Raw genomic sequence first — 115,343 nt, 5'->3', positions numbered from 1 at the left:
AGTCCCAGGTTCAAACCGATTGAAATATTTCGCGGGCGGGGATAAGCGCCGCCATTGATTCCCATTTCACCAAGTTCCGGATCGTAGCCGGGATTGAACTTTGTGAACGTGTACAGGTTATTTCCCGATAAGTAAAGTCGAAGGCTCTTCACTCCCTTAATAATCCCGGTTTTGAAATTGTAGCCAAGCGTTACATTCTGGATTCTTAAAAACGATCCGTCGGTGATAAAGAAATCTGATGCGCGGTAACCGCGTGAACCGTTCGCGCGAGGAATCTCCTGGCTTGGATTATCCGGCGTCCATCTCAGCAGCTGGCGACTTGGCGTCATTTTCTGAAAATCCCACACATCGTTACCTTCAACGCCATACAGCTGTGCCGACAGGTCGAATCCTTTAAATTTGAGGTTAGTATTAAAGCTGTAAATAAAATCCGGGTTAGGATTACCAATGATCGTTCTGTCATATGAATCGATCACACCGTCGGGTTTACCGTCAGGTCCGGAAATGTCCATGTATTTTATTTCCCCGGGTTGTGCATCTGCCCCGGTAAGGCCGGCGGCTACGCCTTCTTCCAGGGTTTGGATAATTCCGGCTGATTTATATCCATAAAACGCAAACATCGGCTGGCCAACTGTATAAGTTGATATTTGCTGGCGAACTGACTCGTAGATCGTACCGATCAGAACCTGGTTACTCTCACCCATCGAAACCACTTTATTGCGGTTCATCGTAAATATTCCGCCAACGTTCCAGCTTAACTTTGCGTTGCTGATGATATTCGCATTCAGGCCTAATTCAAATCCTTTATTATTGATCTCGCCGTCGTTAATCCACTGGCGATCATAGCCTGCCGAAGGAGATATCGTTTTCAGGCGAAGCAGGTCGGATGTATTTTTATTGTAGTAATCAGCTGTAAGCGTAAACCGCTGATCGATCAGACCCAAATCTAACCCAACACCAAACTGCTCGGTCGTTTCCCATTGCAGGCTGTTGTTTCCTAAACCTTCCACAATTGTGCGGCCCTGTTCATCATTCGCACCCGCCAGTCCAGGACCGAAACCAGTCTGAAAACCTGCGCCGGTAAAGTATTTATTAGAACCGAAGCGATCCAGGGTTTGGTACGGACTGATACCCTGGTTTCCGGAAATACCGTAATTGGCACGTACTTTTAACTCGGAAATGAAGCTTACATTCTTCATAAATTCTTCTTCATTCACTTTCCAGGCAATGGCGCCGGAAGGGAAATAGGCCCATTTGTTATTCGCACCAAACTTGGTCGAGCCATCGGCACGGCCGGTTAAGGTCAACAGGTAGCGGTTTTTGTATGCGTAGTTCACGCGTCCGTAATAAGACATCAGGTCGAAACGCTGCAGGCTGTTGCCGATCAGCATCGTACCAGCTGTCGCCAGGTTTTCATTCGTCAGTACATCGTTCACGAAGTTTTGCCCGGTTAATGAGCTGAAACGATTGTTCGTCGCCTGGTAGGAAAACCCGGCTACGGCATTCAGCGAATGGTTTTTACCGAAGTTTTTGTTTGCAGTCAGATATGTTTCACTCAACAGGTCGTTATAATTCCCGTTATTGATCGAGCCATAACTTCCTTTGTTATCCATCGCCCGCTGTGTACTGGCAATCGGGTCGTACTGATCCTGCACTGAATTACCAAACTTATAATTCAGGTTTGAACGGAATGAAAGCCAGCTGGTAAACTTCGCGCCGATATAAATGTTGCCCAGCATGTCCAGCGTTTTCGTTGTGTTAAGTAACTGATTTGACAGGGCGATCGGGTTACCATAATCGGTACTGGATGTACGGAAATAATTTCCGTTTTCATCGTAAACCGGGAATATCACCGAGCGGCCCACACCCAGTCCGCTTCCGTTATTTTTAGTTACCGCCAGGATCGCGTTCGTTCCGACAGTTACCGATTCTGACAGTTTCTGATCGAGGTTTAAACGGCTCGTGTACTTGTCGTAATAGTTCTTGATCACCATACCCTGTTCATTATAGTAATTCCCGGAGATGGCGTATTTGGTTTTATCGTTACCGCCATCTGCAGTAACGGTATAGCTTTGGGTTAAGGGATTGCGGTAAACCAGGTCGACCCAGTTTGTATTGGTGGGCCATTGCGGTTTGTTTGGATCGAGTCCGCGCAATTCGGCAATCGAAGGATAATAAACGTATCCTGTTCCAACCGGGCGTGAGATTCCGATATAAGGAATGTCTGTAGGAATTGCTCCGCCTGTTTTTGCAGCTTCATTGGCATAGGTCGCTTCTTCAACCGGGTCGCGCCAAACATCAGGTTTTACTGATTGATAGGAAACGCCATCCAGCGTGCTTACAGAAATCCGGTTTTGCCCGACGCGACCTTTTCTCGTAGTTATAACAATCACGCCATTGGCGCCACGTGAACCATAGATAGCCGCAGAAGAAGCATCTTTCAGCACTTCTACAGATTCGATATCTTCGGGATTGATTTGCTTTAGATTTCCGGCGTCACCCCATGGATAGCCATCAACAACTACCAAAGGATCTTTCGATCCGTTTAAAGAACTCGCACCACGGATACGAATGGTAGCTCCCGAACCGGGTTGACCGCCTGAAGTTGTCACCTGCACACCGGCGATCTTGCCCTGTAAAAGTTGATCGACAGATGCAGCCGGCGTACGATTCAGTTCGCTTCCCTTAATAGAAGCGACAGAACCCGTAAGATCGCCCTTTTTAACTGTTCCGTAACCTACAACAACAACCTCATTAAGGTCCTTTGAAGTAGTTTGCATGGATACCTGGATGGAGGGTTTTGAGCCTACTTCAAGCTCGCGGGTTTGCATGCCGACGTAAGAAAATACCAGCGTCGGTTTTTCTCCGGAAACACTGATATTAAAAACACCTTTTCCATCTGTTGATGTCTTGGTTTGTGTTCCTTTCACTGTTACCGATACACCCGGCAAGGTCACACCCTGCTGATCGGTAACTACCCCGGTGATTCGCCGGTCCTGCGCCTGCAAGCTTAAATAGCTGCAGCAAACCAGCGAAATACACATTGCTAACGTGTAAATAATTCTGCCCATAAAAGATAGTTTGGTTATTAAATTCTATAATTGATTTAACCAAAGATACCCCGGCTATGAGCCCCGATATTAATAGTATTTTAACCGTTTAGTATGTTAAAAACGGGAAGTAAAACCGCGTTTAAAAGCAGGTATGGCACTTTTTTATCCAACCCTGATGTTTTCCCGGTTTCAAAATTTAAAGAAGTTTTAATCTGCAACAATTATGATTTCAGCGTTCTGACCAATCGCTTTCAAAGCGATGTTTTTATCAGTTGACTGAACAGTTTGATAAGTGCCTTTTTCACAATCAAAAACTTTGGGAGACGTCGTTGGCCGCGGAATGAAAATGATTACATCCTGTTTTTCTGATGAATTGTTTAATACGTAAATAAAAATTTTCTTACCACATTCTACTGCCATTACGCGTACACCTGGATTAGAGGTTTGTACTTTTACAGTTTTGAAATTTCCTTCACCTGCGCTGATCATCTGGTCATAAATAGTCCTGACTTTTTTAATGTAAACATCTGTTTTACGGTTGTCAAAATATTCCCACCACCATGTCATCGGGAGAACCGGCGTCGGAGAAAACAGACCGTACCATAATCCCTTTTTGAAGTCACGGTCCATGTCGCTGGCAAAATCATCGAAATTCTTCGACCAGTCCCATTCAAATCCGTACTCGCCGATTACGTACGGCTTTTTAAATTCCGTTTCGTATTTAACTATCGTTTCCGGGATGATATCAGTGTTTTTGTAAATATGTTTCTGATTGATGTCGATATTTGAAAGTGAATTCAGACCGGCTAAATCGCGATGTGAAATACTGGTTGTAACAGGATGTTTGTATGGATCGATCGACTTTATATAAGTGCTCATTTCATCATGCCATTTTACAATCACCGAAGCGTCGATCGGATTATCCTTATCACCAAACTGAACGTTATCGATTTCGTTAAAAAGCTCCCAGTTAGCGATGCAGGTATTATAACCCCAGCGTGCAATGATATAGCGAAGCCGGTTTTTATAACGGGCTTTTGCCTCTGGCTTTACAAAAAAATCAGCCGCAGATTTTACATTTCCGCCGTCCTTTTCGAGATAAGCGCCTGGACCTAACGTGAGCATGGTGTACACACCCAGCGAATCCGAAAGTTTCATGACACGCTCCAGCCGTTGTATGGCGCTTGGATTGAAATATTCGTCTGAGTTTGTATAGCGATTATTGTTGATCCCACTTTTCCAATCCAGCGGCAGGTTCCATGAACAGATCCATGTGCGGTAAAAATTGCCGCCATGATCTGCCAGCGAGCGAAGCATGTATTCATAATTGTATTTGGGATTTTCGTGCAGCTCCTTGTAAAACCTTGAGTCATCATTCGCCCGTGATTCCCAGCAAATATTTTCACCGATCCCCCTGAACGGTGCTCCGTTATCAAACTGCATGATCCAGTTGTTCTTTACATGCAGAAATCCTTTTCCATTATTTTGGAATGCTGTGAACGCAGCCGGCTTAGTAGTAGAAACATTCTTTCCCGACTTGAAAAGCTTAATGGTGTATCGATATGTGCCTGATTCCTGCGGCGCAAAACGTGCCTTCCACAATGACATCTTACCGCTCTTCCCGTTCTCATAATAGCAGGGCAGCAAGAGTTTTTTGCCGGATGGAGAAGTTATAAGCATATCGAGTGATACATCTTCCTGCAGGTATGGATTAACCCATTCGGCGATTAATTTAATATCAAACTCAGCCTTTTTAAATGTAGAAGGTTTGAGATTGAGTAAGGTTACTTTTTGGATTTGCGCGAAAAGATTTACCTGTAAACAAAGCAATAACGAAGTGATAATGATGCTTTTTTTCATCTAGTAGCTATTAAAGTTCTAAGTGTGTGGATCAAATGTCTTTGTTGTAGAAAACGCGTTGAAGAATTAATCGCGCTTCGTGATCAGGATCGATCGACACCTTGCATTGGTCATCGAAGACCATCATCGCTCCTTTCTGATCTTTAAAGTCTGGCCAATCAGGTAAGCCTGTATGATTCGGATCTCCGGAACGGGCAAAATTGATCCATGCCTGCGAAACTTTTGCTGCCAATTTCTGAGCGTCGTCGCTGTTCCCGGTATAGTTTTCGGCCTTGCTGGTGTTTGCAAAGGCAAATGGAATTTCACTACAATGGAATGACCTCGGGCGGCCGTCTAAGACCGGTGTCTTCCAATCGAAACGATATAAATAAACCGGCGCTTGTTGCGCGGATTTGCGTTCTGCCTGCAAATAAGCCATTGAATTCTGAGCGCTAATGAATGATAGAATTTCAACCGGCTTTGCCTGCCGATGAACCTTTCGCAAAACCTTATAAATCTCGTCGCCCGATTTGCCAAACCGGTCGTTGACCTGTTTTTTCAATCCACCTTCATCCAGGTTTTCTGCAGCAGGATTATTAATACTTGCGGAAGCTTCATTTCGAGTTGTTCCTACCATAAATGGCATATCCGACGACAATGGCGGCGCGACCGGATCAAAGGGATGGGCGGGCAAAACTTCACCATCAACAACTGGCTGCAAACCCGCCCGGCCAACCCCTTTCGGAACTTTGCTTCCCAATTTTTTGTCAGCGGCTGCGATAGCTGAAAGTAAACGTGAAGTTTCAAGGTCGTGAAGAGCAGCAATATTATTCTCGTTCAGTCCCAGCTCCAGCAAAACCTGTTTAGTTATCCTTTGCGAATATTCGGGAACCGAAACCTGCACGATGGAATTGCTTTGCGAGATCGCTTTATGAAACAGGCCTTTTGCGGAGGGCATCGCCATCAGTGTAATAACTTTTGCGCCGCCGCCGGACTGCCCGAAAATGGTGACGTTGTTTTTATCTCCGCCAAAGCGACCAATGTTGTCTCGCACCCATTCTAACGCGGCAACGAGGTCGAGCATACCAACATTACCTGAATATTTATATTGAGAACCGTATTGCGACAAATCAAAGAATCCAAAAATATTAAGCCTGTGATTCACCGAAACAACGACGACATCGCCTTTCCGGCTCAAATTTTCACCTTCGTACGATGGATGTTCCTGGCTTGATCCGGCGAAAAATCCACCGCCATGTATCCAGAACATGACAGGCCTTTTCTTACCATCATTAATTTTTGGCGACCAGACATTTAACCGAAGGCAATCTTCGTTTTGATACCCGTCGATCCATTGATAAAGAAATCCGTATTCCTGTGCTAACCAGCCATCATTTGCTTTTTGCGGGCAGATAGGGCCGTACACCAGCGCATCTTTTACGCCATCCCAGCTTTGCTTTTTCACCGGCGGCATGAACCTGTTTTTGCCAGCCGTCGATTCTCCGTATGGAATTCCTTTAAAAGTAAATACACCATTTTTTGAATAGCCGCGAATTTTGCCGTCAGTGGTTTCAACAACAGCATAATCTGATGACGCTTTTACTTCCGGCTCTCCGGCAGTTTTCGCTTCGGCTGCCAGCGTGTTAAAAGGCAACGCTTGCTGTAATCCGGAAACGGCGGCAACAAAGCCAGCCTTCTTTAGAAAATCTCTTCGGTTACTCATAATTAGTATTGGTTGGGATGCCTGTAATCGCCCGATGGCTGTTTGATGGTTCGTTTGAGCGGAATCTGCATTCCTTTAGTTTTCTCCAGCCAATCAAAAAGATCGCCTGTTAACTGTTTTTCCAATTCGGCATATTTTGGGTCTGCGATCAGGTTATGCATTTCTTCGGGATCCTTTTCCAGGTCGTACAGTTCATGCGTATCCCAGGTTCCCCAGCTGCGGATGTATTTGTACTTATCCGTCCGCACGCCGTAAATCGTTGGTGTCATCGGGAAATCGTATTCCCAGTAATATTCGTAGAAAATTTTATCGCGCCATTTAACTTCCTTATTCTGCAACAACGGAATAAACGACTGGCCAGGCATGTAACCAGGTTTTTGAAGGCCCGCGCATTCCAGAATTGTTGGGGCAACGTCGACGTTCTGAATCATTTTAGTGACCGTTTCTCCACCCTTAAACAAGGCCGGACAATACACCAGGAAAGGGACCTTTACTGATTCTTCGTAGAAATGACGTTTATCAATTAATCCATGTTCGCCCCAGCTGAAACCGTTATCCCCCATGTAAATAACCATGGTGTTTTGATCAAGATTATTCTGTTTCAGGTAATCCAAAACCCTTCCAACACTCTCGTCGACGGCCATCAGCGTTTCGCAGTAATTTTGAACGTATTGCTCGATCGGCTTATGGGAATGATAGGCATAATCAACGCCATGCCAGCTATAACGTTGCTGTTTCACCCATTCAGGCCATCCGAGTGATTTATATTCGTCGGTAAGCGTTTGATAATAAGTAGACGGTAATAGATACGGCTTGTTCTTGTACATCCCTGCAAATCGTTTTGCAGGTTCTACAGGCGCATGAACGGCTTTATGCGACAGGTATAAAAAGAAAGGTTTCTTCTTGTCCCTTTTTTCCAGCCAGCTTACAGCATGATCGGTTAACAAATCCGTGATATACGTTGAATCCTTGTATTGAATGCGTTTGCCGTCGATATTCAATTGCGGATTCCAGTAAACTCCCTGCCCCAGGAAACTTTCCCAATGGTCGAATCCCTTTCTCGGGCGGTCATCGTCTTCACCCATATGCCATTTTCCGAAGAAACTGGTTTGATAACCGGCTTTCTGAAGATATTGGGGAAAGAACACCAGGTTGGCCGGTTCGGGTGAAATATTATCAACGATCGTATGAACGTGGGAATACTCGCCCGTTAAAATCGAAGCGCGGCTTGGAGAACAAAGTGAAGTTGTAACAAATGCGTTTTTTATATAAGCACCTTCTTTGGCCATGCGATCCAGGTTGGGTGTTTTTAACCAGGAAATTTTATTGGTAAAACCAATGAAATCATAACGGTGATCGTCCGTAAGGATGAAAATTACATTCAGTTTTTTTGCTTCGGCAAGCTTTTTAAGTGATGCGATCTGAGTTTGTGCACAAACAAATTGAATCGGGCCAAGCAATAAAAACAGGTAAAGAAGTTTTAATTTTCTCATAGCAATGTTAATCAGGCAACAGCAGAGGACTATATCAACTAAAATCTGTCCCGTTTTTCAACGGAATTATTTCCGACAATAATATCAGCCAGTTTACTCGAAAACGTATACTATCTTAACCATTCACTATGCTAAAGTCAAAGTGCGACTTTAATTGAGAGCCGGCAAACGGTGCGCCGCCCGGTATGCATTCGGTGAACAGTTGTAAACCTTTTTGAATTCCCGGAAAAAGTATGTTTTGTTATTAAATCCTGTGCGATAGAATATTTCAGAAACGGTGAGATCGGAAGTTTTGAGTAACATAGCACTCTTTTGCAACCTTACATGCCGGATCAGCTCGGTCGGAGTCATATTAGATAAGGTTTTTATCTTCCTGTAAAGCTGCATTCTGCTTAGGTTCATTGCATTTTCAAGAAACGCGCCATCAAGTTCTTCGTTGATATTCTCTTCGATAAGCGCTACTACTTTATCGATGAAATGTTTATCGCTTTCATTAATATCTTCTTCGGCAAGCTGGTGCGAAGAAATACTATTTTCGGCGAATACAGCATGAAGTTTTTCGCGATACTCCAATAATTTTTGAACGCGTACCAGCAGGTGTTCTGTTTGAAACGGTTTTGGAATATAAGCGTCAGCGCCGCTTTCGTAACCTTCCGTTTTCTGTTCAATGGTTCCGCGCGCAGACAAGATCACAAAAGGGATGTAGCAGGTAGCTGGAGTTGATTTTACAATATCGCATAGCTGAAGGCCATCAAGATCGGGCATCATTACATCGCTGATTATCATATCAGGCACAATCCTGTGGATGATTTCAAGCGCTTCCTTCCCTGTAGAAGCTTCATAAACGATATATTGTTCACTCAGGATATCTTTCAACAGGTAACGGATTTTTTCCTCATCTTCAACCACCAGTATCATCTTTCTGTCTTCCAGTTCGAAGCTTTTAACTAGGGCCCGTTTATTATTCTCAGCTATTGGAACTGAATTATTTGCTGCTTCCTCATTGGTTATCGACTGAAGAAGGAAAGATGGTTTTTCAGTTTTATCGCCGATATCAGTAACGAGCTGGTGGTTTGCCGGAAATACAGTAAGCGGCAGCAATACCCTGAACGAAATCCAATTATTTTCACAGCTTACTGATATGATTCCATCCATCAACTGCACCAGTTGCCGGGTAAACGCCAACCCGATCCCAGAACTCGCTTTGTTAGTATCAGGAGTGGTTTCAACCACATAAAAACGGTCGAAGAGCCTTCGCAAGTCAGATTCATCTAGCTGAATTCCTGAATTTGCAACGATTATTTCAATCCGGTCTTCAACCAACAATTGTTTCACCGAGACAACTACAGATTCGCCGGCCGGAGAATGCTTAAAAGCGTTTGAAAGCAGGTTGTAAAGTACTTTTTCAATTTTGTCTTTATCAATCCACAAATTGATACTCAAATCGATTTGTGTAGAAAAATTTAATTGTTTCGGTTGTGCCAGCGGTTTGAAAAGGCCTGATATATTGGCAGTAAGCGCGGAAATATCCAGGTGTGAATAATGATTTTTCAGAAAACCTGATTCTGCTTTTCGAAATTCGAGAAGCTGCAAAACAAGGTAATGTAATCGCGAAGCTTCCTGTTTAACGGTAGTCAAAAAGTAATCGGTTTTAGCCTGAACGGAAGTCTTGTTCTTGTATAAATATCGTTCCAATGAACCCAAAATAAGCGTTAACGGGGTTTGAAGTTCGTGCGCGATATTAGTAAAAAAATTAAGCTGCTCCTGGTGGAGATTTTCTTCCTTTTCACGGAGCAGGTGTTCCATTTTCAGTTCGTGCGTGATAAGGAATTTATTCCGGCGGTAACGGTAATATAAATAACCTGCGGCTCCTAAAAACAGTATGTAAATCGCGAATGCAAAGGGCGTAAGCCAGAAAAATTGCTTTACAGTAATAGTGAATATCTGAACATCTTTCGTCCAGGCTCCTTCGCCATTCGACCATTTTATTCTAAGAGTATAATTTCCGGGCGAAAGATTGTTATAGATGATCTTTTCATCATTGCCGATAAAGTGCCAATCCTTATCATTTCCTTCGAGGTAATAAGCGTACTGGCATTTCTGTGAGTGAATGTAAGTTATCGGCCTTATATTTAACTCGAAGTAATTGTTCTGTGGATTAAGGTCGTAGTGCTGGCTGATAACCGGCCCGTTTTCCGATAAGACCTGGAGGCCTTTTTCGCTGGCAGATTTCCCTGCAAACTGAAGATCAGTGATCAGGAGCCTTGGTTTTTCCGTACTGATATGAACATCCTGGGGCAGAAAATAATTAAAGCCATAAATTCCTCCGAAAAAGATCCTGCCGGAAATATCGACCCAGGAAGCATTATCGCTGAATTCGTCGCTTTGCAAACCATCAGATAATTTGAATTGAACGATCTTACGGTTTGAAGGATTTACGCGTGCCAGCCCTTTATTGGTACTGATCCAGATATTTTTAGCCCGGTCTTCTTCGATCGCATGTATGGTGTTATTTGGAAGTCCGTTATACGTATTAAGTTGCTTGAAAACAGGTCTTGCCAATTTGGACGCGTCAGCCTCATTAACCCAGTTCAAGCCGAAACTTGTGCCAACCCAAAGCCTGTTGCTTTGATCAAGATATAAAGATAATACGTCGTTGTTTGAAAGGCTTTGATCATACGAAAAAGCCTTGATGGTTGTAAACCTTTTACTGCTTTTATCAAAGCGACTCAATCCGCCGTAGCGGCAGCCTACCCAAATAATACCGTCGCTTCCAGCCGCCAGGCTGTAAATAACATTGCTCCCCGGTCCCCTGCTATCGCCGGTGTATTTAAACTGCTCGAGACTTTTAATATGAACCTTCCGATTTCCATCAATTTTAAGAGCCAGATGAACAAGGCCGCCGTCGTTTAGCCCCATCCACACTGATCCATCGGCGTCTGTTAAAACACAGTGCACGGACCCAAACGCATCGTAATTTTTACTTTCAGGAATGTCCTGCCATTTAATGAAACGATTTTTGATCGTATCGTAAAGTGTTACTCCAGGTGCATCGGATCCGATGTAAACCAGGCCATCATTTCCTTTTTTTATCGAGTAAACGCAGTTATCAAGCAGGTCGACATCCGTTTTAAAGGATTTAATCGTTGAAAATGTTGCGTGCTGTGTGCCGAGATTCTTGATCGTAACAATTCCATTTCCCTTTGTTCCAACCCACAAATCGTTGTTTACATTGCAAAATGCCCGAACCGGAACATGAAACGACTGCCCGTTCGATTGCTTATTCATCAGACCGAAATAATTTTCCCGCCTGGCTACTTTCATTGCGCCATTGCCATCGCTGCCCAACCAAAGCATAGCATCATCATTCATCAGCGATGCAATACGAACGTTCTGCAGAACCGAATACTCTTTTGGAAGAAAACTGCTTTTTTTGAAATCGCTGCTATACTCTCCGATCCCTTTTGAGGCCCAGGCTAAAATATAATTGTTTTGGTAGTAAGCCATCGCACGAACTTCATGCGGTAATTTCAAAACGCTTTTGGTGCTATGATTTTCATCAACCTGGAATAACTCAGATTTTGTTGCATAAAAAATCCTGCGGTTACAAATTATCAGGTTATCGATACCAGTCACTTCACCGAAAGCCATGTTCCTTTTAAAACCGGTTGAAATCCGGTTGTAGCATTCCAGTAAGCCGTTATCCTTCAGAACCCAAAAATTACCGCGATCATCAAAAACCATTTTGTAAATAAGGGATCTTTCCAGGCCTTTAATACTAAACTTTTCAAAGCGGTTGTTTTGCCGGTTCAATAATAATAACTGGTTACTGTTCCGGCGAACCGCAAAAACTTCGCCCTGAAGGTTGATGGCGATCGTATAACCATTTGATATAGCGGCCTTTGGATTGTAAAAATAATTACTGAACTCGCCGGTATTTTTATTGAAACGGGAAACGCCTTCAACCGTAGCTATCCAGATATTACGCTGCCGGTCTTCTTTTATTTCGTAAATGACATTGCTGGCAATTGAATTTTTCCCGGCATCTGTCTTAGCATAATTAAATACATGAACATTGGAACCATCGTAATAATTGAGGCCATCCCAGGTACCGAACCATATCAGGTTATCTGAATCTTTCCAGATACTATTTACGCAGCTGTTAGATAAGCCGCCGCTGTTATCGATCTGCTGAAACGAATATTGTGCAGTTGCCCGGTTTTTTGAGAACAGAATAAATAAAACAAGACAGGAAAGCCAGATTCGCATAATTGACCCTTAAGTTATACAGGCTGATAATTGGTTGTCAGAGATTATAAAGATAACAGAATGACGTTAAAATCAGAAAAGAACCCGATTACCGTTATGGCGCTGTCGAAACTCCCCGGGCGTGCAGTTTTTTTTAACTCGAAAAATTTTGTTAAAGTTGGCCAGGTTATTAAATCCACAGGCATACGCAATTTCAGCTATTGAATGAGTGGTTTCGATGAGCATGTGACTAACGTGTCCGATCCGCACTTCATTGAGGTTATCCGGAAAAGTAAAACCGGTGCTCATTTTCAGAAACCTGCTCAGGTAGTCGGGTGTAACATTAACTGCAGCTGCTACATCATTTACAGTGATCTTTTTCCTAAAATGATTGTGCATAAAATCAAATATCTGCTCGATCAGTTCACTGTTTGTATTTCGTTTCGCTGCCTCAGTTTTCACCGACAGTTTTTTATAATGGCCAACTGCCAAATCGTGCAGTATCGAGATCAGTTCGATAATGGAATCGAAATTATCTTTCTCTTTCAGCGAGATAATTCGGGAAGCCAGTCGGCTAATCGTTTGTTCTGGAAAGGCAATCCCGCCCTGTGAATCTTCCAGCATTTGTTTAATAGCCCTCATTTGATTTTTTCTTAGGAAACTATCTCCAAGCAGGTCTGGATGAAACTGAATAGTTGTTTCACTTATATTCATAAAACCCGGCTGGCAATTCATCCATCCATGAATAACATTAGGTCCAACCAGTACCAGTTCATTGTCGGTAATCACCTGCTCATGTTCTCCTACTACCCTTTTGGAACCGCCGGCATTTAAAATCAGGTTTAGCTCCAATGCATCGTGATAGTGTATGGGAAAGTTAAAGCTTTCCTTGCTTCGCGAAAAAACCGTAAAACAATCGTGCTTAGTAAGGGGTGTTACCTCTCTGAAAATAGCCTGAATCATTGAACTACAAAACTTTTAAATGCCAGAATCAAGAAAGAAATTCATAGCCTGGTTTTATTACAATGGTAAATTTTCAATCTGTCATTCGATTCCACTATCGTTTCAATGTGGTGCACAATGCTTGCAACGTTTCGTTCTTTGTGCTTAAATAATCTAAAACTCAGGGCCGTTTTATTAGGTTTGCAGTATTGCTGCATGACTGGAACTAGCTCAAAAAATTATCACCATTTTGCTTTTAAAGGATTCCTGCCCGGAGAAATTACTGATAGTCATATCACTTCTAATACGGCGAAAGCAACATTATTGAATCTTGACGCCATTGCGCTTATACAACCACAGCATCTTGACATTAATAGTGGTGTTTTTGAAAGTAGTATAAACGCGGCTGACCCGGTAACAGTAACGGTACAAATACACGCCCAGCAGCTTTCTCTTTCCTGCAATTGCGGCGGGTCTTCTGATGAGCGAAAGCTTTGCGCGAACATGGCTATAGTTACCAATGCCATTCTGAAACGTACTGAACTGCGGATATTTTTCGATCACCAGTTGCGCAGGCAAACACTGGCCAAATTTGCGGCGGATTACGGAATGGAAAATGAAACAGATTTGGAAAGCTATTTCAGCATTTCATTGAAAGATGGTTTGTTAAACATCCAGCCTTCCAGTCCGCACCTTATCCGCGTCACCAATGATTCGTTACAACAACTAAAAAAACAGGTAATTTTTGAGGAGTTTCCGATATCCAACCGCGATATTGAAACTGCGCAACAGACCATCGTCGTACTTCGTCAGCATAAATTCTACCGGCATTTGATTATAGAACTTTATAGCGGGCCTTTGTCAAAGGACGGAATCATCAAAAACCCGTTAACGAAAGTTGATCCATTAGAGCAGGCCTTTGCTGCAACAAATCCCGGCATGCTGACTTTTCTGGCTGCCATAGCCCGGTTTCAGTCAGCTGTCGACAGGAAAAAGTCGCAACAGGACATCGCCTCGTTGAAAGCAATTGTTAAAAATCCATATGGATATGGCTTTTATTTACATCAACCCAATATTTCTGAAAACGTAACAACTGGTGCCTTACAGAAAATTCGCCTGCATTCATTTTCTGATAGTTTAAAAATAGCTGTAGATACAAAAGACTCTTTTTATGAAATTAAAGCGATAGCAGAAATAGGCGACGAGCATCTTCCTCTTTCCAATGCAAGCTTCCAACTTGGTTTCTTTGTTAGGTATGACGACGATCTTTATTTGCCCGACAGCCTGCAAACATGCCGTGTTATCGAGCTGTTCGCATCGAAACAGGGAACTTTGCTTATACACCAATCGAAATACAAAAATTTCAAAGCGCAGCTGCTAAATAAAATTGAAGAAACTACTTCAATAACTTATCGCTTCATACCAAAAAGCTCATCGGCGAAATTGAAAGAACAAGGGCTTTGGGAGGAACCTCAAAAAATTATTTATTTATCAGATTCCGCCGAATTTGTGCAAATACTGCCTGTTATGCGGTACGGAGAAATGGAAGTTTCTGTCCGTTCGCATAAGCAGATTTATATTACTGATCCGTTTGGGAAAGAGACGCTTGTTGAACGGGATAAAGAAGCCGAAACAGCCTTCATCACGCTCATTCTAAAACAACATGAGTTCTTTCGTGAGCAACTTGAGGACAGCTTTCAGCATTTTTACCTGCATAAAAAGAGATTTCTTGAGGAAGAATGGTTCCTGCAGGCTTTTGAAAAATGGAGCGAACATGACATTACGGTTTACGGATTCAACGAGCTGGAAGGAAACAAGCTCAACGCAAACAGGGCGAAAATATCCGTTAAAGTTCTAAGCGGCGAGAATTGGTTTAATGCGTTAATCGATGTGAGTTACGGAAAGCGTAAGGCGTCACTGAAAAATATTAAGCGGGCTGTAAAAAACCGGAGTCGTTACGTCCAGCTTGACGATGGTACGCTTGGCATTCTTCCCACCGAATGGATGGAAAAGTTTGAATCCTATTTTACTCTGGCTGAAGTCGCGGACGACGATAACCTGCAAATTCCTAAAACAAATTTCATGCTGATCGAGGAAATTTTCGACAGGGAAATGCTCGATGAGCCGTTACGCGCTGAACTAGCATTATTCAGAAATAAGTTAATGGATTTCCGTTCGATCAAAAACATCGGTCAGCCTGATGGACTGCAGGGCGAGCTACGCCCCTACCAGCAGCAAGGGCTTAACTGGCTGAATTTTCTAGACGATTTTAATTTGGGCGGTTGTTTGGCCGACGACATGGGGCTTGGCAAATCTATACAGATACTGGCATTCATCCTTTCGCAGCGATCGAAAGTATCGCAAAACAACAACCTGCTGGTAGTGCCAACCTCCTTAATTTTTAACTGGCAGCACGAAATAGAAAAGTTTGCGCCCTCTATCCGGCTGCTTACTTTTTACGGCGATCGTCGTGTAAAAGCTTCTGAAGATTTTGCGGAGGCCGAGATTATACTAACGTCTTACGGAACTTTGCTTTCCGACATCAGTTTGCTGAAAAGGATTACTTTCAATTACATCTTTCTTGACGAATCCCAGCACATCAAAAACCCCGAGTCTCAGCGTTATAAAGCGGCACGTTTGCTTCGGGCGCGCAACAGGATCGTAATTACAGGCACTCCTTTTGAAAACAACACATTCGATATCTACGGCCAGCTATCATTTGCGTGTCCTGGTCTTTTAGGAAGCAAATACTATTTCAAAAACGTTTTTTTTCTTCCCATCGATCAATTTGATGATAAACTGCGGGCTGCCGAACTGCAGGCAAGAATACGTCCTTTTATTTTACGCCGTACTAAGGAGGAAGTTGACAGTCAGCTTCCTGAAAAGACCGAGATTGTGCTCTATTGTAAAATGAAGGAGGAACAACGAAAGATCTACAATGGGTATGAAAAGGAATTCAGAGATTTTGTCTCCGCAACTACCGGCGATGAACTCAGAAAAAGCTCAATGAACGTACTTAAAGGACTTACACTGCTCAGGCAGATCTGCAATTCGGCGCAGCTTCCTGCGAGAGATAAAGTGACTACTGCCGCTTCCGGAAAAATCGAGACGCTGATGGAACAGATCGTAGGCAAACAAAAGCAGCATAAGATCCTGGTTTTTTCACAGTTTGTTTCGATGCTTAAGCTGATTGCTCCGGAACTCGATAAAAAAGATATCGCTTACACCATGCTAACAGGCAGTACAAAAAACCGGGAATCGGTTGTTAGTGAGTTTCAGAACGATCCGGAGATACGCGTATTTCTGATCAGTTTGAAAGCCGGCGGTACGGGGCTTAACCTTACAGCGGCTGATTATGTTTACTTGGTGGATCCATGGTGGAATCCGGCAGTAGAAAACCAGGCGATAGACAGAGCACATCGTATCGGCCAGGATAACAGGGTAATCGCTGCCAGGCTTATTTGTACTGACTCGGTTGAAGAGAAGATGATGAAGCTTCAGGAATCAAAAAAGCATCTCGCCGATCAGCTTATCGAAACGGGTGACAATTTTTTCAAAAGTTTATCGCGGGAAGAATTACTTGGCTTATTGAGCTGATCGCATCGCCGCAGCTAAAGTTAACTGGAAAACAACATCAGTTCTTCCCCGGTATCGGAGAAGTCTATCATCCTGCTAAACGCCATTCCTAGTTTTTTTAACAGCCTGATCGAACGTTCATTCTCCGGAATGACGATTGCAAGCACAACTGATAACTCCAGTGTATTCTTTGCATACCCGAGTACTGCCGCGGCTATTTCAAATGCATAACCCTTACCTTGAAATTCCGGTAAAAAAGCAAAACCAATGTCCGGGTGATCTAAACTATCCCTCCGGATCAGTCCGCACATCCCGACAGGTATTCCTTCATCTTTCGTTTGCACCATGCATAACCCATAGCCATTAATTTCATAGCTTTTCAATGGAACATCCTGCAGATATCGACGGGCTTGTTCTTCGCTTTTTATACTTCTATCGCCAATAAACTTCAGCCAGCCAGGACTATTTAAAAGTTCAATAATAAATCTTGTGTCGTCTAGGGTGAACTGCCTAAGTACCAGGCGGCTTGTTTCTAAAACGTAATTCATCCCTACGAAGATGTAAAAACTTTAACCAGAAATAGCGAGCAAATAATCTAACTCCTGGCGTAATCCATTCAGGTAGCCAATATTCGTATAGGGCTTTCCTGCCAAGCGAACCGGCTGATCTATTGAAATTCCCTGGAGATGGATGGTCTTACTGGCAAACCCCATCTCTTCTGCTTCTAAAAAGCGATAAGCATCTTCGGAAATAAGCAGATTATTATTTAATTCCTTTGTTTTAGCCTGCAGCCGGGCGGCAATATTGACGGGCAATCCCATAACGGTTAAAGCCGGTGCATTCAGTCTGAATTCTCCAACAAATACCTTTCCGGTATGCAGGCCAACACCGATTTCCAAAGGCCCGCCAAAATAAGGCTGTCCGTATGCATCATTAAACAGGCCAAGTGTTTGAAACATCGATTTTGCCGCCTGATACGCATTATTAGCAGCTTCTTTTAAATTAGTTTGAAAGCCAAAGACCGCGTATAAAGTATCACCTGCAGTTTCTACCGCTTTGCCATGTAGGTTTCTTATGATATCGTTAAACGTCATGAATAATCTTCGGATCACCTGTATAACTGCTTGCTGCGGCTGAGACTCCATCAATCCTGTAAAGTTCCTTATGTCGAGAAACAAAATGGCCAGTTCACGCTCTTCATCACCTTTTGTGATATCAGCGGAACAATTGCTCAATGCTAAGTATTCGTTTGTCATATGTTTATGTCTTTTATTATTGTCAGACGCTTGGCGAGGTAAAACATTTCAAAGAAACTGAATATTGTCAGATTCGTGATTTAGCGCTGACAATCAATACGTCGTTATGAAATTCTTTTATATTTGAGTTAACCTAAAAATTTATAAACCGAACGATAAGCAATAAAATTCGAATGCTGCATACCCCGGCAGCAGCTGATAAAAATTTCTTTTAGCGTCAATTTACAGCAAGTCGTTCCAATCAACTTAATGAATATGAATAACTTAGTTAATCGCTTACTTAAACTTTTCTTTTTTCTGGGGACTATGATTTCACTGCACTCGTACGCCCAAAATCCTGTTAAATGGCAGGCGCAATGGATAAAAACAGGCCTGAAGGAAGACAGCCTTACTAAACCGGCGCAATATTTTCGCAAAGAGTTTAAAGCAGATAGCAAGTTAAAATCAGCACGCTTGTATGTAACCTGTCATGGACTATACGAAGGTCATCTTAATGGAAACCGTATCGGAAAAGCGTATTTAACGCCGGGCTGGACAGACTATAACAAACGTTTGCAATACCAGGAATATGATGTTACGTCTCTTTTAAAGTCAGGAAACAACACACTCGATATTGTCGTCGGAGACGGATGGTATCGCGGGAATTTTGGTTTCTCGGGAAAAAGAGATTTTTATGGCACCGAGCTGGCCCTTCTTTGTCAACTTGAACTAACCTACTCTAATGGACGACGGGAACTAATTTCATCTGACGCAAGCTGGAAAAGCGGAGACGGCCGGATTCGCTCCGCGGAAATAAACAGCGGCGAGACAATTGACGCAAGAGTGACAACAGGCAATTGGACGACAGTTAAAACGGCAAACTATGGATATGATAACCTAATTCCAACCGAAAGCGAACCGATCACTAAGCACGAGACATTTAAGCCGGTTAAGATAATAACCACGCCGAAAGGAGAAAAAGTTATCGACTTCGGACAGAATCTCGTAGGCTGGGTGACAATGAAAGCCAAAGGCGCGGCAGGAACAACCGTTACCATCCGGCATGCTGAAGTGCTCGACAAAGACGGTAATTTTTACACAGAGAACCTGCGCGGAGCGAAAGCCACTGCAACTTACATTTTGAAAGGCGAAGGCGAAGAAAGTTTTGAGCCGAATTTCACCTACTTTGGCTTCCGGTATATCGCAATAGACGGCTTTCCCGGAGAACTTACGCCCGAAAATTTTACCGCTGTTGCTTTGTACTCGGACATGAAACCGACCGGTTATTTTGAGTGCTCCAATCCAATGCTTAATCAGTTGCAACACAATATTCAATGGGGACAAAAAGGAAATTTCCTCGATGTTCCAACTGATTGCCCTCAACGTGACGAGCGGCTCGGCTGGACAGGCGACGCGCAAGTGTTTTTCAAAACCGCCGCTTTCAATTTTAATGTTCAAAAGTTTTTCAGCAAATGGATGAAAGACCTTGCGTTAGAGCAGCGCGCGGACGGAGCAGTTACTCACGTCGTTCCCGATGTACTTAACGGTGCCGGAGGATCCGCCGGTTGGGCCGACGCAGCCACGATCATTCCATGGAATATGTATCTCGTATTCGGCGATAAATCGGTTTTGCAGCAGCAATATCCAAGTATGAAAGCGTGGGTCGATTACATGACACATAACAGCAAGGATGATTTGTGGAACAGCGGCGATCACTTCGGCGACTGGCTGAGTTACCGGTCGCCGGACGACGACGGATCGGACGCCATCACAAGTAAATATGAAATCGCACAGTGTTTTTATGCTCAGTCTACCCAAATTCTTGTTAACACGGCCAAATTATTAGGTAAAGCTGCCGATGCTTCCCAGTACGAACAGCTTCTTCAAAGAATTAAGACGGCTTACAATAATGAATATGTCACGAAAAGCGGCAGGCTTATGAGCAACACCCAAACGGCATATGTACTCGCTTTACAATTTGATATGTTACCTGAAGCCATTCGGCCCAACGCTGTAAAGTACCTGGTTGACAATATCAGCGCATATCGTAATCATCTCACCACCGGATTTTTGGGAACGCCCTATCTTTGTCATGTTTTGACACGATTTGGCTACAACGATCTTGCCTATACTTTGCTGTTGCAGGATACTTACCCAAGCTGGCTATATCCGGTAAAAATGGGTGCTACTACGATTTGGGAACGATGGGATGGAATACGGCCTGATGGATCTTTCCAAACCAGTCGCATGAATTCATTTAACCATTATGCTTACGGAGCAATTGGCGACTGGATGTATCGCACTATAGCAGGTATTGACAACGATCCGGAAAATCCTGGTTATAAGAAAATCATTATAAAACCGCACCCTGGTGGTAATCTCACATATTGCAAGGCAAGCCTTGATACGCAGTATGGAACAATTAAAGTTCACTGGGAAATTAGAAACGATAAATTCTCTATGGATGTTACCGTCCCGGAGAACACAACGGCCACGGTATATGTCCCCGATGTTAACGGTAAGAATTATTCAATGCGCCAGGTAAAATCCGGTAACCATCATTTTGATTGATTTGACATTTCACATCAATCAGGTTGAATTTTAAAAGACTCAGGCCGCATAAAAATTCGATAAATCCTTCGTGGTGCCCGCCAACTAAAGAAAAGCGAATGATTAAAACGGCCTTGTCTTTTAATAGCCTGTTTGTTTTGCAAAGCCAGGCTAAACTTTCTTTTGTAAAAATACGGATCGGATTTAATTCCGGCAAGCGGGATACTACGTGATTTTACTGTGGGTTATACGCTATTACATTTTAAGCTATATCTCCCTCATTTGGTGATCCATCAGCCGTTTACCCAACATAAACTTGAATTCACATCCTGTCACCGTCCGCAAGCGAACATACAAACGGCCGCTAGCGAACGTTTTAATCTTTTGCAAAGATATAACTTTTTGATAAATAGCATATTATAAATATGGCATACTATTAGACGACGAAAATAAAATTGTCACAGTATGCTTAAAAACTACTTCCGTAGCGCTTTCAGAAACTTGGTTAAAAACAAAACCTTTTCGATCATCAATATTGCGGGTCTTGCAATCGGTATGGCCGCGGGTTTGCTGATTATTCAGTATGTCTCGTTTGAATTGAGCTATGATAATTTCCATCAATATAAGCCGCGCATTTATCGCGTTGTACAAGACCGTTACAACAATGGGAAACTGTCTACCAGTTGGGCAAATGGCACCTTCGCCTGCGGACAGGCATTTAAAGCCGGAGTACCGGAAGTAGAAGATTTTGTCAAACTCGTTGGTGCCGGGCAGGTGCTGGCAAGCTACCAGGATCGAAAGACCGTTATTGAAAACGATTACTATGCCAGCAATTCTTTTTTCAAGGTATTTTCGTTTCCGCTTCTTTATGGAGACCCGCGAACGGCGTTACAGGATCCCCATACAGTAGTGATTTCCCAAACCGTTTCTGAAAAATTATTTCCACACAGCAACCCGGTTGGAAAACTGCTGACCATCAATAAAGATGTAGCGTTAAAGATCACCGGCGTTTTTCGCGATCTTCCATCCAACACTCATATGAAATTCGACATGCTGCAGGCCTTTGCAAGTTTTTTAAAGCTATTTCCGCCAAAAGACGCAGCTGAATTAGACAATAACTGGGATGTCGATGGCTGCCTGACATATCTTCTGCTCAAGCCGGGCGCAGATCCAAAAAATGTCGAAACTAAGTTCTTGCCAATAGTGAAAAAAGCATTTGAGCCACTCGCAGGCGAAAACGGCATTTATTCGCTGATGCCCTTACAGGATATACATCTTACCTCGCACCTAATGGGCGAAATGAAGCCAAACGGTGACGAAAAATCGATTTACCTGCTTGCTGCGGCGGCTATTTTCATTATCGTTATTGCCTGGATAAACTATATAAATCTGGCAACAGCCAAAGGCATCAGCCGCGCAAAAGAAGTCGGCGTTCGTAAAACTCTGGGGTCGGCAAAAAAACAGCTGTTTGCACAATTTATGATCGAGGCAATGTTGCTTAATGCAATTGCCGTTGTTGCAGCCATGATTCTTATCGCCGCAGCTTTACCATTATTCAGTAGCTTGTCAGGATATCAGATAACTTTTGGAATGCTGGTTACCCCTTCTTTTCTGGTAGCTGTTTTAATTGTATTTATACTTGGTTCGTTATTTTCCGGATTTTACCCGGCAATCGTTTTATCAAGCTTCCGGCCGGTTCAAATATTAAAAGGAAGGTTATCATCTTCGCCTAAAGGCATTATACTGCGTAAGGCCATGGTTGTGTTCCAATTTGCGGCTTCGATTTTTTTACTGATCGGCTCGCTGACTGTTTACAGACAACTTAGCTATATGCAAAAACAAAACCTTGGCCTTACCATCGATCAAACGCTGGTTATCAATCCGCCGCTTGCCAAGGTCGACTCGTTTCAATTGGCTATGAACAGTTTTAAGCAGGAAAGTTTACGACTGCCCGCAGTAAAAAGCGTGGCTATTTCAACCACGGTTCCCGGACAAAAACCCTTCTGGAATGCGGGAGGAATCCGCCTTGTAGGGGCAAACCAGGAAGAGAGCAAGCAATATCGTATCATTGGTGTTGACGAAGATTATCTTCCCGCCTATAAATTAAAATTACTTGCCGGCCGACCATTTTCAAAGGCATTCCGTACCGATTACCAGAATGTCGTATTCAACAAAACCGGCATTCATCAGCTTGGCTTTACTGATCCACAGGCAGCTATTGGCAAACGTATTGAGTTTTGGGGAAAACAATATACCGTTATAGGCGTAGTGGATGACTTTCACCAGGAATCACTTCATGAGGCTTACGATGCGCTGATTTTCCGGCTATTGCCAGGAATTAACGGCGCAGTGTCGGTCAAGTTAAAAACCGGCGATCTTCAGTCGACTGTAGCAGGCCTCAAACGCAACTGGAACTCTTTCTTCCCCGGCGACGAATTCAATTACTTTTTCCTGGATCAACACTTTAACGAACAGTATAAGGCCGACCAGCATTTCGGACAAATCTTCGCATTATTTACCGGCATTGGTATTTTTGTCGCCTGTCTCGGCCTGTTCGGACTTGTATCTTTTACCATTATACAGCGGACAAAAGAGATAGGTATCCGAAAAGTATTGGGTGCTTCAGTAACGGGTATTCTTCAATTACTTTATAGCGACTTCGCCAAGTTGCTCATTGTTGCTTTCCTTATTTCCGTGCCAATTGCCTGGTACGCTTGTCAAAAGTGGCTTAAAACGTATGCGTTTAAAGCCGATATAAGCTGGGGTCAGTTTGCCCTGGCTTTCATGATAGTTCTCCTTGTGGGATTTGTGTCAGTATCTTACCTGACAATTAAAGCGGCTTTAAATAACCCGGTAAACAGCTTAAAAACTGAGTGATCAGCCGGAAGCCTTCGTTGGGTGATAACCCAGGGGGTTAAAAAAGCTCCCCCCGGTCTTTGAAAAGGCGGGGTTTTCCGATTCATATCCATGTCGCACGGCGGAGGCTTTATGATACTAAGTGTAACGATTGGTCAGAAACAGTTTGATCGCAAGCTCAACAAGTAACAATCATGGTACATGGCCGTTCGATCACGCCTCAGAGCAACTTTAAATACACCAATACCTTAAAGAAGCAGCCAACACCTACTTTTTAGTATGAAAAACACACACGTTCTCGTTTTAAAAAACGACGCTGATGTTTTCGACATAATCAAGCTTGTGCTTACGGACCTTAACTGCGATGTACAGCGCACCGATGGACAAGCCCTTTTAACAAATTTAAAGGCCAAGCCACCAAATTTGATAATACTTGACCAATTTCAGGAACTTTTGCAAGAAGAATCAATCTGCAAGAAAATTAAGTTTTTGACCCTTTTGTCAACATATCCCAGTCATACGAACATCCACACTTGATCATCTGGAACAATAAGCTGTAGAACAACTGGCAGACGACTATCTGTCTAAACCTTTAGCCGTTGCCGATCTTGAGCGTATTGTGGCAAAATGGCGGAGCAGCTATCGGATACCTGCTAAAAGTAATCTTAGAAAGAAAAGCATCCAAGGGTTGTAAAATTAATCGCAGTATTACCAGTAAATAGTTAAATTTCGAATAACTAATAACCTGAAAGGTTAACACCTGGTGATTAAACTGCTAATTGATGAAAGAAACACAAGCCAAAAAAATCACATTAAATGAAGACTGGGTAACCGTCATACTGGCCCTGGCGATTATTGGGATTTTTCTTTCAGGAACGATAGTGCCCGCACCGTCTTTTAATTGGAAAACCGGCAGCGAACTTCTTAACAGCGTCTTTTCAGTTAATAATCTAAATAAATTAGGTATTCAATTTATTTTTGTATTTGCCGCAGCATTTATCGGAACACTGCTTTCGGCAAAACCGGCTAAATCTTTTTTGATAGGATTTCCTGTAATTTATATACTTACTCTTATCGCGTTAGTTATCGCCGGAAATAGTACAGTTAAGTATTATGGCCTGGAAGCTGTGATTTTTAGTTTGCTTATCGGATTAACAATCAGCAATTTTTTCGCGTTACCGAAATATCTAAAGGAGTCGCTATCGACGGAACTTTTCGTAAAAATCGGGTTGGTGCTGCTTGGTGCGAGCGTTATATTTCCTGATATTCTCAAAGCAGGTTTATTAGGGTTGATCCAGGCATTGGTAGTCGTTTTATCGGTATGGTATTTCGCTTACTGGGTCTGTAAAAAACTAAAAGTTGACGACGAATTATCCATGATGCTTTGCAGCGCCGTTTCCATCTGTGGTGTGTCGGCTGCCATCGCTACTTCAGGGGCGATTAAAGGAGATTCAAAAAAACTTTCTTATGTTATTTCGCTGGTATTGGTTACAGCAATACCGATGATGATCATCATGCCTTATGTCGCCCGCTATTACGGTTTCTCGCAGGAAGTAACAGGCGCATGGCTCGGCGGAAGTATTGATACTACAGGCGCTGTTGTAGCTTCCGGGTCGTTGGTTGGCGAAACCGCTTTAAAGATCAGCACCATCGTAAAATTTTCGCAAAATGTTTTACTTGGCCTGGCTGCGTTCGCAATTTCGGTATACTGGAGCTATTCAAAAAATCCTGGAAAAGTGAGCGCTGAGGAAAAACCAACGCTGAAGATAATTTGGGAACGCTTTCCAAAATTTGTAATTGGTTTTATTTTTACTTCCCTCCTGTTCTCATTTTTTATTTCGCCGGAAAAAACAACGATTGTAAAAGACGGCCTGAAAAACCTGCAGGGATTATGGTTTGCGCTGGCATTTACCAGCATCGGCCTCGAAACTAATTTTGCTGATCTTTTCAGCCGGGAAAACAAAAAACCACTCTATGCTTTTTTGATCGCGCAGACTTTCAATATTTTCATTACACTAATTATTGCATACTTCCTTTTTGGGAAATAACTAACTTGAGAAAATAGTATAGTGAAAGACCGTCTAATAACGCGCGATTTTTTATTATGCCGTCATTTAAATCGCATTACTACCTAAAGCGGCTTATTAATATATTGGTTTATGCACCGTTTCGCGCCACAATATTTTGTTTTAATTCTCATACTATCTATCGGAGTCATATACAGCTTAAAAGCCAGGAAGTTAACTCCTGCCGGCTCTGTTACTGGTGTGATTTGCGGATTTTTAATCTTTGCCGGTAGCGGGTTTACCGGTCTTGCCATGATGACCTGCTTCTTTATTTTAGGTACAGCCGCTACTTCCTGGGGCCGGGCTAAAAAAACAATTACCGTTCCTGCCGAAAGGAACGGACGTACTGCGGGCCAGGTTTTAGCTAACTCAGGTGTTGCAACAATTTGTGCGGTTTGCTCAATTCTTTTTAAAAATTACGAGTCACTATTCTCTTTAATTATCGCCGGCAGTTTCGCAGCAGCTGCGGCTGATACCCTTTCATCGGAATTGGGCATAGTTTACGGGAAGCGGTTTGTCAATATACTGACCTTCAAAAAAGATGAGAAAGGCCTGGATGGTGTTATTAGCCTGGAAGGAACAGTTTTTGGAATAATTGGCGCCGCTTTAATAGCGACAGTCTACCTTTTTCACGACAGGAATCTCAGCACATTTTTTTTCCTCACGATTGCCGGAACCGTTGGAACATTGGTCGATTCTCTCCTTGGTGCCGCCTTTGAACGTAAGGGACTTATAAAAAACGACGGTGTTAACTTTTTTAATACGCTTAGCGGCGCTCTTACTGCATTGATATTGTATGCGTTACAATAAAATGATAAATTTATATACTTTGATCATCGTCGGACCTAAAAACTACATGCTATGAAAATCTCTGCCACCATAAAGAACGGCTACGAAGAGAATGATATAACTGTTACCACCGAAGGAAACAGTAAGAAGATCAGCATTCCGACAAAGATCGGCGGCCTCGGCTCCTCCATCAACGGCGGCGAGTTGTTGTTTCTGTCGCTGGCAACTTGTTTTTGCAATGATTTTTATCGCGAAGCGAGCCGGCGACAAATTGAAGTAGAAGCTGTCGAGGTAACCGTGTCCGGGGAATTTAACAAAGAAGGAGAATCCGGATCAAACATTAATTATGACGTTAATATTCAGTCGCCAAACCACAGTCGTGAGGAGATTAATGAAATCATCCGTTATGTTGATGAAATCGCCGAAATCCATAATACCTTAAGAAAGGGAGTAAGTGTCACCCTTAAAAATTAAGCTACATTCTCTCAGGAACTTCGATTCCCAACATATTCATACCCTTCTTTATAACATTTGCCGTCGAGAAAGAAAGCAATAGCCTGAAATTCTTAACACGTTCGTCATCTGCTTTGAGAATTGTTTCCTCGTGATAAAAGCGATTATAAAGTTTCGCGATATCATATACGTAGTTTGCAATAATTGCCGGACTATGATCGGCCGCTGCCGCTTCTATAAGCTTACCGAAATTACCCAATTCAATTATCAGGTCGCGTTCGGTAGCAGTCAGTTCATCCGGAAAGGACGCATTATCCACATTGAATGACGCCTTATTTAAGACCGATTTTATCCTTGCATGGGTATATTGAATAAACGGTCCGGTATGCCCCTGGAAATCAATAGACTCATTCGGATCAAATAACAGACGCTTCTTCGGTTCAACTTTTAAAAGGAAGTATTTTAGAGCGCCCATCCCGATCATACGGTACAAGGCATCTTTTTCATCGGTATTAAAACCTTCCGTTTTACCGAGCTCTTCCGTACGCTGACGCGCCGTCTCGATCATCTCATTGATCAGGTCATCTGCGTCAACCACTGTTCCTTCCCGGGATTTCATTTTACCGGAAGGGAGGTCAACCATGCCATACGACAAATGATATAATCCTTTCGCCCAGCTCTTGCCCAGCTTGTCGAGTATCAGGAACAATACTTTAAAGTGATAATCCTGTTCATTGCCAACCACATAGATCGAATCGTCCATCCTGAAATCGTTGTATTTCAATTGAGCCGTTCCAAGATCCTGTGTGATATAAACTGAAGTGCCGTCTGCGCGAAGTACCAGCTTTTCATCAAGTCCGTCAGCTGTAAGGTCAATCCAAACCGAGCCGTCATCCTTTTTGAAGAAGACGCCTTTATCCAAGCCTTCCTGGATGATGTCTTTTCCAAGCAGGTAAGTATTCGATTCGTAGTAAAACTTATCGAATGAAACGCCGAGCTTTTTGTACGTGCTTTCAAAACCCGCGTAAACCCATGAGTTCATTTTACTCCATAAACTGCGTACCTGTTCGTCGCCCGCTTCCCATTGCTGCAGCATTTGCTGCGCTTCCCGGATAAGCGGCGCTTCCTTTTTTGCCTGCTCTTCTGCTAAGCCCTTTTCTTTCAGCTCATCGATCTGCTTTTTATATTCCTTATCGAAGATGACGTAATATTTCCCAACCAGGTGATCGCCTTTCAATCCGGCGCTTTCCGGTGTTTCGCCATTACCGAATTTTTGCCAGGCGAGCATCGACTTGCAGATATGGATTCCGCGATCGTTTACCAGGTTGCTTTTAATAACTTCATATCCGGCGGCTGCTAAAATCTCTGAAACCGAAAAACCAAGCAGGTTATTTCGCACATGGCCAAGGTGCAGCGGTTTGTTCGTGTTCGGCGACGAATATTCAACCATAACTTTACGTCCCTTGGAAGGAATCGAGCCATAGTCAGCTTGCGAAACGTTTTGTTTAAACAAATCGATCCAATGCTCATCTTTGAGCGATATATTTAAAAAGCCCTTCACAACGTTAAATGAAGCTATTTGCGAAACATGTTGCTGCAGGTATTCGCCCAGCTCGTTCCCGGTAACTTCAGGAGATTTTTTTGAAAAGCGTGTAAAGGGAAAAGTAACTATGGTTGCCTGTCCTTCAAACTCTTTGCGGGTTTGCTGCAGGTTGATATCATTCTCGGCTAATTGGGTTTGGTATAAAGCGTTTACGGCTTTCAGGGTTTCAGCTATAATAAAATCCATGGCGGCAAAAATAGGTGTTTCATTCCGTATTACATCGTTTTTGGCTAATCAGCTAGTTTGTACGACGCAAAAAATTACACATATTTGCCAATGCACATCCAGGTAGATTCAGAGATTGGCTCTTTAAAAGCACTGTTAATTCATAGTCCTGACAGCGGGCTGGGAAAGGTTGTTCCGTCTAAGGCGCAGGACTGGCTTTTTGAAGATATCGTGCACCTTGACATCGTCAGAAGCAAGGAGTATGATTACTATTTAAAAATTCTGCTTTATTTTCTCGATCCAGACAAGATCAAAGGAAAACTTCAGCAAATTGACTCGCCGGAGAATTCCCGCGCTTTCTATAAGCCTGATAATCCTGATTTTCATAATTCCACCAAAGTTATCGAGTTACAAAACCTGTTAACCGACATTTTACATGACCCGGATATTTGCCAGAAACTGACAGCCTCGGTTTGCGCCATTGAGGGATGTACGTACCAGCTCGAACAGGAACTACTTAACACATCGCCTTCAGAGCTCGCAAAAGTTTTCATATCGGGCTCGATGGCCAATGATAACATGATCTTCCCGCCTATTCCTAACTTTATTTTTACCAGGGATATCGGCATCACCATAAACGACCATATCCTACTCAACAAGCCTGCGAAAAAGGCCCGCGCACGCGAAACCCTATTGGCTCGATATATATTTTTCAATCATCAGCTGTTTAAAGATTATCGAGATAAGATCATCGAAATTCCTGATACGCTTCAATTCTTCCTGCGTCCCGGCGAAGAACATGGAGAGAAAACGACTATCGAAGGCGGCGACGTGATGGTGGTCAGCAAAGATCATGTGCTGATAGGTTGCAGCGAGCGCACATCTGCCAGCGGAGCCAGCGAAGCAATTAAAATGCTTTTCGAAAGAAACGTGGTATCGAAAGCAACAGTTGTGAAAATTCCGCCAAAGCGCGATTTCATGCACATCGATACCATTTTTACCCAGGTAAAACGAAATATGTGGGTGCTTTTGGGCTCTATCGGATCGCAGGAACAAAGCAAAGGCCTCGACCCGATCGATTACATTTCCGAAAAAAGGAATAAAGAAAAACCCGAGATCATTCAGTTTACGAGGAATGAAATCGGCTCACCGAAAACGTTCAGTTGCATTGAACATTTGCTGGATGATATCAGTCAGAATGATTTAAAAAGCAACCGGCCAACGGAGTTTATTTACTCAGGAAACAATATTTTCCCTTACGATGCCCGCGAACAATGGACAGATTCCTGCAACCTGTTAGCAATTCGTGAAGGTGTTGTTATAGGTTATGACCGCAATGACAAAACTGTCGAGGCGTTTAAGGAAAAAGGATTTGAAGTTATCAAAGCTTCGGATCTGATAAACAAGTTTGAGAATGGTGAATTAAACCCGGAAAGCATTGAAAATACTTTGATTCTTATGCCTTCAGCCGAACTGTCGCGTGCCCGTGGCGGTTTTCATTGTATGAGTATGCCTTTGTTAAGGGAAAGCTTTAAAAGATAATATATGTCGCAAACAGCATCAACAGTTTTAATGATCCGGCCCGTTAATTTTGCTTTTAATGAGCAAACTTCGGAAAGTAATGTGTTTCAAAAAGCAGGTTTCGAAGAAAATGTTCAGTTAAATGCTTTACATGAGTTTGACTCATTTGTCGATAATCTGAGGGGCCGTAACATCAACGTTTACGTAATCGATGATACCCCCAGCCCGCACACACCCGATTCAATATTTCCTAATAACTGGATTTCACTTCATAACGATGGATCGGTTTTTTTATATCCGATGCAGGCTGAAAACCGCCGGCTTGAGCGCCGTGACGATATTATTGATGAATTGCGAAAAAGCTTTACAGTTCTGGGGATTAACGACTTAAGTTATCATGAAACTGAGGGTAAATTCCTGGAGGGAACGGGAAGCATGGTGCTTGATAGGGAAAATAAAATTGCCTACGCCTGCTTATCGCCCCGAACAGATCGCGAAGTACTGGAAGAATTTGCACGGAAAGCGGGATATGATGTAGTTGCTTTTAATTCTGCAGATGAAACCGGCAAAGCAATTTATCATACAAATGTGATGATGTGTATCGGCGATCGTTTTGCAGTAATCTGCCTTGATTCTATTTCAAATGAAGCGGAAAGAAACGCGGTCACAAACTCCTTTACATCAACCGGAAAAGAAATAATTGAGATCAGCTTTTCACAGATGAATAATTTTGCCGGAAACATGCTGCAGTTAAAAAATTCGTTGAATGAAACCTTTGTTGTTATGTCGCAGAGGGCGTTTAATTCATTAACTGAGGATCAAATCAAAAGGCTTAATAATTACTCACAATTGATCTACAGCGATCTGAGTACCATTGAGAATAATGGCGGGGGAAGTGCCCGGTGTATGATTGCTGAAATCCATCTGCCAAAAAATGACACTGCACTCAAACAATAACACTTAAAATCAATTAAACTTATCAATAATTAAATAAAGCAATTGTTACTTTTGCCAAAATTTTAAATCAATAAATGCAGAGCTACGAAGAATTTATTGACCTGAGTGTGGGTTTTCCGCAGGAAGGTTTTGAAGTGATTGATGACGAACTATATTTCCATGATTTAAACCTGATGGAAATGATTGAAACGTATGGTACACCGCTTCGTTTCACCTATTTACCCATCATCAGTAAGAAAATTCAGCAAGCCAAGCTTTTATTTAAACGAGCTATTGTAAATAACAATTATAGAGGTAGTTATAAATATTGCTATTGCACGAAAAGCTCTCATTTTCGTCATATCGTTGAAGAAGCGCTAAAAAACAACATTCACCTTGAAACATCATCAGCGTTTGATATGCCGATGATAGATACCCTGGAGAAAAAAGGTGTGGTCAGTAAGGATATTACTGTAATCTGCAACGGATTCAAGACCTACCAGTACAAACAGTATATCATCGACATGCTGCACGATGGCTTCAAAAATATCGTCCCGGTGCTTGATAATAAGGAGGAGTTCAACATTTACGACGATGAAGTGGAAATGGATGTTCCCTGTAATCTGGGTATCAGGATAGCAGCTGAAGAACAGCCTGACTCACAGTTTTACACGTCGCGTTTAGGCGTAAGAATGGAAGATGTGATTGACTTCTATAATAACAAGATCTCACATAACCCGAACTTCAAAGTTAAGCTTCTTCATTTTTTCATAAATTCAGGTATTTCAGACACGCCATATTACTGGAATGAATTAGAAAAGTACGTTACGCTTTATTGCAAATTCAAAAAGATAAATCCCGATCTCGATACACTCGACATCGGCGGCGGTATGCCATTTAAGGACTCACTGGTTTTTGATTTCGACTACGAATACATGGTAAACGAGATCGTTAAACGAATTAAGGAGATCTGTGCCGAACACGAGGTAATGGAACCGGATATCATTACCGAGTTTGGCAAATACACGGTGGCAGAAGCATCCGGCATTCTGTATAAAGTTTTGGGCCGTAAGCAACAAAATGACCGCGAACGCTGGTTAATGCTTGATGGTTCATTTATTACAAACCTGCCTGATGTTTGGGCCTTGAACCAGAAATACATCTTACTTCCGATTAATAACTGGGATGCGGAGTATGAGCGGGTTAATCTTGGCGGTATCACCTGCGATGGCCAGGATTATTACAACCAGGAGGCACACATGAACAGTGTTTTTATGCCTAAAACCCGGAAAGTGCAATACCTCGGTTTTTTCCATACCGGAGCTTACCAGGAAGTGCTTAGCGGTTATGGCGGTATACATCATTGCCTTCTGCCATCACCAAAGCATGTTATTATCCGCAGAAATCGCGATGAAACTTTCAATTTCGAAGTTTTTGGTGAAGAACAAAACAGTAAACAAGTTCTGAAGATCCTGGGTTATACTTCCTGATATGCGCTTTACTATATTATTATTTTGCCTTTGCAGTTCATTGCTGGCATGCAAAGGCAATACTAAAAAAACAATTATTGCCACTGATACGGTCGTGGCAAAAAAAGATACCGTAGCTAAGGAAAAGTTTGCGCTGCTGGATTTCGTTGTAGACGAAAAACCCTGTTCAGCACTCATCAGCAACAAGTACAAAGCTGCCGGAAACAGGGCTGGTTATCCGATATCGTTATTCGTCACGGTAAACACAATTGAACACGACAAAGACGGACAACCTTCACCGGCGGAAAACAAACGCTTTGCGGTACTGGAAGACGAAATAGTTAAAACGATGAAGGAAATTGGTTCTGTTTGCTATGTTGGTCATACCACTATGCCGGGATACAGAGATATCATTTTCTACATAAAGCAGAAGGATCAGCAGGCTGTAAATAATACACTTGGCAAGATAAAGTCCGCAAACAGCCGATTAATTAAATCATATGTTTTTGAGAACGATCCGAAATGGGAAGCTGTTTCAGAGTTTTATAAGGCAATGGCCGACTTGCATTAGGTATCAAATCGCTCGAGCTGTTTCAAAAGTGTTTCGAAATCCTTTGGATAACCAGCTGTAATTGTTTTTTCAGTGCCGTCTAATAAAGTAAAAGTAACTTCTTTAGCATGCAGGGCGAACCTTTTCATAATAGGCAGCTCCTCTTGGTCTTTACCTAAATAATATCCCCTTTTTATTTTAGATAAGAAAACCGGCTTGCCGCCGTACATATCGTCTCCTGCTATAGAAGCTTTTTGAGTAGCCAGATGGATACGGATCTGGTGCATCCGTCCGGTAACGGGGCGGCATTCTACCAATGTATAATGTTTAAAATAACGCAGCGAGTTGAACCATGTTTCGGCAGCCTTGCCCTCACTCCTGCTGATGCTCACATTTTTATTCCCTATGTTCAGTATGGGTAAATCAACTAATAGTTCATTAAACACATGAGTACCATCAACAACAGCGTTATAAATCTTTTTTACTTTCCGACGCTCGAACTGCATGGATACAGAACGGTAAGCTTCAGGATTTTTAGCTATAATGAGGCAACCTGACGTTTCCTTATCTAAGCGATGACAAACCTGGGCGTCTGAGGAATACGCCTTGGCAAGTCGTAACATGTTGATCTCACCGCCGGCACCTTGCGCCGAACGTTCGTCTAATGAGCTGATAAATGGAGGCTTGTTCACCACAATCACATTATCGTCTTCAAATAAAATTAAATCCTGGAATTTCGGAAACTTCACTAGTTAAATTTATAGAATAGCGTAAGTATCACTATTCTGGTGTACGATAGACAAACTGTGCAAATTTTATACAAGTGATACACAACATTTGTACGATTTATATTTTTTAAGACTTTTAGTTAACATTTCTTCAAAAGATTAGGCAATTTTAAACAAAATCAATTATTAAAAAATTGATGTAAAGTCCATTTTAAATAGGCGCAAATATAAAGAAACCTTGCTTCTGAATCAAAGTTTATGCTTTTCAACTCTTACGAATTCTTAATCTTCTTTCCGATAGTGACAACATTGTTTTTTTTGTTGCCGCACAAATACAGGTGGTTCCTCCTTCTGATGGCGAGTTGTTACTTCTACATGTATTTTGTTCCCATTTATATCTTAATACTGGCAGGCACAATCATCATCGATTATATCGCTGGGCTCGTTATAGAGAAATCTGAGGGATCAAAACGAAAAGCTTTCCTGGTATTGAGTTTAGTTACTAACATTGGGATTTTAGCGGTTTTTAAGTATTATAATTTTTTTATCGAAAATATTAACGCCGTTTCGAGCTTGAACATGCCTTTCCTGACTATTTTGTTACCGATAGGTTTATCTTTTCACACGTTTCAGGCGATGAGTTATACCATAGAAGTTTATCGCGGGAATCAAAAAGCCGAAAGAAATTTCGGAATCTACGCGTTATACGTGATGTTCTATCCCCAGTTAGTTGCCGGTCCTATTGAACGGCCGCAAAATGTCCTGCACCAATTTCATGAAAAACAATATTTCAAGTACGAAAATGTAGTATCAGGCTTACGTTTAATGATGTGGGGCCTGATTAAAAAGATGGTGGTTGCTGACAGGCTTGCGGGTTTCACTAGCAACGTTTTTAACGACCCTGGCAATGCATCAGGTACTTCCTTATTGATAGGAACAATTTTCTTTTCATTTCAAATTTATTGCGACTTTTCTGGATATTCTGACATAGCTATTGGTGCCGCCCGTGTCATGGGCTTTAAGTTAATGACCAATTTCAATAAACCTTACCATGCGCGATCTATTTCTGAATTTTGGAAAAGATGGCATATCTCGCTTTCTACATGGTTTAAAGATTATCTGTACATCCCGTTGGGTGGCAATAGGGTTTCAGTATCCAGAGGGTATTTTAACCTGTTTTTTGTTTTCCTCGTCAGTGGTTTTTGGCATGGAGCGAACTGGACATTTATAATTTGGGGAGCTTTACACGGATTTTACCTTGTATTTGCTATTATCTCTCGCGACGGAAGGCAGAAAGTAATTGATGGATTAGGTATCAGCAAGATAGGCTGGCTTAATAATGCGATTAATGTAACAACTGTATTTTTCCTTGTGACCGTTACGTGGGTGTTTTTCCGCGCCAACACTTTGAAAGATGCACTGGCTATATTCAAGAAATTTCTGAACATACCTTCAGAGCTGACGCAGGTTTTTCATGAAAGAAGTTTAATGACTTTGAATTTCCCAAGGAACGGCACGTTTATAGTCAACAGTTTTATGATCATAATTTTATTAGAGTTAATACAGACGTTGGAAGCGAAATATCGGATCAGTGAAACTTTTGCACAGAAGCCAATGGTATTCAGATGGGGGATTTATATTACGGGAATAATATCGATTCTATTTTTAGGCAATTTTAACTCGAACAGTTTCATCTATTTTCAATTTTAACTATGAAAAAGTTTCTGTTAAAGTTTTCAGTTCTCTCACTTTTGGTGCTGCTGTTTGCGTTTCTAATGACCTACATGGCCGATGGTACTACCGATGAATTTTACCTTAGGTTCACCACTCCTAAACAGAAAGCGTTAATTCTGGGAACGTCACGGGCTGCGCAAGGCATAGTTCCGGAAGTTTTAGATTCGTCATTATCGGGTGAATATGGCAACTTAGATATATTTAATTTTGCATTCACAATCGCACATTCTCCCTACGGTCCCACATACTACAAAGCAATTGAAGAAAAAATTGATAACAACGCTAAAAAAAGCCTCTTTATATTGGCTGTAGACCCCTGGTCTGTCAGCGCAAAACAAGTTGAGTCAAACGATTCGACCCATTTCCGAGAGAAAGATATGTGTCTTGGTACGACCACAGAGTTCAATCATCCCCGACCGAATATGGATTATTTGCTGAATAGCTATAACGGTTCATGGGGTGACATTCTCACAAACAGACTTAAGAAGCAAAAGTCATCGCTGTTACATAAAGATGGTTGGCTTGAAGTGAATGTCAGCATGGCCAAAACATCTATTAAAGCTCGGACAAAAGAGAAAGTTCTTGACTATCTTGTTAATAACCTACCCTATTTCCGGTATTCACCGTTAAGAATGCAATATTTGAAAAAGACTATCGAGCTTTTGAAACAACACGGCGACGTATACATGGTAAGGCTTCCGGTTATTTCCGAAATAAGCAAAATGGAATCCGGTTTAATGCCTGACTTCGATAAAGAGATGGCAGAGCTCTCTAAATCAGAAGGCATCCAGTATTTTAACTTTATGAAATCCTGGGACAAATATGAATATGTCGACGGAAATCACTTATATAAAACATCTGGCAAAATGATTTCCAAACAAATAGCTGACTCAATTAAATTTTATAAAGACACTAAGCCAGCTATCAGCTTGATCGCATCGCTAAATAAAAAGTAAATTCGATAGAAATTACCCTTCAAATTTATATCCGACTCCCTTAACGGTACTTACATAAGTATCACCTAATTTCTCACGCAGCTTCCTTATGTGAACGTCGATTGTTCTGTTCGTAACTACTACAGAATCTTCCCATATATTTTTGAGAATCACTTCCCTGGTATAAACCTTTCCGGGTTTAGAGGCAAGCAGATAAAGCAATTCAAATTCCTTTTTTGCCAGCACGATTTTTTGTCCATCGCGGTAAACTAAGAAAGTTTCACGGTCAATGGTCAGATCAGCGATCTCAAGCTTATTGTCAGGCACTTCATCGGCCTGGGCATTCCGCCTTAAAATGGCATTAATGCGGCTTACCAAAGCGCGGGGCTTAATTGGTTTAGCAATATAGTCATCAGCACCAACATTGAAACCGGCGATTTCAGAATACTCTTCACTCCTGGCCGTTAGAAAAACCATGAATGTGCTTTTGAATTCAGGCATTCCGCGCATGATGCGGCATGCTTCGATTCCATCCATCTTGGGCATCATAATGTCTAAGATTATCAGGTCAGGCAGTATCTTTTTTGCCTGTGTAACAGCGTCTTGCCCGTTGGTGGCGGTAGATACGTTGTAATTCTCTTTTTTAAGATTGTATTCGATCAATTCCAGGATATCGGGTTCATCATCTACAACAAGGATCTTTTGCCTGACAGTACTCATGTGCTAATAATTTTAATGCTAAAGTAGATGCTCAAAAGCATCATATTATTAAGCCAGTATTAACAAATTGTTAAACGACACTTTTAGTTAACAATTTAGTCAGTTTATTTCAAAGTTTTATTTAAGAATTCTTTAAGTTCCTCATCTCTTAAGTTTTTGGCGACGATAACTCCCTGCGGATCGAGAAGGAAAGATGCGGGAATGGCGTCCACTTTATAGGTTTTGGCAATCTCACTGTCCCATTCTTTTAACTCTGAAACATGTTGCCAACTGAGGCCGTCATCTTTAATTGCCTTGAGCCAGGCTTCCTTGTTCTTGTCGAGTGATATGCCAAGAACGGTAAAATTTTTGCTTTTAAACTCATTATAAGCCGCTACTACATGCGGATTAGCCTGGCGGCATGGCGCACACCAGGAGGCCCAAAAGTCAACCAGAACATATTTGCCTTTATAACTATCAAGATCTACCGGTTTCCCGTTAGGATCATTTAGTTTAAATCCAGGTGCTTTCTGACCGATCGATACGGGTTTTACTTCCATCATGTGATCGACAAAGGCTTGAACAGCTTTATTATGCGGAAATTTTGTTTTTATATCATCGGCATATTTGATAAGCTCCGGTTCAAATTTTATCTGATCAACGGTACCAATAGCGTAAAATCCGGCGAGATTATCTTTGTTTTTTTCGCTGAAACTGATCGTTTCTTTTGAAAATGCCTCCATGTTCTTTTGAAACTTCGGCATAAGAACGCTATAAATCGAGTCTTTAGAATTTGGATTTTGTTCTGTTAGTTTGTTGTACTCATTTTGTATATCGAAATATACTTTTCCATATTTATTGCTGATCGTATTAAACTCACGCAGCTTTTCCGAATCGTCCGAGCCTTTTATTTCGTATTTGTTTGTAGAATCAGCGAGATTGGTTTTAAAATCCAGCTCATCGCCGTTGCGGGCAATAACAAGGAAATTCTTTTCTCCAAGGCCTATTGTATAAAAATTAGGCTCTTCGGAAACGCGTTTGAATCTAAATTCATTGCTCTCGTTTAAGAAAGCGGAATCGATAACCTGGTCGTTTTCATACAATAAAACTTTTTTGAGTTTTCCTGAATTTTCAACCTGACCGTTAATTACAAATTGGTCTTTATTTTTACACGCGTTTAACACACAGATGGCAGCAACAATTGCTAAGTATTTTTTCACTTGAATGACTCTAATTTTTCTATAACTAATTTATTGGCTTGCTTGGGGTCGATTTTGCCCTTGCTGAGTTTCATTACTTCACCCATAAACAACCCTAAAACCCCTTTTTTACCCTTATTAAATTCAGCAACTTTATCGGGATAAAGCGCTATCGCCTCATCAATAAATTTCACAAGCTCGTCGGTATTCGTATCGATCAGCAAATTCATTTTTTCAGCTAATTGCTGAACGCTCGCATCCGGATTTTGGATGAGCGCAGGAAATAACTGCTGTGTAGCGGCTGAATTGTTGATTTTGCCATCGTCGACCAGACTTATCATCTCGGCAATCTTGTCAGCCTTTACGGGAACAGCAAAACTTTCGGAACTATGTTCGTTTACATAAGAAAGTATCGGTCCTAAAATCCAGTTTGCAGCGGCTTTTTGATTTTTCGTATGCAAAATAACTTCATCAAAAAAATCGGCAACCTGTTTATCGTTGCTTAAAATACCCGAGTCATACGCTGATAAGTTGTTTGCTGTTTGATATCTCTGGCTTCTGGCTTCCGGTAACTCCGGCAACGCTTTTCTTATACCTTCAATCCATTCCGCCGAAAGTTCAAGAGGCTGCAGATCAGGCTCCGGAAAATAACGGTAATCGTAGGCCATTTCTTTCGACCGTAATACAGATGTTGTGCCAGTACCAGCGTCAAAATTCAGGGTGTTCTGACCGATGTATTCTCCATCTTCCAGCAAGCCAACCTGGCGTTTAAATTCGTAACTGATCGCACGCTGAAGATTACGAACGGAGTTGAGATTTTTAACTTCGCAACGATTTCCGAATTTTTCATCTCCTTTTAACCGAACAGAAATATTTGCATCGCAACGCATGCTGCCTTCTTCCATATTACCATCGCATATATCAAGATACATGGCGATTTTTCGGATTTCAGAAAAGTAAGCGGCAGCTTGTTCCGGCGTGCGGATATCAGGTTCTGATACGATTTCGATCAATGGAACTCCTGCACGGTTCAGATCTATCAATGAATAATGATCGTCTTTGTCGTGCATACTTTTTCCTGCATCTTCTTCCATGTGGATGCGGTTGATTCGTACTTTAACAGGTTCCTGACCCTTAATATTAATTAAGATATAACCTTCTTTGCAGATTGGCGCCTCATCCTGAGTTACCTGGTAGCCTTTGGGAAGATCGGCATAGAAATAGTTTTTTCTGTCAAACCGGTTATTGCGGGTTATGGAACAGTTTGTTGCAAGTCCCATTTTAACCGCGTACTCAACAACTTTTTTATTAAGCTTTGGCAAAGTTCCAGGCAGGCCAAGTGAGATTATACTGGTATTTTCATTTGGATCAGCTCCATACGCAGCAGAATCATAAGAGAATATTTTGGTATTCGTTGAAAGCTGAACATGTATTTCCAATCCGACAACCAGTTCGTACTTGCTTAAAACGCTTTCGTTATCCTTCATTTAAATGGCAAAAGAGTGTATGCGCCAAATATAGTATTTAAATGGGATTTGCTAATATTCGGGCTTACCTTACCGCGTCACGGATACGCACCAACTTTACCAGCAAGTCCTCCAGCAGGTCGAGATGAAGCATATTTGCTCCATCAGATTTTGCGCATTTCGGATCGGGATGTGTTTCGATAAACAGGCCATCCGCCCCTACTGCAATAGCCGCTTTTGCAATTGTTTCGATTAACTCCGGCTTGCCACCGGTTACGCCGCTTGCCTGGTTAGGCTGCTGAAGAGAGTGCGTACAATCCATTACTACAGGAACGCCAAATGCGCGCATTTCGGGAATTCCACGATAGTCGACAATCAAATCCTGGTAGCCAAAAGTGTTTCCCCGGTCGGTGAGGATAACCTGATCATTGCCGGACTCTTTGATTTTATCGACCGCATGGATCATAGATCCGGCTGATAAAAATTGTCCTTTTTTAACATTGACGACCTTTCCCGTTTTAGCGGCAGCAATCAGCAAATCTGTTTGACGGCACAGAAATGCAGGTATTTGTAAAACGTCTACATATTCGGCGGCCATCGCCGCTTCATGGCTTTCGTGAATGTCCGTTACCGTTGGAACCCCGAATTCGCTTTTCACTTTTGCGAGTATCTTAAGGGCTTTCTCGTCGCCAATTCCAGTAAATGAACTTCCTTTTGAACGATTGGCCTTGCGGTAGGAACCTTTGAAGATATATGGAATATTGAGCCTTGACGTAATTCCGGTGATTTTTTCAGCGATTTGCAAAGCTATCTCTTCACTTTCAATAGCACAAGGACCGGCCATCAGGAAAAAATTTCCATCTGGATTTAGTAACTGGATCATATTTAATTTCCTAACTCGGATAAAAATTTAATGCGCATTAATTGAATTTCTTCACGTGTATAATCATCACTTCCGAGTTCTTTTAAAGCTATATCGATCGAATCCTGCTCTGATCCACGGAAGTAATCAAATACTTCGTCCTGGCGATCTTCGTCAATCATTTCGTCGATGTAATAATTGAGATTCAACTTTGTACCCGAATTAACAATTGATTCAACTTCACGAATGATATCTTCATAAGTGATCCCTTTTGAAGAAGCTATATCTTCCAATGCGATCTGGCGATCGATATTTTGAATGATAGATACTTTCAATGCAGATTTATTTGCCTGGCTTTTGATCACTAGGTCGACCGGCCGGTCAATATCATTTTCTTCGACGTATTTTTTGATGAGCTCAATAAAAGGAGCGCCGAATTTCAATGCTTTACCGGCACCTACGCCCTGAATTTGTTTCAGTTCATCTATTGTAACAGGGTAATGGTTGCACATTTCCTCCAAAGAAGGATCCTGGAAAATAACGAATGGCGGAAGGTTTTTTTGTTTGGAGATTTTCTTGCGAAGATCCTTAAGCATCTGCAGAAGCTGTGTATCAAGCGAACTTGTCGCCGACGGCGCGTTTTCATCACTGTCATCATCTGCAGCTTCCATTGGCCTGTTCATGATGAATTTTACGGTGTGAGGCGCTTCAATAAATGATCTACCGGATTTAGAAAGCCTTAACAGGCCGTAGCTGTCCGTGTCCTTTATTAAATAATTGTCCAGCAAAGCCTGGCGTAACAACGATTTCCAAAGGATCTCGCCATCCGCTTTACCGCTGCAAAACTCTGGAAGTTTATTGTGTTCGTATGAAGTTATTTGAGAATTTTCAACGCCCATCATAATATTGATGATATGCTGGTCGTCAAATTTTTCTCCAAGCTGCTCAATTAATCTGAGCGTACATTGCAGTTTTTCAGTAGCGTCAAAGTAAGTTTTCTGGTGGGCGCTGTTATCGCACATCCCATTACAGCCCGCTTCGTTAAAATTTTCGCCAAAATAATGAAGGATTTGCTTACGGCGGCAAACTGCTGATTCAGAGTAATCAATAACCTCTTTAAGAATTTGCGTTCCTATTTCGCGTTCCGAAACAGGTTTATCCTTCATGAACTTGGTTAACTTTTCAATATCTTTTTCAGAATAAAAAGCCAGGCAATACCCTTCTCCGCCATCGCGGCCGGCACGGCCTGTTTCCTGGTAATACCCTTCCATGCTTTTTGGTATGTCATGATGAATCACATACCTGACATCGGGTTTATCAATTCCCATCCCGAAGGCGATTGTTGCTACGATAACATCAACATCTTCCATAAGGAATTTATCTTGTGTATCGGCCCGCATTTTTGCATCCAATCCTGCGTGATATGGCAATGCCTTGATACCGTTCAGACTCAGAACTTCAGCAACTTCTTCCACCTTTTTACGGCTTAAGCAGTAAATAATTCCGGATTTACCGGTATTGCCTTTAATAAATTTTACGATTTCTTTCAGCACGTTCTTTTTAGCGCGTACGTCGTAAAATAAGTTTGGCCTGTTAAATGACGATTTAAACAATGTAGCATCGGTCATTTGCAGGTTCTTTTGAATATCCTGCTGAACCTTAGGCGTTGCTGTTGCCGTAAGTGCTATAATCGGTATGTTTTCGCCAATATTGTTAATCACCTGCCGGATCTTACGATATTCCGGACGGAAATCATGTCCCCATTCTGAAATACAGTGGGCCTCATCAACAGCCACGAATGATACCTTAATAAGTCGTAGAAAATCAATATTTTCCTGCTTGGTCAACGATTCCGGAGCTACATAAAGCAGTTTAGTTTCACCGCTTAATACATCTTGCTTAACCTTAGCTGTGTCCGTTTTATTTAAAGATGAATTTAGAAAGTGTGCGATGCTATCAGTGCCGCCAAAGGCGCGGAGCTGATCCACCTGATTTTTCATTAAAGCAATAAGAGGTGATATGACAATAGCTGTGCCTTCGCTCATTAAAGCCGGCAACTGGTAGCAAATAGATTTGCCGCCACCGGTAGGCATTATAACAAATGTATCTTTTCGTTGAAGTATGTTAGTTATGATAGCTTCCTGTTCCCCTTTGAAGTTATCAAAACCAAAAAAGTTTTGTAAGTTGTCGAATAACGACTTTTTTATCTCCATCACAAACCGAGAAAATTAAGAGAGGAATAATTAATAAACTTCAAAATAACATATTTTTGCCGAAAATTCTTACTTATCTATAAAAAAATTCTGCTTGAAGAATAACGATGAAATACTTGAGATCGCGCGTAAGACGCTTAAAATAGAAGCCGAAGCGATTTTGAATCTCGCTGAGCGTCTGAAAAATGACTTTTCAGTGATCGTACAAACAATACTGCGAAGCAATGGGCGTGTGGTTATTACAGGAGTCGGGAAAAGTGCGATTATCGCGCAGAAAATCGTCGCAACCTTAAATTCAACCGGAACACCTTCAGTTTATATGCATGCCGGCGACGCCATTCACGGCGACCTTGGAATCATACAAAAAGATGATATAGTTATCTGCATTTCGAAAAGCGGAAACACACCTGAAATAAAAGTTTTGATCCCATTTTTAAAGCTTGCCGGTACCATGCTCATTGGTATGACTGGAGATACCAAATCTTACCTCGCTTTACAAAGCGATTACCTGCTTGATACTACAGTGACAGTTGAAGCTTGCCCGCACAATCTTGCTCCTACTACAAGCACTACTGCTCAACTTGCAATGGGTGATGCACTTGCAGTATCGTTAATTGAGTGCAGAGAGTTTAGTAGTCGTGATTTTGCCAAATATCACCCGGGCGGCACGCTTGGCAAAAAATTATATCTTAAAGTATACGACTTATCAGTTAACCATGGAAAACCACAGGTCGACAAAAACACATCGGTAAAAGAAGTTATAGTTGAGATCACAAAAAGCAGTGTTGGCGCTGTTGCCGTATTGGACTGTGATAAAATTTGTGGCATAATTACCGATGGCGACATACGGCGAATGATTGAAAAATATGATAACTTGCAGGGCCTTCGTGCTGAAGATATAATGGGCCGTAATCCGCGAATGATCAGTAAAAACGAACTTGCGGCGGGTGCTTTCGATATTATGCGCAAAAACAATATTGCCCAGTTATTGGTAGTAGATGGTGAAAAATATGAAGGTATCGTTCATCTGCACGACTTACTTAAAGAAGGTTTAATATAAATTCCAACGAGATTTAACATTTACATGGACAACAATTATGCAATCATTATGGCTGGCGGTATCGGCAGCCGCTTTTGGCCGATCAGTCGCACCTCACATCCCAAACAATTTATCGATATTCTTGGAACCGGAAAAACGTTAATCCAAAGCACTTACGACCGGTTTTTGAAAATTGTCCCTAAGGAAAACATTTATATAGTTACCAACGAGATTTACTCCAATATCATTAAAGAACAGCTTCCTGACATAAGCGATCAGCAAATTCTCGCTGAGCCTGTTATGCGTAATACGGCTCCTTGTATTGCTTACGCGTCACATAAAATTTCGTCTATGAATCCGGAAGCGGCTATTGTTGTTGCGCCATCCGATCACCTGATTCTTGACCAGGAAAGATTTGTCCAGGATATAAATAATTCACTTAAAACCGTTTCGGAGCATGATTGCCTGGTAACGCTCGGAATAAAACCTTCCCGGCCGGATACCGGTTACGGCTATATACAATATAATTCCCAGGTTCTGGAAAATGATTTTTATAAAGTAAAAACGTTTACTGAAAAACCAAACCTGGAGCTTGCAAAAACATTCGTGCAAAGCGGCGATTTCCTGTGGAATGCCGGAATATTCGTTTGGTCTGCAAAGTCTATATTAAATGCATTTGACAAGCATTTGCCCGAGATAAATGAGATTTTCAAAGATGGAACTCCTCATTATAATTCAGATAACGAGCAGAACTTCATACAGAATGCCTATTACCAGTGTACCAACATTTCCATCGACTATGGAATTATGGAAAAGGCTGATAACGTTTATGTGCTTCCTACGGATTTCGGGTGGTCTGACCTTGGAACATGGGCTTCTATTTATGCACTTGCCGAGAAAGACTATGTAGGGAATGCTGTTATTCCTTCCGAGAAAGTAGTTATGTATGATTCGTCAAATTGTATGGTCAACGTGCCCGCCGGTAAACTGGTAATTCTGCAGGGTTTGCATGATTTTATCGTAGTTGAATCAAATAATACCCTGCTCATCTGCCCGCGTGACAAAGAGCAAAATGTTAAGCAAGTTGTTGCCGATGTAAAATCGAAATTCGGAACGGATTATATCTAACCCCACAAAGCATCTGGGAAATGGGAAATAGAAAATGGAGGTGAAAATATTCTCGACACTTACCATTCTCTATTTTCCATTCGACATTTCCTCCTCTTTATTATCAAGATTACATTCGCTGCCGCACCGCTTCGTAAATAATAACGCCCGCTGAAACCGAAACATTCAGCGATTCTATTTCGCCAGCCATAGGGATCTTTGCCAGATGATCTGCAATCCGAATAAGCTCGTTTGAAATTCCGCTTTCTTCAGATCCCATAATAATCACGCTGGGCATAGTATAATCGGGCGAGTATAGATAGTCGTTCGTTTTCTCTGTGCATGCAACAAGCTGAAGGCCTGACTCCTGTAAAAAGCGAGCTGTTTTTTGTAAATTTTCGTGGCGGCAAACGGGAATTTTATAAAGAGCGCCCGCTGAGGTCTTAATCGCGTCGGGATTAACTTGTGCCGATCCTTTCGAAGGAACCACAATAGCATGAACTCCCGCGCACTCGGCGGTTCGGGCAATTGCGCCGAAGTTTCGTACGTCAGTAACACCATCGAGCATCAGGATTAACGGCGTCTCCCCTTTTTCATAGATCTGCGGGATGATATCCTCTATTTTTTGATAAATAATAGGCGAAATAAAAGCCACAACACCCTGGTGATTTTTAGCGGTAAGCCTATTTAACTTTTCGATAGGAACCGCTTGATGAGGTAATTCATGTTCTTTTAAAAGTTGTCTCAACTCCAAAAATAAGCCACCGCTTAAACTTCGCTGAACGAAAATTGATTCCAGCTCCTTTCCGCTTTTTATTGCTTCGATAACTGCGCGGATTCCGAATACCATTTGGTTTGATTCCCGCTTTTCAAAAGGAGGCTTAGTGTTCATTAGTAAAAATTTTAGTACGAAAATATTCAATATTTCGGGAAAAACTGATTGTCAGAAAAACGTCAGCTGCATTTTCTAACAACACGGAAAGTTTTTAACAACTTCAAAGAACTGCAAATTCGCTGATAATATGATAAGTTAACAACTTATCAACATTTCGATGTGAATATAAACGGGTCATTTGATCAGAAAGAAAAAGTGTAAAAAGCTCGCTGTTCACAAAGGCTAGATGGTAATTAATTACATTTGCAGTGATGAGTTTAGAAAATGAAAATGATTTCGGTCGCAGCAAAAGATCTGCTTCCGGAACGGAGCGTCGTACGCGCCTCAATAACATGGTAAGTGGTTTAGGAAAACTTCCTCCGCAAGCTGTTGATTTGGAAGAGGCTGTTCTCGGCGCACTGATGCTTGAAAAGGATGCACTTTCGGCAGTTATTGACATTTTGAAGCCCGAAGTTTTTTATAAAGACAGTCATCAGAAAATCTTTGAAGCAATCGGTGTACTTTTTCAAAAATCGTCGCCGATAGATATATTAACTGTTACCTCACAGTTACGCCAGCAAGGCGATCTGGAAATGATCGGCGGTGCATATTATATCACCGAGCTGACCAACCGGGTTGTGTCGGCTGCGAACATCGAATATCACGCCCGGATTATTTCACAGAAATATATTCAGCGTGAACTCATCCGTATTTCAACTGAAATCATTAACAACGCCTACGAAGATACCACAGACATATTCGACTTGCTTGACATGGCCGAAAAAAATCTGTTTGATATCGCACAAAATAATCTTCGCAGGGATTCACGGAAAATGGACGATATCGTTCGCGAATCATTGGAATCACTTGAAAAATTAAAAGATAAAGTTGACGGTTTGACTGGTGTGCCTTCTGGCTTTACGCAGCTTGACCGGATGACCTCGGGCTGGCAGGCTTCCGACCTTGTAATTATCGCTGCCCGGCCGGCGATGGGTAAAACGGCGTTCGTACTTAGCTGCGCCCGGAATGCGGCCGTTCAGTTTAGCAAACCGGTAGTAGTGTTCTCACTGGAAATGTCCTCTGTTCAGCTTGTCAATCGTCTGATATCTGGAGAAACAGAAATCGAACAGGAAAAACTTCGTAAAGGAAATCTTGCCGAATGGGAATGGGCTCAACTGCATTCAAAAATTGGAAAATTAACGGAAGCACCTCTTTTTATCGATGACACACCCGCGTTAAATATTTTTGAGTTTCGCGCAAAATGCCGTCGTTTAAAAGCTCAGTATGATATCCAAATGATCATTATTGACTACCTGCAGCTGATGCATGGTAAGGGAGATTCCAAAGGCGGGAACCGTGAACAGGAGATCGGTAGTATATCACGGGCTTTAAAATCCGTAGCAAAAGAGTTAAACGTCCCCGTTATCGCGCTGTCACAGTTAAGCCGGGCGGTAGAAACACGCGGCGGTGATAAGCGGCCAATGTTAAGTGACCTTCGTGAATCCGGATCTATTGAGCAGGACGCTGATATGGTATTGTTTCTTTACCGTCCTGAATATTACGGCCTTACTGAAGATGAAGACGGAATGCCTACAACCGGTGTTGGTGAAGTTATCATCGCTAAACACCGTAACGGAGAAACCGGAAAAGTCCGGTTGAACTTCGTTGGTAAATACGTGAAATTCCAGGATTTACAGGAAGATTTTTCCGCACCATCTTCTTTTAGCGCTGATCCGTTTGCAGGGATGGCTCCATCAACAGACTTTGAAAAACCGAATAACTTTATCATCAGGCCATCCAGAATGGACGACATTGATGAAGAGCCGCCTTTCTGATAATCACTTAATGAGCAAACCGAGCAGAATTCCGGCAATTATTAAAAACGGAGTTCTGATTTTAGTGAAGTAAAGAATTAGAAAAGTGCCGGCAATTAAACTGACAGTCAATAAGTTGATGGCTGGCGTTTTTAAGAGGAACAAAAACGCCGCAAAGTAAAAACCAACTGCAACAGCGTTTATTCCGGACAATGAATTTTTAATGTGGGTGATCCTTTTCAGGTCGTTCCAAAAAGGTACAATAAACAAAACGAGTATTAAACCTGGCAGATTAATACCCAGCATCGCCACAACACTTCCTAATATTTGCCCGCTTAGACCATAACCATTGTTTTTTAAAGCCATACTTCCAACAAACGAGGTAAACGAAAACGTCGGTCCCGGAATCGCTTGCTGAAAAGCGTATCCGGACAAGAATTCGGCAGCCGACAGATAGTGCTTCATTTCAACGAATTCGGTGTACATCAACGGAACCAGCACTTGTCCCCCGCCAAAAATGATAATGCCGTTTCGGTAGAAGTTTTCAAATAAACGTATCGGTAAACTGAATGGAGATGTTTGATTAATCAGCGCGCCTAACGTTGCAAACACCAATAATATCCCGATAAAATAAAAAAGCTTTTTTCTGTTTACGTTCGAAAAAAGCTGTGCTTTCATTTCATTTTCGCCCGAAGGAGTATCAATGGCTGAACTGATAATGCCGCCGAGTAAAATTAATATCGGAAATACATAGGCATTCCGGAGAATCAGTGTAACCAGAATTGCCGCCACCGCCATAACGACGGAAGTTGGCGTTTTTAAAACCGCCCTTGCAAATGAATAAGCCGCGTAAGCTACTATTCCAACTGCAATAGGCTGTACATAAGTTAAAACATGATCGAAAAGAGCCTTTGTATTCCAGCGGCTGAAACTCACTGCAATAAAACACATAAATGCTGCCGACGGGATAACCCAGATTAGGAACGTGATTAGTGCGAGAGGAACCCCTCCCACCTTGTACGCTATCCCGATAAGTGTCTGCGTAGATGACGGGCCTGGCAATATCTGCGTTAACGCGTTGAGTTCAAGAAGTTCCTGTTCCGATATATATGCACGTTTTTTTACAAAGTCCTTAAGCATAATACCCATGTGGGCCTGCGGGCCGCCAAACGACGTAAAAGTGAATAACAGTGCATCACGCAGGAAAAAAAACTTTTTAGCGCGGCTTAGCATCAGTCATCCTCGTAGTTTAATCCGATAGCTGAATTATACGCCGCCAGTAATTCAGAATAAGCATGGTTATCTGCCGCAGCTCGCGCCGCTTTCATGCCGTCCTGGTAAGTTTTAGTCGCATCGTTCTGGCGATTTAACGATTCGTATAGTTTACCGAGATGATAATATGTACCAACATAACCGGGATGATTAGTTACAAGATCCTGGTAGTAAGATAAAGCTGTATCTGCCTCATTTAGACGGAGGTATTCAGTGGCCAGCGCATATTTCAAAAAAGGATCGTTGGGTTCATTATTATAAAACTCCAGGAGCTTTTGTAAACGGTTTCTGTGCATTTTTAAAAGTGGCTTTTTTAGCTATTTTTGTAAAAACGAAAGATTATGAAAATTCTGGTGTGCATCAGCAATGTTCCCGACACGACGACAAAAATAACCTTTACAGATAATAATACGCAATTTAACGCAGCCGGAGTACAGTTTATATTGAATCCCTATGATGAGATTGCCCTTGCACGAGCAATTGAATTAACAGAAGGCGGAAAAGGTACTGTGTCGCTTATTCATATAGGCGAATTGTCCACCGAACCAACGATACGGAAGGCTTTAGCTATTGGAGCTGATGATGCAGTAAGAGTTAATGCACAGCCAAAGGATGCATGGTTTGTGGCTAACCAGATCGCCGCCTACGCAAAAGATAAATCTTTCGATTTGATTTTAACAGGTAGAGAATCGATAGACTATAACGGATCACAGGTTACTGCTATGATCGGCGAACTACTGGACATTCCATCGGTTTCAATTATAAAAAAATTAGATGTGGATGGTTCTAATGCTACATTAGAGCGGGAAATCGAGGGCGGAAAGGAAATCCTTTCTGTACCAACTCCACTTGTTGCAAGTTGCGCTGAAGGCGTTGCCGAGCCTAAAATTCCAAATATGCGTGGTATCATGTCTGCCCGAACCAAACCATTGCAAGTAATTGAGCCAACAGCTGTTGATGCGCTTACCGTTGTGAAGAACTACGAAACACCGGCTCCGCGCGGAGCGGTAAAAATGCTTCAGGATACTGATGCTGAAAAACTAGTGGAGCTTCTGCATTCCGAAGCCCGCGTAATTTAACTAATCATTTACCTTTTAAATAATCCCAGATAACAATGTCTGTATTAGTATATGTAGAGAATGCCGATGGGCAGTTCAAAAAATCGACGTTTGAAGTAGTTTCTTACGCCGCTGCCTTAGCAAAAACCTTAAACACAAGTTTGGCTGCAATTTCAATTGGGAACGTGGCAGATGTGGCGCTTTCCGAATTGGGTAAATACGGCGCTACCAAAATATTAAATGTTACATCAGATAAGTTAAAAACCTTCGTTAACCAAGCCTACGCTTCAGTAATAGCCGAAGCCGCAGCTAAAGAAAGTGCAGACATTGTTGTTCTTTCCAATTCATTTAGCGGAAAAGGCTTAGCACCACGAATCGCAGTTAAGTTACAAGCCGGGTTAATTTCCGGGGCTGTTGCTTTGCCTGAAGTTTCTGACGGAAAGTTTATTGTCAAAAGAACTGCATTTTCCGGCAAGGCTTTTGCATTTACTGAAATAACATCAGCAAAAAAAGTGATTGCGTTAAATCCCAATAGTTATAAGGTCGAAGAAACCGGAGCGACTGCAGCGGTTGAAAATTTTGAGTCGTCTGTAAAAGACTCTGACTTCAAATCTGTTATTAAAGAGATTGTTCGCGCTACGGATAAGATTTCACTACCTGATGCCGAGCTTGTTGTATCTGCCGGACGCGGTTTGAAAGGACCTGAAAACTGGAAAATGATTGAAGATCTGGCCGATGCACTTGGTGCTGCTACAGCTTGTTCTAAACCAGTGTCTGATGCCGGCTGGAGACCACACGAAGAACACGTCGGACAAACCGGTATTGCAATTAGTCCAAACCTGTATATAGCAGTAGGCATCTCAGGTGCCATTCAGCACTTGGCAGGCGTCAGCTCGTCAAAAACAATCGTTGTAATTAATAAAGATCCTGAAGCGCCATTTTTCAAGGTTGCGGACTATGGGATCGTAGGCGATGCTTTTGATATCGTTCCAAAATTAACTGAGGCTGTTAAGGCTTATAAAGCACAAGGGTAATTTTTAAATAGCTGAACGACAAATTCAGCTATTTAATTTTAAATAATGAAGAAGATCAAGTTAGATATAGTTGGTTTATCATACAGCCAGACGCAGTCCGGAGCATACGCCTTGGTTTTAGGCGAAGTAAACGGGCGTCGCCGGCTCCCGATCATTATTGGCGGTTTTGAGGCGCAGGCAATTGCAATCGAGATTGAAAAAATGACGCCTAGCCGTCCGCTAACTCATGATTTGTTTAAATCGTTTGCCCAGATATACCATATAAATTTAGTTGAGATCATTATTTACAACCTGGTGGACGGTATATTTTATGCCAAACTGGTTTGCAATGACGGTAAAAAGAATACCGAAATTGATGCACGAACGTCTGATGCGATAGCATTGGCGGTGCGCTTTGAATGCCCTATTTATACCTACGAATTTATTCTTGCCTCAGCTGGTATTGTTATAGAAGGCAATGATTTTGTGTTCCTTGAAAATATTGACACGCAGTCTGCTGAAACAGCAGAAACCCCCGCTCCCGGTGCATCGAACTACAGCGCCTTGTCGGAAGACGAACTAAAGGACAAACTCAAACAAGCTTTACATGACGAAGCATATGAACGGGCGGCTAAAATCCGTGATGAACTAAGTCGTAGAAAATCTTCGTAGGTTTTCAATTTTTATCAATTCTTGCATTTACGCCTATCTCAAAGTATTTTATTGTAAAATAATTTTATCTTCACCCTTCACTTTATCAGCTTTTCTTTATGAATGTTAAGTTTCGTCTAACATTATTAAACTTTTTGCAATTTTTCGTTTGGGGATCGTGGCTTATTTCCCTTGGAGGCTACATGATTGTAACCTTAAAATTTTCGGGAGTGGAAGTCGGAAGTATTTTCGCCACAATGGGAATTGCTTCTTTGTTTATGCCCGCGGTAATGGGAATTATTTCCGACCGTTTCATAAATGCTGAAAAAGTACTGGGTTTTTGCCATCTTGCCGGCGCTGCTTTGTTATTAATAGCGTCACGAGTAACTGATTATCCGTCGCTTTACATAATCATGCTTTTTAACTCGATGGCTTACATGCCAACGATAGCGTTGGCAAATACAGTTTCTTACAATGCCTTAGAGAAGAATAACCTTGATATCGTAAAATCATTTCCACCGATCCGGGTATGGGGTACGGTTGGTTTTATCGCTGCTATGTGGATGGTTGATTTTTTAGGCTTCACGAAAAGCCCGATGCAGCTTTATGTAAGTGCCGGTGCTGCCTTTTTGCTGGGGCTTTATTCCTTTACCATGCCTAAAAGACCGCCGCTTAAAGAAGGAGATGCAAAAAGCTTCGCATCTTCAATAGGTTTGGATGCTTTTGTATTATTCCGAAGCCGGAAGATGGCGATATTTTTCATTTTTTCAATGTTTTTAGGAGCAGCTCTGCAGATAACCAACCTGTTTGGCGGCTCATTTCTTGACGATTTTAAAACTACTTATCCCGATTCTTTCGGGGTTCAGCATCCAAATTTGCTCCTATCTATCTCCCAGATATCAGAAACCTTGTTTATCCTGACCATTCCATTTTTCCTCCAGAAATTTGGTATTAAAAACGTTATGCTATTTAGCATCGTGGCATGGGTTCTGCGCTTCGGACTATTTGGAATAGGCAATCCGGGAAGTGGTTTGTATTTGCTGGTATTGTCGATGATCATTTACGGTATGGCATTCGACTTCTTCAATATTTCGGGTTCATTATTTGTTGAGCGCGAGGCAGATCCAAAAATCCGCGCAAGTGCGCAAGGTCTATTCATGCTGATGACGAACGGCCTGGGAGCATTTTTCGGTGGAATTCTGAGCGGTTGGGTAGTCGACTTTTTCACTGAAAACGGCGTGCGCAACTGGCATAACATCTGGTTTACATTCGCTGGTTATGCGTTGGTCCTCGCTATTGTTTTCCCTTTCATTTTTAAATACAAACACGAGAAATACGAAAGCCTGGAAAATCTTACGCACTAATCGAGATGTCTGGTCATTACAGAAAAGAACACAATTGCCTAAACTGCGAGCGCCATGTAGATGAACATTATTGCAGCAGATGCGGGCAGCCTAACCTTGAACTCAAAGAAAGTTTCTGGCACTTTATAGGCCATAGTATCGGGCATTATTTTCACTTCGACAATAAGTTTTTCCAAACATTAAAACCCCTCCTCATAAAGCCAGGACAAGTCACGCTTGATTACCTTGCCGGAAAAAGGGCACGATATATCAACCCTGTGAGCATGTATATTTTAGTCTCGATCGTATATTTTTTGGTGGTTTATTCGCCAGAAAAACATGAGAAAGACGATGACAAGGTTGTTACAAAAAATGAGCAAACAGCTGGCAAAGAAGTAAATAATGCTATGCGCCAGATTGGACTAACTAATTCAACACTGACCGCAAAGGCGCAACAGGCAATTAGAAAAGGTTATAATAAAAGTTCGTTTAGAGATCTAAGTTTTGAACGACAAACCCTGGTACTCGATAGCCTGAACCAAGAATACAAAAAAAATAAGGCAGATTCTGTTAAAGAAACGCTTGAATCCTTCACCCAAATTCACGATGACAGGAATGACAGCACTTATGAAGCTTATCTCGTCAGACAAAAAAAGTTACCTATTTTGAACCGTGACGGTTGGTATGTCCGAATGATGCGAAAACGGGAAATTGAATATGACGGAGTGAAAGCTGCCGCAATATCTGAGCAATTAGAACATTACAGGCCAAAGCAATATTTTTTACTGATGCCGCTACTAGCGTTGTTTATTATGTGGAATTTCCGTAAAAATCATATTTATTACTTAGATCATTTGATATTCACCGTCCATGGTATGACAGTTTTTTTCCTAATCTCAATACTTACTCAGCCATTGAAAAAATATGTGTTTGGTGAAGATTCATTTTTGGGAACGATAATCAGCTTAGGTGTGATAATATGGCTTTTTTGGTATGGTTACCAGGCGCTTAAAATATTTTATCAGCGGACGAAAAAACAGACCATTTTCAAAATGCTGACAATTTTCGTTATGTATTATATTGCATTTAGCATATCCGAGACAATTGTTAGAAATATGATTTATTATCTGGCGGTCTAATTCATCTATTTATGAGTAACAAGCACCACCGTACAGAAAAAAACTGCCTGAACTGCGGATTTATAGTTGAAAAGAATTATTGCAGCAATTGCGGACAGGAAAACGTAAATCTGCATGAAAGCTTCTGGCATTTGCTTTATCATTCAATCGGTCACTATTTTCATTTCGACAGTAAGTTTGGAAACAGCGTAGTGCCGTTGCTTACCAAACCTGGGTATTTAACCAATGAATATAACGCTGGCCGAAGAGCGTCGCATTTTCCGCCGATCAGCCTGTATCTTTTCATTAGTTTTATATTTTTCATATTGGTACTTCCGGGAAAGAAACACAAGAGTGAAGAAAAGACAGAAAATCGTTCCGGGCAAGTACATGATCTCGATATAGCGAGAAAAAAAATTGAATCAGACACGACCTTAAGTGTTTCTAGCAAGCGGAAGGCACTTAGTGCGCTAAAATTTGGTGATAGAGATAATTTTAATACTAAACTAACCAACGGAATCGACACAACCGTTGAACAATATGAAAAAAAACAAGCTTCCCTACCTGTAACCAAACGAGATGGCTATTGGAAATCAGCAGTTAAACGTAAAATTATCGACATACAGAATGACGGAAGCACATACAGCGAGCTAATCCTGCATAACATACCTAAAATGATGTTTGTGCTATTACCGTTGTTCGCCTTGATATTGATGTTTTTCTTTCGAAACTCAGGTAAGTTTTACGTAGAGCATTTAATACACGCTGTATACGTACATTCGTTTTTATTCGCACTGATCGCAATTTCGGTAATTCTACAAAAAATACTGCCATCGGGTTTTTCAGATTGGATCCAATTAATCTCGATGATCGCTATGGCCTGGTATGTTTACAAATCTATCAGGGTCGTGTATAAAAACTCCAGAAGACGAACGATAGTTAAGATGTTCGCTTTATTGATGGCTTATGGGGTATTAATGGTGGTAAGTTTCCTAATATTAACGCTAACGGTGGTCGCTGTAGCTTAAACAGCGAAATGTGTCAGTCAAAAAGATTGTGCCTGGATTTAGTTATCCAGACTTATCTGAGAAATCACTCATTTGACATAAGTGATGATCCCAACGATGCCGGAATGATCGTTGAACTGGATTGATCCTTATTGAAACAAAAAAGCCGGATCATTTCGATCCGGCTTGATATTATCTTTTTGAAATCTCAACAAATTCCTGATTGACTTCTCCTACGTAAATCTGACGCGGCCGGCCGATCGGTTCTTTGTTTTCACGCATTTCTTTCCACTGCGCAATCCATCCAGGTAAACGGCCTAACGCAAAAAGTACAGTGAACATCTCAGTTGGGAAACCAAGCGCCCTGTAAATAATTCCTGAATAAAAATCTACGTTCGGATATAATTTACGGTCAGCGAAATAAGGATCGCTTAACGCCACTTCCTCTAACTTCTTAGCAATTTCAAGTACAGGGTCATTGATTCCTAATTTCTCTAAAATATCGTCGCATGCTTTTTTAATGATCTTAGCTCGTGGATCGAAATTTTTATAAACCCGATGGCCAAAGCCCATCAGGCGGAATGAATCATTTTTATCTTTTGCTTTAGCAACCCACTTATCAACGTCGCCGCCGTCGTTTTTAATCTTCTCGAGCATTTCGATCACTGCCTGGTTTGCTCCGCCATGGAGAGGCCCCCACAGCGCTGAAATACCGGCGGAGATAGATGCATATAAATTACAGTCTGATGAGCCGACAATACGAACAGTTGACGTAGAGCAATTTTGTTCGTGATCAGCATGCAGAATAAGCAATTTGTTCATCGCACTTACAACAACCGGATCAATAACATATTTTTCTGTCCGCTGACCAAAAGTCATGTTTAAAAAGTTGCTTACATAATCAAGGTCATTTTGTGGGTAGATTATCGGATGACCGATGCCTTTTTTATAAATCCACGAAACTACCGTTGGCATTTTTGCAAGAAGCTTCAAAATAGTCGTGTTCTCCTCTTCTTTTCCGGCGTGAACATTTAAGCTTTCCGGATAGAAAGCCGAAAGTGAACATACCAGCGAACAAAGCTGCCCCATAGGGTGGGAATGTGAAGGAAATCCGTCAAAGAATTTCTTCATATCCTCATGTACCAAGGTATGTCGGCTTATCTGGTACTGAAAATTATCTAACTCATTTTGTGTTGGAAGCGTGCCATAGATCAGCAAGTAAGCGATTTCGAGAAAAGATGACTTTTCAGCAAGTTCTTCGATTGGATATCCGCGATATTTTAAAATGCCCTGCTCTCCATCTAAGAAAGTAATAGCACTTTTTGTAGCGCCTGTGTTTTTATAACCGCTATCGAGTGTTACATATCCGCTTAAGTCGCGGAGTTTTGAAATATCAATTGCCTTTTCGTTTTCTGTTCCCGTTATTACGGCTAAATCGTAATTTTTATCGCCTAATTTTAATGAAGCTGTCTCTGACATATGGTTGTGATATCAAGCAAAAATAAATAAATCAGCCTTTTTTGAAAGGTTTTTTATAATTGGTTTGTAATTTTTAGAAGATGTTTAACTAAACGTCCTAATAGGTAGGATTTTGGTAAACTCTATATTATTTTTTTGTTATTTCTTCCTTTACATCTCCACAGTTCAGCATCTCATCGCCGTAGTATGGATTTCGGATTTCCTTTTCGGAAGCCAGCCAATAAGCGCCTTCGCCATTTTTCGCCATCGGGCAATACTGCACAAACGCCTTACCTGACTCAACCTTTGAAGCTTTCACCGCTTTTATCATTTCATCACTCAAATCACTGAAATAAAGACGTTGCTTTTTTAAATCGTCAGTTTTTGAGATATCATTTGCCTTCTCAACGATCTTTAAATAGTCGTTGTTGTCCTTTAATTGCCCGGCAAGCTTAGCTGAAACGTTCGCAGCTTCCTTTGAGTCTGACTTTACAAGATCATCTTTTAGTTGAATATAAGTAGCATATATATCAGTTAAGGCAGCATTTTCCACTTTAAGATCATTTCCGGCTAGGATTGTGCTGTTATTTCTTGTGCTATCTGCGCTTACCGTTACTTTTTCCTCAGATTTGTTTTCTGTTTGATTACAAGATATAACGCTTACTCCAAGCAGCAGATAAAAAAAATGTTTAAACATCATGGTAAAAAAATAAAGCCCCGCAAACACTGCGGGGCTCAAATATACGGAATTACTAAAGGTTATTTTCCAAGGTTGAAGCCATACGCGATACGTAAAGCAACCTGGTCAGGATTGTTAATTTTAATATTTGTGTCGTTTAATTTACTGTTTCCCATTCCTTCATAACGTAAGCCGATATCAAGGCCATTGTTGAACCCAACACCAATTCCCGGAGCATAAACAAATGCTGTTCCCTGATCGTCAGTTCCGAAAGCGGCGCCAAGCTCTCCTGAAATATAAAATCTTTCAATAGGGAAAACTTTGATACCAGCCTTTACCGGGATGTATCCCCAGCTACCGCCGCCATCACTGTCTTTAACCTGGAAACTGTTATATCCTGCAGACAACAAGCCGGAAATATTGGAAGAAAAGTCCTTTTGTAAACGAAGATCACCGCCAATTGCGAAACTAAAACCATCAGTTGTTGGAACACCAACATTTAAACCAACTCCCAAACGGGTAGCGTGTGAATCACCTCCTGTGGAAGTTTGTGCGTTAGAACTTGAAGCTAAAAATAAGGCTGCGGCTGTAAATGCGGGAGCTATAAATTTCATGTACGTTTTCATAATCATAATTTTAATTCTTGCGGCTAAATAGGCAAGTACAATGCCAGTGAAGTTCTCCGTGCGCTTTAAAACCTTGAAAAAATCGACTTATACTACTGTTTACGAAGCACTTTAATCAATCAAAAACTAGCTTAACAAGGCTATTTCAGGTTAACGGGAAAGATAAATTGTGTTCGGTATTTTGTACAAAACCGAACACAATTTCGTTCGAAACCTTAATGAAAGTTATGATTTGATTACTTGAATTTACTTTTAAGAGCGGCAAGTTTGCTTTGCATATCCGTTTCAACTTCCGGTTTTTTGGAAGATTTTTCTTTCTGAAATTCTTTTCTGGTTGCCGGAGCTTCGTCCGTTTTCATTGATAAAGAAATCCGGTTGCGGGACGGATCAACTTCTGTTACGGTAACTTCAACTTTTTGCTGGACCTTAACCACTTCATTCGGATCTTTCACAAATCGGTTCGCGAGTTGGCTCAGATGCACTAATCCATCCTGGTGCACGCCAATGTCTACAAAGGCGCCGAAATTAGTTATGTTAGTTACTATTCCAGGAAGTTTCATTCCAACTTTCAGGTCATTGACGGAATTGACACCTTCGGTAAAGCTGAAACTTTCGAATTGCTCACGCGGATCAAGCCCTGGTTTTGACAGCTCCTTTAATATATCGTTCAAAGTTGGTAACCCAACCGATTCGCTTACATATTTGTTGAGATTGATCTTTTTACGCGCCTGATCGTCCTTAATTAACTCCTGCACAGAATGGCCGCTATCTTTTGCCATTTGTTCTACCAAACTGTAACGTTCAGGATGCACCGCACTTGAATCAAGGGGATTTGACGCATTTCGTATTCTCAAAAAGCCCGCCGCCTGCTCGAAAGCCTTCTCTCCCAGCCTTGTAACTTTTTTAAGTTCTTCCCGGCCTTTAAAAGCACCGTTTTTACTTCGGTACTCTACGATGTTCTGCGCCAGCTGCGGTCCAAGTCCTGATACGTAAGAAAGTATTTGTTTAGACGCAGTATTGAGCTCCACGCCAACGGCGTTCACGCAGCTTATCACGGTATCATCCAGCGACAGCTGCAATTTATTTTGATCAACATCATGCTGGTATTGCCCCACTCCGATCGATTTCGGATCGATTTTAACAAGCTCCGCCAGTGGATCCATCAACCTGCGGCCGATTGAAACAGCGCCGCGGACAGTTACGTCTTTGTCCGGAAATTCATCACGTGCAACTTCCGAAGCAGAATAAATTGATGCCCCGCTTTCGTTTACCATCACGATCGTTATCCCTGGTAAGTTTAATTTCCTGATAAAAGCTTCTGTTTCCCTTCCGGCGGTTCCGTTACCGATAGCAATAGCCTGTGTGCCGTATTTTTCTACGAGATGCTGAACCGTTTTCTCTGACTGGATAAGCTGGGAAGCACCGGTATGAGGAAATATTGCCGTGTACTCTAACAGCGAGCCGTGGTCATCTAAACAGACCAGCTTGCAGCCAGTTCTAAAACCGGGATCAATGGCCATTACCCTTTTTTGACCCAGCGGCGCCGCAAGTAATAACTGACGTACATTTTCAGCAAAAACCTTTATCGCTTCTTCATCGGCTGCCTTTTTTGTAAACAGGCGGATTTCTGTTTCTATCGATGGCTTTAATAAACGTTTATAGCTATCGGCGATAGCGCTTTGTACCTGCCGGGAAGCTTCATTGTCTCCTTTAATGAATAGTTTATCAAGAATACTGACGGCGTCTTCTTCCGAAGGTTGAATATCAAGCCATAGAATTTCCTCCTTTTCGCCGCGGCGCATGGCCAAAATACGGTGAGATGGCGCTGTTTTAATTGGCTCTTCCCAATCGAAATAGTCTTTATATTTTATGCCAGTCTCTTCTTTACCTGTTGCTACGCGCGATTTAATTGTACCCTTTTCAATAAAGAGCTGCCTTACTTTCGCCCTGGATTCGGCGTGTTCGGCAATAGATTCAGCAATGATGTCGCGCGCTCCGGCAAGTGCCTCGTCTGCCGAACTAACGCCTTTGTCTTCAGAGATATATTTTTCCGCCTCTGCGTCTACATCGAATTTATTTTGCCCGAACAATTGATCAGCAAGCGGCTGCAACCCTTTTTCACGGGCAATGGAAGCTCTTGTTTTCCTTTTTGGTTTATAAGGAAGATAAATATCCTCCAGAACGGTCATTGTCTCAGCTGCATCAACGGCTTTCTGAAGTTCGGGAGTCAGTTTTCCAAGCTCGGCGAGTGATTTTAGAATTGCCTCACGGCGTTTATCAAGGTCAAGCAATTGCTGATAGCGATCACGTATAGCCGCAATCTGCACCTCATCCAAACTTCCTGTAACCTCTTTGCGGTACCGCGATATAAACGGAACAGTTGCTCCCTCGTCAAGTAATCCAGCCGTCGCCGACACTTGTTTTTCGGCAATCTGCAGTTCGCGGGCTATCTTATTAAAATGAATGCTCATATATTTTATTCGGTTTGCGAAATTGCGGGGATCGGCGCATAAAAACAAATTCATTTGTTAATCCTTAGAACTCAGATGAATCTTCATTTTTAATTCATACTCAGGGCTGACTTTTGTAAAAATGACCTCGGTTTTAAAAAGATCTCTAAAAAGCGGAAAACAGCATTTCACGGAAATTTTAGCCGGCTTTTTTATTGTACTGGCTATCTATTTTATACGTCAGCAACGAAACGAACTGGTTCGTGTTGGTTCAGTACTTCACAATTCAAATGCCGCCTGGATCGTTGGCGGGCTTCTATTGACGCTGGTTTATATATTGCTTCAGGGTCTTATGTATCAATATAGCTTCAGGGTTGTGTCGAAAAAAGTTCCGCTTCTGTTATTGGTCAAACTTTTTTTAAAGAGAAATTTCATTAGCGTCTTTTTACCTGGCGGCGGAATTACCTCACTAGCATTCTTCACCAAAGAAATCGAATCACAAACGGTCAGCAAAACTAAGATAAATTTCGCCAGCTACATTTATGGAGTTCTTGGAATCGCATCCTTGATTGTGGTTGCCTTACCCGTTTTAATATATAACGGAATCAGATCATCCGGAAATAAAAGCGAATGGATCGCACTTTTTTCACTTGCAATAATCGTTGGTATTATCGTATGGGCAAGCATTTCCGTGTGGCGGAAAGGATTTTTATACGATCAGATCGTTAAGTGGAGTCCCGAATTTGAGGTGGTTTTAACGGAACTTACCAGTCAGCGTTTTTTAGTTAAACCATTGCTCGGCGCATTGCTTTTTTCGGTGCTGATAGAATTTACAGGAATGTTTCATCTATTTACCGCGATGAAAACGCTTGGGTTGAATGCGAGTATAGAAGCATCTGTCACAGGATATGTTATTGCCACACTTTTCTTTTGTATTTCGCCATTTCTACGTGGACTCGGCGCCGTAGAGGTATCCTTAACATTTTTGCTGACGCGTTACGGGTTCACTAACATAGAGGCGATAGCAATAACTCTTTTATACAGGTTTTTCGAGTTCTGGGCTCCTATGGCGGCCGGACTGGTTAGTTTCATTTTCAATAAAGGAAACATAATCTTAAGAATATTTCCATCGGTACTCATTCTGTTAATGGGTATCGTAAACATCGTTTCAGTGCTTACTCCGGCATTGAGAAGCCGAATGAAAATGATCCATGAGTTTCTGCCGGTGGAAGCCATACACGCATCTAACGACCTTGTTTTGATTGTAGGTGTTTTGCTGATAATTACCGCGGCATTTTTGCTGCGTGGCTTAAAAAATGCATGGTATTTCGCCATGTTATTAAGTGCCGCATCGCTTGTCGGCCACCTGACAAAAGCCATTGACTATGAAGAGGCAATGCTGGCACTTTTCGTAATGATTGTTTTGTTGTTTACCCGTCGACAATACTACATCAAGGGTAATAAGTCTACACAATCGTTTGGTTTGGGAGCGGCATTTATCGTATTTGTTGCAGTGATCGTATACGGAATTATCGGATTTTATCTGCTTGACAAGAAACATTTTGGCATAGACTTCTCATTACCGCATTCCATTAAAAGTACGCTGGATAACTTTTTGCTGTTAAATTTCATAGATCTTGCACCTAAAACGCGTTTTGCCGTGGCATTTTTACGCTCTTTAAACTTTTTGGGAATCGGTTCCCTGGCGTTTCTAGTGTACTCATTCGTACGGCCGCTAACAATAGACAAAAGCCAGACTGATCTCGACAATGAAAAAGCCAAATCACTGATCGAAAAATATGGTTGTTCAAGTGTAGATTATTTTAAAACGTATTTTGATAAAGTGCTTTACTTCGGCTCGTCGGTTGAAGGATTTATCGCCTATCGTGTTGCGGAAAACTTCGCTGTAGTGCTCGACGAGCCAGTTTGTGAAAATTCAGCGACAAAAAAAACCGAAATATTAAAAGAATTCGAGACGTTTTGTTATCGAAACGCACTTAAACCTTCTTATTACCGGGTGGACGAATTAAGAGTCGACCTGTTTAATCAGTTAGGGAAGAAAACGCTGATAATCGGGCAGGAAGCAATCGTGGATCTTAAACAGTTTTCTCTGGAAGGGAAAGACAAAAAATCCATGCGCAATGCGCTGAACAGCGTCAGTAAAAAAGGTTTCATTACTAAGGTCTATGAAGCTCCAATTAAAGAGGGGCTCATACAAAAGCTGAAACTTGTATCAGACGAATGGCTGGAAAGCATGAACAGGCAGGAAATGGTTTTTTCGCAGGGCATGTTCGACTGGGATGAGCTAAAAAATCAAACAATTATTACACTGGAAACGGCCGGTGAAAAAGTGGTGGCATTTTTAAATATTATCCCAGACTATGCAAAAGGTGAAGCCACCTATGATATGATCCGCAAAACAAATGATGCGCCCGGCGGAAATATGGATGTTTTGATTGTTGAGCTGATCACCTATTTAAAGAATAAAGGTTACAGTCATCTAAATATGGGTTTGGCGCCACTATCGGGGATTGAAAAAGCGAAAGATATACCGGAACGAACCATCAAATTCGCTTATGAAAAAATCCAGCAGTTTAGGCATTATCGTGGGTTGCGAGATTTTAAAGAAAAGTTTGATCCCGACTGGCAAAATAAATACCTGGTTTATGAACATCATTTTGACTTACTGCAGCTGCCGCTGGCATTAACCAAGGTCATGCGGCCATGACAAACGAATCGATAATGCGGATACTGATACTATTAATCGTTATAAGTGCTTTCGCCACCAGCTTTATCGCCTGTAAAACTCCATCGAAAGCAAGCCGGCTAAACACCGATCACACTGTTCCTAAGCCAGACTTGAAATTGCCGCTTGAAATAATGCCGTCAAACGGAAGCAGCGGTGATACGATGTTATTTTTCATTTCCGGTGATGGCGGATGGAAACAGTTTGATCAGGATCTGTGCGATACATTCACCGCCCGGGGAATCCCTGCGGTTGCTCTTAATTCATTGAAGTATTTTTGGCATAAAAAGACTCCAGATCGGTTAGCAAAGGATGCTGCCAGCCTTTTGACAAGTTACCAGAAAACCTGGCGAAAGAAACAAATAATACTGATCGGATTTTCCTTCGGTGCAGACGTTATGCCATTTGTTTACAATCAGCTGCCAGGACAATTACGCAAAAATGTCTGCTCGTTACTGATGTTATCTCCATCTTCAAGCACGGACTTCAGCGTACACCTTACCGACCTGATTGGTATCGATGCAGACAAGCGAACATATAACATCTACCAGGAATTCAAGAAAGTACAGCCGATAAAGCCAATCGTTTTTTACGGAAAGGAAGAAAAATCCATTCCGCACGAGTTTTTAAATGCGGCGCCGATCATGGTCGATGGCGGTCATCATTACTTGAATGCCAACCAACTGATTTACGAAAAAGCACTTAATAGCTTCTGATAGTTGAACCAAAAATGCGTAAGTTGGCAGCTTCTTACAGCGAATGGAAAATCAGGAGAGTAAGGCCGTTAAATTAATAAAAGGCATTCCGGTGCTCGGACGCTTAATGTTCCTGGCTTTAAAGGAATTACAGTTAAACGATCCTCTCCGCATGGCTGGCGCTACGGCGTTCTTTGCAAATTTCGCTCTTCCTCCTATCTTACTGCTTTTTATACGCTTGTTTGGTATTTTCACCGACCGCCGAAAAGTTGTATCAGGCCTCTTTGAAAAACTTACGTCGCTGCTTGATCCTTCGAGCGCACAACAAGTTCGCGAAACTATCCGGAACCTTCGTGCCATCAATCAAAACTGGTTTCTGACGTTAATAAGCTTCCTTTTTTTCCTGTTCGTGGCATCAACGCTGTTCAACGTAATCAAAAGTTCTTTGGATCAAATTTTTAAAATCGGGATGAAGGAGAAGGTACGGTTCTTTGATACAATAAAAATCCGGTTAAAATCTATTATTATAATTTTGCTCGCCGGTGTGCTTTTCTTTATTGGCCTGCTCACAGAGGGCGTACGGGCGTTGTTTGGCCAATATGTTACAGAACTATCATCCACCGCAGGTAAGCTGCTTAATGGAACCTTCAATGAAATTTTTTTCCTTTTAACCGTCACTATCTGGTTTACGGCTTTATTTAAATTTTTGAGCATTGGCAGGCCGGAGTTTCGGATTGCCCTTTCTGGAGGATTTTTAACTGCGATACTTTTCACCTTCGGCAAATACCTGGTGAGAGCATTGTTAACGATGAGCAACATCAGCAGCGTTTACGGATCAGCCGGATCAATTATAATTATCAGCCTTTTTGTATTTTATTCCTCATTGATATTTTACTACGGAGCCTGCTTCACCAAAGTATTGGGCGACTATAAAAAAAGCCCAATGCATTTAGCCAGGGGAGCATATAATTACCAGATGCGGGAAGTGAAATAAGCTATAGCCCAGGCTTCCAAAAGTTGAAACATCAGGGCCTTAGTATTATCTTTCTTACGGTATGCAGATCGGTAAAATAAATTGTGCTTTCATCTTTCGACAGCCCTATTTGAACGGCATATACGTCAGCGCTTGATCCTACTCCGTTATGGCGGTCGTGCGGATAATGAGGCCCGGCAAGATATTGCAGTTTGTTATTAGCAATCGTTTTAATGGTACCGTTATCAGCAATATAAATGGATCGGCTGTCTCTATTGGCAACAATACTGGTTATCCTGGTGAACTTCATATTCCTGTAAATCTGGGTAAAAACTCCTGAAGAAGTTGATTTGTAAATGGAATTCCCATTAACAACAATGTACTTTACCTTATTATAACCGCAAAAGAAACTGGTTATCTCGGGATTGTTTCTGCTGCTTCCGTTGAGCGAATCAAGAGGCGGCAAATAGGCGTTAGTTCCGATCTTGCCATCCTTAACTTCAAATTTTTCAATCACACCATAGGAATTATTCGGGCCCCGATATAAGCCGCCAATAAACAAATCGTCACTGTACGGATCTTTTTGAAGATCATTATAAATGTAAGATTGATGGCCTACCGGCACCGGTCCGCTTTTATAATCCGGTGTAATTACTTGTCCGTTAGGTTTTAGTATCCAAACCTTGTGTTGTACGACGAAATCGGCATCGTAAGTTAAAATGTTGATCGTTCCGTTTTTTTGTACACGAACTTTAACCGGTCCGTTCAACGACTGCCCATCTGAGCTTAACGGAACCGGTATGGTGGAAACAACATTGTCCGGACTTATTTTCCGGATCTTATCATCATACCTATCTGTTATATAAATTGTCCCATCATTCAACACGTCAATTCCTTCAGGATAATCAAATCGTGCCAGCGGTCCGGGACCGTCCTGGTAACCAGAATCATGGGCATTACCGGCTATCGTTTTAACAGTTAATGGCAGAACAACACCCTGGGCTGACGTTGACATTTCAGCCTGGCCGTTTGCTGAAATTAAACCAGAGTTATCAATCTCACTTTTTTTACATGCAGCAGCAATAATCAAAACGCTGAACAGCATCCATTTACAGGCATTTGATTTCATGGCTTTTACGGTTAATTACTCAAAATTGGGAAATATTGAGGCGGAAATCGTGGCCTGCCGTCAAATTGTGAATGAATGTGAAATTGTGAGAAATTTCATAAAACATCGCTTAGCTTACCGTTTTAATTACGTAAGTTTTTCCGTTGAATTGAAGCGAATCATTTGCTTTTAACCCCTTAAACCGTTGTGCTATTGGCGAAGCGGGCGAGATCAGGAAGAAGATCTTATCGTCGATGTTTACTTGTCCCGCACTTATTGAAACATAAAAGCCGCCGCTATCCGTGATGATGAGACTTCCATCAGAAATAATAGCTGTTTTGGTTTGTGGATTAATCCGTTCAAGCTGATTCTTTTGCTTCAGCGCTTCAGCTAATTGCTGTTTATTGCGGTCTATTTCCTGCTGTGCCATCGCGCGCCCGGTTTCGTATTTATCACCGGCGCTGCTTTTCGTTTCATTCTGCGAAGATTCCTGTGCATCGGTAATCGCTTGCTCTAAGGTTTCAATATTTCGCCTGAGATACTCCCGGCAGTGATCGTATAACTTTTGTTTTAACTCAGTCATTTAGCGAAGTAAAATATTAAGATTGATTTAGGCAAGCGATCTGATCAATGGAAACACAGTTCTGATCAATGAAAACACTGTTTTGATCAATGAAACACCGTTTCGATCAATGGAAACACCATTCGGGTCGATGGGAATACTACTGCTTATCCATTTATAACCTCGCCCCCGTTCGGATGCAAGATTTGTCCGGTCATATAACTTGAATCGTCCGAAGCAAGGAAAACGTAAGATGGTGCCACCTCCTCGGGTTGTCCGGGCCGTTGCATCGGTACGTCACTTCCAAATTTCGCAACCTGGTCTTCCGTAAACGTTGCCGGAATTAAGGGTGTCCAGATCGGGCCGGGTGCAACACCGTTAACCCGAATGCCCTTTGGTGCGAGATTACCGGCGAGCGACCGAACAAATGCCACGATGGCACCTTTGGTCGAAGCATAGTCGATCAAGTGCTCGCTTCCCCGGTAAGCTGTAACCGACGTTGTGCAAATGATCGCACTTCCTTTACCCAGATGCGGGAGAGCAGCCTTTGTTAAGTAAAAATGCGGGTAAATATTTGTTTCGAAGGTTTTATGAAGCTGTTCGGCAGTGATGGCAGTGAATTCGTCTTGTGGAAACTGCACAGCGGCGTTGTTTACTACGATATCAATTTTGCCAAAAACGGAAACAGCCTCATCGATGATCTTTTTGCAATGTTCTTCATTACTTATATCTCCAGGTATCAGGTGGCATTTTTGCTCCAGCCTTTCCACCTGCCAGCGTGTTTCCTTCGCATCTTCTTCCTCATCTAAGTAAGATATAACGACATCAGCTCCTTCCCTGGCAAATGCAACTGCTACTGCGCGGCCTATTCCACTGTCGCCGCCAGTAATGATCGCGACTTTGCCAGCCAGCTTTGAAAATACATCCTGTTTTTCGCCTTCGTAAGCCGGGCGAGGCGTCATGTCAGACTCCAGTCCCGGCTGCTTGCTTTGTTCTTGTTTCGGATTAACGGGTTTTTCTTCGTTTGATTTCATAGGTAGATTTACCATGCTAACAAATCATCCGTACGCCGGTTTTAAGCAGTTTTAGAAACCGGGAGCCTGAACCCAAACTTGCTGCCCGCTCCCATCTCACTTTCCAGGTATATATCCCCTTGCTGCGCTTCAATAAAATCTTTTGAAATAGCCAGGCCTAATCCGTTGCCGGATTTATTTTTCCCATCGGTGGGAACCTGGAAATACCGGTCGAACAATCGCTTTTGGTACTGTTCTTCTACACCTTTTCCAAAATCCCTGACCGAAAAATCGACGTAGTTGCCAATCCGCTTAACACTGAGTATGATCTTGGAACGGTCGGCACTATAACGCAAGGCGTTAGATAAAAAGTTAACAATAACCCAGGCGGTCTTTTCCGTATCAGCGAAAACCGCAGGCAATTTCTCTTCAAAATGTTTTTCGACGGCTATCTGCCTTTGCTCAGCCTGGAACTTGATTGAATCAATCGCATAGTTTACAATGTCGACCGGATTTACCGCCTGGATATTGAGTAGAATATTGCCGGTTTCCAACTGTGCCATCTGCAAAAGCTCCGCGGTGATTTTTAGCAGACGCTCATTGTCGTCTTTCATGCTTACAACCAGTTTTTCCTGCTCCGTATTCAGTTCACCCACTCGTTTGTCCTTCAATAAATTGATGCTCATTAATATCGATGCGATCGGAGTTTTTAGCTCATGCGAAATAGTCGCAATAAAATTAGTTTTCGCCTGATCTAATTCGCGAAAAGCTGTTATGTTACGTAATACGTAAACCGTTCCCGCCGATTGCTCCGTGGTAAGCACCGACTCATTATCCTGGTTTTGAAAGTTGGGAACAAAAATCTGCCGCTTTTCCATCTGAAAATAAGATTCACGGTCATCAGCAAAAATTTTTAATTGTTTTTGTTCTCCATCGGCGAGAACGGTCCTTAGCAGATCGTTTTTTTCAGCTAAAGCTCCGGCGTTCTTTTTCAGAACGGCGGATTGCTGCATATTGAATAATTTTTGTGCCTGAGGATTTATGAAAAGAACCTGTCCTTTCTCATCCAGCCCAATGATGGCATCTTGCATCTGTTCAATAATTGCTTCGATCCGCATCTTTTCCGACATGATCTTGGCCAGGTTGCTGTTCTCCCAATCGTCGAGCTTTACGGCCATTTGGTTAAAAGCTCCGGCAAGCTCGGCGAATTCATCATTTGTGCTGAAATTTAACCGCCGTTTATAATTCTGCAACCCGATTTCGCGGATGCCTTCGCGAAGTTCATTTAGTGGATTAGCGATAAAACCGGGAAAATTTACGATGAAGCTAAAGAGCACAAGGAAAGTCATCGTTCCCGCGAAAGCGAGATAAATAGTTGCTTTTTTGACCGAGCTTTGCGCTTGTTCATTTTTCCTGACGATGGCGTTCATGTTCAGCTCGTCGACTCGCCGGAGATCAAAGCGGGCATCTTTTTCCGCCTGTTCCATAGCTTCACGCGATGAATTACCGGCGGTTAGTTTTCCGAAATTCGATCGTAATTCTGCCACGAGTGTACCTTCGCCGCGCTCGGTAATATTGCCTTCTTCTTTCGTTAAGTTTTCATTGAAACGTTCTGCGGCGCCACGACTTAAAGGCAATGTTTGATCGTCAAGCACTGCCCTCATTTCCCGGGTAAATCCGAGTGTTTCGTAATTATCTTTCAATATAACTTTCGAGTCGTTCGAGATCCTGTAGATGTAAAATCCACAAAGCAATCCAAAAAATACAACCACCACGAACAGAAATCCAAATCCGAGGCGGAGTTTGGTTTTTATTTTCATTTTGTTTTTATTTTAATGTTTGTCATTCTGACGAAGGAAGAATCTGTTTAATAGTGATACTGTACCTGATAACTTCTCTCCGATCTCAGTCATATTCAGATCCTTCGTACCTCAGGATGACACTGTCCAGTTTTGTCATTCTGACGAAGGAAGAATCTGTTTAAAAGTAGCACTACGCCTGATAAACTTCTTTCCAACTCTCTCGCTTTCAGATCCTTCGTGCCTCAGGATGACAGTCACTCACGACAAAATAACCAGATCAATCTCAGTCTGAGAAATCTTCCGCAATAACTGACTAAAAATCGCCGTCCGCAAAATAACCTGAAAAAGGTTTAGGTGCGGTTTGCCGATACAAATAGTGGTGATTTCTTTTTCTTCAGCGATTTTCATAATCGTTTGAGTAATCTGGTCGCTTTTAATTTTAACCAGTTCAGCGCCAAGTTCGGTTGCCAGCTTGAAGTTGTTGATTAAATGGCGCTGCTTATCTAGCTTGATCCGATCCATCGCTTCGCTGCTGCTTTGCACGTACAACACGATCCAGGGCGAGCGGTAATACGATGCCAGCCGGGCCGTTTTTCGTATAACTACCTTAGATGTTTCCGAGTTTGATGAAATACAGGCCAGGAAGCGCTCCGGCCGCAATTTCACCTGCTTCGGTATTTCGATATCAATTTTCCGTTCGAGGTGGTGCGCCACTTCTTTCAGCGCCAGCTCACGCAGTTGAAGGATCTTATCCGATTGAAAAAAATTTCCAAGCGCCCGTTGAATTTTTGTGGAATCGTAAATTTTCCCGTCTTTAAGCCTTTCAATCAATTCGTCGGCGGTTAAATCGATGTTCACGATTTCGTCGGCCATCTCCAAAATCTTGTCAGGAATACGCTCGGTGATTGGGATGCCTGTAATTTCCTCAATCTCTTCATTCATGCTTTCCAGGTGCTGAATGTTGACCGCGGAGATAACGCTTATGCCCGATTCGAGGATATCAATTACATCCTGCCAGCGCTTGCCGTTTTTACTACCTTCTACATTCGTGTGAGCCAGTTCATCAACAATTACCACTTCGGGATGAATGTTCAAAATGGTCCTCAGATCCATCTCCTCCAGCTCCTTACCCTTGTAAAAAATTTTACGCCTTGGAATGATTGGAATCCCGCCGAGTAAAGAATGCGTTTCAGCACGGTTGTGAGTTTCAATATATCCTATTTGAATATCGATCCGGTTTTTCCTGAGAGCATGCGCTTCCTGGAGCATACGATAAGTCTTCCCGACACCGGCGCTCATACCGATATAAATCTTAAACTTTCCCCGCCTGGATTTTTTTACCAGGTCGAGAAAATTTTTATCCGAATTATCTTTATTCTCTTCTTCCATTACAGTGTTGCCGTATACCTCTTTTGTACACTGCTTTATACTGTTAAAAACTAACCGCGATACTTCCTGTTAGTGCCGAATTGTTTCTAACAGGGTTTTCATTTCGAACAAAAACGGCGTCTTCGCTATCGTAAACTTTCCCTTCCAACCTCACCAATGCATTTGGAATCGGCGAATAGTCGATGTTTAATGAATAGCCTTTTGTGTTAAATCCATTAGGGGTCGCGGTTGCTATGAATATTCCGTTCTTATCTTTGTAATATTCGAAACGGCCGGCCATAGCCCATTTGTTTGCAAATTTGTATTGCGCAATAATGACCGGTGATATAACCTCGTTGTGTTCATTGCTTCCTTTAACTTTTTGCTGCATTCCATAATCGAAACCCGCGGTTAACCCAAACTGGTTCGTAAGCTGGAATATCGCATAAAAATTATGGTAGAATCTTCTAACGGCTACAGAATCTGCACCTTCTATACCTAAATAATTACTATAATTCAGAGTGACTTTATCACCTGGTTTCCAGGTTAACTGAAGTCCGCCAGCAGGTTTATTGTTTCCGTCCTGGCGTGCTATTCGCTGCCAGCCGTTCAAATAAAATCCTGCAACGGTGAATTTATTATCATCGGTTGTGTAAGTCAATTTCGCCCCGGTTTCGTAATACGGAGTATTATCTGATGCAATATTTCGTGTTAATGCCCAACAATCTTTTGAAACAGCGCTTTCAAACCCGATATGAGAGGCGAAAATTCCGGCATCGACTCAAAGGTTGGCATGTTTAGCCAGTTTGATTCCTGCGTTAGCTTCATAGATATTTTTTAGAACTCCGGGCTCGGCTGCAAGATTAGCATTTGAATACGTACCGGCCATTAATGCCAGGTTAGCTCTGAAGGAGCCATTATCGTAAGCGCCTTTTACGAAAGCCAGGTTAACATTCACCTCGTTTGCTCGATTGTGTGAATAAATGAACGAAGGGCGGTTGTGGTCGGATGGCTTGTTGAAATCATAGCTATAATATGTTTCCAGGTAACCTGAAATTTTAACCGGGGAATCTTGTGCGAAACCTTTAAATCCAATTAAAGCAGCGGCAATTAAAAATGCAATTATTTTCATCGTTATATATTGTAAATGATGGTTGAGTTGGTCCCCTCCTTCCGGACTTTCGCATCTCAAAAAGATGCCCGATCGGAAATGAGGTCATGTATTATTTAGAAATTTTATCAAGCGCGATATTTAGTTCAAGTACATTTACATGGGATGGGCCAAATAAATTGAATAAAGGGCTTGTAGTGTTTCGCTGAACAAGTTCGCGGACTTTGCCTTCGTCAATTTTACGCTGTTCGGCAACTCTTTTTACCTGGATATCGGCCGCCTGAACTGAAATATCAGGATCCAATCCGCTTCCCGATGCGGTTACGAGGTCTGCAGGAATATCTGAACGGTTTAAATACGGATGATATGTAATCAACGTATCAATTCTATTGTTTATGTCCTTCAGATAGTCAGGATTTGAAGGACCTTTATTTGAACCGGCAGAACCAGCCGCATTGTAACCGACAGCCGACGGACGGCCCCAGAAGTATTCGGGTTTACTAAAACTTTGTCCAATCAAAGCGTAGCCGACAACTTTGCCGTTTAGGTTTACAGTTTCACCATCTCCTTGTCCTTTTGAAAGTTTTCCTGCAAAAGCGACAAGCAAGGGGTAAATCACGCATAAAAGAACCATCAGAACTACCGTAAGACGGATCGATTGAAGAATATATTTTTTCATTTTTTTTAATTTTTAATGTTGACTGGCTATAGACCATGGTCCATAGACAATGGTCCATAGTCTATTAGCTAAATTTTACACAAACAGGCCAAGGGCCATATCAATTAATTTGATTCCGATAAACGGAGCTATTACACCACCAACGCCATAAACTAATAAATTGCGTCTTAGCAAAGCGCTTGCACCAATCGGTTTATAAGCCACTCCACGCAACGCTAATGGAATTAGTAGTGGAATGATGATAGCGTTAAAAATCACCGCCGATAGGATCGCGCTTTCAGGACTTGTAAGTCGCATAATATTAAGCCCTTGCAGTGCAGGAATTGAAGCAATAAATAAGGCAGGAACAATCGCAAAGTACTTAGCTACGTCGTTCGCTATTGAAAAAGTAGTAAGCGTTCCGCGGGTGATCAGCAATTGTTTACCGATCTCGACAATCTCGATCAGCTTGGTTGGGTCATTATCCAGATCAACCATGTTACCGGCTTCTTTCGCAGCCTGGGTTCCGCTGTTCATGGCCACGCCAACATCGGCTTGAGCCAAAGCGGGTGCGTCATTGGTACCGTCGCCCATCATTGCGACCAGTTTTCCATTTGCCTGCTCCTCTTTGATGTAGTTCATTTTGTCTTCCGGTTTTGCTTCCGCGATAAAATCGTCTACACCGGCTTTTTCAGCAATGTATTTAGCTGTTAACGGGTTATCGCCGGTAACCATCACCGTTTTCACGCCCATCTTGCGAAGTCTTTCAAACCGCTCTTGTATTCCGGGTTTTATGATATCCTGAAGTTCAATTACTCCCAGAACTTTTCCATTTTCGGAAACGACGAGAGGCGTACCGCCGTTCGAAGAGATTTTTTTCACTTCAGTGTCGATGTCATCAGGAAAAGAGTTTCCTGCACTTGCAGCAATTGCGCGGATCGAGTCCGAGGCGCCTTTGCGGATTTGTGTTCCGGCTTTCAGATTTACACCGCTTGAACGGGTTTCTGCAGTGAACTTTACAAATTCCATTTCACCATCAGCCGGTTTGGTAAACTCGCCTGAGGGCAAAATACTTTGTGCCAATTCAACGATGGATTTTCCCTCCGGAGTTTCGTCAGAAAGCGAACTCAGTAAACTGCTTTTCACAAAATGATCACGTGAAATCCCTTGAGCCGGATAAAAATTGGTCGCTTTGCGGTTACCAATGGTTATAGTTCCGGTTTTGTCCAGAAGCAGCGTATCGATGTCGCCGGCTGTTTCTACCGCTTTACCTGACTTGGTAATCACATTCGCCCGGAGCGCCCGGTCCATTCCGGCGATACCGATTGCCGAAAGCAAACCACCGATGGTTGTAGGGATCAGGCATACGAAAAGTGAAATGAATGCTGCGATAGTGATCGGCGTTTGCGCATAATCTGCAAACGGCTTTAACGTCACGCAAACGATGATAAAAACCAGTGTAAAACTTGCCAGAAGAATAGTTAAGGCAATTTCGTTAGGCGTTTTTTGACGAGAGGCACCTTCAACTAAAGCGATCATCTTATCTAAAAAACTCTCGCCGGGTTGAGTAGTTACTACGACTTTGATTTCGTCGGATAAAACTTTTGTACCGCCGGTTACCGAAGATTTATCACCACCCGATTCGCGAATCACCGGAGCAGATTCACCGGTGATCGCCGATTCGTCGATCGTAGCGATGCCTTCGATGATCTCTCCATCAGTTGGAATGGTATCGCCGGCTTCGCAGATAAATACATCACCTTTTTTCAGGAGGGCGGATGAGCGGGTTTCTGTATTTCCGTTATCGAGTAACACCTTAGCAGGCGTTTCTTCCCGTGTTTTCCGCAAACTGTCGGCCTGTGCTTTGCCTCTTGCCTCGGCGATTGCTTCGGCAAAATTGGCAAACAGGAGTGTTAAAAGTAGGATAAGAAAGATACTAAAGTTATATCCGAACGATCCCTGGTCATGCTGTTTTGCTGAATAAAACGTCACAAACAGCATAATGAATGTTCCGATCTCGACGGTGAACATCACCGGATTTTTGACCATGACCCTAGGGTCAAGTTTAACGAACGACTGCTTTAACGCCGTGTTGACCAAGGCAGGTTCAAATAATTTATTCGATTGGATTTTCATTATTTTAAGATGGTGAAGTATTCTGCGATTGGGCCAAGTGCCAATGCAGGGAAGTATGATAAAGCGTTAAGAACCACGATTATAGCAAAAGTCATCAGGCTAAATGTTAGCGTATCCGCTTTCAGCGTTCCGGCAGATTCAGGAATGTATTTCTTCTGAGCCAGCAAGCCTGCTATCGCCACCGGGCCAATGATGGGGAGGAAGCGCCCGAGTATGAGAACAAATCCTGTAGAAACGTTCCACCAGATGTTGTTGTCTCCCAATCCTTCAAAGCCGGAGCCGTTATTTGCGTTTGATGACGTGTACTCATACAGCATTTCCGAAAAACCATGGAAACCGGGATTATTCAGCCAGTTTGCCGCCTTCACTGCCCAGTCAGCATTTGGACTTTTGGTGAAAACATAACTTGCCAGAGCAGTTCCTGCCAAAATCAGGAAAGGACTTAGCAACGTTATTAGGGCGGCGATCTTTACTTCCCGAGCTTCTACTTTGTGGCCCAGGAATTCCGGTGTCCGGCCAACCATCAGTCCGGATATGAAGACTGCGATAATCAGGTAAATGAAATAATTCAGCAGTCCTACACCGCAGCCGCCATAAAAAGAGTTGATCATCATTCCAAGCATCTGCAATAAGCCGGTAAGCGGCATCGTACTGTCATGCATCCCGTTAACAGAGCCTGTTGAAATAATTGTAGTTATCGTACTCCAGTAAGCCGTTGCTGTAGGGCCGAACCTCACTTCCTTACCTTCCATTGCGCCGGTCGCCTGACTAATGCCCATTTTTGCGATGGCGGAATTGCCTCCGAGTTCGCTGGTTAATGTAGGGATCAATAACAAAAACATACCTACTGTCATCACGCCGAATATCATCCACGCCAGTCTTTTTCTCCGGATAAAAAATCCAAAAGCTAAAACCATCGCGATCGGTATGATTACCTGTGAAATCGCTTCAACCATGTTGGTCAGGTAATTCGGATTTTCTAATGGCTGCGCTGAATTGGCTCCAAACCAGCCGCCACCGTTTGTACCGAGGTGCTTAATCGCGATCATCTGGGCGGCAGGTCCGCGTGAAACGTTCACTGTATCGCCCTGCATAGAAATAAATTGATCTTTGCCTTTATAACTAGTCGGCGTTCCGTTAAATGCCAGGGTTAAAGCAATAACGATAGATAGCGGAAGAAGTAAACGGGTAATTGATTTAACGAAGAACTCCCAGAAGTTACCCAGGTTGGTAGCATTTTTATCCCTGAAAGCTTTAAAAAAGACAACCGCCGCGGCAATCCCGGTTGCTGCGCTGGTGAAATGCAAAAACATCAACACGAAATGCTGCGTCAGATAGCTGACACCGGTTTCGCCGGAATAGTGCTGCAAATTACAGTTAACGACGAAACTAATGATCGTGTTGAACGATAAGTCAGGCGTCATCCCCGGGTTGCCATCCGGATTCAACGGCAGTTTATCCTGGTACAGCAACACAAAAAAACCGTAAACCAGCCATACGGAGTTTATAGTCAGCATGGCTTTCATGTGCTGCTTCCAGTTCATTTGCTCCTTAGGATTGATACCGGACAGCTTATAAATGAAATTTTCGATGGGATAAAGGAAATCCGTCCAGCTCCGCTCGCCTGCAAAAACTTTTGCCAGGTATTTCCCAAGTGGGATAGCGATAATTAAAGTGATAAGATAGGTGGCAATAATGCCGAGCATTTCCGTGTTCATAATTTAGAATTTTTCCGGTTTTAGCAGCACGTAGATCATATAAATGAAGACTGCAACTGCGATGATGAATAAAGCAAGCATAGCGTTAGATTTTTTCGAACCAGTTGATTGATAAAAAGAATAGCCTGCAGAACAACAGGATGAGAAGAAATAGGAAAACAGTTATCATGTCTAGTATTTTAAAAGCTATATGCCACGTCTGTTCCGAAAATTGGGTTTGTCATAAAAAGTGCATTTAACCACTGGAAAGCACGCATTTGCTCAGCGAAAATTCAAAGCACAAAAAAAGACCCTTCCAAAATGGAAAGGTCTTTTGTCAAAATGGTAAGCTGTTTTGAGCTTGCTATTAATTTATAGGCAGTTGTTTCACCGAGGTAATAGCCAGATTTTTTGGATCCTGTGTATAAACGATAAGGTTGAAAGAATCTTTGGATTCGCTTTCAGGTAGTGTAACCTGGAGTTGTGAAGGCTTACGGCCAAGCGTGGCTGTCTTGAAATCCTGTACAATATTTACATGTTCAAGAGTCCGGCCTTTATTCTCGCCGGATGTAACATCATTTTTCCCGCCCTTTTTCACTAAAGCCGCATGGACCTGGTCTCCCTTCAATTTAGAATCCGGCGGACAGGTGATTGTTATTTGTTTGCCTGAATTAGAAACCGCGTATTCCGGTGGATTATTTTCGACGGCTGCCTGGTTAAAGAAATAGTTGATCGAGTTGATCACTTTCACACTGTCACTGCCGACAAATTGCTCCTTGCCATTAATTACAGCTTGTGGTGTGTACGTCGTCGATTTTAAATAATCGCAATAAGCCCATTGACGTTCGGTAAAAGCATGCTGGCTGTAAGGATCTTTCCAGCCATATTTATCCCAATAATCGACGTGAAACTCCATTACATAAACCTGCTGCCCTTCATAACGGGCTTCCAGCTTTTTAAGCAAGCGGTCCGCTGACGGGCAGCTTGAACATCCTTCGGAAGTAAAAAGCTCAATCACCACAAATCCGGGAGCTTTATTGTCTGATTTTATAAAACTGCTTAAAATCAGCGATATGAAAAGTAGTATTGTCTTCATGGCCGAATATTATTCTGTTAAATCGCTTCTGTAAACTCGCTGTCTCATCCATGCCGCCGGCAGGCCTATTGTAAACATCAGGATTACTGCATTTTCTATAAATCCAACAATATTAAAAGGCCGGTGTGCGATCTGAGTTAGCGGCAGCACAAGGAATGACATTACAACCTGGGCAAATAAGCCGTAGACGATTGCGCTCAGAATGAAGTTCTTTCTGAGAAAAGGAACAAATTGGTATATTAAAAAGTAAAACGCAACAAAGCAAAAGGCAATAAAATAGTGCGCCAAAAGTCCGAACCAGATATAGCCGGAACCTCCTGTAAACGCCGCACTACCAAAAGCGCCACTGGCAACAAAACGCAAAACTCCTGCAGCATTACCCTTTGCTAAAATTAAGATAGCCGCCAATATATCTAAGGTGCCGGCGATTAACCAGGCTAAGATGATTGCCGATTTATCAGAAGGCGGATTAATTGAATTTTCGACAGCGATAAGTTTACTCATTTGTTAGGTGGTTAGAATTAAATTCAATTTACACATAGGTTGGCCGTCTTGCAAGAAACTATTACTAAAAGCCAGCATCAGCCTATATAAAGCATGAATTTGCAAGAATTACAGGTGGATAGTTTACTTTCTTAGGGTACTAAGCAAGTTCATACTTATTGATGCTACCTACTTACGCAAATTACGGTCGTTCGTTGATTTACTGGATTCGAAGTTTATTTTTCACGAACTTCATGCGGTGAACAACACTATCGTCAGACACCTGATTTTTTGGCTGGCATACAGCATACAGGGAACCTTACTCGAGTACGCCTGGATACATTCCTTATTCGGCGATGTAAAGACGATGAACGTAGTATTTACGGCCATCCTATTCAATTTTTCGCTTCTTCCGGCTAAGATCATTTTCACATACCTCCTACTTGATTTGTTTTTGCCACAACTTCTGATAAAACGCTGGAAGCTTTCGATCGTCATTACCGAAATCGTAGGTAGTCTTATCCTGTCGATCATAGCGCATCGGTTAGCGGGGAATTATTATATAGCGCCAACTCTTTATCCTGAAAAACCTGTTTTATTTTCAGATGTATTCGATTTCTCAAGAATGTTCGTTTCCTTGTTGGATATAGGATACGTTGCCGGGATAGCCCTGGCTCTGCGACTTTTCCGGATGCAGATTAGTCATCTGCGAAACGAAAAGGATCTCGTTCGCGAAAAGCTTGAAACGGAATTGAAGTTTCTGAAGAACCAGATCAATCCGCATTTTCTTTTCAATACGCTAAATAACATCTACGGACTTGCAAGAAAAAAATCCGATAAAGCACCGGAAGTTGTGATGAGGCTGTCGAAATTGCTTCGATTTATGCTCTACGAATCTGATCGCAGGACGATGCCAATCTCCGACGAGATCAGGGTACTGGAAGATTACGTTCAACTGGAAAAAATCAGGTTTAATGATCGCCTGAATCTTTCATTCAAACAGAATATCGATGATTTCGACCAGGTTATCACGCCGCTTATTTTACTTCCGTTCATCGAAAATGCCTTTAAGCACGGAATATGCGAAACGACAGAATCTACCCAAATCAGCATTGACATCTCTGTTAAAAACGGGCATCTGAATTTTCTGATTCAAAACTCACACGATAAGGAACAAACACAGGTGCATGAAAAGATTGGTCTAAGCAACGTGCGCCGCCAACTCGAACTGATGTACAGGGAATTTTCGCTTAACATCGAAAACCTTGCCGGAACTTTTAATGTCAATCTTTGGATCAACCTGAACAGCCATGCAGCAATATAATTGCATTATCATTGAAGATGAGCCGCTTGCCGCCGAAATACTGGAGGACTATGTGGCTGATGTGCCCTTTCTGAAACTGATCAAATCTTACCCTGACGCCCTGCGTGCACTCGAAAGCCTGCGCGACAATCATATTGACTTGATTTTCCTGGACATCAACCTACCGCGTTTAAAGGGGCTTGACTTTATTCGTACTTTAAAGGAGCCGCCGCACATTATTTTAACAACTGCTTATCACGAATATGCGCTGGAGGGTTATGAATTGAACATTGTGGATTATCTTCTCAAACCCATCGAATTCAGCCGCTTTCTCAAAGCTGTCAACAAACTAAAGGCAATGACGTCTGAAATGCAGGCTGGTCAACCCGCGGCAATAAGCACAAGCCGTGATCACATGTTTATAAATACAAATAAAATGCGGGTTAAGGTGTTTTTCGATGAGATCTTATACATCGAGAGCCTGAAGGAATATGTTAAAATTGTAACGCCGGACAAGTCGCTAATCACCCGTTTTCAGTTAGGAATGATCGAAGAGCAGCTTCCCAAGGAAGATTTCTTGCGGATACATCGCTCCTTCATTGTTTCGAAGGCAAAGATTGACGCTTACAGTAGTTCAATCATTGAAACGGGTGGCAGACAAATCCCGATCGGAAGAAATTATAAGGAACTTACCATTAATTCCCTGGAGAACAACGGATAATTACTCCGAAATCGAAAATTCTTCCAGTTTGCGATAAAGTGTGGTTAAACCGATCCCAAGCAATCTTGCCGCCTCTGTTTTGTTCCCCTTGGTGTGCTGTAAAACTTTGCGGATATGCTTCATTTCTACCGTTGCAAGATCAAGAGACGAGTTATTTTCTGTTACAGCGCTATAAAAGTCAAACGGAAAAAGATCTGCAGTCAGGATTGAGCCATCGCATAAAATAACGGAACGCTCTATGATATTTTTCAGTTCCCTGATATTTCCTTTCCATTGATGATTAGCGAGCATTTTGACGAAAGCCGCTTCCATGCCCTCTATTCGTGTGTTGATCTTCAATGCGAATCCTTTAAGGAAGTGTTCTGCCAGCAACAGTATATCCTCTTTGCGTTCGCGAAGTGATGGCAATTTGATTTCAAAAACTGAAAGCCTGTAAAATAAATCTGGCCTAAAACCGCCATTTTCAATTTCTTTTTCAAGATTCCGGTTAGTTGCGGTGATCACACGGACATCCGCTTTTTGTGTTTTGGTATCACCAACCTTTAAATAATCTCCGTTTTCAAGCACACGAAGAAGTTTCGCCTGCAGGTCGATATTCATTTCGCCTATCTCGTCCAGAAATAAGGTGCCGCCCTGCGCTTCTTCAATCAGACCTTTTTTATCTTTCAAAGCGCCAGTAAAAGCTCCGGCTTTATGACCGAAAAGTTCACTTTCGAGAATATCTTTCGAAAAAGCGCTGCAGTTCAGCGCAACGAATGACCTGTCTTTCCGGGAGCTTTCATAATGGATCGATTGCGCAAAAACCTCTTTTCCGGTACCTGTTTCACCTGTCAGCAAAACCGTCGTATCAGTTTTGGCTACTTTCCTTGCAAGATCGACAGCAGAGAGGATGGCTTTCGATTTGCCTATTATACTGCTAAAGCCGTATTTTTTAGCTATTTTATTTTCCAGCTGTATGACTTTTTGTTGCAACAAAGCTTTATCCATCGCTTTACTGACCAGCGGAATTACTTTGTCGTTATCGTCACCTTTGGTTATGTAATCGAAAGCGCCGTTTTTTATAGCTTTTACACCATCGGCGATAGTACCGTAAGCTGTTAGCACGATGATTTCAATAGCCGGGTATTTACTTTTTACCTGGCTGACAAAGTCGACTCCATTGCCATCAGGAAGTTTTACATCGCTAAGGACTAACAGCGGCTCTTCGCGTTCAATTATTTTTAACGCTTCTTTTAAGTTGTGTGCCTGAAGGATTGAATAGCCTTCAAGCTGAAGGATCCGTGCCAGGAGCTGGCGCAGTTTCTCTTCGTCGTCGATTATTAATATCGAATTTTGCATGATTATCCGGCGTTACAGCAATTCGGTTGCCAGATTTGCAAGTTCACTCCGTTCACCCTTTTGCAGGGTGATGTGCGCGTAAAGCGGATGATCTTTAGCCTTATCGATTAAGTAAGATAATCCGTTACTTTCGGCATCGAGATATGGCGTGTCAATTTGGTAAATATCGCCAGTAAACACAATTTTAGTATTCTCGCCGGCCCTTGAAATGATCGTTTTAACCTCATGTGGCGTGAGATTTTGCGCCTCATCAATAATGAAGAAAATTTTTGTCAGTGTTCTGCCGCGAATAAATGCCAGCGGTGAAATGGCAATCTTTTCGCTGGTTACCAATTCATCGATCTTTGCCTGTGCTTTTACATCTTCTGAGAATTGCTCTTTGATAAACCGAAGGTTATCCCAGATCGGCGCCATGTACGGATCAATTTTCGACTTTACATCACCCGGCAGGAAACCGATATCTTTATTACTTAACGGAATAATCGGCCGCGTAACGTAAATCTGCCGGAACGATTTTCTTTGTTCGAGGGCGCTTGCAAGCGCCAGCAGCGTTTTTCCGGTACCGGCGTTGCCTTGTATCGTTACCAGTTTAATATCCGGATTCATTAACGCGTGAATAGCACAGGCTTGCTCATCGTTACGGGGATCGATTCCGTATACATCAATTTCAGGTACATATTCAACAGTTTCACTACCTGAGCGATGAAAAGCACAAACAGTCTTTTTTTTGTTCTGCAAAATAAAGAAATGGTTGTTCCGTTTCGGTGGGTCTTGTTTCAGTTCCTTTATCGGGATCACGCCGGCTTTGATCAGCTGATTAACCGTTTTATCAGAAACACCCTCCAGTGTCGTCTTTCCAGTGTAAAGTTTTTCAACGTCTTTAATTTTGCCTGTTTCGTAATCCTCAGCATATAAATTCAATGCTTTTGCTTTTAGCCGAAGGACAATATCTTTAGAAACAAGCACAACTTTTTTGTCAGGATTTTCGTGCTGCATGTGCAATGCGGCATTCAGTATGCGGTGGTCGAATTTGGCGTCGCCAAAAATTTCTTCTGCGTCCTGGTTGGAAACCTTAAAGTCCATCACCACTTTAAAATTACCATGCGAGCGGCCGTTTAAGGGGATCCAGTTATTTAATACATTATTTTGAGAGATATCTTCGATAAGACGTATAAAACTACGGGCTTCAAAGTTGCGGGTTTCGTTTCCTTTTTTAAAGTTATCGAGTTCTTCCAGAACTTGTATCGGTATAACCACATCATGTTCCTGGAAATTTCGTACGGCATTATGGTCATATAAAATAACGGAGGTATCGAGCACGAAGATTTTACGGGCATCGGGGGCAGATTGGTTTCGCATGATATAAAATTAAAGATTTCGGCCCTAAAATTTTATAAAAAACAAAACGGGAATCTTCCTCTTTCGATTCAGATCCCCGTTTCAACTTTTAAAAAATCGTAACTCTTTAAAAGTTAAACAAAAACATGAAGTTTTTCAACTGATTCGTAGTGTCCGTTCTCTCAAACAGGGTAACCCGTAATCTTCATCCTCAAAAAGCCTTTTTTCCATAGAATCTGTGCTTAATCGGATAATGCCTGTCTTTATGTGATCCCATCTTACAGCTTCCGATAAAATCTTCAACTCTTTCCGGGTTTTAAAAGTTCCGAAACTGGTAAGTCTTGCGACTTGTAGTCTCTTTTGGTCTTTCTCTCAGGCTGTCAATGAACTTCGTTCTTGAATAACACTAAGATAGGGCTTTAAAAAAAATTGTCAAGTGAATTTTGAAATTTCTTATAAACATGTTCTTAACAGTTATCCACAGTTTTATCCACAATGAATGTTCATCGGTTTCCTACGCTCTTCAATGGTGGAAGTTTGCGTTTATCAGGTGGAAGAGCCATAAATTCTTTATAACTATCATTCAGATATACCGCCAGATTAAAGCCGGACTGTGTATAAGTCTTTATAGACGGCTTATACAAATCAATAAAATCTCGCAGGTCGGCCTCCCGAAGCGGTACATAATTTCCAACATTTTTTTCTGAAAACACACTATCGATCTCGCTGTAAAGGCTAAATTCTCTTTCAATTTTACGCCGTTTAGCAGCTGCCTTATTTTCACCATAGCCCACATGAACAACGACACCGCCAATGTCTTGCTTATTGCCTGATGCAGGATAATATTTCTTGTCAATCTGATTAGTAATGGTTTGCCCGTGGAATTCCCGGTCTATCATGTCACCCAAATTGGTTTTAACTCCTTTCACAGTAACTTCTTTCAGCATGTTCTGTTTTGAGACCAAATAGATAGTAATGGGCTTTTGAGACGTGATCAACAAAGTGTCAGTTTGATAGACAAATGATTTTAGAACCAATAAATCTCCATTTTTTGCGGTAATGGAAAAATTTCCGACTGAATCACTTTTCGTCAATTCAAAGTTTTTCTGGTTGATGACGGTTACGTCGGGAATAGGTTTATCTGTTAACAGGTCACGGATTGAACCTTTGATTTTTTGCTGAGCAAGCGAGGTTTGACCGATTAAAAGAATTATAAGGAACAGGAGATGCTTTTTGAGATTAATCACTTTTAAAATTACCATTGATAATCAAAACAATCAATCAATTTAACAAAAAACATTTGTGAATTTCGTCGCTTAATAATTTCAGAAAAAAGAAATAGCTGCCATCCATCCTATCCAGCCGCTAACCTTACTGTTATTCGTTGCAAAATGATGATCACGGGCGTTTACAAAAGAGTAGCCGGAAACCGGATCGGTTTGATCCGAATAATAAATATTTAATGCCGGTCCCGCACTGACCGAAAAGTATTTAGAAAAACTGTAATGAAATCCAAGGTCCAGCCGGTTTAAAAGGTTGAGATAATCCCAACTGCCCTGGTATAAATATCGGCTGCTCAGCTCCGGATTCATTCCAAAACGATTTGTGAAAAGCAATGAAGTTCCCAAGCCTGCACCAAAAGAATACAGTTTTTGATTGCCAAGATTAGTTCCCGCCTGCCAGATCGTGTAAAGTGCATTGCTTCCACTTTTAAACTGGATGTTTGCCGGCTGAGTCTCATTGGATGATAGTGCGATTTTATGGTATCCGTTTTTGACGATATTTACCAATCCGAGACTCATGCCAGACGAGCTATCAGAAACATTAATAAGGCCGATCTGAAAACCCTGATTATACTTTGCGAAATTCAACAGGCCGATCTGCATGCCACGAAGCTTGCTCTTTGTAAAATTAAACAAACCGCCAATTTGCATTCCTGAGACACTTGCAGCAACATGATTGTAAAGGCCCGCTATCTGTATTCCTGACGTTTCATCCTTCACTTTGTTCATGATGCCGCCAACCTGTACGCCATTATAATTTTTCCTGACGTTATTAAATATCCCGGCGACCTGTACGCCGCTTACTCTACCCAGATCATTATTGAAGATTCCTCCAACCTGAACGCCGGTGATAGAACCCCCGGCGATGTTGAACAAGCCGCCAACCTGCACATAGCGAACATCGCCCCGGTTAAGATTGAACAATCCCCCCACTTCCACCATGTCTACGCCTGCATTGTACCCGCCCAATATATTCAGCGAGATATTATTGACAACCTGTCCGCTGAATTTTCCATGCGTGCTGAGTCCCGGATATAAAGATATCTGAAAGGGGCGCTCCGCTATAAAATCGCCGATATTTAAAGCCTGTAATTTCTGCGCTGAGCTTAATAAAAAACGTCCGAAAGAGGTATTTTCAAGATCACTGAAATTGGGTGAATACCTGTAGCGGTTATTGTGTCCGTTTACTGCAATATCCGAGAGAAAAACAATCGTCGTATCGCGATAGAACTCTTTACTGATAGTAATAGCCAGAGGCTGATTATTGTTATTATGAAGCTTAATTTGAAAATGTCCTTGTTCATCAGTAATTGCCGACTGTAACTGGTTACGCTCATACACGCTGGCATTCGGAAGTCTGTTTCCACTTCGTTTATCATGAATAAAACCGCTGATCAGGTAATTCTTATCCTCGTTCTCGGCCCGCTCCGTAATTAATACCAGTTCAGAAGGAGAATATTTCAGGATGATATGATCTTTGGCTTCACGGTACTGATATTTGTTGTTCAGCAGTTTATCCAGCACTTCTTTAACCGTTTCGTTATTGGCCTCTATGGTAACTACGCTGTCTTTTGGAAGATTATCGCTGTTATAGGAGAAATTGAATCCACCTTTTCCTTCAATCATCTGAAGCACATCATCTATCCTTTGTCCATGAGCGGCAATCGACATATTACGGCTTAACAGGGATTGCGCTTTAACACAAGGCACAAAAATTACAGCGAAGAAGCACAGGTTCAACGCGATATACATTTTGAACATACAATTTTAATATAAGCTGATTTGCTTTCCGTTGTTACGGACCTTTACATCAAGGGTTTTTGAAACGACGTCTAATATGTCGTTCAATGATTGTTGTTTGAAAGTTGTCGTAATGGGCAGGCTGCGAATTTTGGAATTAGCGATAACGATATCTGATCCGTAAATCTTGTTTAAAGTTTCCACGAGCTCCGATAAAGGAGTTTGTTCGCAAACCAGTTCCTTAGTGATATAATAGTTATACAATTTCCCTTTTGAAGCTTCTTTAACAGCGGACGAACTTTCGGTTCGTATCGTAACCTTTTCACCCGGATGAAGCTCAATGCTGCTTTGAGGGTTGTTAACACGAACAACCCCTGTTTCTACGTTAACTTCTGTTTTTCCGGCATTGCTTTTAACATTAAATGAGGTGCCTACCACCCTTACGGTTACCTGTCCACAGCGAATCAGAAATGGCTTGGATTTATCTGGCTGAACGTTAAAAAACGCCTCTCCGGCTAACGTTATATTTCGCTGTTCGCCACTAAATCGAGCCGGAAATACTATTGTTGAGTGCGCATTTAGCGTAACCACAGAACCATCAGGAAGTATTTCTGTACGAATTGAGTTTTGTGTTTTGTAGGTTAACAGATTAGTGGGAAGATAAAACTGCCTGTAAAAGATCAGGCCGCAAATCCCAGCTACAATGATTGCTGCCGCCACCTGCAACCATCTTAAATTGAGATTTTTTTTATTTTGTCCGGGTGCAGAACCGGATGTTTTGATTCTTTTTTGCAGCCGGTTCCATGCGGCATTCTCATCAGCCTGTAATCCTGATATTACCTCGCTGCTTTCATCCCATATTTGTTTGATATGAATGTACCGCTGCCGGTTCTCATCGCTTTCATTAATCCATTTTTCAGTCAGCGCACGATCCTGATCTCCGGCTTCACCGATAATGTATTTAATCAGCAGATCGTCGTTTACATGTTTATTACCGGTATTCATTTGACCTGATTTAAAATTAATGCAAAAATGATTATCAAGAATTCAGCAAGCTTGACACGGAGAATTTTCAATGCCTTACCCATTTGATTTTCAACTGTCTTAACCGAAATGCCTAATTCCTCAGCTATCTGGCGGTATTTAAGCTGGTCAAACCGGCTTAATTGAAATATAGTCCTGCATTGCTGCGGCAAAGCCAGCAATGCTTGCTGCAGGCTGTGCTGCAATTCCGAAACCGTTACTTTTTCCGATGCGACCCCAGAGGCGCTAAGATTTTCGGATTCATAACTTATGTGAATGCTTTTCCGAATCTTTTGCCTCTTAAGCTGATTGAGACTCTCGTTATGTACCGATCGAAATAAATATGCTTTTAACGAACTATCGAGCGCGAGTTCTTCATTCTTTTCCCAAATCCGAAAAAATACATTTTGTACGATTTCTTCTGCCGATTCATTATCCTTTACGAACGAAAAAGCATAAGCGTGAAGGCTCTTGAAGTTTTCCCTGAAAAGTTTTTCAAAAGCCTTTTCAGTTTCACCGGTCCGGATGTCAACGGTTTCTCGTTCGCTGTATGCCATTTCGCAATTCAGATAATCTTCATTAAAGATAAGTGCTTTTATCATGGCATGGATTCTTTAAGCAGTGATTCGGCATGGGCAGATTGTATGTGAGTATTTTTGCTTACAATTTTCTTCATCCTCCGTTTCATGATGATGTCTTTAATTTCTGCCGGCAGCAGGCTATCCAGAAGTACCAGCAACTGGTTTAAGCGGCCGGGTACAATTTCTTTTTTTCCGGCAAACATGCCTTTTATTGCAATACGGGCAACGGCTTCCGGTTCGAGAATGCTGGCTCTTGATAAACCTTTTAGCGAATTATGAAGCACCAACAATTCCGGCTTGGTGTTAATCCCGCCGGGACTTAACAAACTAACGCTAACATTGGTATCGCATAATTCCAGCCTCAGGCAGTTTGTAAAATAACGTACAAACGACTTTGTAGCGCCGTAAACCTGTTTTTGTGGCATGATAAATCGACCACCCAGACTGCCCACGTTAAGAATATAACATGGCGAATTATCTTTTACCTGCTCCAGAAAAAGTCGTGTTAATAGTACCGGCACCATCGCGTTTAACTGGATTTGCGATTTGTAGAAAGCTAAACTCTTATCCAGGAACAGAGCAAAATTACCTACGCCTGCATTGTTAATTAAAATATCAACGCGTATTCCAGCTTCTTTCAGCTCATTAAAAATCGATTCGTAATTCTCAAACCGGCAAAGATCGGTTTCAATTTTGTGAACATTTACGTGATAGTTTTTCTTGATAAAGTCACACAGCTGGGGAAGTCCGCTTTCTGGTAATGAGACGAGTACCAGGTTAACCCCGTAGTTTGCAAGTTCGAAGGCAATACATTTTCCCAAACCCTCACTGGCTCCGGTTACAATCGCAGTTAAATGATGCATTTCCTGATATAATTTACGGTCCGCTCCATACCTTCTTCAAAAGGCGTTATTTTATAAGTTAATTGTTCAATAGCCTTCTGACTGGTATATTTCTGATTGTATTTTAACCTGTCGGCAAACTCCGGAAGAAAAACCGGCGGCAGGCCCGTAAGAGTCGTCTTAAGCCACTCAACATAACTGTAAAACTTAATAACAGGCTGCGGCAGGTGGTACAAGCGCTTCTTTTTGCCGGATACACGCTGCACTACATCAAAAAAAGAGTTGAAGCTGATATCTTCACCGCCCAATATGTAACGCTGTCCGATCTTTCCCTGCTTCATTGCAGCGATATGGCCGTTAACAACGTCGTCGAGGTAAGCGTAATTAGCAATCTGCTCGCCGTTTCCGGGGATAATCCGCCAGGTTCCTTTTAGATAACCTGTAACCATTTTGCTCACGGTATTACTGTCTGTAACAGGTCCTTCCCCGTATACCCTTGAAGGATTTACAGTGACAACCGGAAAACCTCTTTTCGCAAAATTGTTTACTTCCAGCTCAGCCAGGTATTTTGTCCGCTCGTAATCGATGGGGAAACCGGTAATTCTTGGATCGTTCTCACTCAACGGTTCATTTATCGTGGGTCCGATAACTCCACAGCTAGAAGTATAAACCATTTTCTCGATGCCAGAAAGTTCGGCGACTTCCAAAACATTGCGAGTTCCCGAAACATTAACCCTATGAAATTCAGACTTATCATGAGTCCACATTTTTGCCATAGCCGCAGTATGATACACTTGTGTGCAATCTTTTATCGCATTGAGCAGGCTTTGTTTATCAAGAATATCGCCTTTAAACGGCTTAACATTATGGTGTTCAGCTAAATATGGGTGAAAAGGATCGCGGCATAACGCGTGCACTTCATTCCCTTGCTTTGCAAGTTTAATGGCTAAGCGCTGCCCTATAAATCCTGTGGCGCCTGTTACTAAAATTTTCATATCAGGTGAGTTGAACTTGAATGGTATAAAGCGTATGGTGTATATCTATTTTACTGCATATTCCGTTGGTGTAGGTGTAATCATTGTAATTCCCGTCAGGCAGATCGATCCTGTAGCAATGTGTTTTAACCTTCCTGATGTTCAGGAACTTTTGGAAGTTATCTGAATAAACCTTTGTCGTTAACCCTGGTTCATTCACATAAAGCATAATAAGATTTGTATCGATGTTTGGAGTACTCATGATACCAGATCTCCCTTCCGCTATTGTTTTATAGTTATTTCCCGACGCAATGGTTTGCCGGTTTGCTTTTTCGTCGCCGTTTACTTTTCTGCAAAGACGCGAGTTTATTAGTTTCCCGTATTTATAAAACGATTCTTCCTCTAACTGGACGTGGATGCCTACAATAAGACGCATTTTCACATCCGAATGTATACGAAGATACAGGTTTTCGCCTGATCTTTTTTGGTAAAGCTGCATGCTTCCAACAACCTTTCCATTGTGTAACACACTGTAATTCAATGTCTGTTCATTCGCACAAACGCTTGCCGAGGCGGCAATGAAAAGGATTGCTATCAGTACTGGTTTTATGGAAGTTTTCAGTTGAGTAAAAGTCTCCGCTATAAAATTCCGATCTACTTTTTTATCGGAGAGATAACGTCGGAGGATACAAAATAACATTGCCGGTATCATAAGTAAACATTTAAATTGCTTGTTTACAGATAATACAATAAACTTGCACTACACCCCTACGCCGCGTTAAAAAAAAATACGAAAACTGGATAAATGAAAAATCAATGCATGAGCAAGCCCAGGAAACCATTATATAGTCCAGATCTGTTTGCCTTATAATAGCAGCTTACTCGCAAGTCCGAGGATTAGTAGAAAGCCAAAGACGTCGGTAAAGGTCGTTATGATGATAGAAGATGCAATTGCAGGGTCGATCCCAACTCTTTTTAGCAACAGCGGAATGGTTGAACCGGCTATTCCGGCGATAAACAAATTTCCTGTCATAGCCAGAAAAACCACCAGTCCAAGCATGGGATTGGAGTTATAAAATATCGCCACCAGGAAAACGATAAAACCATTGGCCGCCCCATTGATTACCCCCACGGTTATCTCTTTTAAAATGGTTTGATAAGCCTGCCTGTCACTCAAGTCATTTAAAGAAATACGCCGGACGGTTACCGCCAAAGCCTGAGTAGCCGCGTTTCCACCCATTCCTGCGATGATTGTCATATAACCAGATAAAACAACAAGCCGCTCAATGGTGCTTTTAAAGTTCCAGGTTACAGAAGCCGCCAGAAATGCTGTTGCGAGATTGATAACCAACCATGGTAAACGGCTTTTTACTGCCTCTTTCCAGTTACCAGAAAGCTCTTCATCTTCGGATACACCGGAAATCTTAAGGATATCCTCCGTGTTCTCTGCTTCCATTACGTCGATTACATCATCAAATGTAATCCGGCCAAGTAAGTGCATCTCATCGTCTACAACCGGGATAGTAGTTAAATTATACTGGGAAATAAGCCTGGCAACTTCTTCCTGATCCGTTTGCGCCTTAACATATACAAATTCGTGGTTTACCAGCTCACTGATGTGTATCGTATATTTTGCCTTAATGATGTCTTTGAGCGATACAATTCCCTGAAGCTGATTATTATCGTTAACGACATTGATCGTATAAAATTCTTCAATCTCTTCAGACTGCCGGATAATTTCATCGATAGCCTGCATTTTTGTGAGCCCCAGGTTTACCTTGATAACCTCGGTGTTCATGATACCGCCGGCTGTATCTTCCGGGAAAGTTAACAGGTTACGGATCTGCGTGGCATCCTCTTCATCCATCTCGCCAAGCAGCTCTTCCTTTTTATGTTCGGGTAACTGGCTGATGATGTCAGTAGCATCGTCATAATCCAGCTCCTCCAGGATCTCTGAACGCTTTTCAGGATGCAGGTTTTCCAGGATTTTTTCCGGGTGAATTTCTGCGTCCATCTCCGAAAGCACTTCGGATGCAATCTCGGCGGGAAGAATATGAATGATGCGTTCACGGGACTCCTGCGGGATATTTTCAAACAGGATTGCAATCTCAGAAGCATGATACTCTGATAACAAGGACTTTAAGTTCTCCTCGTCGCCTTCGAGCGCCTGTTTAACGCGCTGCAAATCGGTTTTATCAAGCTCAAATGATTGCATGGCTTGCTAAAATAGAAAAAAATGGTTGAAAGTTAGGTTACTTACCCCGCTGATTAATCACGCAGCCAACCTTTACGCCAGAAGTAAATGATTTGAATTACGGCGATAATAGCCATCACAATCAGCGTATACAAGTAACCGTTTTTCGCGTAGAGCTCCGGCATATTATGAGGCAGGATATGGTGCGTTTTTGGATCCTCGTAAGCAAAATTCATCCCATACACTCCGGCGATGAAGGTCAAAGGAATGAATATAGAAGATATAATGGTAAGCACCTTCATAATCTCGTTCATACGATTACTTATAATCGACAAGTTCATATCAACGAGCGTAGTCGTTACGTCTTTAAAACTTTCGACCAGGTCCACCACATGCATACAATGGTCGTAAGCGTCTTTCAGGAATGTCCGGGTTTCATCTGTTATAAGCCGCGATTCGCTTCGGATCATGTCATTGATCTTATCACGCTCGGGCCAGGCGGTTCGCCGCAAAAGTACCATTACACGTTTTATATCCTGTATCTTATACATGATGTGCTTATTTGGTTTTCGCTGAAGGAGTTCTTCCAATGCGTCCAACTCGTCGCTCATTCGGTAAAGAAGCGTGAAATATTGATCGATAATAACATCCATCAGCGAATACATCATAAAGGAAGGTCCGGCAGTACGGATAATTCCTTTGCCGGCTTTCAAGCGCGCGATAAGGTTTTTACACATATCCTCATGGCCTTCCTGAAAAGAGATCATGATATCTGGCATTACGATAAACGAAACCTGCTGGTTTTCAATCTCAAGATTTTTGTTCACGAAGATCAAACGGCTGATAGCGAATATATAATCATCATACTCATCAAGTTTCGGGCGCTGAGAGATAGTTACAATATCTTCAATCACCAGGTTGTGAATATGAAATTTGTTGCTTATCAGGTCAAGCATTTTGATACTCCCCAATCCGCGAACTTCAATCCATTTTGTTAACGCCTTATGTTTGCGTAGGGAAATTTCGAGCTCCTCCGCAGAGCTAATCTCGTCCTGAAAATAACTTTTTTCGTTGTATGAATGTACCCTGATGATCGGCTTTAAAGCGCCGTCTTCAAGTTCAATGGCGCCGGGTGATGATCCCGGAGCGATGATTGATGTCTGTTTTTTTATAACAAAACGCTTCATTAACGCTTATAAATAGTTTAAAGAATTCGGACCCTGATTAAATAACAGGTCAACGATACTCAAGCCAGGCATAAACCCGTTTCGATCTTCAAAAACCTGAAAGTACGGTTTATGTTTTTCCGCAGAAGCTTTTTTAGGATGGATACTTTCGCGCAGGTCTACGGCAGCGTCGTAGTTTTTTTCATAAGCGATAGTGAAATCGTACGATAACTTAATTTTTAACAGCTTATTGATCAATTCAAATATCCCTAGGTTATAATCAAACAGAAAATTGTGACGGGTAGAATAAAGGCCGGAAAATTCATCTTCATAAAACTCAAAAAAAGCCGATGTTCTGTAACATGTCTGTAAGCTCAACCAATGCTCGCGCTGCCAGTTGAAATCGTAACTGATTTTAACATCTTTAATTTTTGTATGCGATTTGGAACCTTTGATAACCGGTACGATCAAATTTAGCCTGCCATTATGCGACTGAATTACAGCCCGGTTACGATAAGTCTGCTTCGGAAAATTTTCACAGGCTTCAATAGATAAGTTGTTTTTATACTGGATCAGTTTTGTGTAATAACTAACAGGAGGTAAATAAAATAGCGGTACAATTGCGGCATTCTCCATTGTAACTTATAAGTTTGTGCTTTCAATCGCGAAAGTAACCATTAAATCGATTACACCCAATTGGCACATAGCGGGTAAACGTTAACAAACCGGATGAAAAAAGCACTATTCTATTTACAGGCACTCATGCTTTACTTAATAGCGCTGCTTCCCTTTCCGTTATTATACCTGCTTTCAAATTTTTTGTACGTTATTTTATACTATGTAGCACATTACCGCCAGGATGTGGTTAGAGGAAATCTGGCCAATGCATTTCCGGAAAAGACTGACGAAGAACGTTTGCTGATTGAGAAAAACTTCTTTAAATATCTAAGCGATCAAATGCTTGAGACGGCGAAAATGCTAACGCTGTCGAAAAAATCTATAAAAAAACGTTTCCGGATGAATAACCCTGAAGTGCTGCAGGATTATTTTGATCAGCAAAAATCAGTGCTGGCTGTTACCGGTCATTACGCAAACTGGGAATGGGGATCTTTAATTGTTACGGCAACCTATAATTCGCCGACACTTATAGTTTATAAACCACTCAGCGATAAAAGTTTTGAAGTTTTCATGAACCGCATCAGGTCAAAATTCGGAGCGGTAATGGTGCCAATGAAAGGTACACTGCGAAAATTCATCGAGATGAAACAACAAACGTTTTGCGGGGTACTGGTTGGCGATCAAACGCCCGTAGAAAGCGAAACCCAGTATTTCACAGAGTTCCTGAATCAAAAAACGGCGGTCTTTTTAGGCGTCGAAAAAATCGCGAAGCTGACCGGGTATCCTGTTATATTTTGCCACATGAACAGGATAAAGCGTGGTTATTACGAAAATACTTTTATCCACTTAACAGATCATCCCAAAGATACCGCCGACTACGAACTGACTGATCTTCACACAAAAACTTTAGAGGAAATCATTCGCAGAAAGCCGGAACTTTGGTTATGGTCGCATAAACGCTGGAAATTCCAGCCAAAAGAAATTCAGGAAAAACCATCTTTTGCCGGCTAACCTTATCAAGAAACGTTTTATTATGAGTGAATTCCCAAAAGTTGCCGTTGTAATCCTTAACTGGAATGGAAAACTGCTTCTTGAAAAATATCTGTCCTCCGTATACAATTCTACTTATCAAAATCTCGAAATATATGTTGGTGATAACGCGTCAACAGATGATTCATTAGAATTTGTGAAGGAGAATTTTCCAGGAATTAAAATTCTTGTTAACGATAAAAACTACGGCTACGCCGGCGGTTATAACCATATTCTCGAACATATCGAATCGGACTATTTCGTCCTTTTAAACTCGGATGTTGAAGTAACTCCCGGATGGATAGAACCAGTTATCAAAGTGATGGTAACGGACCCGTCAATTGCAGCCGCGCAACCTAAAATAAAGGCCTTTCATGAAAAAGGATCATTTGAATATGCGGGTGCGGCCGGAGGTTATATCGACCGGTATGGCTATCCTTTCTGCCGCGGAAGGATATTTGATTATGTAGAAAAAGACGACGGCCAGTATGATGATGACCGTGAGATATTCTGGGCTTCGGGGGCGGCATTTTTCATCAGGAAAAGCTGCTGGAAGGAAGTCAAAGGCTTCGATGAAGTGTTTTTTTCGCACATGGAGGAAATTGACATCTGCTGGAGGCTAAAAAACCTGGGCTATAAAATCATGTACTGTGCGCAGTCAACGGTTTACCATGTTGGCGCAGGAACATTAAATACGGGAAGTCCGTTCAAAACATATCTTAACTTCAGAAACAGCCTGATGATGCTAAAGAAGAATCTTCCACCTTTCAAGGCGACCAGGATTATTATTATCAGGCACTTCCTCGACCTGATAACGATTGGCCGGTTTTTAAGCATTGGTCAGTTTGCAAACGCCCGATCGGTAAGTAAGGCACACTGGTATTTTTTGAGAAATGTGCGCAAGAAAAACATCCCGGTAAAAGGCGGACAGACGCTTACAGGTTTTTACCCGGGAAGCATCGTGTACGACTACTTTGTGAAAGGCATAAAGAAATTCAACCAGTTAACGTTTAAGTAAACCAGTGAAATAAATCGGCTTCGTTTAACGCAGCTTTTTCTTCGGTATTGAGATCTCTGATAATCTTACCTTCCGCTAGTTGAACAACTCGGTTTCCATAATTGTACGCGTCTTTCAAATTATGTGTTACCATAACCGCAGTTAGGTTATTTTCGGAAATAATACGATTAGCGGTTTGCATAACCAAGGCCGCAGACCTGGGATCAAGCGCCGCCGTTGGCTCATCGAGTAACAATATCCTGGTTTCGTCCATGGTACTCATCAGCAATGTAACTGCTTGTCGCTGACCACCTGATAGACTTCCAACGGGTTGATAAACTTTATCTTCCAGCCCCATTCCCAATGTTGAAATCTTCTCCTGAACCAGCTTTTTGAATGAGTCTGTCGCTCCTATCGAAAGTTTTTTTGACTTTGACCTTAGCGCTGCCAGCCGGAAATTATCAAGAATGGTAAGGTCGGGAGCTGTTCCGCTAAGCGGGTTTTGAAACACGCGGGCAATCCAGCGGCTCCTTTGAAAGTCAGGCAGACGGGTAACCTCTGTATTGTCAAAATAAATAGTTCCTGAGGAAGGAAAGAGATTTCCCGAGATTAAATTAAGCAAGGTAGATTTACCCGAACCATTTGCTCCCAAAATGACAACGAACTGCTTTTCGTTTACCTCGAAGTTAATATCAGACAAAGCCTGAACATGATTGGCTTTCCCCTTATTGAAATCCTTGCCTACGCTTGTTAACTTAATCATTTCGTTTAAAAGACAACTGGGTAAGAGCAACGATCAGGAGCACGAACACCGCGGTTACCAGCTTCAGTAAATTAGGATCAACGCCGATACTGAGGGTAAAAGCTAAGACGAGTTGAAAAATAACCGCACCGGAAAAAACAAGTAAGAGGCTTAACCACACCAAGGTAATATGGAAGCGGCGGATGGCGGTATCGCCAATGATGACGGAACCGAGACCTACAATTACAATCCCTATTCCCATGTTAATGTCTGTAAATCCTTGTAATTGCGCCATCAGGAACCCGCTTACAGCTGTTAACGCGTTTGCCATCGCCAAACCGATGATCTTCATGCGATCCGAATTAATGCCCAACGCCCTTATCATCGATTCACTGTTTCCGGTAGCGCGCATAGCCAGTCCAAAATCCGTAATCAAAACATATCCGATGATCAGACCCAAAATAACTATAAAGGCGACAAGTATCGTCAATGAGCCACCGGTAGAAGACGGAATCAGAGAACTTCCGGAAAACAGTCCGATATAGTTTAACGAAGGCAGATTTGAACGGCCCATCAATTTTAAATTGACCGAGTACAAGGCTGTCATCACTAAAATACCGGACAATAAGGCGCTTATTTTCAATTTAGTATGAATGAACCCGGTAATACTTCCCGCAAGCGCACCCGCAAGCAATACAACAGGCAAAATAAAATACCAGGAAATCTCGTGAGAAAGCATTATTGCAGTTACAACCGCTCCCAAAGTATAACTGCCGTCGGTGGTAATATCAGGTATATTAAAAATCTTCATGGAGATGTAAATACCGGCCGCTATTCCGCAAAAACATAAACCCTGAAGTACCGCTGCCAGGTAAAACTCCATTTATTTAACGGCTTCGAAAGTTGAAGGAATATTCAAATGAAAACGACTTGCCGCGTCCGCATTATAAACTCTTTTTCTAACTTTTACCATCTCCGGCTTCAATCCGGATGTACTCCCAGTCTTGAGAAATTTCGCAGCCTGCAAGCCCGACTGATAGCCCCATTGATACATGTCGGCACCATAAGCGGCCACCGCTCCCCGTTTCACTAAACCGGCCTCACTGGTAAAAATGGGAATATTTTTACCATTACAGCTTTTAACGATCGTTTCGAAAGATGCAAAAACAGTATTATCAGGATTGGCAAAAAAAGCATCCGGATTTTTTGAAAGCAAAGACTGGGTAATAAGTTGCGCGTCGGCAGAGGTATTAACAGGCATAGCTTCGACAGTTACGTTTAACCGCGCAGCAAGCTGTTTGATTTTTTCAACAGCATCGGCTGACTGGGGTTCAGACTGATTATAGATCATGCCTACCAGCAATTTGTTTCCCTTGGGTTTAACGAGTTGAGTGATTATAGTAAAAGAGGTGTCGATATAACCGAGATCTTCCATCACGCCGAAAAGATTAGCCGGAGCCTTACCATCTTTATCAAGTACCTTCATACGCTCGGGCGTTGGCGACACCATCATAAACACAGGTATTTTTTTCGTTTTCTGAATGGCTGATAAGGTTGCCAGGGTGGTGCTGCTCGCAATTATATCCACATCCTCGGAAATAAAGTAATTGACAATCTGGCTTAAAGTTGGAATATCTCCCTGGGCATTCCGATAAACCAGTTCAACAGTGTTCTTTTTTTCACTAAACCCATTCTCCGCCAGTGCGTCTGTAAAACCATTTTTAGCCTGGCCTACCGTTTCGTCCTGGAAAGCTTCTATAAATCCAACTTTCGGAACCGCAGATTTTTTTTTCTGACTACATGAGCAAACTAAAAGGACAGCGATATATAAGAAGGACAACTTTTTCATATCTGCGATAAAATAAGGGCTAACAAGCGCTAAAAATAACTATTTACTTATACACACAGCAAATGCACACAGAAATTGCCAATATTAAAAGATACCTCTTAATTTAGCGTTGATGCTATATCTACATTCAAAGCTACCGGCTACAGGAACGACCATTTTCACGGTAATGTCACAATTGGCTGCTGAAACCGGCGCAATCAATCTATCACAGGGTTTTCCGGATTATGATTGCGATCCGGAACTAACCGAGCTCGTCGTCAGTAGTTTTAAAGCCGGACATAATCAGTACGCACCAATGGCTGGTGTGATGAAATTACGTGAACGAATTGCCGAAAAAAACGAACTGCTATATCAGGCGCAATATAACCCGGACAGTGAAATTACTGTAACTGCAGGCGGAACCCAGGCGCTGTTTTCAGCAATCGGTTCAACTATCAGGCCGGATGACGAAGTAATAGTTTTTGAACCGGCATACGACAGTTATGCTCCGGCCGTCAGGCTTTTCGGCGGAGTAGTTAAAACGTTTAAACTCGACCCGCCTTATAAAATCGACTGGGATAATGTAAAGAAGGCCATAAACTCTCATACGCGAATGATCATCCTTAATTCGCCAAACAATCCGACCGGGAGTATCTTAAAACAAAAAGATATTGATCAGCTTATACGGATAACAAAAGGAACGGATATTCTCATTTTAAGCGACGAAGTATATGAGCATTTAATTTATGATGGCGAAAAACACCTGAGCATGGCTTTGTTTCCCGAACTGGCCGAGCGAAGCTTTATTTGTGCATCATTTGGCAAACTGCTGCATACAACTGGCTGGAAAATAGGCTACTGCCTCGCTCCTGCTGCACTAATGACTGAATTTAGGAAGGTGCATCAATACGAGGTTTTTAGCGTTAATACACCATTGCAGCATGCTATCGCGGACTATTTAAAAGACGAGGAAGTATATCTTCGCTTGTTGGGATTTTTCCAGGAGAAGCGCGATTTTTTCAGAAAATTAATGAATGAGACGAAGTTTGACTTGCTTCCCTGTTCCGGGTCTTACTTCCAAATGGCATCGTATAAAAATGTATCAAACGAACCTGATTTCGATCTTGCCATGCGCTTAACAAGGGATTTTGGCGTTGCATCAATTCCCGAATCGGCATTTTACAGCAGCAAAACAGATCACGGACTTTTGCGCTTTTGTTTTGCTAAAAAACAAGAAACGCTCGAAAAAGCCGTTGAAAGATTGTTGAAGTTTTAATTTAAGGCAAATTTGTAACTTACCTGACATTTGTAAATAATTGGTATTTCGCTGATGAGTAATTTAAAAATCACATCTTTTCAAGCCTATCTTTTTTGGGAAAATATTGATAAAAACCTACAAAACCTTTCTCTCCGTTTATCATCCATCAGGGAAAAAACTGATTTAATAATCTTACCGGAAATGTTTAGTACCGGTTTCACTATGAATACGTCGCTAGCCGAAAATATGGAAGGTAAAACGATGACATGGATGCACGAGCAGGCGACAAAATTTGATGCCGTTACTACCGGAAGCATAATTATTCAGGAAAAAGGACATTTCTACAACCGTATGATCTGGATGCGCCCGGACGGCACTTACGAGTTTTATGATAAGCGCCATCTTTTTGGAATGGGTAAGGAAGACGATTATTACACTCCCGGAAAAAAACAACTCATTGTCGAGTTAAATGAATGGAAGATCCGGCTGGCTGTATGCTATGACTTGCGGTTTCCTGTCTGGCTGCGAAATGTTGAAGGCGAATACGATATGCTTCTGATTGTTGCCAATTGGCCAGAACGGCGATCGGCTCAATGGAGGGCGCTTATTCCGGCCCGCGCCATCGAAAATCAATCTTTCGTTGTAGCCGTAAACCGTGTTGGCCACGACGGGAATGAAGTTTATCATTCAGGTGATTCAATGTGTATCGATCCGGTTGGAAACACTGTTTATTATAAACCTAATGATGAGGATTTATATACATTTTCCATTTCAAAGGAGGAAGTGATTAAAACGCGCCGGCTGTTCCCCTTTTTAAGAGACATGGATAAATTCAGCCTCAAGAACTAACTTTCAGCTGCCTCGTTTACTGAAGTATATTTTTTTCCGCTTACGTTTTTGTTGCCTTTGACATAAAATCGCCACGGAATCGTTTTATACGGCCCTGCAAAATTCATCCCAATTCGCGGTGATGCTATAATTTGATCTTCTGAATAGTTAACATTTCGGTCTTCGATCCATATTTCGCTACCATGCAATGATGTACCGTTATGTATTTTTGCCAAGCCAAGAGCTTTCGCCAATGCGCCCGGCCCTTTACAGAGCTGACTGTCGTTGCCAAAAATATTTCTTCTTTCACGCATGATGTCAATTCCTTCTGTCGGATCTACGGCACGTATTAATACTGCATGAGAAGTTCCTTCTTGTCCGGTAACGATGTTAAGCATATCATGTATGCCGTAGCAGATGTACATATAAACATGCCCTCCCGCCGCATACATTGTTTCATTACGCGGTGTTCGACGGCCGTTGTAGGCGTGTGATCCTCTATCTTCGGGCCCTCGGTAAGCTTCGGTTTCAACGATCATTCCACCCGTTACAATACCATTTATCCTGGTATACAAAAATTTCCCTAGAAGTTCCTTTGCAATAAGCACGACGTCTTCGCGACGATAAAAATCATCTGATAACTTCATCAAAAGCGAGTTAAAAATAAGAAGGATTTAAAGATCTTATAATCTGCGTCAGATAATCTGCGTCAACTTCATCAAAGTGATTTAGAAATTCACTGTCCACATCCAACACTCCCCAAACTTTATCTTCGTGAATCAAAGGGATAACAATCTCAGACCGCGACAGCGAACTGCAGGCAATATGGCCGGGGAACAATTCAACATCAGGCACGATAAGCGTTTCCGCTTTTTGCCAGGATGTTCCGCAAACGCCTTTTCCGGGTAAAATCCTTGTACATGCTACCGGCCCCTGGAAAGGCCCTAATACCAGTTCGTTTTCCTTCACCAAATAAAAGCCTACCCAAAAAAAGTTAAACTGTTCCTTTAACGCAGCGCATATATTAGCAAGATTTGCAATGAGATCGGTTTCTCCACCTACAAGCGCGTCAATCTGCGGAAGTAATGATTGATATTGCTGTTCCTTATGTCCCTGTATAATTTTAAGATCTTCTGCCATTGTACAAAAATAGAGGTTTAGATTAACGTAAGAAATTTCTATACCGGTATCACCTGCTTTAAAGTTTCATTGACGAATGATAAATTAGCGAAAACTACTACCCATGCCGAAAGAAAGCGCCGGAATACTTGCCTACAGAATTGCCGAAGGACAAACTGAAATATTACTTGTTCATCCCGGCGGACCCTTTTTCGTTAAAAAAGACGCAGGTGTCTGGTCTGTTCCAAAAGGCGAAAACGACAACCAGGAAGATCTATGGGATCTTGCAAGGCGCGAATTTACTGAAGAGACAGGAAATAGCATTTCATCCGATAACTACACACTTTTGAAGCCTGTTAAAACAAAAGCAGGTAAAGTGGTGCATATTTTCGCGGTTAACGAAAATTTTGAAATCCCCTTTATATGTTCAAATGATTTTCCGTTAGAGTGGCCGCCGCATTCGGGCAAAATACAATATTTTCCGGAAGCTGATAAAGCAGAGTGGTTTACTTTTGATGAAGCAAAAATTAAAATTTATGCATATCAACTGCCTGTTCTGGAAGAGTTAAGCCAGCTTTTAAACAGTGAGCATTAACGACGCATTACTTCAAACGAATCAACTACGCGATCCGAAGCCAGGTGGAGCTAATTAAAAATTTGTATTTTTAGGTATTCCGCTGCCCGCCATAAGGAGCATTTTCTGCTCATCAGTATATAAATGTTGAATTTTGTTAAATGACTCGTTTCAATTTTATTTCAAAGTCGCTTCAGTTCCTTTCAATACCGGCAAAAAAAGCATGGCTTATAATATTTATCGTTTACTCCTCGATAGTATCATACGGTCAGCAAAATGATTCAGTTAAAGTTGATGCGACAGATTCTATTGACAGCTACCTTTCTACCTATAGAAAACAAATAGAAGAAGCGGAAAAGAAAAATATTTCAGAATTCAAAGACAGTCAAGCCGGTATCAAACAGGATGAAATATTGGAAAAAATCCTGAAGACTAACGATAAAATAAAGTCCTTTTTGAAAAGCGGTATTGATACGACCGGCATCGTTGAAGATTTAAACGATCTCGACCGCCTGCATCGGATTGCCGGCGACGGCGTATTTACCAATACTGGTACTTCCCAGACGCATCGAAACCTGGCCACCTCGGCAATAATTATTTCAGAGCTGTATAATAAGGCCCTGGCACGAAAAGTTTCACTCGACAAGTATTACAAAAGTCTTACAGGTTTTCGAAACGAAATTGACTCACTCGCGAGCCAGCCTTTAATTTATCAGCTTCCAAAAGATTCAGCAGATCTATTGCATTACGAAAAAAAATTACAAACAATTACTATTGAGCTAACGCCAAACATCAATTTATTAAATTCAACATTAAACAGCGTCAGAAATTTACAGATCAGGGTGAATAGATCTGTAATCCGTTACAGTTCAGATTTAAATGAAATTGAAAATTTCAGAAAGAATATATCATCCAGTTCGCTAAACAGGGAGATGCCTGATTTATGGGCTTCGGTCGCCTTTGCTCGTCCGTTTTCAGAAATAATAACCTATTCAGCAGTGAAAGGCATGTTAGCTTTTAAATTCTATGCATTAGCCAATGTTGATAAAATAGCTGTTCTTATCTTGCTCGTTATAACCGTATATATTTTCTTAAAATCTTTAAAAACCAAACTGTTAAGTGAAGGCATTTCAGAAAAGGATGTTGCGGACAAATTAGTGCTTCATCACCCCTTATTATCGGCACTGATTATTGTCATAAGCCTTTTCCAATTTGTATTTCCCAATCCTCCATTTTTATTTAAAGCGCTTTTATGGATAACTACCGCGTTATCATTAACAGTTTTATTCAGAAAATTTATCTCAAAGTACTGGCTCTATTCCTGGCTGGCAATATTTTTTCTGTTTTTGCTTGCATGCGCAGATAATTCCATCCTGCAAGCGTCAAGAGTTGAAAGATGGATGATGCTTCTGTTGGCGTTGTGCGGAATAATTGTTTGCTCAGTAATACTCCTGAAAGGCCACCGGAATGAACTAAAAGAAAAAAGCATTCTTTATTTTATCGCCTTCGTGATTTGTCTCGAATCGTTATCCCTTATATTAAACATGTTTGGAAGATATAATATGAGCAAAACATTAGGAAACAGCGGTTATTTCAATGTAGTCATCGGTGTATCGTTCCTTTGGACAATACGTTTAATCAACGAAGCGCTTTCATTGGCCTCACAGGCATACAAAGGGCCCGAAGGAAAATCATTTTACATAAATTTTAAGCGTGTTGGTGATAAAGCTCCTCTGATACTTTACGTTTTCCTCATAATCGGCTGGTTCATTTTGTTCGGCCGCAACTTCTACTCTTTCAGACTTATAACCGAGCCACTGCACGATTTCCTTTTTCAGGAAAGAATGATTGGTAATACCTCTTATACCATAAAAAGCATATTGGTTTTTTTCGGAATTATCATCTTGTCGACCGGCGTTTCTAAAGTTGTATCATTTTTCGCGGCGGATAAAGACTTTGATAATGCATCCCATAATCCATTAAAGAAAGAAATCGGCAGTTGGCTCCTGCTAATACGAATTGGGATTCTAAGTACTGGTTTATTCCTGGCTTTCGCCGCAGCAGGCATACCGATGGATCGGATTACCATCATAATTGGAGCGTTGGGAGTTGGTATCGGATTTGGCTTACAGACTCTCGTTAATAACCTGGTAAGCGGCCTGATCATTTCTTTTGAAAAGCCGGTTAGCGTTGGCGATATCGTAGAAATTGGTGGTAAGTCCGGCACGATGACGTCAATTGGATTCCGCAGCAGCATAATTTCTACCTGGGAAGGTTCTGACATGATTATACCAAATGGGGATTTGCTGAATCAGCACCTTATCAATTGGACACTCGGTAGTAATAGCCGGCGAGTCGACATTCCCATTGGAGTCGCCTATGGCACCGACCTCGGGAAAGCTAAGCAGGTTTTAACTGATGTGTTGCTTGCCGAACATCGCATAATGAGCCATCCGCAACCGGCGGTTATTCTGTTGGATTTTAACAGTAGTTCAGTCGATTTTAAGCTATTCTTTTGGGTTCGTCATTTTAATGACTGGCTGGCTGTAAAAAGTGACATCATTCAGGCTATTGATTTTGCATTCCGGGAAAACAATATCGAAATTCCATTCCCTCAGCAGGACATCTACATCAAAGAAAAAACGAAAACACGAAAAACTAATAAAATCAAGGAAAGATCTGGCAATGACTTAAAAAAGGAATTATAGCATTAGTTGATCTAGATCCTGGATGACGTCTTTGCGCCTTTTCGAAGATTAATTCTTTTTTACGACACTGATTGCAAATTTGTAAAATTTAAATTTGGCGACACCTCGCAAACATTTTTACAAAATCTTAAACGATTCAAAAGAAGTGATGTAAAAATGACAATTATTCAAATTTATTTGCTGCCTGCAAAAGTGATTCTTTATCTTCGGTAATACCTGACCGTAGTTAACGACCGATAATTCATTTTTTTATGACATTGATGAAGATGATGCAAAGCAAGCCAATGATGAATTTTTTCCTTAAATCAGCATTATGTGCAACTATCCTGATCGCTCCTATCGCGGTGAAATCAGAAACATCATCCGGTTATAAGTCAGTTAAAAATTTCCCCCGAAATGAACGAAGCAACGCTGCGAGGGAAAAGAATTCCAATGCCTACATCTCGGGAAATGTTTACGATATAACGAAAAACGGCCCTTTACAAGGAGCCACTATCGTCATAATGGGAACCTCGTATTCATCGGTTACCAATGCCGACGGTACATTTAAAATTATAGTTCCGAAAGAGTGTCAGGATAAGAAAATCACATTGCAAGTTAGATGCACTGGTTATGAAGTTTCAAACCTTGATGTGAGCACTAAAAAACTTCCTGCCAGCCAATCATTTTCTATCAAACAACAAAGTGACATTCAGGGCGATGCTGCAGCTGTAATAACGGAGTAAGCAAAATCACAACCAACTAACTGCAATACTTAAAATGCCAGCAGCCCGGCAATAACACCTACTACTGCACCGCCGATTCCCCAGGTAATCTTTGTTTTCAACCGCTGTTTCTTTTCCTTTTCAAGCAAAGCCTGTACATTTTGAAGTTCGGCTTTTAACTTTTGCGTATCATCCATTGCTGCGCTTATCGAAACCTGCGCATCCTTTATACCACCAGTAGCGCTGTCTATAACTTTTATCGCGTTATTTGCCAGGCTGTCAAAACGCAGTTTAAGCTGATCGTATTCTTGCTGATTCCTTTCCAAGGTCTCCTTTTGCACTTGAATAGTTTGTGAAGCGTTACTATATAATTGTTTAGGAATGTAGTCGCCGCTCCTAAACTTGTTATTCAAGTTTTCCAGCAAATGAAAAGTCTTTGCGTTGACAACGTAAACAGTATCGCACATGATCAGCACACTATCGCCTTTGTCGGCTTGCAAAACAGTATTCACCTGACAATCTTCTAACGTGAAGGTTTTAGTTTTCTGGCACCACCCTTTTGTCTGACAGCCAATGCTAAAAAGAAGAAAAATCACGAGTCTCAGTACATTTGTTTTCATCGCCGCTATTTTTTTACCTTAAATCCGATAGTCGAATCACTTTTAAATTTTTCCTGCTCGGCTTCCAACTTTTTCCTTTCCTCGTCTAAACTATCCAGTTTTTTATTGGTGACTTTATCCTTGGTTTTCTTTTCAAGCTCACTTATTTCGGCTTTTACTTTTAACGCCTGTATGTACGATTTACTCTCGTCAAGCTCTTTTAACACGATGTTTAGTTTGTCCTGGCTTTCCTGCAGATGCATTAAAACGGAATCGGAAAGCTTTTCGGCCCGCTTTACTCCCCGCAGCGCTTCGTTAATGTTACTATTTTGAAAAAGAGAAAATATACCGTTAATCACCAACAAAGCGATGATGCCAATTAAAATGAGCCTGAAAGTTTTATCCATAATATTTGCTTTGTCACGCCAAACCGGTGGGGCAATAGGATTTGGTTTTTACTGGTTGAGCAAGTAAGTCAGACAAGGAGTTGTGTGACTTATCATACAAATACAAAATACAGCGAATGGTCTTGAAATAAAATAGCTAATAATAGCTATTTTGTAATGCCTGATTAACACAATTCGTTATCTCTATTTTTCACTGACATTTAAAAGGTTGCCGATAAGATACTGTTGAAGGTAGTTTTAAGGAAGCAATGCCTTGTGTTTATAGGCCCCGGTAATCCGGCTGTTAGCTATAGTCCTAATTCAATATTGGAGCTGCCGCCGCCATTGGGTTTATTGATGTCAGTGCAGTTCTCTATGTTCAGCTTGACCGTAAACTACCCAAAATCGGAGGACAGCCTTTGCATTTTAGCCCGGATTGAAGCGGATACCGGCCACGTGGCTAAGGCCTGTGCAGTATTAGCGGAAAGCCGGAACAAACTTTAGCCGTCGAACTGCTGCTGCGCTTCAAAAAATATATTAGTGATTATTAAGGAAGTCAGCATTTATAACATCCATTTTGTTAGTCACTATAACGATCGTTTCGCCAGGGATAGGCTGTATTGGAATAACCTCTATCCTCCCAGAAACCGAGTTTGTCTTCTGTCAAAAACTCAATTCTTTTGATCCATTTCGAGCCTTTCCAGGCATATAATTGAGGCGTAATCATGCGTACCGGACCTCCATGTTCTTTCGGTAACGGTTGTCCATCATAGGTATGCACTAAAAGTACATCTGGTTTAAGCGCTTCTTCCAAGGATAAGTTCGTTGTGTAAGTATCATATCCATAGCACATGATATGAGTTGCAGCTTCCACCGGATGGACTAACGCAGCCAGATCCAACAGGCTTACTCCTTTCCAGTGCATATTAAGCTTCGACCAGGTTGTTACGCAATGGAAATCCGACGTGTCCTTTGTTTGAGGTAAAGCAATAAACTCTTTCCATGTCAAACGCAAGGAATTTTCAACCGCGCCGTCGATAATTAGCCGCCAACGGTCGAGTGAAATGTTTGGCTGATAGCCCAGGTCCAAAACCGGCCATTTACCTGTAACGGTTTGCCCGATCGGGATGCCTGGCATGCCGTGCCTGTTTATCTCGCCGGTTCCTTTCGGAGCATTGTCGGATAGTGACGGAGTTTCTTTTATTTTATCCTGAAACCGAGCTTTCAGTTTCATCCGGGCCTCGATTATTCTTGCTAGTTTATCTTCCTCCATAGGTAATTTTATTACCATAAAAATAAGAAAGACCGCGTTGAAATCATCTGTTCAACTAAAAATAGACTTAGAAATAGCTAGAAATAGCTATTTATTACATCATGCCGTCTGAATATATTTATTGGATTGTCGCGAGGTGCTGCCCGGTGCCTTTAAGAAACCTAAAATCTATGCATGTCTATTTCTCCTGTACTTGACCTGGTTATACTTCTGTCGTTTACTTATTTCATCGGAAGCCTCATTTTATCGGCAATTAATGAGGCTATCGCCGGAGGACTGCGTTTACGGCCAAAGCAATTAAAATTCGCACTTGAGCATATCTTCTTCGATAAGGATTGGAAGTTTTTTATCCAACGAAATATTGCAAGGAGCCCGCACATACAATCGTTAATGAAGAAAAACGGTCGTTACCCCGCCTACATTCCGGCTAAAAATTTCGTTCTCGCTGTCATTGAGCAATTTAAAAACAGTAGTGAAGACGGCAAGTCTGATTATGGTAAAGTGAAATTAAGTGAGTCTGTTGATAAACTTGTGATACCTGTTCCCCTGAAGAAAATACTGTATGACTTTGCAATACAGGTTGAGGCGATACACTCCGATCCCGGACGCCAGGTAGCAGAGTTTGAAAAAAGAATCGAAGATTTTTATAACAGCACAATGGATCGAGCAGGGGGCTGGTACAAACGAAAAACCCGCACGATGCTTCTCATCATCGCAATTGTATTGTCCGTAATTTTAAATATTGATACGGTAAAAATAACACAGGATGCATTACGTGATAAGGAAAAACTCGGAAAAGCAGTTGATAACATTACCGCCAACTTATCAAAAGCGGGTGAGCTTAACTCGCTGAATATTTCTGATACCTCTGTATCGATAAAAACCAGGATATCTAAAGCTGATAGCACAGTCAAACAAATCAAGCTTGTTTATGAAGCTTCAAGTGGTTATACGCTAGGTTTTACTTCCTCCCAGGATTTTTTGAATGAATGGAAAAAACACTTCTGGGCGAAAATTATCGGCATCCTTATCACAGCATTTGCACTGCAACTAGGCTCAAATTATTGGTTTGACCTGATGAATAAAGCGGTGAACATACGGGCGGCGGGTAAACGGCCAGACGAAAAACGTCCTCCGCAGGACATTACACCAACCAAGAACAATTAACATGCACGACAGATGAGAAAAGTAATATTCACAACATGTCTTATTTTCTTAGGACTTTTTCTATATGCGGCTCCTCAGGATTCCCTTGCAAGTGATACAACGGTTACAGTAGAAGCTCAAAATAAGGGCGCTCTACCTTCGCCCGAAACTTCATTGAATAAAAAGCAGGTTGTGGCAGGTATCGCTGCATCTTCAATTGATTCCATTAAGATTGAAAAAGGTATTTGTTTGCCAGAAGAGCATACATTGTCTTTTGGTGAGTGGGTTCTTTCTTTTCTTCCATTAGCAATTTTCGTTGTTCTTTTCTCTTTATTATTTGGCACCGGACTGAAGGACTTTAATGTTGTGGAGGCTTTAAAGGAAAATGAACTTGCAAAGCTGACAATCCAAAACCCATTATACGTGCCAGGCTCAGATCCTGACAAGTTAAAAGACATACCACCTACTATAGAGGTAACTGCGCAAACACTTTTCGCATTATCATCGCCAATTGAACCCAATCACTTACCTGAAACGGACTATAGACCAAGTATAAGCCGGTATATCGCGTTTATCAGCAGCCTGTTAATAATAATTTTGGTAGTTTGTGTTTGCTGTTTTTATATCTATTATTATTTATCTAAAGGATGCACGCCGGACCTCGCTGGACTTTCCACTTTGCTAATTGCGTTGGGTGTGGGCATCGTACCGTACGCCGCCAACAAAATTTCGGGGGCAGTTGCTACCAAAGGCGAACAGTATTAACGAAGCAAGGCTTAAAAGGACGTCGTCCGTTGCCGCCAAGATTTCGCCGCGCCACTAGATCAAAATTTCTTAATTTTGGCCCATGGCCAGAGAGATACTTGAAACCAAGCGAAAAGCATTAAAGATAAATTTAGATTACGCCATCTACGGAACATTTGCAGAGATCGGCGCCGGGCAGGAAGTTGCAAGAAACTTTTTTACCGCCGGCGCAGCGTCCGGAACTGTTGCCAAAACCATGTCGGCATACGATATGGCATTCAGTAATTCTATCTACGGAGAGGAAGATTCCGGAAGATATGTTAGCGAGTCAAGGCTCGAAAAAATGCTTGCGCATGAATACAACCTGCTTACAGAACGTCTAGTGGCAGAAAAATACCGTGGGCGAACATTTTTCTCCTTTGCCAATACGGTAACAACTATTAATTTCAGCAAGACAAATGATCCGCATGGGTGGCTCGGAATACGTTTCCAGGTTACACCGGGTGGAAATTTTAATGATATCGTTTTCCATGTACGTTTACTCGACAGCGACGCAAGTTTGCAGCAGCAGGTTTTAGGTATTTTAGGCGTCAATCTCGTTTATGCCGCATTTTATCATAACAATGATGTGCAAACGATGATCGAATCGCTGGTTGATAATCTTTCTGTCGGTTCGGTTGAAATTGATTTGATCAGCCTGAATGGCGAGCTGTTTAAAACCGCGAACGACCGCCTGGTAAATCTTTACCTGCTGGCTAAAGGATTTTCAGCCGCTGCTATTTTCGACAAAGATGGCAACGCCAAACAACCGAAAGATTTGCTTTATAAAAAGGATATTATGATCCTTCGAACGAAGTACAGGCAAAAATCAACCCCAAACTTCGATCTCTTTAACCGGGCTGTTGAGCAGTTTAAACAATGCCAGGACGTACACGAGGAAAACCTCGTCGTACTGATCGAGGTTTTAATGGCGAACATGCTGGGCGAAAATCAGCAGCTTAACACGGATGACCTGCTTTTATTCGCGAAGCGGGCTGAGGAACTAAGTGCAACCGGCAATAACGTAATTGTAACTAATTTTTCCAGGAATCATAAACTCGCGCAGTATTTATCCCGTTGTAAGCCTCATAGTGTTGGAATTTCTACCAACGTGGCAAATTTGAAGCGGATTTTTGATTCAAACAGTTTTACCGAGAATTACACCGATGAATTGCTGGCTTATGTGAGCGACCTTTTCAGCAAAAACGTAAAGCTTTATGCCTACCCTTACCTTGACAAAAAAAATAATCAAATCGTCACCACACGTAATATGCCCGTTTCTGCCGAAGCCAAACCGCTTTATGATTTCCTGATCTTGAATAATTACATTTCCGATATCGAAGATTTCGATACACGCGATGTTAAAACCGTTTAAATAAATAGTGGTTATTCAATATCAAGTGTTTAAATGATAAGTTCAACAAAGAAAATTTATAAAAAAGTTGTTGCGTCGCTGTTACTTCTTACAGTTGAATCTTTGCTTTCACTTTTACTGTTTGGGCTTGCTATCATAGGTTTTCTTTATATCGTTGACTATATTTTTGTCGATAATAATCACCTTTTCGACGAACAGGCGTTCAGTTATACCCGCACATTAGTTTCGCCGCGAAACAACAACCTGATGGTTGCGATATCCTTTTTGGGTGACTACCAGTTTCTGATAGCGGCCAACTTGTTGCTCATGTGTTTCTTTTTATTTGTAAGGAAGCACCGGTGGTATTCAATCCGTGTTCCGGCAATAGCGCTAAGCAGCGTATTGATGATGTTGGTTTTGAAAAAAATCTTTAATCGTCACCGGCCACTGACACCACTTCTCGATCCGGCACGCGGTTTAAGTTTTCCGAGCGGACACGCTATGAGCAGTGTTACGTTTTACGGCCTCATCATATTTTTCATCTGGAACACAGGCTTAAAAAAACCAATTCGCATCGGTCTTATTTTTTTATTGACGTTATTGATTTTATCCATAGGCTTCAGCAGAATTTATCTCCAGGTGCATTACGCTACCGACGTGATCGCCGGGTTTTGCATGGGTACGATCTGGTTAATTATTTCAATTACCACATTAACGCAGATTGAAAAATTCAGCAAAAAGAAAGCAGCTAAATCCAGTGATTTACAAACGGACAGCCAGGTAAGTAACTAGCTTAAAAAAAGAAAGGGCTCCGTTGCCGGAACCCAATCAACCTAAACCAAAACTAATGAACCTATTTTACAGATATTTCTCTGTTAACGATCTTTGCTTCTTCTTTTTTCGCAACGTTGATTTTTAAAACGCCGTTGTTGTATTCTGCTTCGATATTAGCATGATCGGCTGTTTCAGGTAATGTAAACGAGCGAACGAAGGAAGAGTAGCTATACTCTTTGCGGTTATATTTTTTGTTTTCGTCGGTGCTTTCTGATTTAGTTTCCGCTGAAATCGTTAAAACATCTTTTTCAAGATTTAATTTGAAATCCTCTTTACTTAAACCAGGAGCAGCTAATTCAATGTGATAATGATTTTCCGTTTCGGCGATGTTCACCGCTGGAACACGAGAAACCAATCTGTCTGAAACATATGCATCGTTAAAAAAAGATCCGAAAACATCGTTTAAAAAAGGGCTCACCGAAGCTCCTTTATTTCCATTGGCAAATTTTACAAGTGTCATAAACTATTTCTTTTTAAATTGTTATTTACTGTGTTTGGAATGTATTATTCAAACCACATTCCAATTGCCAATTAAACCTTCAAAACACCAGCAATAAGACATTTTGTCTTTTATAATTATTTTACTACGCCATTTTGTCGCAAATGAATCTTAAGAATTTTAACTTCAAAACACTAATACCTATTCGCTTTTGCGATATGGATGCGTTCGGACATGTAAACAACGCTCTGTATTTAACTTATTTTGAAATAGCCCGTTCCAGTTACTGGAAAGAAGTAGTGCGCTGGGATTGGAGTAAATTATCCGTGGTGATCGGTAAAGCCGAAGTCAATTACCTTGTGCCTTTAAAATACGGCGACGTTTTGTATGCATATGTTCGCACTTCCCGCACAGGAAAAAGCAGCTTTGACCTGGAATATGTGCTGGCTGTAGCAAAGAAAGATTCAGAAGAGATTGTCGCCACCGGAAAAACCGTTTGTATTGCTTATGATCATTCGATCGGCAAGAGTGTGCCTATCCCAGATTATCAGCTGGCAAAAATGAAAGATTTCGAAATGCTGGTCACATAACCTCAAACGAAGCAACGCCGGGCATCACGAGCATTAACTCGTTCATGTGATTTATCAGCTTTCTTTTTCCGCGAACGTCAAGCACAACGATCAATTGACTTTCGGTTCGATAAACGAGTTTTTTTTCGGACCGGAGATGATGTTTCTTCATTTCGTTCTGAATGAAATCAAGATGCCGTACTTCCAGATCTTTAAACTGAATTATAAATTCGCGCTTGTGGCTATAATCGTCAATCGCTTTTTCAAGCAGGTGAAAAACAGATAATACGGTCACAGTTATAACCGCTAAAAGCAAGGCGAAGAAATAGTAATGTGTGCCGGCCATGATACCAATAGCGGCCGATATCCATATCACGGCCGCGGTTGTTAAACCTCGCACCCAAATTTTTTCCTTGAAAATCACACCTGCGCCGATAAAGCCTATGCCGGTAACAATGTTAGACGCAACCCGGTCATTTGTCCCACTGCGAAAATGCCAGGATACAAGCGTAAATATAGTGGCGCCCAGGCTGATGAGCATAATAGTTCTCAGGCCGGCCGCCTTATTCCGGTATTCACGCTCAAAGCCGATCATTGCCCCGCAAAGCAGTGATACGCAGACCGATATCAATTCATCGCTATGTAAGGTAAAATCGAGCACTTTTCATTTTTAATAAATGAATTTAGAAAATCTTACCGGGATTCAGAATTCCGTTGGGATCAAAAACTGATTTGATGCCACGCATAATTCCGAGGTTAACATCGGAATACTTTACCGGCATATAATCCTTCTGTACCAATCCGATCCCGTGTTCACCGGAAATCGTGCCGCCAAGTTTAACCGTTAATTCAAAAATCTCGCGGATGCCGTCTTTTAATTTAGTGTTCCAATCTTCATCAGTCATGCCGCCTTTAATAATATTGACGTGCAGGTTTCCATCGCCGGCATGCCCATAACAAATCGATTGAAAACCATAAGCATTGCCGATCGCCTTGATTCCGTTGATCAATTGAGGTAAAGCTGCTCTTGGTACTACCGTATCCTCCTCTTTGTAAACCGAATTCGATTTAACAGAAACAGCCATAGTGCGCCTGATTCGCCATAGCTCTTCTTTTTGCGATGATGTATCTGCAAAGAGTACGTCCATGCAATTATTTGCCTCAAGTACCTCATTCACTTTTTCAGCATCATTGAACAAAATATCAAGATTATTGCCGTCCAGTTCAATAAGCAGGAAGGCGTCAATTCCGTCCTTCAATTCAAACTGAATATGATCGTATTCAATCACCCATTCCACGCCGCGCCTTTCCATAAATTCAAGAGTAGAAGGAATTACACCGGCACGAAAGATTGCGGACACCGCTGCACATGCATCCTCATTCGTTGCAAAAGAAGCCAGCATCAAAACATCCTGTGTCGGCTTTGGAATAAGTTTAACGACAATCTTCGTCACAATTCCTAAAGTTCCTTCCGAGCCAATGATCAATTGTGTAAGGTTATAGCCTGAGGCGTATTTCAGCGTATTGGCGCCAGTCCAAATGATCTCACCGTTAGGAAGCACAATTTCTAGATTCAGTACATATTCACGGATCGTACCGTATTTTACAACTCTCGGTCCGCCTGAACCATGTGAGATGTTACCGCCGATAAAGCAACTTCCCTTGCTTGCGGGATCAACCGGGTATAACAGGCCTTTTTCGGCAGCAGAATCGATAAACACTTCTGTAATAACTCCGGGTTCCAGCGTTGCCTGGAGGTTTTGTTCGTCTATATCCAGGATCTTATTGAATCGCTCCATCGAGATCAGCAAACCACCAAAAACAGGAAGTGCACCACCGCTCAAACCTGTGCCCGCACCTCTTGGAGTTACAGGAATCCGGTGTTCATTACAAAGTTTAAGAAGTTGTGAAACCTGAATAGAATCAGCCGGCTTGGCTACAAGCTCGGGTTTATATCGAAGATCTTCTGTTTCATCATGAGAGTAGTTTTCAAGATTATCGTCGTCGCGAAATAAAAAGTCTTTCCCTGTTATCTTTTCAAACTGCTGAAATAATTCGTCGGTAATTTTGTTAAAAGGCATCTTATCTTTTATAGGTTAGTTCAACCAGCGAATTGCCGATATCGCCGGCCATGGGTAAATTAGTTTTACGAATGGAAACACGGATAAAGTCTACTGCTAAAAACTCGCGGTGTATGTCATCCAAAATAGCATAGGCAACAGTTTCAAGCAGTTTTTTCGTCTGCTTCATCCGATCATTAGCTATTTCAAATAAACGTTCGTAATTAACGGTCGATGATAAGTCCTCAGAACTGTTAGTAAAGATATCCTGTTCAGTTTCAAGCGTTAATACGAATTCATTTCCAGTCAATTGTTCCTCGGGATAAAAACCGTGATAGGCAAAAAAACGTACGTTTTCTAAAGCGACTTTCTGGCGGAATGCTCCCATGAAGGCAAATATAAGACTTGCTTATAATTTGATTCGAAAAGCAGAAACTAATTACGAAAACAACTGTAACTAATATAATCACTAACCCCTAATAAAATGAAAACAAGTATTAAAATTATGTCAGCAGCCCTTGCTGTAACGTACCTCGCCTGCCTGTCTTCTGCTTATGCTATGCCTGTAAATCCTTCAACCGCAAGGCAGGATACAACCAAAAGCAAAATGAAGATGGATCATCAGATGAAAGATTGTGTAATGATGGAAGATGGAAAAATGATGCTGATGAAAGACGGCAAAACGATGGAAATGACAAAAGACATGGCCCTGAAAAACGGAACCATGATCATGACCGACGGAACAGTTAAATCTAAGTCCGGTAAATCAATGAAGCTAAAGAATGGCGAGTCTGTGGATATGAATGGAAAAATGATGCCGATGCATAAAATGTAATCGCTTATAAACGCAGACAGTGTTCGAACGCTGCCTGCGTTTTATTACTTGTTTTTCCAAACAGGTTTTCTTTTTTCTTCGAACGCCTTTAGTCCTTCCGCAAAATCTTCTGACAAACGGATTTTATCCAGCTCACCAGCCAGAAATTTAAACTTTTCTTCCTCCGGAACAGCACGAAGCCAATTGTAAGCTTCGAGACCTTTGTGTATAGCTAGTGGTGCATTTTCCATCAGCTTAGCAGATAAACTTCTCGCCATATCTGTTACATCGCCATCACTCACATGACTTATCAAGCCG

General features: G+C 41.8%; 97 protein-coding genes and 1 pseudogene (2 of these 98 running past the window's edge). 39 read left to right on the top strand and 59 right to left on the bottom strand.

The annotated features are described in order from the left end of the window. The 6 genes from GS399_RS06225 to GS399_RS06200 form a co-directional block, all read right to left on the bottom strand. A protein-coding gene (locus tag GS399_RS06225; protein WP_160843729.1) for a SusC/RagA family TonB-linked outer membrane protein crosses the window boundary here: on the bottom strand, positions 1 to 3,071 show its 5' portion. It extends 4 nt beyond the left edge of the window; only the first 3,071 of its 3,075 coding nucleotides appear in the window; it begins with the start codon at positions 3,069 to 3,071; its stop codon lies beyond the left edge, outside the window. 189 nt (positions 3,072 to 3,260) lie between these two features. Then, positions 3,261 to 4,913 carry a DUF5060 domain-containing protein gene (locus GS399_RS06220; protein WP_160843728.1) on the bottom strand — a complete coding sequence of 551 codons (1,653 nt, stop codon included), beginning with the start codon at positions 4,911 to 4,913 and terminating at the stop codon, positions 3,261 to 3,263. 31 nt (positions 4,914 to 4,944) lie between these two features. Beyond that, positions 4,945 to 6,615, bottom strand: coding sequence for a carboxylesterase/lipase family protein (locus GS399_RS06215; protein WP_160843727.1), 1,671 nt, complete (start codon positions 6,613 to 6,615; stop codon positions 4,945 to 4,947). 2 nt (positions 6,616 to 6,617) lie between these two features. Next, positions 6,618 to 8,108 (bottom strand): sulfatase family protein, encoded by a 1,491-nt coding sequence (locus GS399_RS06210; RefSeq protein WP_160843726.1) that lies wholly within the window; start codon positions 8,106 to 8,108, stop codon positions 6,618 to 6,620. Between the two features lie 150 nt (positions 8,109 to 8,258). After that, the gene (locus tag GS399_RS06205; protein WP_160843725.1) at positions 8,259 to 12,377 is read right to left on the bottom strand and encodes a hybrid sensor histidine kinase/response regulator transcription factor; all 4,119 of its coding nucleotides are present in this window, start codon (positions 12,375 to 12,377) and stop codon (positions 8,259 to 8,261) included. A 72-nt stretch (positions 12,378 to 12,449) separates the two neighbouring features. Continuing rightward, complete coding sequence (locus GS399_RS06200; protein WP_160843724.1) at positions 12,450 to 13,319, bottom strand: AraC family transcriptional regulator; 870 nt, start codon at positions 13,317 to 13,319, stop codon at positions 12,450 to 12,452. Positions 13,320 to 13,514: 195 nt separating this feature from the next. On the opposite strand from GS399_RS06200, the gene GS399_RS06195 reads away from it, so the two are divergent. After that, positions 13,515 to 16,895, top strand: coding sequence for a DEAD/DEAH box helicase (locus GS399_RS06195; RefSeq protein ID WP_160843723.1), 3,381 nt, complete (start codon positions 13,515 to 13,517; stop codon positions 16,893 to 16,895). A gap of 20 nt (positions 16,896 to 16,915) precedes the next feature. Here the strand turns inward: GS399_RS06195 and GS399_RS06190 are convergent, their stop codons facing one another. Both GS399_RS06190 and GS399_RS06185 read right to left on the bottom strand, forming a co-directional pair. Then, positions 16,916 to 17,422, bottom strand: a complete 507-nt coding sequence (locus GS399_RS06190) for a GNAT family N-acetyltransferase (RefSeq protein WP_160843722.1) — start codon at positions 17,420 to 17,422, stop codon at positions 16,916 to 16,918. A gap of 21 nt (positions 17,423 to 17,443) precedes the next feature. Continuing rightward, a complete protein-coding gene (locus GS399_RS06185) occupies positions 17,444 to 18,130 on the bottom strand; it encodes an adenylate/guanylate cyclase domain-containing protein (protein ID WP_160843721.1) in 687 nt (228 codons plus the stop codon). A 255-nt stretch (positions 18,131 to 18,385) separates the two neighbouring features. On the opposite strand from GS399_RS06185, the gene GS399_RS06180 reads away from it, so the two are divergent. The 5 genes from GS399_RS06180 (at position 18,386) to GS399_RS06160 (ending at position 26,844) form a co-directional block, all read left to right on the top strand. Further along, positions 18,386 to 20,680, top strand: a complete 2,295-nt coding sequence (locus GS399_RS06180; protein WP_237487879.1) for a family 78 glycoside hydrolase catalytic domain — start codon at positions 18,386 to 18,388, stop codon at positions 20,678 to 20,680. A gap of 444 nt (positions 20,681 to 21,124) precedes the next feature. Beyond that, a complete protein-coding gene (locus GS399_RS06175) occupies positions 21,125 to 23,536 on the top strand; it encodes an ABC transporter permease (RefSeq protein WP_160843719.1) in 2,412 nt (803 codons plus the stop codon). A 761-nt stretch (positions 23,537 to 24,297) separates the two neighbouring features. Continuing rightward, entirely contained in the window at positions 24,298 to 25,563 is a 1,266-nt protein-coding gene (locus GS399_RS06170; protein ID WP_160843718.1) for a YeiH family protein, read from the top strand. A 111-nt stretch (positions 25,564 to 25,674) separates the two neighbouring features. Then, the gene (locus GS399_RS06165; protein ID WP_160843717.1) at positions 25,675 to 26,391 is read left to right on the top strand and encodes a DUF92 domain-containing protein; all 717 of its coding nucleotides are present in this window, start codon (positions 25,675 to 25,677) and stop codon (positions 26,389 to 26,391) included. Positions 26,392 to 26,442: 51 nt separating this feature from the next. Then, positions 26,443 to 26,844, top strand: coding sequence for an OsmC family protein (locus GS399_RS06160; protein WP_160843716.1), 402 nt, complete (start codon positions 26,443 to 26,445; stop codon positions 26,842 to 26,844). 1 nt (position 26,845) lies between these two features. Here the strand turns inward: GS399_RS06160 and argS are convergent, their stop codons facing one another. Next, positions 26,846 to 28,612, bottom strand: coding sequence for an arginine--tRNA ligase (gene argS / locus GS399_RS06155; RefSeq protein ID WP_160843715.1), 1,767 nt, complete (start codon positions 28,610 to 28,612; stop codon positions 26,846 to 26,848). Positions 28,613 to 28,669: 57 nt separating this feature from the next. On the opposite strand from argS, the gene GS399_RS06150 reads away from it, so the two are divergent. The 4 genes from GS399_RS06150 to GS399_RS06135 all read left to right on the top strand — a co-directional run bounded on the left by GS399_RS06150 (position 28,670) and on the right by GS399_RS06135 (position 33,088). After that, a complete protein-coding gene (locus GS399_RS06150) occupies positions 28,670 to 30,133 on the top strand; it encodes an arginine deiminase family protein (protein WP_369410102.1) in 1,464 nt (487 codons plus the stop codon). Positions 30,134 to 30,136: 3 nt separating this feature from the next. Then, positions 30,137 to 31,069, top strand: a complete 933-nt coding sequence (ctlX, locus tag GS399_RS06145; protein WP_160843714.1) for a citrulline utilization hydrolase CtlX — start codon at positions 30,137 to 30,139, stop codon at positions 31,067 to 31,069. Between the two features lie 74 nt (positions 31,070 to 31,143). Beyond that, the gene (locus GS399_RS06140; RefSeq protein ID WP_160843713.1) at positions 31,144 to 32,538 is read left to right on the top strand and encodes an arginine decarboxylase; all 1,395 of its coding nucleotides are present in this window, start codon (positions 31,144 to 31,146) and stop codon (positions 32,536 to 32,538) included. Between the two features lies 1 nt (position 32,539). Then, the gene (locus GS399_RS06135) at positions 32,540 to 33,088 is read left to right on the top strand and encodes a DUF695 domain-containing protein (RefSeq protein ID WP_160843712.1); all 549 of its coding nucleotides are present in this window, start codon (positions 32,540 to 32,542) and stop codon (positions 33,086 to 33,088) included. Here GS399_RS06135 and GS399_RS06130 read toward each other — a convergent pair. Then, positions 33,085 to 33,816, bottom strand: a complete 732-nt coding sequence (locus GS399_RS06130) for an RluA family pseudouridine synthase (protein ID WP_160843711.1) — start codon at positions 33,814 to 33,816, stop codon at positions 33,085 to 33,087. The two genes, GS399_RS06135 and GS399_RS06130, sit on opposite strands and share 4 nt — an antisense overlap. 354 nt (positions 33,817 to 34,170) lie before the next feature. On the opposite strand from GS399_RS06130, the gene GS399_RS06125 reads away from it, so the two are divergent. Next, positions 34,171 to 35,505: an MBOAT family O-acyltransferase gene (locus GS399_RS06125; RefSeq protein ID WP_237487878.1), complete on the top strand. Its 1,335-nt coding sequence runs from the start codon at positions 34,171 to 34,173 to the stop codon at positions 35,503 to 35,505. Between the two features lie 2 nt (positions 35,506 to 35,507). Then, complete coding sequence (locus tag GS399_RS06120) at positions 35,508 to 36,485, top strand: hypothetical protein (RefSeq protein ID WP_160843709.1); 978 nt, start codon at positions 35,508 to 35,510, stop codon at positions 36,483 to 36,485. Between the two features lie 12 nt (positions 36,486 to 36,497). On the opposite strand, the gene GS399_RS06115 is transcribed toward GS399_RS06120, so the two are convergent. The 5 genes from GS399_RS06115 to recQ form a co-directional block, all read right to left on the bottom strand. Next, entirely contained in the window at positions 36,498 to 37,184 is a 687-nt protein-coding gene (locus GS399_RS06115) for a response regulator transcription factor (protein ID WP_160843708.1), read from the bottom strand. Between the two features lie 104 nt (positions 37,185 to 37,288). After that, positions 37,289 to 38,383 carry a redoxin domain-containing protein gene (locus tag GS399_RS21090; RefSeq protein WP_160843707.1) on the bottom strand — a complete coding sequence of 365 codons (1,095 nt, stop codon included), beginning with the start codon at positions 38,381 to 38,383 and terminating at the stop codon, positions 37,289 to 37,291. Next, positions 38,380 to 39,849, bottom strand: a complete 1,470-nt coding sequence (gatB, locus tag GS399_RS06105; protein ID WP_160843706.1) for an Asp-tRNA(Asn)/Glu-tRNA(Gln) amidotransferase subunit GatB — start codon at positions 39,847 to 39,849, stop codon at positions 38,380 to 38,382. The genes GS399_RS21090 and gatB overlap by 4 nt, the downstream gene beginning before the upstream one ends. A gap of 64 nt (positions 39,850 to 39,913) precedes the next feature. Continuing rightward, on the bottom strand, positions 39,914 to 40,711 hold the full coding sequence (gene kdsA, locus GS399_RS06100; RefSeq protein ID WP_160843705.1) for a 3-deoxy-8-phosphooctulonate synthase: 798 nt from the start codon (positions 40,709 to 40,711) through the stop codon (positions 39,914 to 39,916). Positions 40,712 to 40,713: 2 nt separating this feature from the next. After that, on the bottom strand, positions 40,714 to 42,903 hold the full coding sequence (gene recQ / locus GS399_RS06095; RefSeq protein WP_160843704.1) for a DNA helicase RecQ: 2,190 nt from the start codon (positions 42,901 to 42,903) through the stop codon (positions 40,714 to 40,716). Between the two features lie 94 nt (positions 42,904 to 42,997). Between recQ and GS399_RS06090 the strand changes: the two genes are divergently transcribed. Together GS399_RS06090 and GS399_RS06085 are read left to right on the top strand one after the other, a co-directional pair. Continuing rightward, the gene (locus GS399_RS06090) at positions 42,998 to 43,963 is read left to right on the top strand and encodes a KpsF/GutQ family sugar-phosphate isomerase (RefSeq protein ID WP_160843703.1); all 966 of its coding nucleotides are present in this window, start codon (positions 42,998 to 43,000) and stop codon (positions 43,961 to 43,963) included. A gap of 24 nt (positions 43,964 to 43,987) precedes the next feature. Beyond that, positions 43,988 to 45,070 carry a mannose-1-phosphate guanylyltransferase gene (locus GS399_RS06085; protein WP_160843702.1) on the top strand — a complete coding sequence of 361 codons (1,083 nt, stop codon included), beginning with the start codon at positions 43,988 to 43,990 and terminating at the stop codon, positions 45,068 to 45,070. 109 nt (positions 45,071 to 45,179) lie between these two features. Here the strand turns inward: GS399_RS06085 and rlmB are convergent, their stop codons facing one another. After that, positions 45,180 to 45,941 carry a 23S rRNA (guanosine(2251)-2'-O)-methyltransferase RlmB gene (gene rlmB / locus GS399_RS06080; RefSeq protein WP_237487877.1) on the bottom strand — a complete coding sequence of 254 codons (762 nt, stop codon included), beginning with the start codon at positions 45,939 to 45,941 and terminating at the stop codon, positions 45,180 to 45,182. A 254-nt stretch (positions 45,942 to 46,195) separates the two neighbouring features. Between rlmB and dnaB the strand changes: the two genes are divergently transcribed. Beyond that, positions 46,196 to 47,758: a replicative DNA helicase gene (dnaB, locus tag GS399_RS06075; protein WP_160843701.1), complete on the top strand. Its 1,563-nt coding sequence runs from the start codon at positions 46,196 to 46,198 to the stop codon at positions 47,756 to 47,758. A gap of 3 nt (positions 47,759 to 47,761) precedes the next feature. Here dnaB and chrA read toward each other — a convergent pair whose 3' ends face one another. Together chrA and GS399_RS06065 are read right to left on the bottom strand one after the other, a co-directional pair. Further along, positions 47,762 to 48,970 (bottom strand): chromate efflux transporter, encoded by a 1,209-nt coding sequence (chrA, locus tag GS399_RS06070; RefSeq protein WP_160843700.1) that lies wholly within the window; start codon positions 48,968 to 48,970, stop codon positions 47,762 to 47,764. Then, positions 48,970 to 49,305 (bottom strand): tetratricopeptide repeat protein, encoded by a 336-nt coding sequence (locus tag GS399_RS06065; RefSeq protein ID WP_160843699.1) that lies wholly within the window; start codon positions 49,303 to 49,305, stop codon positions 48,970 to 48,972. The genes chrA and GS399_RS06065 overlap by 1 nt, the downstream gene beginning before the upstream one ends. Positions 49,306 to 49,350: 45 nt before the next feature. Here GS399_RS06065 and GS399_RS06060 point away from each other — a divergent pair, with 45 nt between their 5' ends. The 6 genes from GS399_RS06060 to GS399_RS06035 all read left to right on the top strand — a co-directional run bounded on the left by GS399_RS06060 (position 49,351) and on the right by GS399_RS06035 (position 55,220). Further along, positions 49,351 to 50,088, top strand: a complete 738-nt coding sequence (locus tag GS399_RS06060; RefSeq protein ID WP_160843698.1) for an electron transfer flavoprotein subunit beta/FixA family protein — start codon at positions 49,351 to 49,353, stop codon at positions 50,086 to 50,088. A 35-nt stretch (positions 50,089 to 50,123) separates the two neighbouring features. Beyond that, positions 50,124 to 51,101, top strand: a complete 978-nt coding sequence (locus GS399_RS06055; protein WP_160843697.1) for an electron transfer flavoprotein subunit alpha/FixB family protein — start codon at positions 50,124 to 50,126, stop codon at positions 51,099 to 51,101. A gap of 45 nt (positions 51,102 to 51,146) precedes the next feature. Further along, entirely contained in the window at positions 51,147 to 51,752 is a 606-nt protein-coding gene (locus GS399_RS06050; protein WP_160843696.1) for a bifunctional nuclease family protein, read from the top strand. 98 nt (positions 51,753 to 51,850) lie between these two features. Then, entirely contained in the window at positions 51,851 to 53,095 is a 1,245-nt protein-coding gene (locus tag GS399_RS06045; RefSeq protein ID WP_160843695.1) for a nucleoside permease, read from the top strand. A gap of 5 nt (positions 53,096 to 53,100) precedes the next feature. Further along, positions 53,101 to 54,213: a DUF3667 domain-containing protein gene (locus tag GS399_RS06040; RefSeq protein WP_160843694.1), complete on the top strand. Its 1,113-nt coding sequence runs from the start codon at positions 53,101 to 53,103 to the stop codon at positions 54,211 to 54,213. Positions 54,214 to 54,224: 11 nt separating this feature from the next. Beyond that, on the top strand, positions 54,225 to 55,220 hold the full coding sequence (locus tag GS399_RS06035; RefSeq protein WP_160843693.1) for a DUF3667 domain-containing protein: 996 nt from the start codon (positions 54,225 to 54,227) through the stop codon (positions 55,218 to 55,220). A 171-nt stretch (positions 55,221 to 55,391) separates the two neighbouring features. Here GS399_RS06035 and GS399_RS06030 read toward each other — a convergent pair whose 3' ends face one another. From GS399_RS06030 to GS399_RS06015, 4 genes are all read right to left on the bottom strand, one after another. Continuing rightward, positions 55,392 to 56,678: a citrate synthase gene (locus GS399_RS06030; RefSeq protein WP_160843692.1), complete on the bottom strand. Its 1,287-nt coding sequence runs from the start codon at positions 56,676 to 56,678 to the stop codon at positions 55,392 to 55,394. A gap of 127 nt (positions 56,679 to 56,805) precedes the next feature. Next, positions 56,806 to 57,357 (bottom strand): DUF3347 domain-containing protein, encoded by a 552-nt coding sequence (locus GS399_RS06025; RefSeq protein ID WP_160843691.1) that lies wholly within the window; start codon positions 57,355 to 57,357, stop codon positions 56,806 to 56,808. Between the two features lie 59 nt (positions 57,358 to 57,416). Further along, positions 57,417 to 57,962 carry an outer membrane beta-barrel protein gene (locus tag GS399_RS06020; protein ID WP_202409385.1) on the bottom strand — a complete coding sequence of 182 codons (546 nt, stop codon included), beginning with the start codon at positions 57,960 to 57,962 and terminating at the stop codon, positions 57,417 to 57,419. A gap of 236 nt (positions 57,963 to 58,198) precedes the next feature. Further along, on the bottom strand, positions 58,199 to 60,433 hold the full coding sequence (locus tag GS399_RS06015; protein ID WP_160843690.1) for a Tex family protein: 2,235 nt from the start codon (positions 60,431 to 60,433) through the stop codon (positions 58,199 to 58,201). A gap of 121 nt (positions 60,434 to 60,554) precedes the next feature. Here GS399_RS06015 and GS399_RS06010 point away from each other — a divergent pair, with 121 nt between their 5' ends. Genes GS399_RS06010 through GS399_RS06000 form a run of 3 tightly spaced genes read left to right on the top strand, consistent with a single transcriptional unit; the run spans position 60,555 to position 64,847 of the window. Continuing rightward, complete coding sequence (locus GS399_RS06010; protein WP_160843689.1) at positions 60,555 to 63,140, top strand: phosphatidylglycerol lysyltransferase domain-containing protein; 2,586 nt, start codon at positions 60,555 to 60,557, stop codon at positions 63,138 to 63,140. Continuing rightward, on the top strand, positions 63,137 to 63,874 hold the full coding sequence (locus GS399_RS06005; RefSeq protein WP_160843688.1) for an AcvB/VirJ family lysyl-phosphatidylglycerol hydrolase: 738 nt from the start codon (positions 63,137 to 63,139) through the stop codon (positions 63,872 to 63,874). Before GS399_RS06010 ends, GS399_RS06005 begins: the two co-directional genes overlap by 4 nt. A 43-nt stretch (positions 63,875 to 63,917) precedes the next feature. Then, positions 63,918 to 64,847 carry a YihY/virulence factor BrkB family protein gene (locus tag GS399_RS06000; protein WP_160843687.1) on the top strand — a complete coding sequence of 310 codons (930 nt, stop codon included), beginning with the start codon at positions 63,918 to 63,920 and terminating at the stop codon, positions 64,845 to 64,847. A 31-nt stretch (positions 64,848 to 64,878) separates the two neighbouring features. On the opposite strand, the gene GS399_RS05995 is transcribed toward GS399_RS06000, so the two are convergent. The 12 genes and pseudogenes from GS399_RS05995 to GS399_RS05940 form a co-directional block, all read right to left on the bottom strand. Next, the gene (locus tag GS399_RS05995; protein ID WP_160843686.1) at positions 64,879 to 65,955 is read right to left on the bottom strand and encodes an NHL repeat-containing protein; all 1,077 of its coding nucleotides are present in this window, start codon (positions 65,953 to 65,955) and stop codon (positions 64,879 to 64,881) included. Between the two features lie 109 nt (positions 65,956 to 66,064). Further along, positions 66,065 to 66,517: a 3-oxoacyl-ACP synthase gene (locus tag GS399_RS05990; RefSeq protein ID WP_160843685.1), complete on the bottom strand. Its 453-nt coding sequence runs from the start codon at positions 66,515 to 66,517 to the stop codon at positions 66,065 to 66,067. 146 nt (positions 66,518 to 66,663) lie between these two features. Then, the gene (locus tag GS399_RS05985) at positions 66,664 to 67,530 is read right to left on the bottom strand and encodes an SDR family oxidoreductase (protein WP_160843684.1); all 867 of its coding nucleotides are present in this window, start codon (positions 67,528 to 67,530) and stop codon (positions 66,664 to 66,666) included. A gap of 41 nt (positions 67,531 to 67,571) precedes the next feature. Beyond that, positions 67,572 to 69,329 (bottom strand): HAMP domain-containing sensor histidine kinase, encoded by a 1,758-nt coding sequence (locus tag GS399_RS05980; RefSeq protein ID WP_160843683.1) that lies wholly within the window; start codon positions 69,327 to 69,329, stop codon positions 67,572 to 67,574. 240 nt (positions 69,330 to 69,569) lie between these two features. Further along, the gene (locus GS399_RS05975) at positions 69,570 to 70,700 is read right to left on the bottom strand and encodes a sensor protein KdpD (protein ID WP_160843682.1); all 1,131 of its coding nucleotides are present in this window, start codon (positions 70,698 to 70,700) and stop codon (positions 69,570 to 69,572) included. Positions 70,701 to 70,743: 43 nt separating this feature from the next. Beyond that, positions 70,744 to 71,811 (bottom strand): annotated as a pseudogene (locus tag GS399_RS05970) (porin). Between the two features lie 91 nt (positions 71,812 to 71,902). After that, positions 71,903 to 72,469: a K(+)-transporting ATPase subunit C gene (locus tag GS399_RS05965; protein ID WP_160843681.1), complete on the bottom strand. Its 567-nt coding sequence runs from the start codon at positions 72,467 to 72,469 to the stop codon at positions 71,903 to 71,905. 75 nt (positions 72,470 to 72,544) lie between these two features. Further along, positions 72,545 to 74,584 (bottom strand): potassium-transporting ATPase subunit KdpB, encoded by a 2,040-nt coding sequence (gene kdpB / locus GS399_RS05960; protein WP_160843680.1) that lies wholly within the window; start codon positions 74,582 to 74,584, stop codon positions 72,545 to 72,547. Further along, positions 74,584 to 76,302 carry a potassium-transporting ATPase subunit KdpA gene (gene kdpA, locus GS399_RS05955; protein WP_160843679.1) on the bottom strand — a complete coding sequence of 573 codons (1,719 nt, stop codon included), beginning with the start codon at positions 76,300 to 76,302 and terminating at the stop codon, positions 74,584 to 74,586. Before kdpA ends, kdpB begins: the two co-directional genes overlap by 1 nt. Positions 76,303 to 76,305: 3 nt before the next feature. Beyond that, a complete protein-coding gene (kdpF, locus tag GS399_RS21085) occupies positions 76,306 to 76,383 on the bottom strand; it encodes a K(+)-transporting ATPase subunit F (RefSeq protein ID WP_160843889.1) in 78 nt (25 codons plus the stop codon). 265 nt (positions 76,384 to 76,648) lie between these two features. Further along, complete coding sequence (locus tag GS399_RS05945) at positions 76,649 to 77,377, bottom strand: DUF1223 domain-containing protein (protein WP_160843678.1); 729 nt, start codon at positions 77,375 to 77,377, stop codon at positions 76,649 to 76,651. Positions 77,378 to 77,386: 9 nt separating this feature from the next. Then, positions 77,387 to 77,881, bottom strand: a complete 495-nt coding sequence (locus GS399_RS05940) for a DUF1440 domain-containing protein (RefSeq protein WP_160843677.1) — start codon at positions 77,879 to 77,881, stop codon at positions 77,387 to 77,389. Positions 77,882 to 78,119: 238 nt separating this feature from the next. Here GS399_RS05940 and GS399_RS21080 point away from each other — a divergent pair, with 238 nt between their 5' ends. Both GS399_RS21080 and GS399_RS05930 read left to right on the top strand, forming a co-directional pair. Further along, positions 78,120 to 79,184, top strand: a complete 1,065-nt coding sequence (locus GS399_RS21080) for a sensor histidine kinase (RefSeq protein ID WP_160843676.1) — start codon at positions 78,120 to 78,122, stop codon at positions 79,182 to 79,184. Continuing rightward, positions 79,171 to 79,884 carry a LytR/AlgR family response regulator transcription factor gene (locus tag GS399_RS05930; RefSeq protein WP_160843675.1) on the top strand — a complete coding sequence of 238 codons (714 nt, stop codon included), beginning with the start codon at positions 79,171 to 79,173 and terminating at the stop codon, positions 79,882 to 79,884. The genes GS399_RS21080 and GS399_RS05930 overlap by 14 nt, the downstream gene beginning before the upstream one ends. On the opposite strand, the gene GS399_RS05925 is transcribed toward GS399_RS05930, so the two are convergent. The 12 genes from GS399_RS05925 to GS399_RS05870 form a co-directional block, all read right to left on the bottom strand. Next, positions 79,885 to 81,222 carry a sigma-54-dependent transcriptional regulator gene (locus GS399_RS05925; RefSeq protein WP_160843674.1) on the bottom strand — a complete coding sequence of 446 codons (1,338 nt, stop codon included), beginning with the start codon at positions 81,220 to 81,222 and terminating at the stop codon, positions 79,885 to 79,887. It abuts the gene before it with no gap. 12 nt (positions 81,223 to 81,234) lie between these two features. After that, positions 81,235 to 82,581, bottom strand: a complete 1,347-nt coding sequence (locus GS399_RS05920; RefSeq protein ID WP_160843673.1) for a PhoH family protein — start codon at positions 82,579 to 82,581, stop codon at positions 81,235 to 81,237. A gap of 482 nt (positions 82,582 to 83,063) precedes the next feature. Further along, complete coding sequence (locus GS399_RS05915) at positions 83,064 to 83,822, bottom strand: carboxypeptidase-like regulatory domain-containing protein (RefSeq protein ID WP_237487876.1); 759 nt, start codon at positions 83,820 to 83,822, stop codon at positions 83,064 to 83,066. 63 nt (positions 83,823 to 83,885) lie between these two features. Continuing rightward, entirely contained in the window at positions 83,886 to 85,604 is a 1,719-nt protein-coding gene (locus GS399_RS05910) for an STN and carboxypeptidase regulatory-like domain-containing protein (protein WP_160843671.1), read from the bottom strand. A 6-nt stretch (positions 85,605 to 85,610) separates the two neighbouring features. Continuing rightward, on the bottom strand, positions 85,611 to 86,588 hold the full coding sequence (locus GS399_RS05905; RefSeq protein WP_160843670.1) for a FecR family protein: 978 nt from the start codon (positions 86,586 to 86,588) through the stop codon (positions 85,611 to 85,613). After that, positions 86,585 to 87,208 (bottom strand): RNA polymerase sigma-70 factor, encoded by a 624-nt coding sequence (locus GS399_RS05900; RefSeq protein WP_237487875.1) that lies wholly within the window; start codon positions 87,206 to 87,208, stop codon positions 86,585 to 86,587. The genes GS399_RS05905 and GS399_RS05900 overlap by 4 nt, the downstream gene beginning before the upstream one ends. Further along, complete coding sequence (locus tag GS399_RS05895; RefSeq protein ID WP_160843669.1) at positions 87,205 to 88,050, bottom strand: SDR family NAD(P)-dependent oxidoreductase; 846 nt, start codon at positions 88,048 to 88,050, stop codon at positions 87,205 to 87,207. Before GS399_RS05895 ends, GS399_RS05900 begins: the two co-directional genes overlap by 4 nt. After that, entirely contained in the window at positions 88,038 to 89,024 is a 987-nt protein-coding gene (locus GS399_RS05890; protein WP_160843668.1) for an NAD-dependent epimerase/dehydratase family protein, read from the bottom strand. Before GS399_RS05890 ends, GS399_RS05895 begins: the two co-directional genes overlap by 13 nt. Before the next feature lies 1 nt (position 89,025). Then, positions 89,026 to 89,715, bottom strand: a complete 690-nt coding sequence (locus tag GS399_RS05885; RefSeq protein ID WP_160843667.1) for a DUF6134 family protein — start codon at positions 89,713 to 89,715, stop codon at positions 89,026 to 89,028. 153 nt (positions 89,716 to 89,868) lie between these two features. Beyond that, on the bottom strand, positions 89,869 to 91,218 hold the full coding sequence (mgtE, locus tag GS399_RS05880) for a magnesium transporter (protein ID WP_160843666.1): 1,350 nt from the start codon (positions 91,216 to 91,218) through the stop codon (positions 89,869 to 89,871). A 53-nt stretch (positions 91,219 to 91,271) separates the two neighbouring features. Then, complete coding sequence (corA, locus tag GS399_RS05875) at positions 91,272 to 92,384, bottom strand: magnesium/cobalt transporter CorA (protein ID WP_160843665.1); 1,113 nt, start codon at positions 92,382 to 92,384, stop codon at positions 91,272 to 91,274. A gap of 6 nt (positions 92,385 to 92,390) precedes the next feature. Then, positions 92,391 to 92,999 (bottom strand): WbqC family protein, encoded by a 609-nt coding sequence (locus tag GS399_RS05870; protein WP_160843664.1) that lies wholly within the window; start codon positions 92,997 to 92,999, stop codon positions 92,391 to 92,393. A gap of 93 nt (positions 93,000 to 93,092) precedes the next feature. Between GS399_RS05870 and GS399_RS05865 the strand changes: the two genes are divergently transcribed. Both GS399_RS05865 and GS399_RS05860 read left to right on the top strand, forming a co-directional pair. Continuing rightward, the gene (locus tag GS399_RS05865; protein ID WP_160843663.1) at positions 93,093 to 93,992 is read left to right on the top strand and encodes a lysophospholipid acyltransferase family protein; all 900 of its coding nucleotides are present in this window, start codon (positions 93,093 to 93,095) and stop codon (positions 93,990 to 93,992) included. A 22-nt stretch (positions 93,993 to 94,014) separates the two neighbouring features. Continuing rightward, positions 94,015 to 95,028: a glycosyltransferase family 2 protein gene (locus GS399_RS05860; RefSeq protein WP_160843662.1), complete on the top strand. Its 1,014-nt coding sequence runs from the start codon at positions 94,015 to 94,017 to the stop codon at positions 95,026 to 95,028. Here the strand turns inward: GS399_RS05860 and GS399_RS05855 are convergent. From GS399_RS05855 to GS399_RS05845, 3 genes are read right to left on the bottom strand one after another with little or no spacing between them, the layout of a single operon-like run. Continuing rightward, complete coding sequence (locus tag GS399_RS05855; RefSeq protein WP_160843661.1) at positions 95,021 to 95,770, bottom strand: ABC transporter ATP-binding protein; 750 nt, start codon at positions 95,768 to 95,770, stop codon at positions 95,021 to 95,023. The genes GS399_RS05860 and GS399_RS05855 overlap by 8 nt on opposite strands. Then, a complete protein-coding gene (locus GS399_RS05850; RefSeq protein WP_160843660.1) occupies positions 95,763 to 96,632 on the bottom strand; it encodes an ABC transporter permease in 870 nt (289 codons plus the stop codon). Before GS399_RS05850 ends, GS399_RS05855 begins: the two co-directional genes overlap by 8 nt. Further along, positions 96,633 to 97,598: an ABC transporter substrate-binding protein gene (locus GS399_RS05845; RefSeq protein ID WP_160843659.1), complete on the bottom strand. Its 966-nt coding sequence runs from the start codon at positions 97,596 to 97,598 to the stop codon at positions 96,633 to 96,635. Positions 97,599 to 97,710: 112 nt separating this feature from the next. Between GS399_RS05845 and GS399_RS05840 the strand changes: the two genes are divergently transcribed. Both GS399_RS05840 and GS399_RS05835 read left to right on the top strand, forming a co-directional pair. Continuing rightward, positions 97,711 to 98,853 carry a methionine aminotransferase gene (locus GS399_RS05840; protein WP_160843658.1) on the top strand — a complete coding sequence of 381 codons (1,143 nt, stop codon included), beginning with the start codon at positions 97,711 to 97,713 and terminating at the stop codon, positions 98,851 to 98,853. 54 nt (positions 98,854 to 98,907) lie between these two features. Beyond that, positions 98,908 to 99,684, top strand: a complete 777-nt coding sequence (locus tag GS399_RS05835; RefSeq protein ID WP_160843657.1) for a nitrilase family protein — start codon at positions 98,908 to 98,910, stop codon at positions 99,682 to 99,684. Here GS399_RS05835 and GS399_RS05830 read toward each other — a convergent pair. Together GS399_RS05830 and GS399_RS05825 are read right to left on the bottom strand one after the other, a co-directional pair. Beyond that, on the bottom strand, positions 99,681 to 100,310 hold the full coding sequence (locus GS399_RS05830; protein WP_160843656.1) for a DNA-3-methyladenine glycosylase: 630 nt from the start codon (positions 100,308 to 100,310) through the stop codon (positions 99,681 to 99,683). The genes GS399_RS05835 and GS399_RS05830 overlap by 4 nt on opposite strands. Before the next feature lie 10 nt (positions 100,311 to 100,320). Beyond that, positions 100,321 to 100,803 carry a free L-methionine (R)-S-oxide reductase MsrC gene (locus tag GS399_RS05825; RefSeq protein ID WP_160843655.1) on the bottom strand — a complete coding sequence of 161 codons (483 nt, stop codon included), beginning with the start codon at positions 100,801 to 100,803 and terminating at the stop codon, positions 100,321 to 100,323. 103 nt (positions 100,804 to 100,906) lie between these two features. On the opposite strand from GS399_RS05825, the gene GS399_RS05820 reads away from it, so the two are divergent. From GS399_RS05820 to GS399_RS05810, 3 genes are all read left to right on the top strand, one after another. Continuing rightward, the gene (locus GS399_RS05820) at positions 100,907 to 101,377 is read left to right on the top strand and encodes an NUDIX hydrolase (RefSeq protein ID WP_160843654.1); all 471 of its coding nucleotides are present in this window, start codon (positions 100,907 to 100,909) and stop codon (positions 101,375 to 101,377) included. A gap of 140 nt (positions 101,378 to 101,517) precedes the next feature. Beyond that, complete coding sequence (locus GS399_RS05815) at positions 101,518 to 104,064, top strand: mechanosensitive ion channel family protein (RefSeq protein ID WP_160843653.1); 2,547 nt, start codon at positions 101,518 to 101,520, stop codon at positions 104,062 to 104,064. 251 nt (positions 104,065 to 104,315) lie between these two features. Beyond that, the gene (locus GS399_RS05810; RefSeq protein ID WP_160843652.1) at positions 104,316 to 104,789 is read left to right on the top strand and encodes a carboxypeptidase-like regulatory domain-containing protein; all 474 of its coding nucleotides are present in this window, start codon (positions 104,316 to 104,318) and stop codon (positions 104,787 to 104,789) included. A gap of 29 nt (positions 104,790 to 104,818) precedes the next feature. On the opposite strand, the gene GS399_RS05805 is transcribed toward GS399_RS05810, so the two are convergent. The 3 genes from GS399_RS05805 to GS399_RS05795 all read right to left on the bottom strand — a co-directional run bounded on the left by GS399_RS05805 (position 104,819) and on the right by GS399_RS05795 (position 106,987). After that, complete coding sequence (locus GS399_RS05805) at positions 104,819 to 105,388, bottom strand: coiled-coil domain-containing protein 22 (RefSeq protein ID WP_160843651.1); 570 nt, start codon at positions 105,386 to 105,388, stop codon at positions 104,819 to 104,821. Between the two features lie 5 nt (positions 105,389 to 105,393). After that, positions 105,394 to 105,774 (bottom strand): hypothetical protein, encoded by a 381-nt coding sequence (locus GS399_RS05800; RefSeq protein WP_160843650.1) that lies wholly within the window; start codon positions 105,772 to 105,774, stop codon positions 105,394 to 105,396. A 559-nt stretch (positions 105,775 to 106,333) separates the two neighbouring features. Continuing rightward, positions 106,334 to 106,987 (bottom strand): molybdopterin-dependent oxidoreductase, encoded by a 654-nt coding sequence (locus tag GS399_RS05795; RefSeq protein ID WP_237487874.1) that lies wholly within the window; start codon positions 106,985 to 106,987, stop codon positions 106,334 to 106,336. A 213-nt stretch (positions 106,988 to 107,200) separates the two neighbouring features. Between GS399_RS05795 and GS399_RS05790 the strand changes: the two genes are divergently transcribed. The 4 genes from GS399_RS05790 to GS399_RS05775 all read left to right on the top strand — a co-directional run bounded on the left by GS399_RS05790 (position 107,201) and on the right by GS399_RS05775 (position 111,101). Further along, the gene (locus tag GS399_RS05790) at positions 107,201 to 108,193 is read left to right on the top strand and encodes a hypothetical protein (RefSeq protein WP_160843649.1); all 993 of its coding nucleotides are present in this window, start codon (positions 107,201 to 107,203) and stop codon (positions 108,191 to 108,193) included. A gap of 12 nt (positions 108,194 to 108,205) precedes the next feature. Then, complete coding sequence (locus GS399_RS05785; RefSeq protein ID WP_160843648.1) at positions 108,206 to 108,937, top strand: hypothetical protein; 732 nt, start codon at positions 108,206 to 108,208, stop codon at positions 108,935 to 108,937. Between the two features lie 82 nt (positions 108,938 to 109,019). Further along, positions 109,020 to 110,330, top strand: a complete 1,311-nt coding sequence (locus GS399_RS05780) for a nicotinamide mononucleotide adenylyltransferase (RefSeq protein WP_160843647.1) — start codon at positions 109,020 to 109,022, stop codon at positions 110,328 to 110,330. A 33-nt stretch (positions 110,331 to 110,363) separates the two neighbouring features. Next, a complete protein-coding gene (locus GS399_RS05775) occupies positions 110,364 to 111,101 on the top strand; it encodes a phosphatase PAP2 family protein (RefSeq protein WP_160843646.1) in 738 nt (245 codons plus the stop codon). A 61-nt stretch (positions 111,102 to 111,162) separates the two neighbouring features. On the opposite strand, the gene GS399_RS05770 is transcribed toward GS399_RS05775, so the two are convergent. Beyond that, positions 111,163 to 111,603, bottom strand: coding sequence for an Hsp20/alpha crystallin family protein (locus GS399_RS05770; protein ID WP_160843645.1), 441 nt, complete (start codon positions 111,601 to 111,603; stop codon positions 111,163 to 111,165). A 143-nt stretch (positions 111,604 to 111,746) separates the two neighbouring features. Between GS399_RS05770 and GS399_RS05765 the strand changes: the two genes are divergently transcribed. Beyond that, positions 111,747 to 112,172, top strand: a complete 426-nt coding sequence (locus tag GS399_RS05765; protein ID WP_160843644.1) for an acyl-CoA thioesterase — start codon at positions 111,747 to 111,749, stop codon at positions 112,170 to 112,172. On the opposite strand, the gene GS399_RS05760 is transcribed toward GS399_RS05765, so the two are convergent. From GS399_RS05760 to folB, 3 genes are read right to left on the bottom strand one after another with little or no spacing between them, the layout of a single operon-like run. Then, a complete protein-coding gene (locus tag GS399_RS05760; protein WP_160843643.1) occupies positions 112,165 to 112,812 on the bottom strand; it encodes an MgtC/SapB family protein in 648 nt (215 codons plus the stop codon). The genes GS399_RS05765 and GS399_RS05760 overlap by 8 nt on opposite strands. A 22-nt stretch (positions 112,813 to 112,834) precedes the next feature. Then, the gene (locus GS399_RS05755) at positions 112,835 to 114,232 is read right to left on the bottom strand and encodes an FAD-binding oxidoreductase (protein WP_160843642.1); all 1,398 of its coding nucleotides are present in this window, start codon (positions 114,230 to 114,232) and stop codon (positions 112,835 to 112,837) included. A gap of 1 nt (position 114,233) precedes the next feature. Next, the gene (folB, locus tag GS399_RS05750) at positions 114,234 to 114,599 is read right to left on the bottom strand and encodes a dihydroneopterin aldolase (protein ID WP_160843641.1); all 366 of its coding nucleotides are present in this window, start codon (positions 114,597 to 114,599) and stop codon (positions 114,234 to 114,236) included. A gap of 96 nt (positions 114,600 to 114,695) precedes the next feature. Here folB and GS399_RS05745 point away from each other — a divergent pair, with 96 nt between their 5' ends. After that, the gene (locus tag GS399_RS05745) at positions 114,696 to 115,046 is read left to right on the top strand and encodes a DUF6799 domain-containing protein (protein WP_237487873.1); all 351 of its coding nucleotides are present in this window, start codon (positions 114,696 to 114,698) and stop codon (positions 115,044 to 115,046) included. Between the two features lie 44 nt (positions 115,047 to 115,090). On the opposite strand, the gene GS399_RS05740 is transcribed toward GS399_RS05745, so the two are convergent. Next, positions 115,091 to 115,343: the final stretch of an enoyl-CoA hydratase/isomerase family protein gene (locus tag GS399_RS05740; protein WP_160843639.1), read on the bottom strand. The gene runs 569 nt beyond the window's last position; the window shows 253 of its 822 coding nt (coding positions 570-822); the start codon falls outside the window, past its right edge — the gene reads right to left on this strand; it ends in the stop codon at positions 115,091 to 115,093.

Source organism: Hufsiella arboris, from assembly GCF_009834875.1.
Taxonomy (GTDB): Bacteria; Bacteroidota; Bacteroidia; order Sphingobacteriales; family Sphingobacteriaceae; genus Hufsiella_A; species Hufsiella_A arboris.
This window is presented reverse-complemented; position numbering and strand designations above follow the sequence as displayed.

Coding starts and splice junctions, on each gene's coding strand:
- GS399_RS06185 (WP_160843721.1), bottom strand. CDS start 18,130: ATGACAAACGAATACTTAGCATTGAGCAATTGTTCCGCTGATATCACA.
- GS399_RS05780 (WP_160843647.1), top strand. CDS start 109,020: ATGGCCAGAGAGATACTTGAAACCAAGCGAAAAGCATTAAAGATAAAT.
- GS399_RS05895 (WP_160843669.1), bottom strand. CDS start 88,050: ATGCATCATTTAACTGCGATTGTAACCGGAGCCAGTGAGGGTTTGGGA.
- GS399_RS05795 (WP_237487874.1), bottom strand. CDS start 106,987: ATGAAACTGAAAGCTCGGTTTCAGGATAAAATAAAAGAAACTCCGTCA.
- GS399_RS05765 (WP_160843644.1), top strand. CDS start 111,747: ATGAATCTTAAGAATTTTAACTTCAAAACACTAATACCTATTCGCTTT.
- GS399_RS06055 (WP_160843697.1), top strand. CDS start 50,124: ATGTCTGTATTAGTATATGTAGAGAATGCCGATGGGCAGTTCAAAAAA.
- GS399_RS06135 (WP_160843712.1), top strand. CDS start 32,540: ATGCGCTTTACTATATTATTATTTTGCCTTTGCAGTTCATTGCTGGCA.
- GS399_RS05900 (WP_237487875.1), bottom strand. CDS start 87,208: ATGATAAAAGCACTTATCTTTAATGAAGATTATCTGAATTGCGAAATG.
- GS399_RS05995 (WP_160843686.1), bottom strand. CDS start 65,955: ATGAAATCAAATGCCTGTAAATGGATGCTGTTCAGCGTTTTGATTATT.
- GS399_RS05755 (WP_160843642.1), bottom strand. CDS start 114,232: ATGCCTTTTAACAAAATTACCGACGAATTATTTCAGCAGTTTGAAAAG.
- GS399_RS06190 (WP_160843722.1), bottom strand. CDS start 17,422: ATGAATTACGTTTTAGAAACAAGCCGCCTGGTACTTAGGCAGTTCACC.
- GS399_RS06210 (WP_160843726.1), bottom strand. CDS start 8,108: ATGAGAAAATTAAAACTTCTTTACCTGTTTTTATTGCTTGGCCCGATT.
- GS399_RS06140 (WP_160843713.1), top strand. CDS start 31,144: ATGCAGAGCTACGAAGAATTTATTGACCTGAGTGTGGGTTTTCCGCAG.
- GS399_RS05805 (WP_160843651.1), bottom strand. CDS start 105,388: ATGAAAACAAATGTACTGAGACTCGTGATTTTTCTTCTTTTTAGCATT.
- folB (WP_160843641.1), bottom strand. CDS start 114,599: ATGGGAGCATTCCGCCAGAAAGTCGCTTTAGAAAACGTACGTTTTTTT.
- GS399_RS06065 (WP_160843699.1), bottom strand. CDS start 49,305: ATGCACAGAAACCGTTTACAAAAGCTCCTGGAGTTTTATAATAATGAA.
- GS399_RS05910 (WP_160843671.1), bottom strand. CDS start 85,604: ATGTTCAAAATGTATATCGCGTTGAACCTGTGCTTCTTCGCTGTAATT.
- GS399_RS05825 (WP_160843655.1), bottom strand. CDS start 100,803: ATGGCAGAAGATCTTAAAATTATACAGGGACATAAGGAACAGCAATAT.
- GS399_RS05915 (WP_237487876.1), bottom strand. CDS start 83,822: ATGGTAATTTTAAAAGTGATTAATCTCAAAAAGCATCTCCTGTTCCTT.
- ctlX (WP_160843714.1), top strand. CDS start 30,137: ATGTCGCAAACAGCATCAACAGTTTTAATGATCCGGCCCGTTAATTTT.
- GS399_RS06060 (WP_160843698.1), top strand. CDS start 49,351: ATGAAAATTCTGGTGTGCATCAGCAATGTTCCCGACACGACGACAAAA.
- GS399_RS06120 (WP_160843709.1), top strand. CDS start 35,508: ATGAAAAAGTTTCTGTTAAAGTTTTCAGTTCTCTCACTTTTGGTGCTG.
- GS399_RS05850 (WP_160843660.1), bottom strand. CDS start 96,632: ATGGAGTTTTACCTGGCAGCGGTACTTCAGGGTTTATGTTTTTGCGGA.
- chrA (WP_160843700.1), bottom strand. CDS start 48,970: ATGCTAAGCCGCGCTAAAAAGTTTTTTTTCCTGCGTGATGCACTGTTA.
- GS399_RS06195 (WP_160843723.1), top strand. CDS start 13,515: ATGACTGGAACTAGCTCAAAAAATTATCACCATTTTGCTTTTAAAGGA.
- GS399_RS05815 (WP_160843653.1), top strand. CDS start 101,518: ATGACTCGTTTCAATTTTATTTCAAAGTCGCTTCAGTTCCTTTCAATA.
- kdpB (WP_160843680.1), bottom strand. CDS start 74,584: ATGAAAATCCAATCGAATAAATTATTTGAACCTGCCTTGGTCAACACG.
- mgtE (WP_160843666.1), bottom strand. CDS start 91,218: ATGCAATCATTTGAGCTTGATAAAACCGATTTGCAGCGCGTTAAACAG.
- GS399_RS05775 (WP_160843646.1), top strand. CDS start 110,364: ATGATAAGTTCAACAAAGAAAATTTATAAAAAAGTTGTTGCGTCGCTG.
- GS399_RS06125 (WP_237487878.1), top strand. CDS start 34,171: ATGTATTTTGTTCCCATTTATATCTTAATACTGGCAGGCACAATCATC.
- GS399_RS05745 (WP_237487873.1), top strand. CDS start 114,696: ATGAAAACAAGTATTAAAATTATGTCAGCAGCCCTTGCTGTAACGTAC.
- GS399_RS05790 (WP_160843649.1), top strand. CDS start 107,201: ATGTCTATTTCTCCTGTACTTGACCTGGTTATACTTCTGTCGTTTACT.
- GS399_RS05835 (WP_160843657.1), top strand. CDS start 98,908: ATGAGTAATTTAAAAATCACATCTTTTCAAGCCTATCTTTTTTGGGAA.
- GS399_RS05990 (WP_160843685.1), bottom strand. CDS start 66,517: ATGACTGAGTTAAAACAAAAGTTATACGATCACTGCCGGGAGTATCTC.
- dnaB (WP_160843701.1), top strand. CDS start 46,196: ATGAGTTTAGAAAATGAAAATGATTTCGGTCGCAGCAAAAGATCTGCT.
- GS399_RS06020 (WP_202409385.1), bottom strand. CDS start 57,962: ATGAAAACGTACATGAAATTTATAGCTCCCGCATTTACAGCCGCAGCC.
- GS399_RS05965 (WP_160843681.1), bottom strand. CDS start 72,469: ATGAAAAAATATATTCTTCAATCGATCCGTCTTACGGTAGTTCTGATG.
- GS399_RS06215 (WP_160843727.1), bottom strand. CDS start 6,615: ATGAGTAACCGAAGAGATTTTCTAAAGAAGGCTGGCTTTGTTGCCGCC.
- GS399_RS06045 (WP_160843695.1), top strand. CDS start 51,851: ATGAATGTTAAGTTTCGTCTAACATTATTAAACTTTTTGCAATTTTTC.
- GS399_RS05860 (WP_160843662.1), top strand. CDS start 94,015: ATGAGTGAATTCCCAAAAGTTGCCGTTGTAATCCTTAACTGGAATGGA.
- GS399_RS06010 (WP_160843689.1), top strand. CDS start 60,555: ATGACCTCGGTTTTAAAAAGATCTCTAAAAAGCGGAAAACAGCATTTC.
- GS399_RS06180 (WP_237487879.1), top strand. CDS start 18,386: ATGAATAACTTAGTTAATCGCTTACTTAAACTTTTCTTTTTTCTGGGG.
- GS399_RS05785 (WP_160843648.1), top strand. CDS start 108,206: ATGAGAAAAGTAATATTCACAACATGTCTTATTTTCTTAGGACTTTTT.
- GS399_RS06050 (WP_160843696.1), top strand. CDS start 51,147: ATGAAGAAGATCAAGTTAGATATAGTTGGTTTATCATACAGCCAGACG.
- GS399_RS05940 (WP_160843677.1), bottom strand. CDS start 77,881: ATGAGTAAACTTATCGCTGTCGAAAATTCAATTAATCCGCCTTCTGAT.
- GS399_RS05865 (WP_160843663.1), top strand. CDS start 93,093: ATGAAAAAAGCACTATTCTATTTACAGGCACTCATGCTTTACTTAATA.
- GS399_RS05770 (WP_160843645.1), bottom strand. CDS start 111,603: ATGACACTTGTAAAATTTGCCAATGGAAATAAAGGAGCTTCGGTGAGC.
- GS399_RS05840 (WP_160843658.1), top strand. CDS start 97,711: ATGCTATATCTACATTCAAAGCTACCGGCTACAGGAACGACCATTTTC.
- GS399_RS05975 (WP_160843682.1), bottom strand. CDS start 70,700: ATGGAAGAAGAGAATAAAGATAATTCGGATAAAAATTTTCTCGACCTG.
- GS399_RS06000 (WP_160843687.1), top strand. CDS start 63,918: ATGGAAAATCAGGAGAGTAAGGCCGTTAAATTAATAAAAGGCATTCCG.
- GS399_RS06030 (WP_160843692.1), bottom strand. CDS start 56,678: ATGTCAGAGACAGCTTCATTAAAATTAGGCGATAAAAATTACGATTTA.
- GS399_RS06160 (WP_160843716.1), top strand. CDS start 26,443: ATGAAAATCTCTGCCACCATAAAGAACGGCTACGAAGAGAATGATATA.
- GS399_RS05905 (WP_160843670.1), bottom strand. CDS start 86,588: ATGAATACCGGTAATAAACATGTAAACGACGATCTGCTGATTAAATAC.
- gatB (WP_160843706.1), bottom strand. CDS start 39,849: ATGAAGGATAACGAAAGCGTTTTAAGCAAGTACGAACTGGTTGTCGGA.
- GS399_RS06115 (WP_160843708.1), bottom strand. CDS start 37,184: ATGAGTACTGTCAGGCAAAAGATCCTTGTTGTAGATGATGAACCCGAT.
- argS (WP_160843715.1), bottom strand. CDS start 28,612: ATGGATTTTATTATAGCTGAAACCCTGAAAGCCGTAAACGCTTTATAC.
- GS399_RS06025 (WP_160843691.1), bottom strand. CDS start 57,357: ATGATGTTTAAACATTTTTTTTATCTGCTGCTTGGAGTAAGCGTTATA.
- GS399_RS05890 (WP_160843668.1), bottom strand. CDS start 89,024: ATGAAAATTTTAGTAACAGGCGCCACAGGATTTATAGGGCAGCGCTTA.
- kdpF (WP_160843889.1), bottom strand. CDS start 76,383: ATGCTTGCTTTATTCATCATCGCAGTTGCAGTCTTCATTTATATGATC.
- kdsA (WP_160843705.1), bottom strand. CDS start 40,711: ATGATCCAGTTACTAAATCCAGATGGAAATTTTTTCCTGATGGCCGGT.
- GS399_RS06005 (WP_160843688.1), top strand. CDS start 63,137: ATGACAAACGAATCGATAATGCGGATACTGATACTATTAATCGTTATA.
- GS399_RS06165 (WP_160843717.1), top strand. CDS start 25,675: ATGCACCGTTTCGCGCCACAATATTTTGTTTTAATTCTCATACTATCT.
- GS399_RS06085 (WP_160843702.1), top strand. CDS start 43,988: ATGGACAACAATTATGCAATCATTATGGCTGGCGGTATCGGCAGCCGC.
- GS399_RS05855 (WP_160843661.1), bottom strand. CDS start 95,770: ATGATTAAGTTAACAAGCGTAGGCAAGGATTTCAATAAGGGGAAAGCC.
- GS399_RS06035 (WP_160843693.1), top strand. CDS start 54,225: ATGAGTAACAAGCACCACCGTACAGAAAAAAACTGCCTGAACTGCGGA.
- GS399_RS06015 (WP_160843690.1), bottom strand. CDS start 60,433: ATGAGCATTCATTTTAATAAGATAGCCCGCGAACTGCAGATTGCCGAA.
- rlmB (WP_237487877.1), bottom strand. CDS start 45,941: ATGAACACTAAGCCTCCTTTTGAAAAGCGGGAATCAAACCAAATGGTA.
- GS399_RS05945 (WP_160843678.1), bottom strand. CDS start 77,377: ATGAAGACAATACTACTTTTCATATCGCTGATTTTAAGCAGTTTTATA.
- GS399_RS06220 (WP_160843728.1), bottom strand. CDS start 4,913: ATGAAAAAAAGCATCATTATCACTTCGTTATTGCTTTGTTTACAGGTA.
- GS399_RS05810 (WP_160843652.1), top strand. CDS start 104,316: ATGACATTGATGAAGATGATGCAAAGCAAGCCAATGATGAATTTTTTC.
- GS399_RS05800 (WP_160843650.1), bottom strand. CDS start 105,774: ATGGATAAAACTTTCAGGCTCATTTTAATTGGCATCATCGCTTTGTTG.
- recQ (WP_160843704.1), bottom strand. CDS start 42,903: ATGGAGATAAAAAAGTCGTTATTCGACAACTTACAAAACTTTTTTGGT.
- GS399_RS05885 (WP_160843667.1), bottom strand. CDS start 89,715: ATGATACCGGCAATGTTATTTTGTATCCTCCGACGTTATCTCTCCGAT.
- GS399_RS05830 (WP_160843656.1), bottom strand. CDS start 100,310: ATGAAGTTATCAGATGATTTTTATCGTCGCGAAGACGTCGTGCTTATT.
- GS399_RS05985 (WP_160843684.1), bottom strand. CDS start 67,530: ATGAAATCAAACGAAGAAAAACCCGTTAATCCGAAACAAGAACAAAGC.
- GS399_RS06170 (WP_160843718.1), top strand. CDS start 24,298: ATGAAAGAAACACAAGCCAAAAAAATCACATTAAATGAAGACTGGGTA.
- GS399_RS06040 (WP_160843694.1), top strand. CDS start 53,101: ATGTCTGGTCATTACAGAAAAGAACACAATTGCCTAAACTGCGAGCGC.
- GS399_RS05930 (WP_160843675.1), top strand. CDS start 79,171: ATGCAGCAATATAATTGCATTATCATTGAAGATGAGCCGCTTGCCGCC.
- GS399_RS05845 (WP_160843659.1), bottom strand. CDS start 97,598: ATGAAAAAGTTGTCCTTCTTATATATCGCTGTCCTTTTAGTTTGCTCA.
- kdpA (WP_160843679.1), bottom strand. CDS start 76,302: ATGAACACGGAAATGCTCGGCATTATTGCCACCTATCTTATCACTTTA.
- GS399_RS05870 (WP_160843664.1), bottom strand. CDS start 92,999: ATGGAGAATGCCGCAATTGTACCGCTATTTTATTTACCTCCTGTTAGT.
- corA (WP_160843665.1), bottom strand. CDS start 92,384: ATGAAGCGTTTTGTTATAAAAAAACAGACATCAATCATCGCTCCGGGA.
- GS399_RS05820 (WP_160843654.1), top strand. CDS start 100,907: ATGCCGAAAGAAAGCGCCGGAATACTTGCCTACAGAATTGCCGAAGGA.
- GS399_RS06200 (WP_160843724.1), bottom strand. CDS start 13,319: ATGATTCAGGCTATTTTCAGAGAGGTAACACCCCTTACTAAGCACGAT.
- GS399_RS06175 (WP_160843719.1), top strand. CDS start 21,125: ATGCTTAAAAACTACTTCCGTAGCGCTTTCAGAAACTTGGTTAAAAAC.
- GS399_RS05925 (WP_160843674.1), bottom strand. CDS start 81,222: ATGCAAAATTCGATATTAATAATCGACGACGAAGAGAAACTGCGCCAG.
- GS399_RS06205 (WP_160843725.1), bottom strand. CDS start 12,377: ATGCGAATCTGGCTTTCCTGTCTTGTTTTATTTATTCTGTTCTCAAAA.
- GS399_RS05920 (WP_160843673.1), bottom strand. CDS start 82,581: ATGCGAAACCAATCTGCCCCCGATGCCCGTAAAATCTTCGTGCTCGAT.
- GS399_RS05980 (WP_160843683.1), bottom strand. CDS start 69,329: ATGAAAATAAAAACCAAACTCCGCCTCGGATTTGGATTTCTGTTCGTG.